Here is an 85,000-nt window from a genome sequence, read left to right as displayed (position 1 = left end):
TGACACAGTATAAAAAAGAGGTATTCAGCGACCGCAAAAAAGAACTTTTGACTATTGCTTTTTTTGTAGTGCCTCCATTTATCGGTGGGACAATACAGACAGTGTTTTACGGAATTAGCATGATATGGCCTTGCACGGTCATCTCCAGCCTATTGGTTTTACTTGACAAGGAAAGCCAAGCAATATCTCAGGATTCACTTACTCGCCTTAATAACCGCAGAAATATGGAGAGACATCTTGCGACATATGAAGACGGGAAAAATCGTGCCGTGACCCTGATCGTATTAGATATCAATGATTTTAAGTATATTAATGATCGATATGGCCACGCTTCAGGCGATATGGCGTTGATGCAGACCGCAAATCTTCTGCGTGAAATGTTTAATGGAACTTCTACTTTTCTGGCGCGCTATGGCGGAGATGAATTTGTAATCATTATGCAGCAGGGTGAAGAAGGCGCTGCTGGGCAAGTTATTCGAAAAATCAAGAATAATTTCGCTGATTTTAATGAATCAAGACAGTTTCCGTTCCAACTTTCTGTCAGCGCCGGCTACGCGATATCAAGTATAAAAGGGGTTAACAGAACGGCAAACCTTTTTAAAGAAGCAGATGAGAACATGTACCATGATAAAACCTTGTATCATCGTGAAGAGCAGACATAGGCTAATTTATAACATCTGAATTATAGAATGACGCCTTGTGATATATGTCGAAAAAGTGTAGAATGATGAAGGAAAATAGAGCATTTGCTTATTGTAAAATAGTGAATATTCTAACTTAATTATAGCAAGAAAGACCGTGCTTCAAGGAGGCAAAAATTATAGCCGATCAAATTACTCTTAAAGACTTGGAAGACAGAATAGATTTTTTTAATAAAATGTATGACATTGTAAGGCTTGTAGATCCTTTAAAAAAGAGAGTGGTTGAATATAAAGGATCTCTTGAAGCTACTCATGACGAAATATGTTATTCATATTGGAAGAGAGATGAGATTTGCGATAACTGTATATCAATTAGAGCTTATCTTGATAAAAAATGCTATCAAAAACTTGAGCAATTGCCGAACACCATTATGATGGTGACCGCATTTTCTATCGAAAATCTCGAAACACCTCTTGTATTAGAATTGCTTAAGAATGTTACAGAAACTATGATGGTGGGCACCGGAAATTATTTAGAAGGACAATTGCTCCATGATCTGATTACAAAACTCAACGGCCTTGCGGTAAAAGACGAGCTGACAGATATTTATAATCGGCGGTATATAAACGAGCGCCTGCCGGCAGATATTGTAAGGGCAGTAATTGAAAACAGTCCTTTGTCGATTATATTTTTAGACATCGACAACTTTAAAGACATAAACGATACTTATGGTCATGAATTTGGAGATAAAGCAATTACAGAGGTGACCGGAGCGATAATGAAATGCATTCGAGCCGGCAATGACTGGGCATCCCGCTATGGGGGCGATGAATTCCTTGTATGCTTAAATAGAACATCCGAGGTCGAAGCTTATAAGATTGCCGAAAGAATTCGCCACGGCATTTCAGAACTTACAATATCTCCTCAAAATAAAATAAAGCTTACTGCGTCTTTGGGAGTGTATACAATGAATGGTCCGAAACTTACAGCGGCAGAACTGATTTCTTGCGCCGATAAAAGAATGTTCGAAGCTAAACAGCAAGGAGGCAACTGCACTAAATGGACAGATTGATGTAAGTTTCTTGTGCGCAAAGGGGATTTGAAATGAAGAATGACAGACATAATGGAATTTTATATAAAAACATCGATAATCGCAGTTTATCGATTATTGTGTTTTCACTTATTTTCGCTTGGATACTTTCTTTTCCTTTCGAAGGCCAGATTCTGTATTCACTTACCGAAATGTTTCAGATTGAGCCTCACAGAATGGTTTTTGGAGCTATTATATCCCATTTTGCAGGATTGTTTTTATGCGGATTTTTTGTGAAAAATATACAAGCGGCAAAGAAAACAATGTTTCTTTCTATTCTTTTGTGTATTTTAGGAAGTTTTGTATATTTTTCAAAGCCCGGAGCCCCATGGCAACTTACACTTATTTTAATTTCATTTATAGCGGGGATATGTGTAGCTGCATGGGGGTTTTTCTTAAAAAAATTTACTCCAAAGAATGAGCGAATAAAGACGACTGCTGATGTTCTTATATATTCAAACATTATTATGATAGTTTTGGATATGGCAACAGTCTATATATCTGCTTATGTTGGTCTTTCGCTATCTATTGCCATACTTGCTTTAGCGCTTTTATTTGTAGCTAAATTACCAACGGTTGAAGCTAATACAGAACATCAAGAACTTCCCAATGACACCAAAAATGCTGTTAGTATTACAAAACCCCTTCTATTGTTATACCTGTTTATTGTGATAATTACGATAAATTCGGGATTAATGTATCAAGTAATGAATCCGGCGTTCTCACACCTTGAATGGCTCACAAGCTGGTATTGGGCTATTCCGTATATCGTAGCGCTGTATATTATGAGAAATTTGTCTAGAGAAAGAAATAGGACTTATATTTTATATATAGGAATAACGATGATAGGTTTTTCTTTTATAACTTTTGCGATTTTAGATAAATCATGGCAAAGTTATTTAGTTGTAGATACATTAATGCTGGGAGCATGCGGCATATACGATTTATTTTGGTGGAGTATTTTAGGGGAGATGTTGGATTTTGACGAAAATCCGGCTAAAGTTTTTGGAATTGGCCTTTCGGCTAATGTTTTAGGCGTACTACTTGGCGGCGTGATAGGTAACGTCATAAATGGTGCGGGTCGGGATATAAGCACGATGCTGTTGGCTCTTGGCGTTGTATGCGTGACTTTCACAATTCTTCCACTGCTGCACAAATATCTATCCGAGATATTAAGCGATCATGCATATCTTACGATGGTTTTGAGCACACCTCAAGAGAAGCGTGAAATGGCTGTAAAAAATTTGATTGAGCTTGGAGGTTTAACTGAAAGAGAAGAAGAAATAGTAGAATTGCTTTTAGCAGGAAAAACGTACAAGACAATCGGCTCAGAGCTTTACATAAGCGAAAATACAGTAAAAACCCATGTAAAGAAAATCTATTCAAAGCTTAATATACGAAACCGCACAGAACTTATCAATTTAATGCTTGAACAACACAGTGCGATGCGAAAGGAATCGAAATAGACCGTTTCGGCGTGCTTTTATCTATTGACATTATATAATTTTAAAGGTAAAATAAGAATAGTTATTATTAAGGAGGTGGTTGGATGAGGAAATACAGATGTCCAATTTGCGGGTATACATATGATGAAGCTATCGGCATACCTGAAAAGGGCATTGCTCCCGGAACGAAATGGGAGGATCTGCCGGAAGATTTTGCGTGTCCATGGTGTGGCGCGGTTAAACTATTATTTACTGAAGTCAAGGAAATGAAGACAGAAACTGAACCATTGCCACAATACGCACCTTCGAGCGAGGAATTTGAAGAATCAGAAGACCTTACAGCAGGCGAACTTGCTGCTATATTCTCGAATCTTGCAAAGGGATGTGACAAACAGCACCTTTGGGAAGAAAGGGATTTATTTAATACGCTAAGCGAGTATTATACAAGAAAAGCGGCAAAAGAAAATGCCGGAGACTTTAGCGAAATCGTAGAGCTGTTAGAAAAAGATCTTTCAGAAAGCCTTACAAAAGCAACTTCGACAGCAAAAGCGAATGCTGACAGGGGAGCTCTAAGGGCATTAGTATGGAGCGAAAAAGTTAGCCGTATGGCTAAATCTCTTCTTGAGCGCTACGCAAAAGAGCAGGATGCAATGCTGGAAAATACTAAAATTTATGTATGCGATATTTGCGGTTTTATATACATAGGTGATAACCTGCCGGAAATTTGTCCTGTGTGCAAGGTCCCGAATTTTAAAATTCTGCAGGTTGCAAGGAGGTAAGCGTATGCCGGCAGTAAGAAATATAAGGTTGTGCACGAAAGACTGTATGTGCCTTTATGTTTGTCCGACGGGTGCTACAGATACGGAAGACAGCATTATCGATGTGAATAAATGCATAAAGGGATGCAGAAAATGCGTAGATGCATGCCCATCAGGAGCGATTTCGCTTCTTCCCGATGATTATCCGCCTCAACAGCCTAAAAAAGATGAAGTAGTCAAAGCGATGCGTGAACTTGCAAAAAGTAAGGTGGCACAAGAACAGATAGCACGCGCGCTAACAAAGTCAAGTAACAATGCTATTACTCGCCAATTTGCAGAGGCATTAGCCAAATCCAACAGGTTAATGGCCGAAGATTTACTCAGAGAATCCGGCTATATGCTTCCGCAAAGCGATGAAGTAAGAAAATTACTCGAATCAATACTTATTAATCCACCAGATGATTTTCCTGGCGAAGTGGTGGAAAAGCTACTACGGCAGTTAAAAAGAACAAAAATATCAAATAATAAAGGAGAGGATCTTATGGAACTTAAAGACCTTAAAGGCACAAAAACTGAGAAAAACTTAATGGAAGGATTTGCAGGAGAATCTCAAGCAAGAAATAAATATACTTATTTTGCATCTGTTGCAAGAAAAGAAGGCTATGAGCAGATTGCAGCGATTTTTGAAGAAACAGCGAATAATGAAAAAGAGCACGCAAAGCTGTGGTTTAAAGCACTTAACGGTATAGGTAATACAGCCGAAAATCTTCGCCATGCAGCTGAAGGCGAAAATTATGAATGGACCGATATGTATGCACGTTTTGCTAAAGAAGCTGAAGAAGAAGGTTTTACAGAACTTGCGGCAAAATTTAGGATGGTTGCAAACATCGAAAAATCCCACGAGGAGAGATATCGCAAGCTTCTCGATAATGTCGAAATGAAAAAGGTTTTCGAAAAAGCAGGAGAGACAATGTGGGTTTGCAGGAACTGCGGCCATATTGTAATTGGCAAAAAAGCTCCGGAGATTTGCCCCGTATGTGAGCATCCACAGGCCTTCTTTGAAGTCAGATGCGAAAATTATTAATAAATCTCACTAAGCACTAAGTTTTGTATAGAAAATAAAAGCAGGGTAAGATTTTCCTAAAGGATGGAAATATCAAACCCTGCTTTATTTGTTTTATCTTATGCGTTATCGTTAAGGACTGCTTTTATTCTTTCCATTGCCCAATCGATTTCATCTTTTGTGATTATAAGTGGCGGAGCAAATCGTATAACTGCTTCATGAGTATCTTTGCAAAGAAGACCTTTTTCCATTAACTTTTCACAATATGGACGAGCCTTTCCGTTAAGCTCTAAACCAATCAACAGACCTTTTCCGCGAATTTCTTTTATAAGCGGATTTTTAATCTCCCTGAGTTTACCCATAAAATATTCGCCCATTTCAAGAGAACGCTGGACCAAATTTTCTTCTTCAATAACTTCCAAGGCCGCAATGGCACAAGCACAAGCCAATGGATTTCCTCCAAAGGTTGAACCGTGAGAGCCCGGCTCAAAAAGGCCTAAAATTTCTTCGTCTGCTACAACAGCAGATACAGGCGCTACTCCACCGCCTAGTGCTTTACCGAGTATATAAATGTCCGGAACCACATTTTCCCAGTCACATGCAAACATTTTGCCTGTTCGGCCAAGGCCTGTCTGAATTTCATCAGCAACAAAAAGTACATTGTTTTGTTTGCAAACTTCATAAGCATCTTTTAAGTAACCGTCATAGGGCACATTAATTCCTGCCTCACCTTGAATAGGTTCGACTAAAAAAGCTGCTGTATTTGGAGTAATAGCCGCTTTAAGAGCATCTAAATCGCCATACGGTATAATCTTAAAGCCCGGAGTAAACGGCCCGAAACCCCTCTTATATTCTTCTTCGGATGAAAAAGATATTATAGTAGTTGTGCGGCCGTGAAAATTTCCTTCACATACAATAATTTCTGCGGAATTTTCGGGCAGTTTTTTTACGTCATAAGACCACCGCCTGGCAGCCTTAATAGCAGTTTCAACAGCTTCGGCCCCTGTATTCATAGGCAAAACCATATCTTTGCCGGCAATCGTTGCAACCTTTTGACAAAATGGCCCGAATTTATCATTATGGAAAGCTCTTGATGTTAATGTGACTTTATCGGCTTGTTCTTTAAGGGCAGCAATAATTTTCGGATGGCAGTGACCCTGCCCTACTGCCGAATAAGCGCTGAGCATATCCATATATTTGTTGCCATCCAAATCTTTCACCCAGACTCCCTTACCTTCGCAAATTACTACGGGCAGTGGGTTATAGTTATGGGCGCTGTATTTTTCGGTTATCTCAATAATTTCTTTACTTTTAGACATTGGTAGACCTCCCTGATTTATATAAATGTATAATTATAAGCTTAGTATGTATTTTATTGCATATAAATTTAATTTAAACCTCGGTTATACTTAAAAAATCCTGAACATATAGCAATAGTTATAAATATATTATGCATATATATGCATAATATATTTATAACTATAAACCTTAAAGAACAGCTTGTCAACAATAAAAATTAAAAAGCCTACCATAAAAAGGTTTTTTCTAGTATAATCGTATTGTAATACATATTTTCGCAAAAATCCATGTAAGCCGGCAAATTTATTATTTCTTTCGCAAAAACATAAATTTGCAGGTTTTTTTATGTGTTATTAGCTGCGTTTTACTATATTACTGCAATAAGCGAGGTATGAGAAAGATGAAAGCACTTAACAACGGAAATTCTAACAGCAATTCACTTCAAAACACCATATTTAGACTAGCGCTGCCGGCGATTTTAGAAAATATACTAAACACAGCTGTTTGGATGTTTGACACTGCCATGATAGGCAGATTAAGCGCTGAGGCCTTAAGCGCCGTAGGTTTTGGTTCTCAGCTGGCGTTTACGCTGGTCAATATAGTAAGCGCAATGGGTATAGGAACTTCTGCCATTGTAGCTCGATACATAGGTGCAAATGAGCCTGAAAAAGCTAACAAGGTTATATCCCAGTCATTTATAGTCTCGTTAATTATAAGCGTCTTTTTGCTTGGAGCCAATCTGTTTCTGGCAAGACCCTTTTTTATATCTACAATAGAAGATCAACAGGTAATCAAACTCGGGATTCAATATGTAAAGATCGTATCATTTGGAATTGTATTTTTAATACCAACAATGGTGCTTAATGCAGCATTAAGAGGAGCCGGCAATACAAAGCTTCCCATGTTTTCGGCCCTTGTTGCAAATTTACTCAATGTAGTTGGTGATTATGTCCTTATATTCGGCTATTATGGTTTCCCGAGAATGGAGGTAAAAGGCGCTGCAATTGCCACAACCCTTTCCCAAATGGTAGGTTTTATAATAACCTTTGTGTATCTGATAGCAGGACAAGATATAGTAAGACTGAATCTTAAAGACTCAATAAAAATAGACATGGATGTAATAAAGCAGCTTTACAAATTAAGCATGCCATCGTGCTTAGAGGAATTTTCCCACAGCGGTAGTCGGCTTTTATCATCGATTTGGATAACACGCCTCGGAACGGTGGCCTTTGCAGCTCATCAAGTGGCAGTCAGCGCAGAATCCATGTCTTTTATGCCTGGATACGGATTTGCAGTTGCGGCATCAACCCTTGCAGGACAGAATCTGGGGGCCCGGCAGCCGGAGGAAGCAGAAAGAAGCGCAATTGCTTCTCTAAAGCTTGCATTGATATTAATGAGTGGTGTCGGCTTGGTTTTTCTGATATTTTCCCACCAACTGATGAGTTTGTTTACAAGCATAGACGAAGTTAAAAATCTGGCAGCTGCCTGTATAAGAGTCGCAGCTTTCGAACAGCCGACTTTAGCAGTTTCGATGGTTTTAGGCGGTGCCCTAAGAGGAGCCGGAGATACACCCGGAACTTTTAAAGTCGGTCTTATAGGAACATGGCTTGTGCGGTTACCTTTAATTTTCGCAGTGGTGTTTATATTTAAAAAGACAGTAATATATGTTTGGGTGGCAACCGTTATCCAATTTGTTGTGGAAGCCGGTTTGATGTACCTAAGATTTAGAAAAGGACACTGGAAAAAGATAGCAATTTGACAAAGTAGCTTAATTTTTGATATAAGTATTATATAAATAATATAGAAATAGATATTGGATATTTTACAAATGCATATAGCTTTTGTAAAAAGGGGGAATTTTGTGTTTTCACCAAAAGCACGATGGGCCATTGCTTCCGGTATAGCAGTGATTGCGATTGCCGGAGCGATTACGGTTCATGCAATTTTGGAAAAAGAGGTGGTCATTTACGACAAAGAAAAGACTGTTGAGGTGTCCACTTTTGCCAAAACCGTGAAAGACCTGCTGGCTGATGAAAAAATTGTTTTAGAATCTGAAGATGTTGTTACACCAAGCATTGACACAAAACTTGAAGACAATATGAAAATAATTATAAAAAGAGCGTTTCCTGTAACGATTGTTGTAGATGGAAAAGAGGTGACAGTTAAAACACAACCAGACACAGTAGAAAATATCTTATCTAAAGGTGGTATTGTTTTAAACGAAAAAGACAAAATCGAGCCCGCACTTTCTTATAGTGTGGCCAAAAACGAAAAAATAATCATTACGCGGGTGGAAGAAAAAGTTACAAAAACAATCAAGCCTATACCATTTACTACTGTCTCAAGAAAGGACTCAAATTTACCTGCCGGTCAAAAGAAAGTTATACAGCAAGGAGAAGAAGGCAGTGAAGAAATAAAAACCACAGAAATTCTAGAAAATGGAAAGGTAGTTTCTACTTCGACAGAATCAAAAGTTATAAAATCTCCAAAACCTCAAATTGTCCTTGTCGGGACGGTACAAATAGCGTCTCGGGCAGGTGTTGATTTTGCTTACACAGAAAAACGCCGCATGACGGCCTCTGCTTATACATACACAGGACATCGAACAGCAACAGGAACTACGCCGCGGGCCGGGGTTGTGGCAGTCGATCCAAATGTTATTCCGCTGGGAACCAGGCTTTATGTAGAAGGCTATGGCTTCGCAAGGGCTGAAGATACCGGCGGGGCAATAAAAGGCAATGAAATTGATTTGTTTTTTAATACAACACAAGAATGCAGATATTTTGGCAGGCGTCAAGTAACGATATATGTTTTAAAATAATAAAGATGCTCTTAACCGACGGCAAAAACTGTCGGGGAAGAGCATTTTTCATTTGTATCTTTTTGCCGGCGAAATAGCCTGAGCTTTCCTAAGCCTGCTTCTCCTGTAACGTTTTACACCTATAGATATTCTATAAGGTGCATAGGCTGCAAAAAGCGGCGAAATTACCCAAAACCACCAATATGTATATACCTTTCTTTTAACAGTATTTGCAGCTACAAGATTGACGCTGCCCAGCACAGTGCATCCCTGATAAAATATTACATGGCCCAATATATCGCCTTTTTTAACCGGAGCATCTATATTATCAGCTATATATGCTTTTTTAGTAATAGGAAGGTCGTTTTTTGGGACTATAGTTACAAATTCTTTCTCGGTGACAAGTTTTACAGGACTACCATAAGTCACGCTTTTTTCTGCAATTACGGAATTTGATTTTAGAAGGCTTTTTCTTTCAAAGTTATTAAATCCGTAATCTAGCAAAGCAGAACAGTCCTTTGACGTAGTGCCGTTAGACTTTAGTATTACGGCAATCAATTGTCTGCCATTTCTAGTAGCAGAAGCAACTATGGTAGAGCCGGCGGTGCTGGTGTATCCTGTTTTAATTCCATCAGCTCCTTCATAGTTCCACAATAATTTATTTAAATTTATCAGCTGTCTGTCCCATTCTTGGCCCTGCCATGGTATTACAGCAGTTTTTGTTGCAACGATTTTTCTAAATTCCGGCAAATTTAAAAGCGCATACCGGGAAATAAGCGCCAAATCATAAGCGGTTGTCAAATGACCTGCAGCAGGCAGACCATCTGGATTTACAAAATTTGTATCCTTTGCGCCTATTTCTCTAGCTTTTTCGTTCATCATCGCAGCGAAACTTTCAACGCTTCCCGCCATATGTTCTGCTATTGCAACAGCTGCATCATTTGCCGAATTGAGCATCATAGCATAAAGCATCTGCTCTAGGGTAAGCATCTCTCCTTCTTCCAAATATATTCTAGTTCCATCTACCAGCGTGGGATTTTTCCCTGTTGTGACTATATCTGAAAGATCACCCTTTTCAAGAGCTAAAATAGCCGTCATTATTTTGGTAGTGCTTGCAGGTTCAAGTTTGAGATGAGCATTTTTTTCGTATAATACCCTGCCGGTTTCCACATCCATGACTATCCCGGCTTCACCTGCTATTTCGGGAGGAGATTGAATTTCTGATGCGGTTGCGACTGCTGTATTTGCGAAAAAAGAAAATAGGATAAGTATAACTGCTGCGATTTTTGCAGACTTCATTAATTTCCACCTCGCTTGAAGATAAATGAAACTAGATTAAGTATATCAAATAAGAAAATTGGTTCCAAGAGGCGTACAAATTTTTTACATTAAATAGAAATTTAAGGGATTGTGAAATGTTTGACAATCATATTTTTTATTTATATAATTGTTTTGAAGTGAGTTATCAAATAAAATAAAATGAGGGGATCATATATGCGGGTTATAAGTGTTTGTGTAGGCAGTTCCTGCCATCTAAAAGGCTCGTATGATATTATCAGAATTTTTAAAGAGCTATTGAATAAATACAATCTTGAAAATGAGTGGGAGCTTAAAGCAGAATTTTGCTGTAATAATTGCCGCAATCCTGTTTCAGTCAAAATCGACGGAAGCAATCCTTATTCTGTTTCACCGGATGACGCCGAGGCTTTTTTCAGGGAGAAGATATTGGAGGCAAAATAGATGGAAGTTATTAATTTTTCAAGGGCCAACTGTAAAAACTGCTATAAATGTGTAAGAGCATGCCCGGTAAAGGCTATACGTATGAAAAATGATCAGGCAGAGATAGTTGAAGAAAGATGTATTACCTGCGGGACGTGTCTTATAACGTGTCCGCAAAATGCTAAAACAATAAAAAGTGATGTGGAGCGGGTAAAGCACCTTTTAAGCGAAGATAAAGATATGGCGGTAAGCTTAGCACCTTCTTTTGCAGGGATTTTTTCATTCCAACATTATAGCCAGATAGTTTCCGCCTTAAAAAAGCTTGGCTTTTCAGCAGTATACCAAACATCTACCGGCGCCAGACTTATTGCAAAAGACTATTTGAAATACTATAATGACAAAACAAGACCAAATCTTATAACAACAGCATGCCCTGCTATTAACTATTTAGTGCAAAAATATTATCCCGATCTTACATCTTGCCTAGTTCCGGTAGCCTCTCCCATGGAAGCCCACGGCAGATATCTAAAAAAAGTAAAGGGTCATAAAGAAGTGGCATTTATCGGGCCGTGCCTTGCAAAAAAATCAGAGATTCATGATATCGAAAACTATGGAATAGATGCGGCGCTGACCTTTGAAGAGCTTATGAAGTGGTGGGAAGAAGAAGGTATTGATCCTGCCTTAGAGCCTATAGACGAGCAAAAGAATGGTTTTTGTGATGATGCAAATTTTTATCCTGTGCCCGGAGGCAGCTATAAGACTATAGAACCGTTTATAAAAGATGAGTGGCGAGAATTTATAGAAGTAAGCGGTAAAGAAAATTGCATGACTATGCTTAATGAAATAAAAAAAGGCGAGTTTAAAAGAACCTGGATAGAAATGAACGCATGTGCCGGCGGATGCGTAAATGGTCCTGCGGTAGGCGATGTTGACAAGGGTGTCTTTAAAAGAATTAAAAACGTAAAAATATTTGCACGCAGCAGCCGAAGCTTATCAGGAGAGGTAATTGATATAAATTGCGATATGTTACCTATTGATTTTACAAAACACTATCCGCCGATGCCGATAAAAATTAAAAAACCAAGCGAAGAGGAAATAAAACGCATATTGGAGGCTACGGGAAAATATAGACCCGAACATGAATTAAATTGCGGTGTTTGCGGATATAATTCCTGCAGAGAAAAAGCCGAAGCTGTCTATAACGGAATGGCTGAAATTCATATGTGCATGCCTTACATGAGAAATAGGGCAGAATCGCTATCTAATCTTATTATAGAATCTACGCCAAATGCAATTATAGTAACAGATAGCGAAATAAATGTTCAAGTATTTAACAACGGTGCCGAAACCATGTTTCGCGTAAACAGCGCCGATGCAATCCACAAACCTTTAGGCTTGCTTTTTGATGATGATGATTTTAGGTATGTAAGCAAAACAAAGCAAAACTTGATAAATAAGAAAGTGAATCTACCGCAGTATGGCATAATAACACGGCAGGATATATACTATGAAAGAGAACATTCTCTTGTGATAGGCATAATAACTGATATAACATCTCAAGAACAAATGCGGGAAAAAAGCAAAGAGCTTAGACGAGAGACAGTGGAAACAGCTCAGCAGGTTATAGAAAAGCAGATGCGAGTAGCGCAGGAGATTGCCAGCGTCTTAGGCGAAACAACAGCAGAAACAAAGGTTTTGCTAAATAAAATACAGCGGCTTTTAATAGACGAAACTTCAGGTGAATAAGGATGAAGGTAAGAACTGAGATTTACTGGGAAAGCTTAAATAAATACGGGGAAGAACTCTGTGGAGATAAAGTCGAAACTGTGCAAAATCCTAATGAGACTATAATGGTAATGGCCGATGGTTTGGGAAGCGGCGTAAAGGCGAATATTCTTTCTACATTGACAAGCAAGATAGCAGTAACGATGCTAAAGCAGGGTCTTAGCATTGAAGAAACTATAAAAACTATAATGGCAACACTGCCGATATGCAAGGTTCGCAAAATAGCGTATTCTACATTTACTATAATCAGGGTAGACTCAGCAGGAAACTGCTATATTGCAGAATATGGAAATCCTCCTGTTATGCTTCTTCGCGGCGGTAAAGTTTTAAAGCTTTATGGCGACGAGAGAGAAATCGAAGGGAAGCAAGTAACAGAGTATCGCTTCAAAACCCAGATAGGAGATGTGCTTATAACCTTAAGCGACGGTGTTGTCCATGCAGGGGTAGGCGGCATTTTAAATCTTGGTTGGCAGTGGAAAAATATAGCGGAATACATCGAAAAGATTGCTCAGGTTGAGCATACCCTTGGAAGCTTAGTTAAACTTCTGTCGGCGGTTACGACGAACTTATACATGGAAAAACCCGGAGACGATGCTACAATTGCTGCATTAAAGATTATAAAGCCGGAGTTCGCAACGGTATTTACCGGCCCGCCTCAAAACCCTGATGACGATGAAAAAGTCATTGAGCGCTTGATGAAATCAGAAGGCAAAAAAATAGTATGTGGCGGAACTGCAGCTCAAATTACTGCTCGCATCCTTGGAAGAGAAATAATAACTTCCACCGAATTTGTAGACGCAAATATACCGCCTACTGCTAAAATAGAAGGCATAGACCTTGTGACAGAAGGCGTTTTAACTCTAGCTCATACAAGAGAGCTTCTTTTAAGATATATGGATCCTGCAGTTCAATATAAACAACTTAGAGAGCTTGAAAGAAAAGATGGTGCTTCAAGACTTGCAAAATTGCTTTTGTCTGCTACTGACATTACTTTCCTTATAGGAAAAGCAATAAACCCCGCCCATCAAAATCCAGATTTTCCAAAAGAACTGTCCATAAAACTGAATATAGTAAAGGAAATAGGCGAGACCCTAGAAAAAATAGGTAAAAATATAGAAATGATTTACTACTAACCAATACCCGCTTGTGGCGGGTAATTTTCTATTTATTGATGTGCGAATGTTCTTATGATAAAATTAATAACATAAAGAAGATTGCATTATGGTATAATAACATTAAATGGATGCGGTTTTTGGGGGATGAATTGCAGGATGAACTTAGAGCAGGTAATTGATTTTTTAAAAAATGATGAACGGTTTTTGGCTAATGTGACACATTGGGAAGTTATTCCGGAAAAAGCGGGACAATATGAAGATTTCCCTGATTACTTAAATCCAAAACTTGTATCTGCATTAAAACAAAAAGGCATATATCGTCTTTATTCCCATCAGCGCAGTGCATTAGAGGAAACTTTGGCAAATCATAATATAGTAGTAGTTACGCCTACTGCCTCAGGTAAATCTCTTTGCTACAACCTTCCTGTGTTAAACAGCTTGCTTTGCGATAAAAATGCTCGAGCCATATATCTTTTTCCAACAAAAGCCCTTTCCCAAGATCAGGTTTCAGAACTTATGAATATTGTGGATATTATGGGAGAAGATATTAAAACTTTTACATATGATGGAGATACTCCTGCAGATGCCAGGGTTTCAATAAGAAAAGACGGCCATATCGTTGTTACGAATCCGGATATGCTTCACACAGGCATTTTGCCCCATCATACAAAATGGATGAAACTTTTTTCTAATTTGAAATATGTTGTAATCGACGAAATTCACATGTATAGAGGAATTTTCGGCAGTCATACCGCAAACGTCCTTAGAAGACTTAAACGAATATGTAATTTTTACGGTTCAGACCCGATTTTTATATGCTGCTCGGCTACAATAGCAAATCCTCGCGAACTTGCGGAAAAATTAACTGAAAAGCCAATGGTCTTAATTGATGAAAACGGGGCTCCTGTAGGCAAAAAACACATCATTTTTTACAACCCCCCAGTAGTAAACCGCCAACTTGGGATTCGACGAAGCAGCGTATTGGAATCTGAGAAGATATCGTTAAATTTTATAAAAAATAAGATACAAACTATTATTTTCTTGCGAAGCCGCTTGATGGTAGAAGTCTTGCTTACATATTTGCGGGAAGAAATGAAAAAATTTCCCGGCGGCTCAAACCTAGTAAGAGGTTATAGAGGCGGATATCTGCCAAGAGAGCGGCGAGAAATCGAAAAAGGACTGCGAGACGGAAAAATACTCGGAGTTGTCAGCACAAATGCTTTAGAGCTTGGTATTGATATAGGCAACCTTGATGTAAGCATTATAACTGGATACCCGGGTTCAGTAGCAAGTACATGGCAGCAGGCAGGACGCGCCGGAAGAAGAAACGATGCATCAGTATCGATTTTGGTGGCATCAAGCAGCCCACTGGACCAATTTATCATAAATCACCCTGAGTATTTCTTTGAATCATCTCCTGAACACGGCCTTATTAACCCGGATAACTTATATATTCTAGTCAGCCACATAAAATGCGCTGCATTTGAATTGCCCTTTGTTGATGGCGAGACATTCGGAGGAGAAAATATAAATGAGATCCTTGCCTTTTTAGAAAACGAGAGGATTTTGCGCCATGTGGGCGGACGTTGGCACTGGATGGCTGAATCATTTCCTGCTGAAGAAGTCAGCTTAAGAAGTGCTTCGGCGGAAAATTTTGTGATTATAGATATAACAGAAGGCGCCAAGGTTATAGGAGAAATCGACAGGAGCAGCGCTCCGATGCTGATTCATGAAGAGGCAATATATATGCATGCCGGGCAGCAATATCAAGTTGAAAAATTAGACTTTGAAGAGAAAAAAGCATATGTGAGAAAAGTTAATGTAGATTATTATACAGATGCAAATCTTGCCGTAGAAATAAAGGTTCTTGATTTATTCAGAGAAGAAAGCGAAGGCAATAGTAAAAAATATACAGGCGAAGTAATGGTGACAAGCCTGGCAACCTTATTTAAAAAGATAAAACTTTTCACCCATGAAAATTTAGGATTTGGCTCAATACATTTGCCGCCTGAAGAAATGCACACCACCGCATACTGGTTTTCTATTCCCGAAGGAATTGCAGGGCTTTCAAAAGAAGAATTGCAATCAGGTCTTTTAGGCCTTTGCAGTGTAATGGTAAACATAGCTCCGCTCTATCTTATGTGTGATCCCAAAGACATTCGAGGAGTGGTTCAAATAAGATCCCCGTTTACGCAGCAGCCCACTATTTATATCTACGACAACTTTCCGGGCGGTGTTGGATTTTCAGAAAAACTTTACGGCATGCAAGAACAGCTGCTAAAAGCGGCTAGGCAAGTGATAATGGAATGTGATTGCGAAGATGGGTGTCCTTCATGCGTAGGCCCCTATGAGGAAGTGGGCTCAGGCAGCAAGGAATTTGCACTAAGAATCATAAAAGGGGTGCTTTCAGATTGAACCTTTCAGAAAAATTGAAGGCATATCTTTCAAAAAACGATATAGAGAGGGAAAAAATAGTTGCCCCGCCGGAAAATCTTTATGACACCTCCGACCATATAGAAACTTTACTTAACGCCAAGACCGTAGCAACACCTTTTGGAGAGCATCTCGTAGTGGAAAAAAACTATCCTTTATCCCATATCCACGGCAGCACGGAGCTTAGATCGGTTTTAGATATACCCGGGCATTTAACAAGAATCATTGCAAAAGACGATGCCTATAAGGATTTCGACTTTTCAAATGCACTATTTATAGATACAGAAACCACAGGACTTGCAGGAGGCACAGGCACCCTTGCCTTTTTAACCGGCATCGGCTTTTTTGATAAAAACAACTTTAAAGTTATCCAGTATTTTATAAGAGACTATGATGAAGAAGCAGCAGCCCTTTACAGTCTTAACGCCCTATTGAAGAACTTCAAGAATATCATAAGTTTTAACGGCAGATGCTATGACGTGCCTTTGCTTACTACTCGCTATTTGCTAAATCGCATGGAAAATCCGTTGGAGGATATTTTACATCTTGACCTCTTACTGTCTGCGCGAAGGTTTTATAGAGAGAGACTTGAAAGCGTAAGCCTTTCTTCGCTGGAAACAAATCTTTTATTCATCAAAAGAAGGGGAGACATACCTGGCTGGGAGATTCCCTCAGTATATTTTAGATTTTTAAATGACAGAAATCCCCTTCCCTTAAAGCCCATATTTTATCATAATTGTATGGATATACTTTCGATGGTTGCCATTACAGATAAAATTGCCAAATCCCTAGATGACCCTATCAATTCGGAAAGCTGCCAAAATCAGGATTATTACTGTATAGGCAGGGTGTTTGAAGATATGGGTATGATAGAGGAGAGCATACGCTGCTATAATGAAGCCGTTAAAGTGCCTGAGATTAAAGAAAAATCATATTTACAACTTTCCCTTCTTTATAAAAGATTAGGAAATTGGCATAAGGCAGAAGAGCTTTGGATAAAAATGGTTGAAGAAAACTTGAACACCAAGTTTGCATTACTTGAACTTGCCAAGTACTATGAGCATAAAGTAAAAGACTATAACAAGGCTTTAAAAGCGGCGCAGCGCGCTTTGGAGATTGAACGCAAAAAGGATGTTTTTACCGGTTACGCACATAAGGAAGAGATTGCAGAACTTAAAAAGCGTATAGAGAGGATTGAGCTGAAAAAGGAAAAGTCCAAAACAGCAATAGCATTATAAAATATAGTAAATTATTAAAATATTAAAAGGGGTGTATGAATATGAATGATGCACTGAAAATAATTGCGAAGTTTATGGCAGTATCTGCAAGGACAGCGCCAAAAACAGCCGGGAAAGATTACATAGAAGTAAAAGTTATAGATGATGATAAAGAAATCGCAAGACTTGGCGCTGAGATGGCGGCATATGGAGAAAAACACGGCAAAAAAAATTATGATAGAGATGGAAAAGGGGTGGCAAGCTGCGGAGCGGTGTTGCTTGTTGCTATAAAAGATGCAAAAACCGCCGGCTTGAATTGCGGGGCATGCGGCTATGATGAATGCTCAAAAATGCCGGAGCCCAGAGAAGGTTCTGAATTTGCAGGGCCATTTTGCCCCTGGCGTTTTGTGGACCTGGGAATTGCTATAGGATCTGCGGCGAAGACGGCAAGCATGTTTAATGTTGACAACCGCATCATGTATCGCATAGGCGTTGTTGCCAGGAAGATGAATCTAATTGACGGCGATGTAGTCCTGGGACTTCCTCTATCGGCAACAGGTAAGAATATATTCTTTGATAGATAAAATTATATTTCGTCGCTCCATCAAAAAATGGGAAAAAGTAAAAGAAGTTGTGTCTTAAAAAAGCCGCAAAACTCAATAAGACACAACTTCTTTTTTGTATTATTAAATTTTAAATTTAATCTTCATCGAATCTGAAGCTTAATTGATCTATTTTAAATCCTCGGGCTGTATCGTATAGGTAGGTGGCATAGAAGGTGTCCAGGCCATATTTGGCGGAACAGGATACACGGAGAAACCACCTTTAGCAGTTTTTTCTAAGTTGTCAATTAGTTTGTCTCTAAACAAACTATATGGGGCCACAAAAACAAGTTCCTGATTTTGAGTGCCGCCAAAAATTCTATCTCCTGCACAAGGGAAGCCTATTGTTGGCTTGTTATTAGCTAATGCAAAGCCGATAGAGGAGCATAATGCTGCTTCGCATACCGTATCAGCTGCAACCTTTTCTCCATTGTCATATGCGCAAGCATGGACAAGCCGCATTACCTGGGCCGGATTTACATAGACAACAACTACATCAGGTTCTTCTTTTGCGCGAGATAAAGGTTCAACGTAAATCCCTTCATATTGTTTGCCCTTATCGCCGAGCTTGAAGGTATTTTCCATAAATTTTTTTCCGGCTTCTTCATTTGCACAATAAGGCCCAACCGCAGCTTTACCGGATGAAATAGCTTCAGGTGTTTTAATAAGGCCTACGCATGCTGCTCCCATTGCACACACCATCATTTCGGGAACTCCAGAACCGGGTCTGCCCTGATACCGCGCTGTTGAAACCAATTGGCATAGATTTATTTTGTAATCCAAGGGTTTCCTCGGCAGCTTTTCTTTATCTTTATACATTGTTATTGCTACCGGGTCAGTATCAAGACGCAGAATTTCTTGAAGCTTATTACTAACTTCTAAACAGTTCATGGACAATTCACCTCACCAGTTTTAAAATTATTGTGAAATAAGAAGAATTTCACAAAGCTATTATACAGCAATATCTTATGATTTTCAATTCATTTCTCTATTGTTCTTCGATATCTGACATATCATAAGTAAATTCCACAAGTCTTCTTTTCATTAAAATAGGGATATTGCATCTTAAAGCAAGTGCGATAGCATCACTTGGCCGCGAATCAAGAATTATTTCTTTGCCATTTTGCTTTATATAAATTTCAGCATTATAGGTATCGCCTTTTATATCTGTTATTATAACTTTTTCAGGTACACCGCCCAATGCTTCTATAGCAGATTTTAAAAGATCAGGTGTCATTGGACGGGGAGGAGTTACTCCTTGAATAGGCATAACTATATTATGTGCTTCTAAAGCCCCAATAACTATAGGAAGTACCATTCTCTCATCTTTGTCCATCAAAAGCACCGAAAAGTCTCCATCCACGATAGCAACATTTTTAACCTTTAACTCAACCATATCATCTGTCATTTGACATCACCTCAATCTTTCGATTGAAAGAAGATAAAATATTTTCTTTCCACTTCATTATATCACATTTTATCATATTATCCTATTCTAATCGAGGTCGTAAGAAACTTACTACATTTTGAAAAGATTCCTATGACAATTCAGTAAATTATTATCATAAAACTATCTTTTATTTGGTTGAAAAAATTATTAGAAAGATTATTGACATATGTTTAAAACTATGTTATGCTTAATGTGGTAATAAACATATGTCCATAATAATACAATAGGGGGTGAGATTATGCCAAGAGGAGACGGTACAGGTCCTATCGGTTATGGTTCAATGACTGGTCGACGTGTTGGCTTTTGCGCTGGTTTTTGTAAGCCCGGATACTATGGTTTAGGCAGAGGGCATAGAAGGCAGTTCTATGCAACAGGTTTACCGTTTTGGGCAAGAGGCGACTATTCGTATAGTGGAATGGATTATTACAAAGAACCTAGTTCAAAATTCGAAATTGATATCCTCACTCAGAGAGCAAAATTTTTAAAAGAAGAGCTTGAGTTAGCAGAAAAAAGACTTAAAGATCTAAAAGAAACAGAAAAAGAAAATTCCGGCGACAATTAGACATCGGGAAAATAGTATCTATAGAACCTATTGGGCGAATATGTCTTCGCCCAATATTTATTTCTGCTTATTGATATATGTTCATTACAATGGTAGAATATTGTAGGTTTTAGTGAAAGGGGTGTAAATGTGGCAAGACCAACTAAATGGCGGCATGTGGAATTCCTTCCAGATGTGACGTATTTTAAACCTGCCGGCGTGCCGCTTAGAGATTTAGAAGAAGTTGTACTGACGGTAGATGAACTTGAAGCATTAAGATTAAAAGATCTTGAAGGTCTTGAGCAAGAACCGTGTGCTGAAAGGATGAATGTATCGCGACCTACTTTTGTTCGAATTATAAATTCAGCAAGAAAAAAGGTAGCTGAGGCGCTTATAAAAGGTAAAGCTATAAAAATCGAGGGAGGAACGTACCGATTTGTTCAATCCCTAAAGTGTCGAGACTGTGGAAATGAATGGAAACAGCCGCAAGGTGAAACCTATAACGAGTGTCCGAAATGCCACAGCACTAACTTAATGCCTATAAAACAAAGAAGAAGGCAGTGCCGTAATTACAAGTGACAGAAAGGTTAAAGAAAGGGTGTATATAGTGGATAAAAATCAATCAAACAGTGAAAATATAGATAAGGAATTAAATGACGCGGCTCAAGAACCGCAAGCTTCAGGATTGAATCGAATTAAAAAGGTTATAGCAGTTATGAGCGGAAAAGGCGGCGTAGGAAAGTCCACAGTAACCAGTCTTTTGGCAGTAAGCTTAAGGAAGCAAGGATATACTGTCGGAATAATGGATGCAGATATAACAGGTCCCAGCATTCCCAAGATGTTTGGGATAAACGAGAGACCCGAGAATATTGGTATCGGATTGATGCCGGTAGAAAGCGCCAGAGGTATTCGCATAATGTCACTAAATCTTTTACTCGAAAATGAAGACGATCCTGTAATTTGGAGAGGGCCTTTAATTGGCAATGCCATTAAGCAATTTTGGGATGATGTAATTTGGGGCGATTTAGATTATCTTCTAGTGGACTTGCCACCGGGAACCAGTGATGCGCCTCTTACTGTAATGCAATCGCTGCCGCTGGATGGTATTGTAATAGTTTCATCACCTCAGGAGCTGGTAGGCATGGTAGTAAAAAAGGCGGTTAAGATGGCAAACATGATGAACCTGACTGTGATAGGGCTTATAGAAAACTATAGCTATGTAGCTTGTCCTAAATGTGGAGAAAAAATAGAAGTTTTTGGTAAAGCAAGAGGCGAAGAAGGAGCTAAAGAAGCAAATATACCTTATTTAGGTTCACTCCCCCTGGACCCCAAACTCGCCAATTTTTGCGATGAAGGCAAAATTGAAGAGTATGAAAGCGCAGGAATCGAAAAGATAAGTGAGAGCCTAAAATAAAAATTATACTAAAAATTACTTTATAAGGCCTTAAATAAGTAGAGTGCTTTATTTAAGGCCTTTAAAGCTTTAGTTGCTGCGTATAAGTTCGGCTTCTTTATTGCCATATCTAATAGTGGATTCCTGAGGTATGAATAAACCATAATTCTCGTTTCTACCTTGTAATACATATTTTGCATTAGGATCGTTCAAGGATTCAATGGCTTTTTGTGCAAGTATAGTAATTTTGTCTGAAAGCTTCCTCACTCTATTAATTATCAGGACCAATTGGGTTTCTTCAAAATCGGTAGCCATATTATAGTCACCTTGGCTATCGCCGGCAACAAACGCCGGTCCATAACCGTACTTTGAAACGAGTATCTGCTGGATAGCTGCAGTTTTTCCCTCTTGCTGAGTTTGAGGATAGTCTTTCTTGTACTCGGTTTTAAATTTCCCATCGGTGTCTTTTTCCAATCTCATGCCTATAACATTTTCGGGCGGGACATTGTAGCCATATTTAGGTAAACCGGCAAAAACTTCAACTACATCTTCCAAAGATGCAGAGCAAATGTATACATCAATTCCATTTCCTCTCAATACATTCATCAGATTAGACATTTCCGGAGCAATACGAAGCCCTCTTTTGTATTCCCCTGTCACAACGCCGGCTTTTCCAGGAAGCTTCGAGGAGCTAGTAAGAGTATAATACTCGATTTTTTCGCCTAAAGCAACATCGTTAGATTCCTCTGTTAGTGCTTGCGCTTCTTGGGTCGTCATGCCGGTAAACAAATACAAAACCCAAGGATAACTTACGTTGGCGCTGAAAGTCCCTCCAATTGCTTCATATAAATAAGCAAGTTTTGCTTGAAAATCCTTAAATTCTTCAGTTTCTTGAATTTTTGCGAGTTTTGCAGCGTCTTTGTCTTTTAAAAAAATATAATTGTCATAAAGAAATTTATATCGTTCATCCAAGTCTGCACCGATTTTTTCTATATTGACGGGCTGTCCTTCTAAATTATTGTATTCTGAGCTAAAATCATCTTTTGGTACATCATATCTTATAGCTGTTGCAAATTCTTCAGGAGTCATGTTAAACACTAAATTTTTAATTTGATATCTAAATAATTCCTCCTGGGTGTCATTAAAAATACATGTTTGATCCCAGTCAAACACTGCATAAGGTTTATGTTTTGGATCGTAATTTGGGCTTTTAATACCATTTTCATCAATAAATTTTTGCAATCTGTTTAATGTGGCAGGTGCCCATTTACCGGTATCCATTATTGGTATATTTTTAGAAATCTCTTCCGGCGTTGATGTTACAAAGATTGTAGATGTAGTCTCATCCCAATCAACTTTATATCCTAACTTTTCACTAAAATAGCGAACAGGCAGATACGTTCTGTCCTTGTATACAATGGGAGTAATTTTAGTACTTTCTTGTCCATTAATAACAAGCTGCATTTCACTGAAAACTGCTTGTAACGTTTTTGGAGCAGTGTCAGCCAAAGAAAGGCTAGGCAATAATAGAGCAAACAAAGCTAAGAGAACTATTGCAATTCTTGTTTTTTTCTTAAAATTCATTTCAAACTCATCCTTTCATAAATAAAATATTATTTACATCTGCCGTTTGTAAAGCTTATCAGTTATTTGACACATTCCCCCCATAAAAATAAGATGCTTTACCCAAGGACAAGTTTTAACTTTCCTTGTAAAAGCATCTTTGCTAATCTGCCGATACTCCAATGTATAGCAGCAATGTAATTATAACAATATTCAATTGTTTTTGTCAACTAAAATTTCCATGATGTTCACAATATTTTAATGAAATAAAATATTTATATGCCTTTTAGCTCCTTCTCATCGTTTATGTTTGATGGTCGGTGGCTTGACGGCAGCAATAGCTCGTCTATAATTTTGCTTTCAGCTTTCTCATATGTCTTTCTAACTTGTTTAGGCAAGGTAAATAGGTCGACAAGAATCAATATACCAAGAATAAATATGCATATAACTCAGAATGCGCCAAGGCCGCCGGCAGATGATGTGTTACCGGCAACAGCCGCAACACTGCCTGTAAATATTCTCTTTAACTATTATATTATAGTTCTTTAAAGGCTGTCTATTGTCAATTGAGCGATTATAATTGCGACGCGAAATTTTCATTCTCAACGATTTTAATTATCTTAAGTATTCGCTTTATGCTACCTGATTTTAATCCACTATTTTCTATTTGACAGACGGACAGTGCCATATGAATACTTGCTGGCTTCATGGCGATAGACTCTATATTACTTGAGCGTTGGCCGTTGGGGCAATGGGAAAAATATCCGGTAGTATTGAGCATAAAGGAAAAGATAGGGAACATAAAGATACCCCCGACTGATGCCGGGGGATTATTCATTATGTTTAGTGCCAATAAGTTTGCTTGCGATTTGCCTATAAACAAAATCTTTTGCAAATACTTAGGCCATAGTATTCACATGGAGCTGATGGCCGGATTTGAACCGGCGACCTGCGCATTACGAGTGTGTTTAGGTATAATCTAGACAGTGTTATATAATTATGCCATGTCCATTAAAGTCTTGAATATCGAGGCTTCGCAGGTTTTGTTATTATTTTCCATTATACTTAATTTTATCTCATTATGAATTTTATGTTTGCAATTTGTTTGCAGTTTTTATAAAGACATTCTCGGCAAGTTTTTGCGCAGCCTCTTTTTGCATATTTGGCAAAACATGAGAATAAGTATTGAGGGTAATTCTAATATCTGTGTGGCCTAGGCGCTCACTCACGACTTTCGGATTTATACCGGCTTTTAAAAGCATAGTTGCACTGGTGTGCCTCAAATCATGAAAACGAACGGACGGCAAGTTCAATGTTTTTAATATCTTGGAGAAAGAATGGGTTATATAGTCTGGGTCAATAAGTTTGCCATCTGGCCAGGTGCAAACGTAGTCAAAATTTTCAATTTGATATGCGGGGCCAAAAAAAATTCTGTTTTCTCTTTGCTCTTGTCTATGAGCTTTTAAAAGTGATATAGTGATATCATCCAATGCGATTGGTCGGCGACTGCCGGCCGTTTTTGTCTCTCTTAGGATTAACTCACCATTAATTCTCTGTAATTGGTGTTTGATTTGGATTAGCCCTGAATCTAGGTCAACATCTTGCCATTGGAGTCCGCATATTTCTCCACGCCTCATGCCTGTCATTATTGCTAAAACAATGGGTATATATAAAACATGATTTTTTTCTTTTAAATATTGTAAAAGTGTATCAATTTGTTCTATAGATAATATGGTAAAATCTTTTCTTTTAGCACTGGGTGGCTCAACATTATCAGCGGGATTATGCACAAGATATTGCCATTTAACGGCCATTTTTAGAGCTTTATGTATAACCCGATGATGATATAGAACTGTAGCATGGGAAAGATTTTCTATTGCCTTTGAATAATGGTTCTGAATGTGGAATGGCTTTAAATCGCTTAATTTTATATGCCCAAACTCAGGGATAAAATAATTATTAATTATTCCTAAATATCGACTTTGTGTCCTAGGAGCAAGTTTAATCTCTACATAGTCATGGAACCACTTGTCCAAATAATCGGAAACAGTAATACCTTTATGGTCGATATAGCTCCCAGAATTATATTGCTGTATAAATTCTGCCAAAGCAGCTTCGGCTTCTTTTTTTGTATTGAAGCCGCTTAACCATTTTTGCTTTCGTTTACCGGTTACTGGATCATTGCCTACATCTACTATAGCGCACCATTTTTTGCCTCTTTTTCTGATATGCCCACGCAAAAAAACTCACTCCTTAATGATTTAATTACTTAAAAAGGTACACTCTCTTCCATTTCCAATTCTTCTTTTTCTTCTTTCCAATCTTTCAATACACCTTCTTGATAAAATGTTGTTGGATTTCCACATCTTGGGCAAAATCTGGCATTGCTGGCAGGTTTGTACCCGCAACTCTCTTTTTCAACATAAGGCTGTCCCCAATCATTATATCCAATAACCTCAGTACACTCTTGAATCAAATACATTCCACAGATTTTACAAAATATATCACCTGGTTCTATATCCTGATTTTCACATCTTGGGCATATTTGAGCAACTCCATTTTCGTCTAAAGGCACACCTTTTTTATATTGCATTTCTCCATCTCCCCATATCAACTTATCATTACCACAAAAAGGACAATAATGTGCATCCTTGCTGACAAAATAAGCACCACAAGTATAACAGTGCTTAGTATTTATAAAATCATCAAAATTTAATCTTATTAATATTTCTTCTGGAGATACTATCCCCATAGACTTCCATTTTTTATAGTATTTGTATCGATAAATAGATGCTTCTTTAGAAAGCTTACATACTTTTGCAATATCTTGTGAGCTTTTTATTTTTAATCCGCTCAAAATAATTGGTGGGGCAAGAATTTGTCCGGCAAAAAAATCGGCTTCTTCTTCGAGTATTCTATAGTTCTCCTCAGATAAGCCACCTCTAGTTAATATTGTTTGGGTATAGTCTTTTAAGTGATTTAGAACAATATGACCTATTTCATGCATGATAGTCCATCTAATCCTGCCTATACTTCTAATTTCATCATTATAAACAATTTTATATTCATCAGTAATACCGCAGTATATTGCGGCACCATCTTTACTTTTGATTATGTTCATCATTAAATATTCCACCGATACACCTATATCTTTTGCTACAATACTTGCTTTCTCAATAGGCCACCCCTGTTTTCTTGCTATGCTAAAAGGATCTACAGGCAATTTGCATATATTTTGAGAAAGCATAAATTTGCGAGCTATACTTGCGACCCAATCAAATCTAGGCTCATTTAGTTGTGTGTTTGAATGCATTTGGAAACAGCCTTTCTGCTAAACGCCTGAGATCCTCAGCTTCTTTAGGGGTGAGTTTTTCTCCTGCACGAGCAATAGCTCTTATATCGGGGTTGGTTATTTTTATATCGTCATAACTTATTTCGTTGGTTGAATCATTTGTTAAGAGCTTCTCTGTAGGAACACCTAAAGCCTTTGCTATTTTATCTAATGTCTCTTTAGTTGGATTTAAGCTCTTATTATTTTCCAAATCGCTAAGATATCCTAATGATAATCCAGACAGCTTAGACAACTTATTTATGCTTATACCTAACGATTTCCTTATTTTTCGTATGTTGTCGCCTAACACAGTATCCCTCCTTTTCTATGTTCTCTACTAAAGAACATTATACACTAAAAAAATTCAATGTCAACGAAAATTTAAGAAAATTTGAGGTATTCGGTGATAGCGAAAAGTATTTTAATATATTAGTCCAATATGGTATAATATAAAGTTTGTTCGATATTAACGAATATGATATATTCTATGCAAACGAACTTAATATTATACCAGGAGGGTAGGTTATGAATAATATTAAATTCTACAGGCTAAAGCAGGGCCTAACTATTAGGGAATTATCCAAAAAGTCAGGTGTTGCGGCAGGTTACATAAGTGAATTGGAGAATGACAGGGATTCAAAAAAGAATCCCAGCAAGGAAGTAATGGAGAAAATATCAGCAGCATTAGAGCAAACAGTAGCGGAAATATTTTTTCCGGATAAAAGGGGTGTGAGTTTTTGAAATGCTTGACGAGTATCCAACAGTGCTAACTGTAGCCGATGTGCAAAGAATTCTGAGAATTGGAAGATGCGCGGCTTACGAAATAGTCAATACGCCCGGTTTTCCTGCAAAAAGAATTGGTAGATCAATACGAATACCAAGAGAGGGTTTCGAAAAGTGGCTGAATGATTGCTGGGTAGAGAAAGAAAAGCCTGAACTAAAACTAGTTAAAAACAGGAAGGAGATGACTTCATGAATGATATGCAATTAGTAAAATCAGCTAACTTTGGAGTTGTCAAGTGTGATTTTTATAGTGACAGAGATAATAGAGAGATATGGATGACAAGAGAGCAAATAGGCCGGGCATTAGAATATTCAAATCCACAAAAGGCTATAGATAATTTACACATACGCAACAAAGATAGACTAGATAAATTTTCAGTTACCCTCAAATTGAGGGCTACTGATGGAAAGCTATACGATACAAAGTTGTATAGTGCCAAAGGTGTATATGAGATTTGCAGATATAGTCGCCAACCTAAAGCAGATGCTTTTATGGATTGGGTATGGGACATTGTTGAGAGCATTCGCAAACACGGAGCCTATATGACACCAGAAGTCATCGAAAGAACCCTCAGCGATCCAGATTTCATAATAAAACTTGCAACGCAACTAAAAGAGGAACGTCAGGCCAGAATAGAGGCAGAGAAAAAGATTGAATTAGACAGGCCGAAGGTGGTATTTGCTGAGGCCGTGACTGCATCAAAAACCTCGATCCTCGTTGGTGAGCTGGCAAAGCTTCTCCGGCAAAATGGCATCGACATAGGTCAAAACCGACTCTTTGAGTGGCTACGACAAAATGGATATTTAATTAAACGTAGGGGAACCGACTACAACATGCCTACACAATACAGCATGGAGCTGGGGTTGTTCGAAGTGAAGGAAACCACAATAACCCATTCAGACGGTCATATTAGCATTTGCAAAACCCCAAAAGTAACGGGGAGAGGTCAAATTTACTTTATCAACAAATTTAAGGAAAAATACAAAACGAGGGAGATGGCGAATTGACGAGGGAAGAGCTGGAAGGGAAAATCGCTGCTGTAGCCGGTGATATAGAAATTCTAAACCAAAAGATAGCTGAAGCACGTAAGCATATTCAAAAAAGGGACGAGCTGCGGCAAAAACTGCAGGAACTCCTTTTTGAATATCAGGCAGAATGTTTTCGAGAAAAAACAGAGGCACACAAAGCAATATTTGTATATAACGGCAAAACAAAAAACCTTCTCAAGGCACTCCAGCAGGAGCTTGAGAAGGCACAAAAATACAATCCACCTTCATTCTAACATAACAGAATGAGGGTTGCAAGGAGGCCATTATGAACATAATTGAAAATTTGGCTATGCAAAATCTTGGCGTAGACATGGAGGATGAACAGCAAAGGGAAAGTTGGAAAATTCAAAATGACAGCCAGGCTGATTGGGCTCTGGATAAAATTAGGGAGGCCCAAGCTGAATACAGACGTTTCGAAATGGTGGTAAATGACAAAATAGCTCAACTACAGGCAGTTCTTGAAAAAGAAAAAGAGCGCATAGTAAAAGAGGTTGAATTCTTCAGTTTTAAACTTGCACAATATTTTGAAACGGTTCCGAAAAGGAAAAGCAAGACTCAAGAAACGTACAAGCTCCCAAGCGGTAGGCTAGTAAAAAAATACAGACAACCGAAGATAGTTAGGGATGATGAAAAGCTGGTCAAATGGCTTGAGCAAAATGGTATGACAGAACTGGTGAAGATTCAGAAGTCTCCAGACTGGGCTACTTTCAAAAAAGATACTGAAATCGTTGGAGACAAAGTTGTATCAAAAACTACAGGGGAAGTTATCGATGGTATTACAGTAATAGAGCAAGCTCCAGAATTCAAGGTGGAGGTGTAATATATGGCAAATCAAAAATCACAAGTTCCGGTGAACCAAGCTAATCAAGTGCCGATAAATAAGGACCCAGAGGCCATAAAGGCCCTGAAAGAAATCACGAACCTGAAAGGCAAGCTCGATCTCAAAGGCATGGCTCCCTTTCTCGTCAACATGGGCGGTAAGCCATATGTTGACACGGGTGGCCTGAAGCTCAAGCTCCAAGAGGTCGCAAATAAACGTAAAGGCATCAAAAGCATACTAACCATCATGGGAAGCTATGCACATGAGGCTCCGCAGGAAATGCTGCAACTTGCAAAAACATTACCTGCACCCATAATCGAACAGATGTGTAAGGAACGTGACAACATGGCCGAAATGTTCACGGCGCCGAAAGGGACCGCTGTGGCAAAATGCATCATCATTTTTGGAGATGGGCTCAAAGTCGAGGCAAAAGCCACAGCAAGCCTGGACAATATCCAGATGTCTACCATAAAACCACATGCAGATGTAATGGCTCAGACAAGGGCTTTCAACCGGTGTGTAAGATATATAACGGCAAATGGCTTCCTTGATGTCGAGAATATGATCCGTGAGGAAGAGGCTGAAGACGTGGCTGCTTTTGAAGAGGAAGATTCAGGGTTTTTTCCGCGGGAAGATGGCGGAGGAGATACAGAGAATTCGGGAGCACATCAGGAGCCAGAACAGAGCAAAGAAGGAGATACAGGAGAACCCAGTATTTCAGAGGCTTTCGAAGTTGACGGAGACCCTGAAGATGTGGAACCAGAGTCGGAGCCAGCAATCCTAACATGTTCAGATTGCGGCAAAATGATTTCCAAATCTGAAAAGGAATACAGCGAAAAATTTTTCAAGAAACAACTTTGTATGGACTGTCAAACTGAGGTCAGGCAGAGAAACAAAAAGTCAACAGTGGAACAATAGCCAACGAAAGGGAGGAATAGCGGGATTAGGCTAACCCAGGAGGTATAGCAATGGGCAGAAAACAATATGGCCCAGCTGAATGGACGCAAAAAAGTGGGTGAGGATAGCTCTGGATAGGCAAATAGAACCGGAGGATATCCTTGTTGAGAAATGGAGACTGCCATCGGGGGCCTTCGGGGGCCCTGGAGGCGGGCCAATTTAGAGGAAAAAGAAAGGAGACTTGATAAATGGGTGTGAGAAACACGCTTACCGATTTAAATAATCACTTATTTGCCCAGTTAGAGCGATTAGGTGATGAAGAAATTAAGGGGGAAGCTCTTCAGGAGGAAATAAACAGAGCAAAAGCTATATCTGACATTGCAAGCCAGATCATTGCAAACGGTTCATTGGTTTTACGGGCCAAAACATTTATGCATGAATACGGTTTAGAAGGCAAGAAAGACAAGAAACAAATTCCTCCTATGCTCCGGGCTGAGCTGCTAGGAGAGTAATCGATGGCCAGGAAAATTCACAAATACACACCCGAGCAACTCGATTTCATCCGCAAAAACATCAAAATAATGACATGGAAAGAGTTGACAAAGCTTTTCAACAAAACTTTTGGCACTAATTTGAGCGTAAAAGCTTTAGCAGCAACAGGCAAAAGATACAAAATCAAAAGCGGCAGGACAGGATGTTTTCCCAAGGATAACATTCCTTGGAATAAGGGCCTGAAGGGTTGGCAAGCGCCTGGATCCGAGCAGACACAATTTAAAAAAGGCAACCTACCCAAAAACTGGGTGCCGGTTGGCAGCGAAACTGTGGACCGTGATGGTTACTTAAAAGTAAAGATAGCTGACCCGAACAAATGGGCATATAAACATCGTTTTATATGGGAAAAACACCATGGCCGGCCGGTTCCCCCGGGCCATGCCGTCATATTCGGTGACGGCAACAAGCGGAATTTTGACCCGGAAAATCTGATTTTGGTGTCACGGTCACAGCTGGCCAGGATGAACCAAAAAGGCCTGATTCAAAATGATGCAGAGCTAACCAAAACAGGTGTAATAATAGCTGACATTTACAACAAGATCGGAGAGCTAAAAAGGAAAAACAAGAAACGGTGAGATGGCCAAGGAGGGTATTTGGTGAAAAGCATATGCCGCCGAAATACATGGTCTAGAGGTGTTGTTAATGAATGTATGTAAAAGCAGAGTTGAAAAAGGCTTGTATTGGGATGAAGCCTGGAGCCTAGTAAGTGGATGCACTCCAATATCAGAAGGCTGCCAAAATTGCTGGAGTGCCAGGGAAACACATATGAGGGCAGAACATCCCAATGAAAAGATAAAAGCCAGAAACAAAGGATTGACTGAGGCCGGCAGACTATCCACACGATTTAATGGTCGAATCAGATTGAATCGTGATTTTTTAGATAAGCCGCTCAAGAAAAAGAAACCGACAGTTTATGCTATTTGGAATGACCTGTTTCATGAGGATGTTCCGTTTGAGTTTATTGCTAGGGCATGGGAAGTTATGAACAACGCGAGTCATCATACGTTCTTGGTTCTGACAAAAAGACCGCAGCGTATGAAAGACTTTTTAGCAAGGCTTGGCTGGTATACCCATAAAAATGTCTGGCTTGGTGTCACTGCCGAAAATCAGCAGCGAGCCGAAGAACGTATACCGATACTACTGCAGCTACCAGCAGCCAAGCGGTTTGTGAGCGTGGAACCGATGCTTGGGCCGGTAGATCTGACCGAAATTGTAATCCCTATAACTGGCCCTGGCTCATCACAGCCATGTGCACCACCAACGGAGCGCAGAATTAATGCGCTTACCGAGGATGATTTTACGTATGATTGGCATGGACATGGCGTAGGACACGTGGGGCCAAAGTTAGATTGGGTTATCTGTGGCTCTGAATCAGGGCCAAATCGAAGGCCTGCTAAAATCGAATGGATAAGAAGCTTGAGAAATCAGTGTATTTACTTCGGCGTTCCGTTTTTTTTAAAACAAATGGAAGTAAATAAAAGAATAGTCAAGATGCCGGAATTAGATGGTAGAATATTGGACCAGTTTCCCATCTATCGCTGGGAAGGGTGGGGCTCATGAGTTTCATCAGAGTCTTAAGTCAAAATTATATAAATGGTCTAAAAAACATCCATTGCTGCAATGCGGGCCCGTACGGAAGTTGCTGTAAGCACATGGGAGGATGGCAAGAAGGTGGTGGATGGAGCGAAAGATCATTTATATTTTGCGATTATCTTAAGACAGAAATATACATGGAGCCGCCAATCCCAAAACCGGATGAAGATTTTGTGATATCGATGCCGGAGAAATGCCCAATGAGATATCCAACAGGCCAGATAAATATCATTGACCTGATGCAGGAGAGGAAGTGAAAAATGGCGGTTTTCAGGCAGGTTCACACGACTTTCTGGCAGGACCCAGAGATGATTGAATATGAGCCGGAGGAAAAATATTTTTACTTATACCTCATGACGAACCCACATACCACGCAGTGTGGTGTATATGAAATTTCACCAAAACTGATGTCAATAGAGCTTGGATACCCTATAGATACAGTATATATACTACTTCAAAGGTTTATTGATAGGGGAAAAATATTATATTCAAAGGATACAAATGAGGTATTTTTGCTCAATTGGCTCAAGTATAATTCCATAAAATCTCCAAAGGTTATGTCATGTGTTGAAAAAGAGCTCAAAAACGTGAAGAATAAGGCTTTTCTCAAGGTATTTTATGATCTATGCATACAATATGGATACCCTATCGATAGACTATCCATAGACTTGGGGGAAGAAAAAGAACAAGAAGAAGAACAAGAACAAGAAGAAGAACAAGAACAAGAAGAAATAGAAGCCCTTTCTAAGGGGCTTGATAGGGGTAGTAATGGTGGTAGTAGTAGTTCATATTCTGAAAATGAATTTATCGAGCTCGTAAATCTCTATCAACAAGTAATAGGCCCAATCAATTCTTTGACTTCGGAATGGTTGCAAGACATTTTAAGAGACTATGGTTTCCAATGGTGCAAAAATGCAATGCTTGAAGCAGAGAAACGAGGTAAGCGAAATAAGAAATATATCGAGGGAATACTGCAGAATTGGAAAACATCCGGCGGAATGAGATTAAGTAATGACGAGAACTCGAGAAAGATTGATTATGAGGAGGCAGCCAAATCTAAATATAGGTGGTGAGGTTTTTGAATATAGATGACTTCATTCGCGAAAGTATTAGGAAAAATGAGGAAGAATTAAAAAAACTCATGATGAGAAAAAAACAAGACAGGATTTCAGAATTGCTCCAAAAAAGCGGACTCGGCAAAAGATTTCAGAAAAAAACTTTTGAGAATTTCCAGATTACCGATGCAAACAGAGCGGCCTTTTATCAGGCAAAGGAGTTTTGTGCAAACTTTCCTAACACCAAGCGCGGCCTACTTATCACAGGGCCAGTGGGCACCGGGAAAACACACCTGGCCAGCGCCGTTACAAACGACCTAATCGGCAGACTTTACACTGTCATTTGCAGAAACATCACAGACATCATATCACTGATTAAATCTACATATGGCCAGAAGACCGAACTGGAAGAGTGGGAGATAGTTGATATACTTACCACGGAAGTGGATCTATTAGTAATTGACGACCTTGGAAAAGAGAGGGCTTCAGAAAATACAAACACTCTCCTATATCAGATCATAAATAGGCTATACAACGATGAAAGGCCAATTGTGGTTACAACGAATTTCACAAGCGTAACGCTTGCGGAAAAACTCGGGGAACGTGGCCAGTCTATAGTATCCAGGCTAACCGAGATGTGCGAGCCGGTTAGAACTTGCGGTGAAGATTGGAGACTGAAATCATGAAAGAAAAGATATCAATGCCAAAATGCTTTATTTGCATGGATGAGGGTTTTATCCTCTACCGAAAAAAAGTTAGAGAGCTTGAGGGCGAATACATTGCCCATTGTGTTTGCCAGGCCGGCGAGCAATACTCCTACGATGGAACCCGGTGTGAGAAGAAAAAAAGCCCATACTACATACCTTCAATAGCAGCAGAACTAGATCACGAAAGCATAGCAGCCGAAAACCTTCGAAACTGGATAAAGCAAAACAAAAACAAAAAAGGTTTTCTCGAGGCAACGAAACAGCTGGGCCTGGAGGTGCCGCAAGATGACAAAACATTATGACCGTTACAAGCTCCGGCCACAGGAAGAACTTATCGTTGCGCTTGATGATTTAGACTTCTCATGGTTCCCTGTTGAAGTCAATAAAGTTAAAAAGCTTTGGAGTTTCGGCTGGCATATTGCGGACATAGCAAAACATATGAAACGGGATCCGGATGAAGTCGCAGTGCTGATAATGCACCTGGCTCGTCAAGGGAGGATCAGGAGAAGGAGAATGGGGGTTTTGGGAAATTGAGAATTGGCCAAGCAAATAGAGGCAGAGTGTTGGAAGAATGGATTAATTGGGCCAACAATCAATACAGGGCCAAAGGGATAGCATTCGTGAAAAAATTTCCCACGCCTATAAAGCCACTAAAGATAAAAGGGAGCAGAATAGAGGGATTCTTCGAAGAAAAATCCGCATTGGATTACATTGGTGTATACAAAGGAATACCTATAGCCTTTGATGCGAAAGAAACCCGGGAAATAGACAAATTTCCGCTCAAAAACATCCAAGATCATCAGATTGATTTCATGGAGCAATGGACCAAAAATGGAGGACAAGCCTTTCTGATTATCAGCTTTGTAAAATTAGATAAAATATATCGGCTAAATTATAAAACAATTAAGGATTACTGGGAAACATGGCAAAAGAACCGAGGTAGGCCTGGCTTTGCATCGATTCCAATGTTGGAATTTGAAAGAAGTGCGACATTAGTGGAGCCTAGAAACGGGATTGTATTGGATTACTTATGTGGGGTGTAAGAATGAACTGGCTAATAACCATCGGAAGTTTTTACGCGGGGGTATTTTTCGGAATTATAATAGCTGCTTTGATGCAAGCGTCAAAGGAGGACCAATGAAGCCGGGAACACATAAGTAAAAGGAAATAGCAGACCTGGCCTTTATAAAAAGGGGGAAGGTGATAAAAGAGTATGAACATTTCTATTTGATACAAACTGAAAGGGGTTATCGAGAGTGCTTGAACAAAAAATTTGTGGCCATAGGCGACATCATAATAGAAGTGCAGAAATGAACATTCTTGAACTTCAGGAAGCTCTGGAACATGCCAGAGAGCAGCTGTTCCAGGCTGAAATAAAGCTTGACCATACTACAGACAAAGAGCTCATAGATGCTGCAATCTACGAGCAGAAGAGTTGGGAAGAAAGATACAACTTCTACTTGCGGAAACTAAGAGAGGCCTTTAAAAAAGCGACCACTTGTGGAGGTGGATAAAAATGGCCAAGCTCGAGGATGAAAGGGCACAATTTTGCCTTGAAATAAAGTGCCCATATTTGAATAGGTGCGATCCTCTATGGGGCCATGATTGCAGCAGAAACAACGGGAACAAAATCCCAAGAATTCAGCCAAGAATCAAACACTTTATTGTCATAAGCTGCGACCCGGGAGGAGAACCAGAGGTAAGAAAAGTGGCAGACCCGTTCTTCGGGTGAATGGTAGGCGGTATAAATGTCAATTAAGCTAAAATATGTCAACAAGGATCATAACCATCTACTATACGGGAAAACTGGCACTTGCCTTGTAAAAGGCAAGGGGCCGGGGCCAAGGAACCTATTGGTGAAGATGGATGATGGGCAGTTCATAGTTGCTCCCTGGGGGAATTGGAGGCGAGTGCGTGACAAATAAAAATGATTACGGAGGGGTAAATGGTTCATATTTATGTGAAGGAGTGAAATCAGAATGGAAATAAAAATAGGTGATATTGCGACCTTTGACAATCCTGACAATATATGGTGCAGGTGGGGCAAAGTTTTAAAAATAGAAGGTGAAAAAGTGCAACTGGCATATATAGGGTGGGGTTTAAAATCCGAGATACAAGCGGTAAAGACTGAAGTAAAATAGACAACCAGCAATTTATATAAAAAAATGGAGGGAGATAAATGGATAATGATACTTTATTAAAGGCCATGATTGCCGAAACGGCCTCAAAAATTATAAACAATCTGAGTGCAGATAACAAAGAAGCAATTTTAACCAATGCAGTCGAGAATATTTTAAGAGATTTCCGAATCGGGTATCAATTAGAAAAAACAATTGAAGATGAAGCTATAAAGTTTGCCAAAGAGTATATGCAAAAGCCAGATGTGCAAAGAAGATTGAAAGAAAAAGCAATAAATGCAGTAGAAGAAGTAATGGACGGATTAGCCCAAGCTATATCAAAAAAGACTGAGCAGGTAATTAGGGACAATTATATCAAATGGGTTAAAGATAAAGATTAATGAACATTCCATGAAAAGGACAGGACCTATAGTAAAGAGGAGGCTCTGAATTGATATCCGTTGCTGAACTTATAAAACACAAAGAATTGAACAAGCCAAAACGCAAACCAAAAATAAAGAAATCTAAGCCGGAAAAAACATACTTAAATCAACAGGAGCAAAAAGAAATAATAATAATCGCGGCATTTGTTGCCGAGTGGCAGGAGATGATCCTGCGCTGGCAAGAGCTAGACCGGCCAACAGACCAGATAAAATGGGCCAAAAGCGCCTTGACGTTTATATTTAAAACAATGGACACGATCATGGAGCCCTTACAGGATGACCAGAAAATGAAGGTGATTCGAAGGGCCGGCAAAGCCAGAATTACAATTGAACTTTAAGGCCACACCGAGGAGGAAGAGGTATGAAATATATACATATGCAGCGGAGAACAACCGCGGATTTTATCACAATCGGGGAATATATCCGGCAATTGCAGCCAAATATCTTCAGAAGGCTGTATTGGGAATATCGGCTATACGTCAAAGATGTTACGGAACTGGTTACAGCCGCAGCAGATATTTCGGGCAAGGACAAGCTGTATGCAGCGGTCATGACTGAACGGCCAAAAGGCGGCCGCGGGGGATTGTTGCCATGGGAAGGGGAGGATGCGCTTTGAACTACAAAGAACTTTTACAGCAATATACGGATCTGCAAGCCGAGATCCGAGACCTTGAAAAACGTATTAAAAAACTCGAAGCACAAGTCGATAGAATTGAACATGATAGTGTTAGGGGCTCCCATAGTGAATTCCCTTATACCCAACGTCAATTCCATATTCAGGGGGTTAATGTGAAAAAGCAAAAAAGGTTAAAACGACTGAAAAAACTACTGACTAAAAGAAAAGATACATGCGAGGAGCTAAAACTGCAGATAGAGGAATTCATAGATACAATTCCAGATAGCCGAACCCGGAGAGTATTTCAATACAGATACATAGATGGCCTTTCTTGGCTGCAAATAGCAAGGAAAATAGGAAAACATGATGAGAGCTATCCCAGAAAAGTTATTCATGATAAATACTTAGAAGGAATATTTGACCACAATCCGAAAAATCCGAAATAGACATGGTATTATGATAGTAAGTGAAAATGTGTAAAATCAGCACCGGGTATCCCCCGGTGCTTTTTATATAAAAAGACATGTGAGGGTGGTTTAATGAGATACATTATTATCGCCTATTTATTAATTGGCCTTCTTTTTGGCTTAAGAATTATAAATAGAGCTAAAAAAGATCCGATATGGAAGCGTGTTGCGGTAGCCGGCCTTTTTATTGTCTTTTGGGCGCCGTATCTTTTTTATCCATTCATAGAAGGCCTTATAGCTGGGGCCAGGGCGAAAAATAAAAAAGCCCTTGATGGGCATTAATAAAATTTAACATTTTGGGATATCTTCACTAAGTTTTGCGATATGAAGTTATCCCAATTTATTTTGTCGTAAATTTCCCTGGTGAATTCGAAGGATATCAGAGGCACCCAATTATAATTACCATATCCGTCATCAAATGGGCCTTTGGCAATTATAGTAATTTTATCAAAATAATCTTGCTCAAATAAATCTTTGATTTTTGAAGATAAATGCACTCCTAGTTCTTCGTCAAAAGGAGATATCCCGACTGGAAAATAATTATATTCGATTGTGGCCTCGGAGCCATTGATTTGATAATTTGTCATGCCGCTACTTTTATCATCTCTCGGAGATGTGAATATAGACTCTAGTAGAGCTTCGGGACTAGATGTATCAGGTTTGGAGCTACAACCTACAATAGCCAAGACCACTGTCAGCAACACTACGGCTGCTATCACTATACCCTTACACCTCACACTCCTATACACTGACATCACCCCTTATGTGCTTTTGCTATTATAATAACATTTTTTGGATGAAATGTAAAAGAAAATAGGTTCTTCTGAAGAATCAAGCAAGTTACGGGTGCTCGCGACCCCAAAATTTGTCTAGTTTCAGAAATTTTTTATCGACTTTTCCTTCCGCAAATGTAGGTGATATCATGTCGAAGAAATTAAAAAGCATAGATGGCCTTGTCGTGAATACAAAAGTTCTTGCAAATATTTTCGGGCTCACTGAAAGGCGAGTCAGGCAGCTGGTCGAGGAGGGTGTGATTGATAGAATAGGGCATGGCAGATACGATTTACAAGATTCACTTAAAAAATATATAGCTTTTTTAAGAGCGGCTGCTTCAGCGGAAGTGGATAGTAGCAAAGTTAAAGAAAACCTGGACTATGAAAAATTCCTTCATGAAAGAGCAAAACGAGAAAAAGCAGAGCTGGAACTTGCACATCTAAAAGGCGAATTACATCATTCTGCAGATGTTGAAAAAGTTATGAATGATATGTTGGGGGCTTTTAGATCAAAGCTATTGGCATTGCCGGCAAAATTGGCACCGATGCTAATTGCTCAAAACACCGTAGCCACGATACAAGACATGTTACAAAATGAGATATACGAAGCTTTGAAAGAACTATCTAATTATGACCCAGAACTTTTTTACGGTCCGAAGTATTTGCAAGATATTGAGAGCGATGACGATGACGATGAATAAGACCGTTGCTCTATTTAAAAAAATAGCCAAAATCCTTGCCCCACCACCAAAATTAACGGTTTCACAATGGGCTGATAAATACAGACGACTTTCTCCTGAATCATCCGCAGAAAGTGGTCAATGGAGAACAGACAGAGCACCTTATCAAAGGGAAATTATGGATGCGATAAACGATCCAGAAGTTGAAACTGTAGTGGTCATGTCATCGGCGCAAGTAGGCAAAACTGAGATATTACTCAATACAATCGGTTATTTTATTGATTATGATCCGGCTCCAATGATATACATGCTGCCTACAAAGGAAATAGCTGAAGCTTTTTCAAAAGACAGGCTTGCGCCCATGATAAGGGATACCCCAGTATTGCGCGGCAAGATAAAGGATGCTAAATCTCGAGACTCTGACAATACTTTACTGCACAAAAAATTCCCCGGTGGCCATATTACACTTATTGGCGCAAACTCTCCGGCTGGGCTCTCGAGCAGGCCTGTAAGAATACTACTAGCTGATGAGGTTGACCGTTTTCCGCTTAGTGCAGGAACAGAAGGGGATCCCCTTTCTTTGGCTGCAAAAAGAACAACGACTTTCTGGAATAAAAAGAAAGTATATGTTTCAACACCTACTATCAAAGATGCATCCAGGATCGAGGCAGAATATGAGGATTCAACCATGGAACAATGGTGCCTGCCATGCCCAAGCTGTGGCCATTATCAACCCCTAAGATGGGCACAAATCAGGTTTGAAGACGCAACAATGGAATGTGAGAAATGCAAAGAAAGACATACCGAATTTGAATGGAAGAGCCAAAATGGGAAGTGGATAGCTAGGAAAAAGCATCCCAACAAAAGAGGTTTTCACTTATGTGAGCTGGCTTCACCGTGGAAACGATGGGAGGAAATCATAGAAGACTTCAAAGAGGCCAAAGAAAAAGGCCCTGAAGTGCTAAAGGTTTGGGTAAACACCGCGCTTGGGGAAACCTGGGAAGACCATGCAGGGGACCTGGAAGTAAAAACATTGATGAAGCGAAGAGAGCGCTATGACGCTGAGGTTCCTGATGATGTATTGGTGCTCACTGCAGGTGTAGACGTCCAGGATGATAGGCTTGAAGTAGAAGTAGTAGGATGGGGAATAGGCAAAGAATCTTGGGGCATAGAATATAAGATTTTTTATGGAGACCCTGGCCAGCAGGCCATATGGGATCAGCTAGACCAGTATTTAAACCAAGAATGGTCATTTAAAAATGGCGAAAAGATCAATATATCCTGTGCTTGTATTGACTCAGGCGGACACTTTACAACGGAAGTGTATAAATTTTGTAAACCCAGAGAGCATCGCAGGATATTTGCCGTCAAAGGCCGCGGTGGTATGGGTATACCGTTTGTGGGAAAAGTCAGCAGGAACAATAGAGAAAGGGCTGCTTTATTTACTCTCGGCGTAGACAATGGAAAAGATACGATACTTACTAGGCTTAAAATCGAATTTGAGGGGCCAGGATACTGTCATTTCCCAATCAATGCTGAGAAGGGATACGATGAAACATATTTTGAGGGCCTGGCAAGTGAAAAGAGAATTATAAAGTATAGAAAAGGCAGGCCCAAGATTGAGTGGATAAAAAAATCAGGAGTAAGTAATGAACCTCTTGATGTTAGAAACTATGCAACAGCTGCTTTAGAGATACTGAATCCAAACCTAGAGGCTTTAAAAGAAATGAAAGAAACAGGTAAAATGTATACACAACATAAAAAAATGACCGGTCCCCCAAGACCGAGGAGGAGAAGAGTTATATCAAAAGGATTATAGCACCTATTTAAGGTGCTATTTTTCTTTGGAGGTGATAAATTGCCGGCATGGGATTTAGAAACAGCAAAAAAGCATCTAGAAGCATGGCTGCAGGCGGAACTTGCAATTTCAACAGGTCAATCGTATCAAATAGGCACCAAAAGGATTACTAGAGCTGATTTGAGCGAAGTAAGAGAGCAAATAAAATTTTGGAGAAACGAAGTAGAAAGACTTTCAGCTGGCATAAACGGGCCTCGTAGAGTTTTCCGCGTGGTCCCACGAGATCTGTAAAATAGGAGGTGGTGAGATGGATACATGAATATACTGGATAGAGCAATTGCGGTATTTTCACCGGAAAGAGCACTAAAACGGGCAGTAGCAAGAAAACAGCTCGATATACTCAATAGCGGATATGGCCATCATGGAGCGAGTAGGACCAAAAAAAGTCTGGTTGGCTGGATAAGCAAAGGAGGATCACCCAAGGAAGATATCGACAAAAACCTCCCAATCCTTAGAGAGCGCTCAAGGGATCTTTACATGGGAGCGCCACTGGCTACCGGCGCTTTAAAAACAATGAGAACCAATGTTGTAGGCGCAGGCTTGCAGCTAAAAGCACAGATTGATGCTGATTTTTTAGGCATGAGCGATGAGGAGGCTGAAGCCTGGGAGGAGCTCGTGGAAAGAGAATTTTCTCTCTGGGCCAGCAGTGTTTCTTGCGATGCTCAGCGCATGAATAACTTTTATGAGCTGCAGCAATTGGCTTTTTTATCACAATTGATGTCAGGAGATTGTTTTGCACTGCTACCAGTCATACCGAGGCCAGGGATGCCATACGACTTGCGGATACAACTTATAGAAGCTGATAGAGTTTGCGATCCACAGCCTAAACCGCCAGATAAGGATATAAGTGGCGGTGTTGAAATAGGCAAAAACGGCGAAGTGGTGGCCTATTACATTGCACAAAAACACCCTTTATCTGCAGATATAGGTCAAAATGAATGGGTCAGAGTTGAGGCTTTTGGTAGAGTCACTGGTCGGCCAAACATACTACATCTAATGGAGGCTGAAAGACCCGAACAGCGAAGAGGTGTACCAATACTTGCCCCGGTTATTGAAAGCTTAAAACAGCTGAGTCGATATACTGAGGCCGAATTAATGGCAGCGGTAGTAAGCGGGATGTATACAGTTTTCATCGAAACAAAAAGCCCTACTACAGAAATTCCTCTTGGAGAGTCAGTTCCAGAAGAATATCAAGTAGATATTGAAGATGAAAACACCTATGAACTCGGAAACGGGGCCATAATAGCTCTTGGAGAGGGTGAAACCATAAAGGAAGCCAACCCCGGAAGGCCAAACTCAGCATTCGATGGATTTGTGGTGGCCGTTTGCAGACAAATTGGGGCAGCACTTGAAATCCCATATGAGCTACTTGTAAAACAATTTACTGCATCATATTCGGCAAGCAGGGCTGCTTTACTGGAAGCTTGGAAGATGTTCAGGATGAGAAGATCCTGGCTTGCATCAGATTTTTGCCAACCAATATACGAAGAATGGCTAGCTGAAGCAGTGGCGAAAGGGAGAGTGCCGGCGCCGGGATTCTTTTCCGATCCAATTATTAGAAAAGCATACAGTGAAGCCGAATGGAATGGCCCATCTCAGGGTCAGATAGATCCATTGAAGGAAGTAAAAGCAGCAGCTCAGCGTGTAAGTGAAGGATTTAGCACAAGAGCGAAAGAAACCGTTGAACTTACTGGAGGAGATTTCTATAAAAACCACAGACAAAGAGTCAGGGAAGAAAAATTGCGCAGGGAAGGGGGGTTGGTGAAAGATGAGCAAAACAGTAAAACAGACGTTTAGGAAATTTTGGAACATCAAACCAGCGGTAAAAAATGAAACTGGCCTCGTTGAAGCTGAAATATTGATATATGGCTATATTGTGGCCTATAAATGGTGGGATGAAGACGAAGATATAACTTCAAAAGAGCTTGATCAAGAACTCAAAGCCCTTGGAGATGTTGACCTATTAAATGTTCGCATTAACAGCGGCGGCGGAGATATTTTCGAGGCCCAGGCCATGTATTCGATGCTAAAACGTCATCCTGCTATAAAACATGTATATATTGACGGCTTGGCGGCTTCAGCTGCATCTGTAGTAGCCATGGCCGGTGATAAAATTATCATGCCTATCGGCTCAATGATGATGATTCACAATCCTGTGACACTAGCTTGGGGCGATGAAAATGAAATGCGGAAAACCGCAGAAATGCTGGCCAAGGTCAGGGATACAATCATAGCAGTGTATAAAACAAAAACCACCAAAACCGAGGATGAAATAAAGAAAATGATGGATGCCGAAACGTGGATGACGGCAAATGATGCCATCGAGCTGGGATTCGCAGATGAAATTGAAAACGATGAGCCAGTGGAAACAGTTCAAAATGGAAAAATAATAGTTATCAATGGCATTGAGCATGATTTATCACGATACAAAAATGTTCCGCAATTTATCAATAAACCAAATTTAACTGTGGCGGCTTCGGTAAATGTGCCGGGCCTAGCATATGAAAAGGAGGAAAAGATAATGGATTTAAAGGAACTGAAGGAAAAATATCCGGAGATTTATGACGAAGTCTTTAACCTGGGCGTAATGGCTGAAAGAGAAAGAATGAAGGCCATTGATGAGCTATCTATCCCTGGTTATGACGATATCGTCAATAAAGCAAAATATGAAACAGGAATTACGGCTGAAAAGCTCGCAGTAGAGCTAATTAAGGCTGAAAAACAAAGGGGAAAAGATTTTCTAGAGCAAAGGAAACAGGATGTGGAAAGCTCAAAAGTTAACAATGTAGATGGAGTTGCAGCACCAATTGAAAGTGAAGACGAGGAGGAGAAGATCGTCAACAAGGTGGTTGAAGGAGCAAATACCAAAAGAGGGAGGATGAATAAATAATGATCCAGGAAACTTTTGTATATGAAAACATCTTTGCCGGCAATGTAATGCCGGTGGTAACAGAAACAGGAACTGTAGCTGAGAAACAGGAGATTCAGCAGTTTGCAATAGTTGAGCTTGATGCAAATGGTTTTGTAGTAGCTCCTGCTGGAGAAGAAATAGATGTCAATAAAGCTTATGCAATAGCGGCAGAAGCCGTAACAACAAAAGCTGAAGAAACCAAAAAGATAGTGCTTTACATGACTGGTGAGTTTAACGAAAACAAAATTGTGGCACCAGAAGGCAAAACCGTATCTGATTACAAAGTAGCTTTAAGAAAACTGGGCATCTTTTTAAAGCCCACAGTATGAGCATAGAAGGGGGAATAGATAATGCTTATCAATCTTTTTGAACCAAGAACAATGATGAAGGCCGTCGAAAGGATGGCACCAGTCCACACCTTTTTTAAAACCACGTTTTTCAAGAACATTGAGACCTTCCCAACCAAAACCGTGCAGGCTGATTTTGTCAAAGGAAACCGCAAATTAGCTCCGTTTGTGCATCCTAAAATTGGCGGAAAAACGGTAGAAAACACCGGCTATACAACCAATATTTTTGAACCTGCACTTGTTGCACCGGACACAATTACTACCGCTGATGATTTGATGAACAGGCTTCCGGGAGAACCTCTTTACGGTGGGATGACTCCGGCCGAGAGAGCTGCAATAAAACTTGGCCAAGACCTTGCGAAATTGGATGAAATGATCACCAGAAGAGAAGAGTGGATGTGTGCACAAGCCCTGATAACCGGGAAAATACCGGTAAAAGGTGAAGGGCTCGATTATGAAATAGATTTTCAGTTTACAAACAAGGAAACACTTTCCGGAGATGACCAATGGTCCAACGATGCATCTGATCCATTACTAGACCTCAAAAACTGGTATGAACAGGTCCAGAAAAAAGGTCTTGTAAATCCCGACATATGCGTTATGGCCGGCGATGTTGCAAATAGATTCACACAGCATCCAAAGGTAAAAGATGTTCTTGACGTGAAAAATTATGAACTTGCCATTATTGCACCCAGACAGCTTCCAAACGGCGTAACCTATGTTGGAACCATTAATCAACTAGGCCTTGATATTTATCAATACAATGAGTGGTATTTAGACGATTGGACAGATCCAGATAAACCTGAAACAAAACCCTTGGTGCCTAATGGAACTGTTTTATTGCTTAGCACCAGGGCAAATTATACTATGGCCTATGCAGGTATAACCCTTATAGATGAAGACGGTAATTTCTACACTGTCGAAGGGCCCAGAGTGCCTGATTCCTGGGTGGAGAAAAAACCATCAAGAAGGTTTGTACAGCTCAATTCAAAACCCTTGCCCATACCTCACGAGGTGGATTCTTGGTTTGTTGCAAAGGTGATGTAAATGGCGGTCAAAGCTAAAACTACAATAAGGCATAACGGTAAGCTATATAAGCCTGGAGAAATCATTGAAGATATAAACTCAAGAGATGAATCCAGGCTTATTAGCTTGGGTGATGCCGAACCTATAGAGGATATTCAAGAGATTGATAATCCGCAGCCGAACATTGAATCAATGACCAAAAAAGAGCTATTAGCTTACAGTACAGAACTTGGTATGAAATTGAATGAAAGAATGACCGTCAAAGAAATCAGAGCTGCTATTAAGGAGCAGTTGAAAAATGATGAGGTTTAAAGATTACACAAAAACAGATTTAGATACATTCTTCAACCTAGATGAGTTTGCCGAAATTCACGAGATTGGCGGATATAAAGCTCCTGCGGTAATTGACAGTGACATAGTAAAAATAAGGAGCCAGAACAAAAGTGAACGATTCGATGGCATATATAAAGGGGAGATTGTAGTGTATGTAAAGTCGAAAGATCTCCCCTTTCGACCTGTTTATGGCCAAGATTTACGACTGGATGGAAAGCTATATTTTGTCGTTGAGTGCTCCGAGGATATGGGAGTGCTGGAAATTACTCTTGGAGCTGATGAATCGTGATACAAATTGATCCAAAGCAAATTGAAAGGGCAGAAATACTGCTAAAAGATATACCGAATGGGGCCTCAAAAGCCATCGTAAATGCGTTGAATCGTTCGGTTGAAGGCGCCAGGACCGATGCAGTAAAAAAGGTGCGAGAAAGATATATCATCAAAGCCAAAGATGTAAGTGATACTATTCAAATTAAAAAAGCGACATACGATGATCTAACTGCAATAGTAAAAGCATCCGGTAGCCCTGTAGCGCTATCGAAATTCAAAATAACACCGTCAAGTCCGCCAAAGACGCGAAGGAAAAAACCGATTATAGCCAGGGTAACAAGAGGTGGAGGAGGCCCGATTCCTGGGGCATTTGTAGCAAAGATGGAATCTGGCCATGTAGGAGTGTTTGAACGGGTCGGAAAAGCTCGGCTACCGATAAAACAACTATATGGTCCTTCGGTTCCGCAAATGCTCGGCCATGAGTCTGTCACTGAGTATGTTGAAGAACAGGCAAGGGAAAGAGTTGAAAAAAGGCTTGAGCACGAAATAAACAGGCTATTGAAAGGGGTAGGTAAATGATAACCCCGGTTTATTTGGTGGAAGAGTTAAAAAATCTTGCGGAAAAAGTAGTAAAAAATTACTTCCTTGAAACCAAAAAAGAGAATTTTCGAAAACCGCCTCAAGTGGTAACCGGGTATTTGCCGCCAAAACAGCCAAGATACAAAGGCGATAGTGACGATGAAATACTCGATTTCCCATTTGTTATAGTGAGACTAGTCAAAGGGACGGATGCGCAGCAAAGTGCAACTGCCGTTGTCAAATTCATAATCGGGACATATAGTGAAGAAACGACGGAGGGCTGGAAAGACGTGGCCAGCATTATAGAACGTATCCGTCAAGAACTTTGTAAGAAATATATCATCGGAAAGCGATACCAGCTTGAAAAGCCAATACAATGGGAAATGCCCGAAGAGCAGCCATTTCCACAGTGGATAGGCATAATGACGACCACATGGGTGGTTGCTCAAGTTATTCCCGAGGTGGATCTTTTTGAGGAGGGATGATCTTGAGCAAGAAAAAGAAAACAAGTAATACTACAAATGTTGATATACCGAACCGAGTAATTTACTGTGGCCCTAATCTGCCGGGAGGGGCCATGCTTCGGTATACAGTTTATAATGGTGGAATACCCGAACATCTTGACCCATTGATTAGCCAGTGCCCGGCAATTAAACACTTGATTGTTCCCGTGGATAAGTTTACTGAAACGGAAAGGAAAATAGGGATTGCAGGAACACCGGAAAACACATATTTTGCTCAAATTAGCAGGTTTATAAAAGAACATGGAAGGGCGGTGAATTAATAATGGCCTATAGACATGGCGTATATATATCTGAAGTGGATACTTCAATAACTCCTGCCGTTTCAACAACCGCAGGTCTACCGGTAGTTTTCGGAACAGCACCAATTCACTTGGCCAGAGACCCGGCGCCTACTCATAAGCCTACTTTGTGCTATACTTACGCTGAAGCAGTCGAGCAGCTAGGATACAGCAAAGACTGGGAAAAATACACTCTATGTGAGTTTATGGACTCGCACTTTGGCAAATATGCCTGTTCTCCTGTAGTCTTTGTCAATGTATTGGACCCAGTAAAACATACAAAGACGGTTGAGCCAATTTCAATGGCGATTGAAGCTGGTGAAATCCTGATAACAGATGATGGAGTTTTACTGAATACTATTACTGCAAAGCTCGAAGCAGGCGGAGCCGATTTAATCCGCGATACGGATTATGCAGCAGCTTTTGATAAAGACGGCAATGTAGTTATAACCATTCTCGAAGGCGGTAGTGTTCCGAAAGACCAAGCCGAGCTTTATATTGGATATGACAAAGTTGATGCATCTTTGGTTACAGTCGATGATATCATTGGCGGTATTGATATTGATACTGGGGATTACACTGGCCTTGAAACCCTGAATAAGGTATTCCCTCTTTTTGGCCTAGTTCCCGGTATGGTGCTTGCTCCAAAATGGTCAAAGGATCCGGTTGTAGCAGCTGTAATGACGGCAAAGGTAAGCAATATTAATGGACACTTCAAATGTATTGCAGTGGTAGACATTCCAACCGATGAGGTTCAAAAATACACGGATGTATCAGAGTGGAAAAACACAAACAACTATACATCTGCAAGACAGGTAGTTTGTTGGCCACAGATAAAACTGGGGGATGAGGTATATCATCTTTCTACGCAAATATCAGGTGTAATGTGCCGGACCGATGCAGAGAACGACGATATACCATACGTAAGCCCTTCGAATAAGAACTTACAGGCCAACGGCGCCGTAGCAGGAGACAAAGTCATCGCTCTGGGCCCTGATCAGGCATCATACTTAAATGGCCAGGGCATTGTAACTTGTTTGAATTTCATCAGCGGATGGAAAGCCTGGGGCAATAGAACGGGAGCCTATCCATCAGTAACGGATCCAAAAGACAGCTTTATACCTGTGCGGAGAATGATTGACTGGATATCAAACACTTTAGTGCTCACATATTGGCAGAAGGTAGATGATCCGCCGTCAAGGCGAGCCATTGAAAATGTTGTAGATTCGGCAAATATATGGCTGAATGGCTTAGTTGCCAGAGGATACCTGCTTGGTGGTAGGGTAGAGTTTTTAGACATCGAAAACCCTGTTACTGACTTAATGGATGGAATCCATAGGTTCCACGTATATGTAACACCGCCAGCACCTAATAGGGTGATAGAGTTTATAGTTGAAATCGATCCTGGATACTTCCAGACATTATTCGCGTAAGGGGGGATAAGGGATGAATCAGGTTCCAGAAAAGTTAATCTCTTTTCGTGTATACGAAGATGGAAATGACCTTCTCGGTGTTGCAGACGTGGAACTTCCGAGCCTTGAGGCCATGACCGATACTGTAAAAGGTGCAGGTATTGCCGGCGAGGTAGACAGCCCTGTTCTGGGGCACTATGAAAGCATGACGGTAAAACTGAACTGGAGGACAGTGGTAAAATCTACTGTTCACCTAGCGCAGCCAAAGACGCACAATCTAACCCTTCGCGGAGCAAACCAGGTATATAATGCCGGAACAGGTGAATACAAAGTTGCATCAACTAAGGTAACGCTCAGATGTATACCAAAGACTACAGAACTCGGAAAGTTTGATGTCGGCACAACGGGCGATGCTGCAAACGAGTTTGAAGTAATCTATATAAACATGACAATTGACGGTAAAGAAGTGCTAGAAATTGATAAATATAACTACATCTGCAAAATTAACGGCAAGGACTACCTAAAGGATGTCAGGACGGCCCTTGGCCTTTAATAGTAAAACCCACCTGAAAAGGTGGGTTAATTCTTTATAATCGAAAGGAGAAATATTATGAGCAATTCGATGCCAATGCAAGCCCAAAACCAATTAGGGCAACTGTATAACCATGTCAAAAGCAAGTATAATATGAGAGTTCCTTTAAGCAGGCCCATTAAATTTGAAGACAAAGAATATAAGGAATTAAAGCTGGATTTAGAATCCTTAAATGGTGAAGATATTATCGCCGCGTCAAACGAATCTAAGCTCATGGGAGATACTTACCCGGTTTCCGAAATGTCAAAAACATATCTTGCAGTTCTGGCTGCAAAAGCGGCCAAAGTTCCAACAGAATTAATCCTGCAGTTATCGGCTAAGGATTTCACCTTAGTAACGATGGTGGTGCAGGATTTTTTATTTCAGTAATAGGTAAAAATCCTGTTAAAGCCATCATGCAAACTTCACTGATCATGTCATATAACACTGCTACATCAGCAGAGTTTTGGATATCAAGGCCTATTACTGAACTCGACATGTGGGTTGGCACATTGCTTGAGTTGAGGAAGAAGGGAGGTTAACGGATGGCCAAGGTATTTGAAATAGCATTTGAGCTAGCAGGAAGAGTGAATTCCTCCCTGAACAGTGCTTTTATGACCGCCAGCGACCGATTGCAAAAAATGAACCAAAACATATCAAACATCAGATCCCAAATCCGGGAGCTGGAAAGGGCCCAAAAAAATGGGAAAATTAGCACTGAAGAATATGCGGCGGCCCATAAAAAGCTTTCTGCAGAGCTTGAGCGTGCCGAAAGAGCGCAGAAAAACCTTGCCAGGGCCATTGAGCTTGATAAAAGAGTAGATACTTTCAGAAAAGAGATGCGCTCAAGAATGTTAGGGGCAATTGAAACTGCTTTAACAGTAGGTATTCCGGTTAAATTCGCAATGGATTTTGAATCAAGTATGGCTGATGTAAGAAAAGTAGTAGACTTTGACACACCGCAGCAATTTAAAGAAATGGAACAAGACATACTGGAGTTATCAAGGCGCATTCCCATGACCGTTGAGGGCCTTGCTGAAATAGTTGCCTCTGGAGGACAAGCGGGAATAGCAAGAGACGAACTTGTAAAGTTTGCGGAAAGTGCTGCTATTATGGGAGTCGCGTTTGATATTACCGCTGAAGAGGCCGGCCAAACTATGGCAGAATGGCGGTCAGCTTTTAAAATGACCCAGGATGAAGTGAATGTGCTGGCGGACCAAATAAACTATCTTGGCAACACAACTGCAGCTTCAGCTCCTCAAATATCTGAAGTTGTTCAAAGAATAGGTCCCTTGGGAGATGTAGGGGGTGCGGCTGCAGCACAAATAGCTGCTCTTGGTGCCACAATGGTTGCTACGGGTATTTCAGAAGAAGTCGCAGCAACCGGAATCAAAAATCTTATATTGTCATTAACGGCCGGTGAAAGCGCAACAAAGAAGCAGGCTGAAGCATTCAAGACACTTGGTCTTGATGCCAAGAAAATGGCCATAGCAATGCAGGAAGATGCCGAAGGTGCAATAATGCAGGTTTTAAGAGCTTTGCAAAAACTTCCTAAAGAAAGACAAGCTGCGGTCATGAGGGAACTCTTTGGCAAAGAAAGCATAGGAGCATTAGCACCCTTACTTACAAATCTTGAGGCACTAGAAGAAAACTTCAACAAAGTCGGCGATGCCACATTATATACTGGAAGTATGTTAGCGGAATTTGAGGCCAGATCTGAAACTACTGCAAACCAATTGCAGCTACTGAAGAACTATGCAAGGGCATTCGGCATCAATATCGGAAGTATACTTTTGCCTCATGTTTCTGCACTTGCGGAAAAAGGCATGGTAGTAATTGACCGGATTACGAAATGGTCGGAAAAACATCCGGAGCTCACAAGGTTAATAGTAACAGGAACCGCAGCAGTGTTAGGAATGAGCGTTGCAATAACAGGCCTAGGATATGTTGCCGGGATAGTTATAACGCCGTTTGTAAAGTTTTATTCCTGGACCAAAAAAGCTGAAGTTGCTCAAAAAGCTGCTACTATAGCGACAAAAGCCTGGACAGGTGCCCAGTGGCTATGGAATACGGCCATGAGCCTTGGAAGAGGCCTTTTGAACGTAGGCGGACTTATTCTTTATCATGCTAAAATAATGGCCATTTCTATAGCAACGAAAGCCTGGACAGCTGCCCAATGGCTCTTAAATACGGCTATGAGCGCAAACCCAATCGGGCTTGTAATATTGGCAATTGCGGGGCTAATAGCAGCAGGTTATGCACTTATCAAAAACTGGGATACTGTCAGAGAATGGTTCTCCACTATATGGAACTCACCATTGGAAGCATTGCAACGCTTTATAGATTCGATAAGGGAAAAGTTTTCAGGAATATTCAAATGGCTTGGAGACAAGGCAAACTGGTTCAAAAACCTCTTTAATTTCGGTAAAGGCAAGGGCAAAAGTGGAAATGTATCGATTGAGATTCCTGGCCATGCTGAAGGCGGCATATTTTCAAAGCCTCATTTAGCGTGGTTTGCTGAAAAAGGGCCTGAAGCGGTAATTCCGATAGATGGATCATCAAAAGCCATGTCTTTATGGGCGAAGACTGGTGAATTATTAGGCATAAAAACCGCCAAAACCGGCAGGGGTGATGTAATATTTCAAATCCAAAACTCACCCAAAATATATGTTACCGGCGGTGAGAACGTCAGGCCGCAAGTTGAAATGGCTCTTGAAACTAGCAATAGAAGCCTTATTGAGCAATTAAAAATGTTAAAACGACAGGAAGAGAGGTTGGCGTTTCGATGAGTATATATACAACGATACAAGGTGATACGTGGGATATGATTTCATACAAAGTATACGGAACAGAGATATATGCTGATAAACTTATTGAAGCCAACCCAGAGCATCTTAAAACTGTAATTTTCGATGCAGGAATCAAATTAAGAATTCCAGATATAGAGATTCCTTCACCGGAGACTTTACCGCCCTGGAAGAGGTGATCTAGTGGCTCAGGCGAGGACAGCAACACTTAATGTGAATTACAACAACAAGAACATCAGTGCAGACCTGAGGAGGTTTCTTATTGGATTTTCATATAGCGACTATGCAAATGGTAAGGCTGATGACTTGCAAATCAATCTTGACGATAAAGAAGATCTTTGGAAAGCCAGCTGGTTCCCCGAAAAGGGCGCTACACTTACAGCCGAAATAATAACCAGAAACTGGAATTACGAGGGAGAGGTTCAAAGACTGCCTCTGGGCCAGTTTGAAATAGACGATATTGACCTGCAGGGCCCTCCAGATGTTGTGACTATAAAAGGCGTCTCGGTGCCGGTATCATCGTCCCTTTGGGATGAAGACAAGAATAGGGCGTGGGAAAATACAAGACTATCTATCGTGGCAAGCGACATTGCTAGCGGATCCGGCCTGGAGCTGTTTTTTGATACTGAATATGATGCCGAATATGACAGGATTGAGCAGACAGAAGAAACTGATATTGCATTTCTTCAAAGGCTTTGCGAAGAAGCCGGGCTATCGCTGAAAGTTACCAATAAAACGATAATCATTTTTGACGACAGCAAATATGAGCAACAGGAACCGGTTGCAACTATTACCCGTGGATCCTCTAATGTAATCAGCTATAGTGGAAATTCTAAGACTCGGGATATATATTCAGCTTGCCGGGTTGAATATCAAGCGTCAGATAAGAAAGAGCCCATCATATATACTTACACCCCGCCCAATGGCCCAAAGGTTGGGAGGACCCTTGTCATTAACGAAAGGGTTTCAAGTTATAGCGAGGCTGAACGGCTGGCGAAGAAAAGCTTGCGAGAAAAAAACAAGGAAGAAACCACCTTCAATGTTAAATTATCAGGGGATGTTCGGTTTGTAAGCGGCGTGACGGTTAATCTAAAAGGCTGGGGAAGATTTGATGGCAAATATTTTATAACTGAGGCTAAACACGAAGGCGGGAGCGCGGGTTATACTACAGAGCTTGAGCTTCGAAGAGTATTGGAGGGGTATTAATGAACGTCCATTTATTAAAATTGCTAAAAAACATAATAAAGGTCGGTGTAGTTTCTTCGGTTAACCCTTCAAAATCTACTGCGAGAGTGGTTTTTGGAGCTCAAAATGTAGTATCACATAACCTAGTAGTTTTACAACGCCAAACGCGCAATAACAAAGATTACTACATGCCGGATGTTGGTGAACAGGTAGTATGCATATTTTTGCCCACCGGAAATGCCGAAGGATTTATCATAGGGTCCGTGTATAACGATGAAGATAGGCCTCCTACTGATGACCGTAACAAAAGAATGGTAGTTTTCAAGGATGGAACAAAAATAGAATACGACAGCTCAAAGAGCACCCTTACTATTAATGCAACAGGGCCAATTAATATCGTGGCAAATAAAGATGTAAACGTAACCGGTGATGTAATAGCAGACGGAATAAGTCTAAAGAATCACACGCACCCATTGCTAGGTAAGCCACAATAAAGGCGGTGATTTCATGATTGGAGCTTTAGGGAATGTAGTTTTTGTTGTATCGGCTGAGACGGTTCGCACATTCGACAAATTTGAAAGGTCATCCGAAGGTAGATGGGCAAAACATGAAATACATTTGCAAAAACCTAAATCTGAGTTTTTAGGCCCGGATCTGGATGTGATAACTTTTGAGATACGCTTTGATGTAGCATACGGAATTAATCCTAGAAAAGAGATGGATGAATTGATAGCACTTGCACGTTCAGGAGAAGCCGTTCCGCTTGTTATTGGTGGAAAAGGCATAGGAGTGAATAAATGGGTTATAAAATCTCAGGTTCAAAAATGGACTCATATTGATAATAGAGGCAATGTGTTAATTAGTTCGGTGGAATTAACACTGGAAGAGTATATTTAAAGGTGGTGGTGCTGTGGAATATACCGTAAGCTCAAATTCGCAATTTCGCATAAATTTTGGTGCCACCGGCCTAGATGAGATCAAGCAAAATATATATACAATCCTTACAACTCCGAAATATTCAGTGCCACTTGATAGGGAATTTGGCATTACTCCACCTCTTGATGAGCCTTTGCCAATAGCAAAAGCCAGAACATCAACGGAAGTAATTGAGGCTATCCATAGGAACGAACCGCGTGTAACCGTTACCAAAGTAGATTTCATCGAGACGGCCAGGAATAATGAGGATGGAGTGATTATTCCAGTGGTCACTTTTACACTTAAAGAGGGGGTGGCATAAGATGCACCTCGATAAGCTCCCTGATGTCAGTTTTGCACAAAAAAGCATTGAAGAAATATTGGCGGATACTATTTCCGGTTATGAAAAGGCATATTATGAGCAGACCGGAGAAGTTAAAAAGCTATTCCCAGGAGACCCGATAAGAATATGGCTATACAGCCAGGCACTTCGCGAGTTTCAACTTCGTCAGCTAATAGATTACTCAGCAAAACAAAATCTGCTAAAGTATGCAAAAGGGCCATTTCTTGATCATAAGGGCGCAGATCATGATGTTCCGCGAGCTGATGCAAAAAAGGCAACCGTAACCATGAAATATATTTTAAGCACACCTTTGCCAACAATACAATATATCCCCGCCGGCACTCGGGTAAGGTCAAAAAAAGATGTATATTTTCAAACTCTAGAAACAATCGAAGTGCCGGCTGGAGCAACGGAAGTTATAGCTGTCAATGAGTGCACCGTAGCCGGCGAAATAGGAAATGGCTTTACGCCCGGGCAGATAAATATACTCGTCGACCCTCTCCCATGGATTGCCAGTGTAGTGAACACAGACACAAGTCAGGGTGGCGCCGACGAGGAAGACGATGAGAGTTACAGGGAAAAGATAAACTTAGCCCCTGAAGGATATAGCACAGCTGGATCAGAACTAGGATATGTGTTTTTTGCAAAAAAATACAGCCAGCTTATAGAAGATGTTGCAGTGTCTTCACCAGGCCCTGGCACTGTAGATATAAGAGTTCTTCTTAAAAATGGAGAAATACCTGGCCAAGCGTTTTTAGATGGATTAAAAGAATACTTATCTGCTAAAGACAAAAGACCATTAACTGACCATGTGTTGGTAGGTGCTCCGGATATAGTAAGCTATAATATTAACTTAACCTATTATATTCGAACCCAAGATGAGACCGCAGAAACATCTATAAGGCAAAGGGTAGATAATGCGATATCTCAATTTCAAATATGGCAAAGATCAAAGATAGGACGAGATATAAATCCGTCTGAACTTATCGCAAGAATTATTCAGGCTGGGGCAAAAAGGATTGAAATAGTAGAACCAGTGTTCGCAAAACTAGAGAAAAACCAGGTTGCGGTCGCTGAAAATGTATCCGTAACTTATGGAGGGCTTGAAGATGATTGATATATATGAAGTCAAGCTCCTAGATCTCTTGCCGCCAAACTTACGGCACGACCCGGATATAATAGCAGCCTCAAAGGCAGTAGACGATGAATTTTTGCTAGTTGTAAATGAGGCCAAACACTGCATAATAATGCCTAGAATAGACGAACTGGAGAGCGACCTGGTGGATCTTCTGGCATGGGAACGACATGTCGATTTCTATGATACAAGCTTACCTCTTGAAATAAGAAGAACGCTTGTTAAAAACTCAATAAGATGGCACAAAAGAAAAGGCACTCCAGCAGCCGTAGAAGAAATTGTGACAGAGATATTCGGAAAAGGACAGGTCGAAGAATGGTTCGAATATGATGGAAAACCTTACATGTTCAAGATACACACAAGAGATTTAATAGATAGCGAAGAAAAATATACTAAAATTATTGACGCAATCAATACAGTAAAAAACACTAGGTCATGGCTAGAAAAAATAGTAATAGAACATGACCGGGTCATGGATTTTAGGATTGGAGTTGGGTCCAGGAAACTTAAGACAATGATCTTCAACCCATACAAGATAGAAGATATAACCGTATCCGGAAGAATATACGCAGGAATAACTTATAGACAAAGTAAAGTCATGACCATTAAGCCGGCGATAATAAATGAGAGTATAACAGTTAAAGGCAATATAAATATAGCTGGAGCCAATAAGAGAGTTAGCAAGAAAACAATTACTTCGGAGGTGAAATAATGTCTAACTTCAGTCAATTAGTTTTAACGAGGGATGGTATAGAGCTACAAGCAAAAGTACAATCAGGAACTTTACTGAAATTTACAAGAGTAGGTGTAGGAGATGGAGCATTAAGGGAAGGCCAACATTTAAACACTCTAACAAATTTAATAAACTACAAAACATCATTCCCGATAAATGACATCAAAACTCAAGGCGATGGCACTTCTATAATCCAAACTGTAATTACAAACAAAGACATAGAAGAAGGATTTTTCCTTAGAGAAATAGGAATCTATGCAGAGGATCCAGATAAAGGAGAAATACTTTATTGCGTAACTAACACAGGAATGTACGCAGATTTCTTACCACCTAAAACATTAAATTCAGTAGATATATTATTGCAGCTAATTACAGTTGTAGGTAATGCTGAAAACCTTGTAATAGAGGTAGATGACTCACTTGTATACGCAACAAGAGAAGATTTCAATGATCTAGCCGGAGAAGGAAGAACAGACGAGACAGTAAAGAAAAATGCTGACGATATATTAATGCTGGGGGTAGAAGTAGCAATACTGAAAAATGCAGCATTAAACAACTTTACAAGCAATATATTTGTAGTCAACTTTGATGACATTACAGAGGATGAAGTTGTAGAAGGAATATGGGATAAAGCAGGGAAAAGACTAGCAATATAAACATGGAGAAGTTCGCTTGCACAAAAGACCAACTTTCATGCATAATATCCAATCTATTTGTAGAGTTATTGCCTGTATGCGAACTATGCAATCAGGATAAATTAGTCATCAAAGGGACTACTTATGAAGGAAAAGAGGAATACATTATTATAAATGATTTTGGCTTTGAGTATTCTGGCCAAAGAGAAACAATAGACGAGATAAGAAACAAGAGATGCATTCGCTAAGACAGAAGGGGTGTTCATCATGGGTCAGACACAGAGGAAAGAGCTCCTAATCTACCAAAAGTATGTAGATTTGATTGAATACGCCTATGATAGAATAAGGAAATTCCCCAAAAGTGAAAAGTATGCTATGGCAGCTAGTTTTAAAAACAGCATGTTTGATACACTTAAATATATTTTAAGAGCTAATAAAATATATGGAAATAGTCAGAAAAGATTAGAAATGCTCAATATGATAGATGCAGAAGTGCAGCTACAAAAAGTCTTAGTAAGATTAGCTCATAAATATAAGTATATATCTAATAAAAACTATATCGAATGGGCTAGGAGGCTGGATGAAATAGGAAAAATATTAGGTGGATGGATAAAATCAACTAGGAATGGCAAAAACATATAAGAATTTATTCGAATCAGCATTAACATTCTCCAGCTTATTAAATGCCCATCAGAGCGCTAAAAAGGGGAAAAGATTTAGAAAAGATGTAATTGAATTTGAAATGAATCTAGAAGGCAATATCATAAAACTGTATAACGAATTAAAAAATAAAACATATGCTCCAGGAGAATACTTGGAGTTTACTATTTACGAGCCTAAGAAAAGACTTATTAAGGCAGCCCCTTATAGAGATAGAGTAATTCACCAGTGGTATGTAAAGAATTTTATCATCCCTATATTTGGGAAAGCATTCATATATGACTCCTATGCATGTATTGAAGGCAAAGGAATGCATGGAGCAGCATATAGAGTGCAAAAATTCTTAAAAACTGCAGAAGCAAAATGGGAAAGACCTTATATTCTTAAAGGCGACATTAAGAGCTACTTCTTCAGCATAGACCATACAATACTTTATAACATTGTGGCCAGTAAAATAAAAGATCCAGAAGTTTTGTGGCTTACAAAAGTTATATTAGACACAACAGAGGATCCAGGAATACCAGTAGGATCATATACATCCCAATGGTTTGCTAATTTATATCTACATCAGTTAGATATGTTCATAAAACACAAACTGAAAGTAAAGATGTATGTTAGATATATGGATGACTGGGTCCTAATATTTAAAAACAAAGAAGAGGCCCAACAGGCCCTAAAGGAGATTATAATATTTTTAGATGAGAGGCTGAAACTTAAACTAAATAAAAAGACGCAAATATTTCCGGTTAAAAATGGAGTCAATTTTTGTGGTTACAAAATATGGTCAACTCATATGAAAATAAGAGATTGCAGTAAAAAGAAAATGAAAAGAAAATTGAAAGCATATCAAAGGAAATATGCTAATGGAGAAATGACATTAGAGGAGATAAAAAGGTCTATAAATAGCTGGAAAGGGTATGCAAAGCATGCCGACAGCTATTTACTTATAGATCATATGTTTAAGAATTTTGTATTAGTAAAAAACAAATAAACTAGTAGGGATAGAGCTGTAACAGTGCGAACTCCAACTTTCCCAACTCTTCCAATCCTGTGTTCCATCGTGGCGGCAACTATAACAACGACAATGCTGGCCTTGCTTACTTCAACAACAATACGGGTAATGCCAACAGCAACAACGGGTTCCGCACCTGCTCTGGTCAATTAAGCGAGATTATAAAGGTTTACGGACTTTTATACGGTGCTACCAGACCAAAGGAGCTCTATTCCTTCCTCAGATAATAAAGAGGTAAAAACAAAATCAGTAAAAGGCATTTAGTAGCTTTAGGTGAAAGATGCCTTTTATTATTTAAAATATACGAAGCTTGGAGGGATTATATATGGCATTAGTTTCAGGACTAGCAAATAGGCCCATTTTACCGCCTGGCTGGGTACCAGTCAACCATGTTTCAGGACACACTTTCCAGGAAACAACGGTTGAAAACTGGGATTACAACTACAACCCTAGCATGAAGAAATGGGCCAATGCAAAAGACACTAAGGGCAACCTTTGGGTATGGATACCGAGGTTTACCTATAGGGCAATTCAATACGCAGATGATCCAGAAATTAAAATAAGATTTTCCGATGGAATAAACGACAATACCAATACAATTGACGGCAGAGCATGCAAAAAACATCCTGCATTTACATTCGGAGATCAAGAATTGTCAGGTATTTGGGTAGCAAAATATGCAGCCCATAAGGACCTAGACAATGGTGGTATACCAGGATTTAAACCAGATAAGGTAGCATGGAGAAGTATAACCGTAAACGATATATTCATTAACTGTCTAGACTTAAAGAATCAGCTGACCACTAACGCTGATGGAGTAGATTCCCATATGATGAAGAACTCCGAGTGGGGAGCTGCAGCAATGCTGGCCAAGGCTATAGGCAACCAAAGACCAGATAGAAATAGTAACAGCGACTACAAGACAGGATATGGACTCAATGGAATAGATAATACAGGAGCTAGCTCCACTACAGGAAACATGACAGGTATTTTTGACATGGTAGGTAACACTTACGAGTATGTAGCCAGCTATGTAAACAATGGCCATGCAAACCTAAACACATATTGCAAAGCTTTAGTTGATGCAGAAAGCAAATACAAAGACGTATTTCCAGTAGGATCTACTGACGATAGACCAAATAACTACAATGCAGCTAAAGGACTAACAGATGGAATGATGATCCACGAAACATCACAGCAAGGGGAAGGAACAACATCATGGAAAAACTGGCAGGGTAACAGTGCGGTCTCCGGCTTTCCCAGCTCTTCCGGTCCTGTGTTCCGTCGTGGCGGCGACTGTGACTACGGCAATGCTGGCCTTGCTTACTTCGACAGCAATACGGGTAATGCCCTCAGCACCTACGGGTTCCGCACCTGCTTTGTAGTTCTGAATTCTGCTCCTCTGATTTCTGGCACAGACCAGGACCTTGGAGACAAGACGGAACCATTTAAAATTTCATACCAAGTAAACGACACAGATGAAGACGATATATTAACAGTTGTAGAGAAATTAAATAATGAAACAATAAGAACAATCAATAATGCTGAAAGGAATTTTACCTATAATATAGAAATTGACACTGAAACACTATCACGACTTACAATGGGAGCAACCAACACAATAACTATTACAGTCATGGACAATAAAGGGGGAGCCGCAACAAGAAAATATACATTCAAGAGAGTGAACGCAGCTCCTATAATTAGTGGCGTGGATGGCAGTATAGGGGATAAAAACGAAGGCTTTACAGTTGTATATCAGGTACATGATCCAGATGGAGACAATGTAACAATTACAGAAAAACTGAATGGAAACACTATTAAGAACCTATCCAATGCTCCACAAAATGAGGATATAATCATGGAAATATCCAGTGAAACTTTATATGAGCTACCATTAAATGAAGTAAACACTATAGAAATACGCGCTGATGATGGTAAAGGTGGCATATCATACAGAAGATACACTTTCAGGAGGACCAACAGTGCTCCAGTAATTTCAGGAAGCGACCAGGATCTAGGAGAAAAAACAGAACCATTCACAGTATCGTTCAGTGCAACGGACATTGAAGGAAGTCAAATGACAGCAAAAATATTCCTGGATGACAAACTAAAAGAAACCTATCCAATAATTGCTGGCCAAACTTATGATTACACAATGGAAAAACTAGACTGGCTACAGCTAGATAGCACAAAACACAATATTAGAATTGAAGTAACAGATGATGATGGAGCTACGGCCATTAGAAACTATACCTTTACCAGGGTAGTAACAAGACTAATGCACCTATTTGCAAAGGAAACAGACGACATGTGCACCCAAGTGCTGGTGACACCAACCTATAAACTAGCTGAAGGAGCAATATTTAAGGTCCTTGTATGCAACAATGTATTTGATGATGAGCCTACTTGGGAAGACGCAACTGATCAGGTATTAATAGGCAGACATCACAATTTCTTAAATGAAACAAAAACTGCAAATAAATGGGGAGTAGGAATACAAGTAATAATAGAAAGAGGAACTGCAACAGAAAAAAGCTACTTAAGTGGATATGGAGGTGCTTTTAAATAATGGCTGTTAAGATAATTAATGAGAAACCAATCAGCGAGATAAAAGAAGAGGAAGAAAAAAAGAAAATAGAAATACAGGCAGATACACTAGAAGTCATAGCTATGCTTTATGAAGACATGGAAAAGCTTGCAGGGGAAGTGGAAGAATTAAGAGCTAGAGTGGAAGCATTAGAAGGGGGTGCTAAATAATGAAAGTTAGAGAGTACATGATTCCAGTGTATGCACTTTTAATTAAAGCTAAAAGAAGAACGATTGAGGAAATACCAGAAATATATCAAATACCAGTTGCAGAATATCTAGCTGCAGAAGTTGAAGGAGAGCAATAAGAGGGGCTGATCATCGCCCTTCTTTTTATATTTTTTATTGGGGGTAAAGAGGTGAATACAGAAGAGTTAAAAAGTATAGCTGAATACATTAGCAAAGCATTCACTGGAGCAAAACCTTTTCTAGGGCTTATCGCTAGCTAGATAGGATATATCATGTTTCCGGAAAGAGTATATTTCTTATCCCTTATGGCCGTTTTAGGCGCTGCATTTTTAGACATCATAACTTGAATTAATAGAAGACCAAAGCAAAGTGATTAATAAGCAGAATGAAATAATTGCCAGACTCGTCAATGAAAACTTAGAAAAAGAGAATATGATCAATGCATTAATACAAGAACATTCTCATCAAACACCTTAAAAGGTGTTATTTTTATGCCTAGTCATGGAAGGAGAGGATACAATGCCAGGACCTGAAATTGCTCAATATGGCCTCGCCATATTTGCGGTGGCGGGTTTAATTTATTTAGTGGATCGATGGATGAAGAATAAATCAGAAAACGAGCTTACCGAGGTAGTTAAGAATAACACAAAAGCATTAGAAAATCTTACGACATTGATACAGGTTAACCTGACTCGGCAAGAAGCCAAAATTGATGAATTGTTGGAACGAGCAAGGCGATAAACATGAAAAAGAGGATTGAGTTCTCCAAAATTTTATTCATCGGTGTTTCCATAATGACCATAAGCGTGGTCATTTTTTCATGCGCAATGATCTACAGGACAGGAGATCTCTCGCCCCTGGCCTATTTAATCCCCGCCGTTTTTACAGAACTTGCAACAGCGACGGCCTTTTACTACCGCAAGGCGGAGCGGGAAAATACAAAAGGCGGAATAGTATATGACTCGGTTATGACGCAAAAAGAGAGTAACGGGGAAGGAGGGATGTAAATGAACCTTCGCAAATTGTTTCTCACAAACAACGAGTGCTATAAAGCAGGGCAAAAAATCAAGGTGCAGGGTATCATGGTGCACAGCACCGGAGCCAACAATCCTAATCTAAGACGTTATGTAGGGCCTGATGATGGGCTCCTGGGCCATAATTCGTATAACAACCATTGGAACCAGCCGCGACCAGATGGACAACAGAAGTGTGTTCATGCCTTCATAGGAAAATTGGCAGATGGTAGCATTGCCACATATCAGACTTTGCCCTGGGACCATCGGGGCTGGCACGCTGGAGGCAAGGCTAATGATACACACATCGGCTTTGAGATCTGCGAGGATGGGCTGACAGATCCGGTATATTTCAATAAAGTATACCAGGAGGCCGTAGAATTTTGCGCCTATCTTTGCAAGCTATATAATATAAAACCTGAGAAACCTTGGCTCATTTGTCACAGTGAAGGGGCTAAATTAGGCATAGCTAGCAATCACGGAGACGTCATGCACTGGTTCCCAAAGCATGGTAAGAATATGGACACGTTCCGTGCTGACGTGGCGAAGAAACTGGCCCAAGGAACTGCAGCTCCAGTTACACCGGCACCAAAACCCAGCACTCTTTATAGGGTGCAGGTAGGAGCGTACAGCCAAAAAGCAAACGCGGATGCACAAGCATCCAAACTGAAGGCCAAAGGATATGACACTTATATCATTATGGCCGGAGGCCTTTTTAAGGTGCAAGTAGGAGCATATAGCCAAAGAGCAAATGCCGAAGCCATGGCCAGGAAGCTTAAATCTGACGGCTTTGACTGCTTTATAACAACCGAGGCAGGAACGCCGGCAGGGCAGGCACAGGATCCGGCCCCTACGCTTAAAGTAGGATCCAAGGTTAAGATAAAAAGCACGGCCACAAAATACAGCACTGGCCAGACGATACCAAACTGGGTTAAAGGCAACACTTACACCGTGCAGCAAGTCGGCAACGGAAAGGTTCTGCTCAAAGAGATTGTAAGCTGGGTAAACACAAGCGACATAGAAGTCGTGGGATAGGAGGAACAGAAAAATGAAAGAACTGATTTTAAATCTTACCTATGATGTTTTGGTAATCCTGATTACTTTGGCCGTCGCGATGTTTGTTAGCTGGCTTAAGAAAAAGCTGGGCGTTGAGACTATAAAAAGAATCCAGGGCGAGCTGGCAACAAAACAGGAACTCGCTACCCTGGCAGTGCGTTTTGTAGAGCAGGTCTATAAGGACCTAAAGGGAGAAGAAAAGTATCAGAAGGCAGCAGAGTGGTTAGTAGCGCAGGCAGAAAAAGTCGGTTTAAAACTTACAACCGATGAGGTGAAAGGACTAATTGAAGCAGCCCTGAGAGAATTAAAAGATGCTTTTGGAGAAGAATGGGCAAAATCTATATCATGAAAGACACCCCCGGTTAATGCCGGGGGATTTTTTATTTTCCCAGGCTCCTTCGGGAGCCTTTATTTTTTTGCTTTTATATATTCAGAACTGTGAATAAAAGTGGCCGAAAAAAGGCCCCAAAAAGTGTGGATAGAAGGGCAAAAAATCCACACCCACTACTGTATATAGGTGCAGCAATGGCGTCTAAGCCATGCATAGCAAAGGATAAAGGGCTGTCTGCAACCTATGGATTTTGTACAGCCTAGGCTGGGGGGCGTTTTTGTACATAACATATGTATCTTTGTACAAAACTGTGCGAATGCAATAAAAAAGACGCCCTAAGTTTATCTTAGAGCGTTTATTCTTCCGCTTCAAACAAATCCTGGAGAGTGCAATCCAGGATTTTTTCTATTTTTATCAGGTATGGCAGCGAAGGGTAATCATGCCCGTTTTCCCATCTCGACACCACACCCTGCCGCGTGCCCAGCAGCTCCGCGAACTGCTTCTGCGTTAGGTGCTTTTCCATTCGTCTTTCTCTTATCAGCGGTCGCAGTTTCATGCACATCACTCCACAGATTCATATTCTCTGTGCAGTTTCTGTTTTCCTTCTAATTTGTTTGAGGTTGTCATATTTTTTGCAGCTTTTGCAATATATGCATTGCAGCTGTTTCGGGTATGGCAACAATTGGTATATATCATAGCCTAAACATTCTTTTCAGAAAAGAGGCTTTCGAAACTCTTTGCTATATTGCAAGAACCGCCAGATCTGTTGATGTTCACCTGATCATTGCAACTCAAAGGTCCAGCCATGAATACCTGCCGGGAATACTCAAGTGCAACCTACCGGCTACAGTATGCTTTGCAACAAAGAGCGAAGCTGACAGCGAGGTAGCCCTAGGCCGTGGTAATTATGACGGCGTTTTTTTGCAGCATAAGGGCAGGGCCATTTTGGATACACCTGCAAAACGTATTACGGTGCAGGTGCCATACGTGAAAGAAAAAGAACTGATTGAAATGTTGAAGCCTCATAGAAAGGTGGTGAAGAATGATGATAACCGAGAGAGACTACCAGCTTTTGGAGCACTTGGAGAAGGTTCGAGCAATGACGGCAGCTCAAGCATCTTTGATACTTTGTCCAGCAGCAAAACAAAGAGAAAAAATCGCAAGGCGCAGACTAAAGGTGTTATGCGATGAAGGCCTTGTAAAAAGAACGAGAAATCATGTCGGAGCTCCGTATGTATATTACATCGGCAAAAAGCAAAAAAGCTGGGCTCATACCCTCAAAATAACAGATTTTTATGTTAGGTATTATCAAAATATCACAAACTGGATTTTGGAGCCGATTTTGGGCAAAATTAGGCCCGATGTTTTAGCAGAGATAGAAATATACTCAAAGAGGTATTTAATAGCCTATGAGGCGCAAATTTCGGGGCGAGTGGATATAAAAAAATACGAACGGCTATATCTGTCAGGAGCCTGGGGAAATATCCTTCCAGTTTTTCCGATCGTGGTGGCCGGTGGAGAGTATGAAGAATCAAAAATTATCAAGGTTGTGGGAGAGGAGAAGATGATCGATGAGATTTGCCGGTATGGGTAAAAGTATCGGGTTTAGTATAGGTAAAATGATAGGCAGAATAGGGCAAAAGGAGAGACAGGCAGCACATAGAAAGATGCTGGCCCGCCAAAATGCGATAAGCAAACGATTGTGGTTGGAATGCAAAGAAAAGATTAGGACATTGAGCGATGAAGAGTTTGAAGAGCTGGCAAACTTCATAAACGATGAAGTTTGCACAGGCCCCAGGAAGCATACTGATCCGCGGCATGAAGTTTATAGTCGGCTCAAACACGATATGATAAGCTATCAGTATGAAAAGGTATTGAAAAAGTTGAATAAAAAATTTTAATATTATACTTTGAATTTTGTGTTTATTTAAAGGATATTACTTTTATCCATAGAATATTAATTTGGGGGTGTTGAATATGTCTATTTTTGGCAAAAAAAATTTAAGTGAACCAAATAAAAAACAGGTGTTTAAGCAAAAGCTCAAAGAAGCTGGCCCAGCGTATGGAGTAAGTGCTGGAAAATATTTAGGGGGCCATCCTGAGTTACCTCAATCAAGTGATGGGGTCATTACAATTAATAAAGCTGGGATATTCTTTGAAGTAATGTTTCCTTTTGCTGGGCTTATTATATCGATAGAAAATATTAAAAAGGCCGAATTTAAAACAGAAGAGCAGATACACAAGGATGTGACTCTTGGGCGGCTTCTGTTGTTTGGCGTGTTTGCTTTTGGCATGAAAAAGAAAACAAAGACACAAAAGAATTACCTTGTGGTGATATACGAGGAAAACGGGATAGAAAATACTGTTGTTTTTGAAACACAAAAGGCCGGGGCGCTGGCCAGCGCTCTTGCAAGAGCCAGGCAGGAATATATAAAAGAAAATCCCGCAGCAGAAACAAAAGAAGCTCCGGCGGCTATAGATATACCGGAGCAAATTCGAAAACTAGCTGAACTAAAGGAGCAGGGTATTATTACTCAGGAAGAATTTGAAGTTAAAAAGAAAGAATTATTATCAAAGATGTGACTTAATGTTCTATAATGGTGCGTTATATTTAATTATGATTTCTTTGTTTGCGATTCGTTTGCAAAACAGCTTTAAGCATAAATTTGTTTGCAAAACAAAAACCCCGCAAAGCCTTGCGGGGTGCTATTTTCATAATGGAGCTGATGGCCGGATTCGAACCGGCGACCTGCGCATTACGAGTGCGCTGCTCTACCACTGAGCCACATCAGCTTGCCTTATTATTTTACAATGTTTAAAGATTTAAGTCAACAGGTCAAAAATTAGCTTTTGTTTTATGTATATCACGATAACGGCCAAGATGAAAAAAAACCTCCAAAATTTTAAGTGGAGGTTTTTGCTTCGTATTTGGTAGCCTTAGGGGGATTCGAACCCCCGTCGCCGCCGTGAGAGGGCGGTGTCCTCAACCACTAGACGATAAGGCCATATGGCTGCGGGACCAGGATTCGAACCTGGACAGCATGATCCAGAGTCATGAGTGCTACCGTTACACAATCCCGCAAATATTTTTAACGCCTGCATTTATAAATTATAAAGGATTGGCTAATGGATGTCAAGAGCGGCGAATGACTAAAAATAAAATTCTTCCATAAATTGATTTTTTAATATTTGAAGTGATATAATATTTTCATGATGAACAGGGAAAACAAAAGCAAATGGTCTATTCTTATAGCCGTAATGCTTGGAAGCATAATGGCTCCCATAGACGGCAGTATCATGAATATAGCAATGCCTACCTTGACGAAGGTTTTTAATGCTCCGCTGGAAATTGTAAGCTGGGTATCTATGGCGTACCTTTTAGTAGTAAGCAGCACGCTGCTTATGTTCGGCAGGCTAGGCGATATAAAAGGTTATAGGCCTATATACCAAACAGGACTTTTAATATTCACAGTTGCATCGGCCCTGTGTGGATTATCGCACAGCATATCTGCCCTTATAGCCGGCAGAGTTTTTCAAGCCATAGGTGGGGGAATGCTGCTTTCCATGGCACCTGCTATTTTGACTGCTGTATTTCCCGCAACAGAGCGGGGTAAAGCCCTGGGAATGAATGCTATGTCGGTAGCGGTGGGACTTGCAATAGGTCCGAGTTTAGGCGGATTTCTTGTATCAACACTTGGGTGGGAATATATCTTTTTCATTAATGTGCCAATAGGCTTTATAGCACTGATATGGGCACAAATTGTTTTGCCAAAGACTTATGATCGCAGAGATGAGCGCTTTGATACAATAGGCGCTTTACTGGCGTTTCTATTTTTATTTTCCTTGCTTTTATACATAAACCGCGGAAGCCAATGGGGATGGACATCGGCTATAGGAATAGCACTGCTTGCCCTGGGAGTGCTTTCAATATTGGCGTTTATTATCATAGAGAGCCGGCATCCTGAACCTTTGTTAGATTTGTCGCTGTTTAAGAACAGACTTTTTACAGCCGGAACAATAAGTACACTGCTTAATTTTAGCGCTCAATACATAATGACGTTTTTAACACCTTTCTATCTTACCCAAAAAGGACTGTCAGCAAGTACTGCAGGCGCGGTTATGACAGCTTTTCCTGTGGTAATGCTGATAGTATCTCCTATCAGCGGCATATTATCGGATAAAATAGGCGCCCGCGGGCTTAGCACCCTAGGCGCTGCAATAAGTGCTTTAGGTATATTTTTAATGTCTACACTAACGCTGGATAGCCCAATTTTGCATATTGTGATAGTTCTAGCAGTATTCGGGATAGGAAATGGCCTTTTCCAGTCGCCTAATAATAGCTCAGTGATGGGCAGCGTGCCGCGTGACAGACTGGGCATCGCATCTTCTTTTCTGGCCACAATGCGAAATGTAGGAATGGTAATGGGAATCGCTGTAGGCGGTGCGGTATTTTCTAATTACAACCAATATTTTTCTATAACTAAGGGACTGCCTGAGCCGGATGCATTCATGGCTGCCATACGTATAGCTTACTTAGCCGGTATGGCACTGGATATATTGTGTGCCCTTACATCGGCGGTAAGAGGTAAACCGGATATAAAGAAACAAGAAGATTAATAAGCTATCAATGGCTGCAGGAACTGCAATTGCCGCTGCATGAGCTGCAAGATGAGCCGCCGGAGCCGTTTTTTCTCGTAAATAGAAATCCGGTAAAAAGCTGTTTTACTTCACCTTCGCAAATCGGACAGCGTACTTTTTCTTTATCTTTTATGCTTACAAACTCACTAAAGCGGTGACCGCATTTTTGACATTCAAAATCAAATGTTGGCATTTTTTCACTTCCTCAATAAGCTGATATTATACTTTATTAAATTCTTTAAAAGCCTTTTCTATCTCTCGAGATGCGTCCTTTTGCCGCGCATCTTCCCGCTTATCATATAAAGCCTTGCCTTTAGCTAAAGCAAGCTCGACTTTAACAAGTCCTCGTTCGTTAAGATATAATCTGAGCGGCACAAGAGTAAGCCCCTTTTCCTTTACTTTTGATAAAAGACGATTTATTTCTTTTTTATGCATAAGCAGTTTTCTAGGTCGCAATGGGTCCTTGTTATAAATATTTCCTTTTTCATATGGACTTATATGCATATTGTATAAAAAAATTTCTCCATTTTCAATTCGCGCAAAGCTATCTTTTAAGTTTCCCTTTCCTTCTCGCAGCGATTTTACCTCAGTTCCGGAAAGAGCAATTCCCGCCTCGAAAGTTTCCAAAATATGATAATCATGTCTGGCCTTACGATTAATTATAAGGTCTCGGGACTTTTTCTCCAAGTTGTCACCTCCGTTTACTGAAAACTATAAATTAGATTAATTTCTAATATTAACGGCTGAAATATTGATAATAATAACATTTTATCATGCCATTGTATAATTTCCTATTTTTATCTGCCTTTTCACCAAAAAAGTATTCAAAGTTTTTATGAGGGGTCAATATATATTTTGACCATGTATCGAATCGCTTAAAAGCCTTGCCCATTTTTCTGTAAATCTCCTCGACTTCATGTTCCTCTCCCATACGTTCACCGTAAGGCGGGTTGCATACGATGCAGCCGTAATCGCCAAATGGTTCTATGTCTTTTACATCTGCTTGCTCAAATATGATATGTTCACTTACCTGTGCTCTACGAGAATTTTCCTCAGAAAGGGCTACGGCATCTTTGTCAATATCAGAGCCGCGAATTTCGAGTTTTTCATTCTTTATCAAAGAGCGAGCTTCTGTTCTTGCACTATTCCACATTTTTTTTGGAATCTGCGGCCATTTTTCGGATACAAATCTTCTTCTAAGGCCTGGCGCAGTGTTGGTTCCTATAAGAGCAGCTTCAATTGGGATAGTTCCGGAGCCGCAGAACGGATCTAGAAAAGGTTTATCGCTTTTCCATTTAGTTAAAAGTACCAGGGCTGCTGCAAGAGTTTCTTTCAATGGGGCAATATTGGATTTTTCTCTGTAGCCTCTTTTGTGCAGTCCGACACCACTGGTATCTATCATTAAAGTAGCCTCGTCTTTCATTAGGGAGAATTGAACTCTGTATAAAGGTCCGTCTTCTTCAAACCAATTCTTCTTATAAGAGATTTTCAGTCTCTCAACAATTGCCTTCTTTATAATTGACTGACAGTCAGGCACACTGTGAAGTTGAGATTTTAGAGAATATCCCTTTACAGGGAATTGGCCGTTTTCAGGTATCCATTCTTCCCAGGGAAGAGCCTTTGTTCTTTCGAAAAGTTCATCGTAGGTGTCGGCGTGAAATTCTCCCAATTTTATCAAAACCCGTTCAGCAGAACGCAGCCAGATATTTGATCGGCAAATTGCCTCCTCGTTTCCTACGAACTCAACTTTGCCGTCTTTTACAGATATATCTTCATACCCTAGTTTCCTCAGCTCTCTTGCTGTAACAGATTCTACCCCAAAAACCACAGGTGCTATAAATGTGATTGTTGCCATGCTCTTTCCCTCCCGATACCGATTAATATTTTGCATTAATTATATCAGATATACAAGCGAAATTAAAATAGAACTTAAAGCCTTGAAACAGTTGAAAATGATTATCGGATAAGATAAGCTGTAGGTACAATGGCGACAATGCAAAGTTGGAGGTCATGCAAGTGAAAGAACAATTAAAAGAAGTGTCAAAAAATTGCTATACAATGGTACCAAAAGGAAACAATATAGAAATCCGAGTTTATCTGAGCCAAAGACTTTTTAATGAATTTACCGAGGATGAATCCATTTTTCAACTTTACAATGCTTCACTTCTTCCCGGTATAGTAAGCCCTGTAATTGGCATGCCTGACATCCACACAGGCTATGGACTGCCAATAGGAGGGGTCATGGCTGTGCGGTACGATGGAGGTGTAGTTTCTGCCGGAGCGGTGGGCATGGATATAAATTGCGGTGTTAGATTGATGACAACAAAAATTTCAACTGATGAAATTGACAAAGAAATTATTGGGAAAATTTTAAAAGAAATCGCAAAGAAAGTACCAGCCGGAGTCGGGAAATCCAGCGAAATAAAGGAATTTAAAAAACCGGATATGGAGAGCATAGCATTAAAAGGCGCAAAATACTATGTCGAAAAGGGATTTGGTAGAAAAACAGATTTAGAGGCTACTGAAGATAATGGATGTATTGAAGGCGGAGATATTTCTGCTATACCGCAGGAGGCCTTAAACCGAACCGACCAATTGGCTACAATTGGAGGCGGTAATCACTTTTTAGAGATTGGAAAGATAGAAAAGATTTTTGACGAGAAGCTTGCATCAGAATTCGGGCTTAAGAAAAAACATTTATATGTAATGATTCATACAGGCAGCCGCGGTTTTGGCCATCAAATTTGCACTGATTACACAAATATAATGTGGAAAAATTCAGATAAAAATGGAGTAAGACCTCCGCAAAAAGGTCTGGCATGTGCGCCGATTCTTTCAAAAGACGGTCAAAACTACCTAAAAGCTATGGCTTGTGCAGCAAACTACGCTTTTTGTAACCGTCAGTTAATAATGCATATAGCAAGAGAAGCCTTTGTCGATGTATTAAAAAAACCGGAATCTGAGTTGGGTTTGGATTTGCTTTACGATGTGGCACACAACATAGCAAAAATAGAAAAACATAAAGGCATCAAACTTTTAGTTCACAGAAAAGGAGCAACAAGAGCTCTGCCCAAAGGTCATCCGGCAAATCCGCCATGTTACAGCGAAACAGGACACCCCGCCATTATTCCGGGAAGCATGGGCACGGCTTCGTATGTTGTGGTAGGCACAGATAAAATAGAGGAAACCTTCTGTTCAGTAAACCACGGAGCAGGAAGATCGATGTCAAGAAAGAAAGCCAGGTCGGAATTTAGCAAAAAAGATTTCCGAAAGCAGGTAGGCAATGTGATAGTCAGCACGAGCAACATCAAGTCCTTGCTCGATGAAGCTCCCCTTGCATATAAAGATATTGATGAAGTTGTTTATACACTGGTGGAAGCAGGTCTTACAAAGCCTGTCGCAAGACTTAAACCCTTAGGAGTTATAAAAGGCGAGGGCGAGGAAGCATGACTTAAATTTTTAAGCCTTATATGAGTAGCGATAATCCCTTCTGTCATTCTGAACGAAGCGAAGAATCCAGAAGACTTAATCTACCTTGGCTCTCATGCCATGGCAAGGATTCTTCGCCGGTGTTTGGGATGATATTTTGCACCAGAAATTTTTGCGGTTTTATAAGCTTAGCCGGCAAAATATAGCCGGTGCTCCAAATGTAAGCCATATTCCTACAACAAAGTATTTTAAAAGGGAGAAGAAACCATGTTGCGGCATTATAAGTTTTAAAACGGTGTATATTAGTAGAAATCCTCCCAAGCCTATCGCATATTTTTCCAATGTTTTAAGTTTATTTTTCGACTGTGGCTTAAAACCTATCAAATAATCTTCAAACTTGTAGCCTACAAAGCTTCCCGCTGAAAGACCCATATATATGAAATTGTCTTTATATGGAAAAAGAAATGCAAGCCCAAAAGGTATCGATATCATAAGTATTATGCTATAAAGCATTGGAAGAGGCTTTAATTTTTTCGGCACTACTGTAAATATCCATGACATTAAAAGACCCAGTATTATTCCCGCTGCCACATCCCAAGGCCAGTGCAAGCCTAAATACAATCTTGATAAACTTACCAAAAAAATCATTATAATGCCTATAAAATATATTTGTCTGCTCCTGTAATACTGCATAACAACTCCCCAAAAAGTAGCGGTTCCTTGGGCATGGCCGCTGGGAAATGAAAACCCTCCGGCTGATGATACAAACAAACTCCGAATCCCTGGGTTGCCGATAGGCCGCGGGATGGCTGTAATATTTTTTAGTGTAACATTCAGATACATTGAAAACATTAGTGATATAACTAAAGTTATTCCGATTTTTTTATCTATGCTCCAATAAAATATAGGTATCATTATAAGATAAAAAATTGCGCTGCCAAAGTTTGTAATTATAATAAAGAAAATATCAAGAAACGGATTACTAAATGATTGAATAAATTGAATAATTTCAGCTTGTAGTTCCATATCTGCCCTCCAAAATCACATTTCATAATTAATAATAGCATTTTTATAATGTCTTGCCGAGTGATTGCTTTAAAGATATAATCATATAAAAAGTCAATAAATTTTGTAGGAGGTAATCTCATGGATTATCAAAAATATGTTGCCCAAAGGGCAAAAGATATCGAAATTTCTACCATACGCTATTTTTTCAACATGGTAAATGAAGTTGAAGGAGCTATATCGCTGTGCATCGGCGAACCGGATTTTACGACACCCGAACACATAAATCAGGCTGCAGTCGAAGCACTAAATCAGGGACATACATTCTATACGCCTAATGCCGGACTTTTAGAGCTTCGAGAAGAGATAGCAAAATATTTAAGCCGCCGCCATAAAGTTGATTATAAGCCGGAATCAGAAATAATTGTTACTATCGGAGCAAGTCAGGCCATAGATGTGGCAATAAGGACTTTAATTGAGCCGGAAGATGAAGTATTAATACCCCAACCTTCCTTTGTGGCTTACAAGCCTTGTACCATTCTTGCCGGAGGAAAACCGGTATCAGTGCCTACATATCAGGAGGATGACTTTGTGCTGAGGCCGGATGTACTGGAAAAATATATAAGCAAGAAGTCAAAGGTCTTAATACTGCCTTATCCGAACAATCCTACCGGTGCGGTAATGACAAAAGAAGCATACGAAAAACTTGCACCAGTGATAAAAAAACATGATCTTCTTGTTATAGCCGATGAAATATATTCAGAGCTGACCTATGGTGCGGATTACATGGCTTTTGCCGGAATTTCCGACATGAGGGAACGGACGATTACCATAAACGGATTTTCCAAATCTTACGCAATGACCGGTTGGAGGCTTGGATATATTGCTGCCCCTGAAGACCTTACAAAAGAAATGCTGAAAGTTCATCAATACAACGTGACCTGTGCTGCTACTATGGGTCAATATGCGGCTATAGAGGCGCTGAGAAACGGTGATGAAGATATCAAAAGAATGCGCAGCGAGTATGACAAGAGAAGGAAATTTTTATTTGAAAGCTTAAGAGAAATGGGTTTGGAAAGTTTCGAACCAAAGGGAGCATTTTATGTTTTTCCATCTATAAAGAAAACCGGACTTTCTTCTGAGGAATTTGCCAAAAGGCTTCTTCATGAAGCAAAAGTGGCTGCGGTGCCTGGCAACTCCTTCGGAGAAAACGGTGAAGGCTTCGTGAGAATGGCTTATGCCACTTCCATGGAAAATCTTGAAGAAGCAGTGAAGAGAATAGGAAATTTCATAAAGAAGTTTTGAGCATTTTTTCCAACAAAAACCGCACATTATTATAAAAATGAAATAAAATGTTCGTAAAAACTATTGATTAATGTTCGCTACTGTGATAATATGTATTTACTAAAATTAAAAAATGCCAGTAAATTTATTCTCTATATAGACAGATAATACTTTTGGCCAGAGTATTATCTGTTAAAAATTTTATTTAAAAGGAGAGCTGCATATGTTAGTAGCAAAGATTTTTACTTTTCCAAAGGCGGGAGTTTTAGATCCTCAGGGCAGTGCAATAAAGCCGGTTATTTCAAATCTGGGCTTTACGAACGTCAAAGATATTCAAACAGGCAAGTATTTTGAGGTAAAAATAGACGCCTGTGATGTGGCGGAGGCGCGCAAGACAGTGCAAGAGCTGTGCTCAAAGGTTTTAGTAAATCCGGTTGTTGAAGATTATGAATTTGAAATATTGGAGGCTTAAAGATGAGGTGTGCGGTTATACAATTTGCCGGAAGCAGCGGCGATGGTGACTGTTGTCATGTATTTAAAAATATTTTAGGTCAATCCGCAGACTATGTCTTTCACAAAGAAACCTTTAAACCTGCGGATTTTGATATTGTGGTTTTGCCGGGAGGAGCATCCCATGGAGACTATCTAAGGCCTGGAGCTCTTTCTGCACATACAAAGGTTATGGAGTCGGTTAAAGAAGCGGCAAATTCCGGAAAACTCATACTTGGAATAGGGAATGGGTTTCAAATATTACTTGAAGCCGGCCTTTTGCCCGGGACAATGCTCATTAATAAAGATATAAAGTTTTATGCCGATGAAGTGCTTGTTAAGGTGGAAAATACTGCCACTCCATTTACCAATCTTTACAAAAAAGATGAGGTAATCCGATTGATTCTTTCGTGCAAATATGGCAGCTATTTTGCCGATGCAAAGACTATAGAGCAGCTCAAAAGTCAAAATAAAATAGTTCTTACTTACTGCGGTTTTGGAAAAAACGGTGACGAAGAAGATCCGGTAGCTTCTATGGAAAATATAGCAGCAATAGCAAATCAAGAAGGAAATATTTTAGGCCTTATGCCTCACCCTGAACGCTGCGCGGAAGAAATCTTAGGCAACACTGACGGCCTTAGAATGTTTCAGTCTATCTTGCAATATTTTGAAGGAGGCAAAACGCTATGACTGCTAGAGAAGAAGCTAAGAACCTTGGTTTAACTGATTTAGAATTTGACGAAATAGTTAAAACTCTCAAAAGAGAGCCTAATTACCTTGAACTAAGTTTGTACAGCGTAATGTGGTCTGAACACTGCAGCTATAAAAATTCAAAGGCAGTGCTTAAACGATTTCCTACAGAAGGACCGCAGGTATTGCAGGGCCCTGGAGAGAATGCGGGAATAGTTGATATCGGCGATAATCTCGCGATTGCTATGAAAACAGAAAGCCATAACCATCCCTCGGCAGTAGATCCGTATCAAGGCGCGGCTACAGGTGCAGGCGGCATGCTTAGGGATATTTTTACAATGGGCGCAAGACCTATTGCGCTTCTAAATTCCTTAAGGTTTGGAAAGCTCGACGATGACAGGGCAGAATATCTGTTCAGAGAAGCTGTAGCAGGCATCGGTGATTATGGAAATGCCATAGGAGTGCCGACGGTAGGCGGAGAAGTTTATTTTGATGACTCTTATGAAGAAAATCCTTTGGTAAATGCTATGTGTCTTGGTATAGTACCTCACGATAAAATAGTTTTAGGAAAAGCGGCAGGAGTAGGCAATTCCGTTATGATAGTCGGCGCAGCCACAGGGCGCGACGGCATGCACGGTGCAAGTTTTGCATCCGGAGAGCTTACGGAAGGCAATGAGGATCAGGGATCACCAATGCAAGTCGGCGACCCTTTTAAAGAGAAACAGCTTATGGAAGCATGCATGGAGCTTCTCCAAAAAGAATGGGTTGTAGGAGTTCAGGATATGGGTGCTGCCGGAGTAGTCTCATCAACAAGCGAAACAGCTGCCCGCGCAGGAAATGGTATAGAAATCGATGTGGCTTTAGTTCCTCAAAGAGACAAAGATATGAAGCCTTATGAAATAATGATCTCAGAGTCCCAGGAGCGCATGCTGGTAATTGTTGAAAAAGGCCACGAGGATGATGTTAAGAAAATCTTTGAAAAATGGGATTTAGACGCAGTGAAATTTGGCACCGTAACTGATGACGGTATGCTGAGAATACTTGAAAATGGTAAAGTAGTAGGCGAGGTACCCGCAGCTTCATTAGCAGGTGGTGTGCCAATAGTTAAAAGAGAAAGCAGAAGACCGGAATATCTGGATAAATTACAGACAGATTTTTCAAAAATCCCAGTGCCTTCAGATTTAAATGATATACTTCTTAAGTTACTGGATTTACCGAATATTGCCAGCAAGGCTATAGTTTATCGCCAATTCGATCAAACTGTAGGCACAAATACTGTAGTTACTCCGGGTTCGGATGCTGCAGTGCTCAGGATAAAAGGCACAAAACGCGGAATTGCAGTTACAATAGATGGCAATGGTTACTACTGTTATCTGGATCCTTATGAGGGAGGAAAGCAGATAGTCGCAGAAGCTGCAAGAAATCTCGTTGTAAGTGGCGCTAAACCTGTTGCGCTTACTGATGGATTGAATTTTGGAAATCCTGAAAAACCTGAAGTTTATTACCAATTCGAAAAATGTGTTGATGGTTTGTCAGATGCGGCAAGAAAACTAGGTGTTCCTGTTATAAGCGGAAATGTCAGTTTCTACAACGAAGGCAAACACACTGCTATTTATCCATCGCCTGTTGTCGGCATGCTCGGAGTTTTAGAAGATGTAGAAAAACACTGCACTATGGACTTTAAGCAAGATGGAGATGTGGTAGTACTTCTGGGTGAAAATACTGATGAACTTGGCGGATCAATTTACCTACAGGAATTACTAGATATAGTTGCAGGTCCTGCTCCTAAAGTAGATATCGAAAAAGAGAAAAAAGTTCAGGATTGCTGCTTAAAGGCAATACAGCTTGGCCTTGTAAATTCAGCACATGATATTGTTCAGGGCGGTCTTGCCATAGCGCTTGCCGAATGCTGTATAGCAGGAAACATCGGTTTTGAAGGAGAAATAGAAAGCAATCTTAGACCTGATACATTGCTTTTTGGAGAAGGACAATCAAGAATTATAATGAGCCTCAAACAAGACAACCTTTCTACTTTAAATAAGCTTGCATCAGAACTAGGTGTAAAGGTCAGCGTAATTGGCTTTGTAAAAGGCGACAGCTTAAAGCTCACCATAAACCAGAAGGATAAAACAGTAGGCAATATTGAAGTTCCCGTGAAAAAAATGGCAGAGGTCTCTAAAAATGCTATTAAAGGAAGAATGAAAAAATGAGCGATGAATTAAAAGAAGCCTGCGGTGTATTGGGCATATATGAAAATCGAAACAATGCCGGCCTGGGGCGCGATATATTTTACGGCTTATATGCCCTACAGCACAGAGGCCAGGAAAGTGCGGGGATAGCGGTTAGCTCAGGAAATGGAATAAGATATCATAAAGCAATGGGCCTTGCCTCTGAAGTATTTAACGATGAAATACTAGATGACCTTACCGGGCGCATAGGCATAGGACATGTCAGATATTCTACGACAGAGCCTAATACTTTGATAAATTCTCAGCCGCTGGTAGTGCGGTATAAAAGAGGGTCCTTGGCAGTTGCTCACAACGGCAATTTAGTAAACTCTTTAGAACTTAGAACAGAACTCCAAGAAAACGGTGTCGCATTTCAAACAGAAATAGACAGTGAAATAATAGCATTTTTAATAGCACAAGCTCATTCCGGCGACATTGCTGAAGCGGTAGAAAGCTGTATGGGTAAACTGAAGGGTTCTTATGCGCTTGTAATAATGACAGAGGATACACTTATAGGTATGAGAGACCCTAATGGCATAAGGCCGCTTTGTCTTGGCAAAAAAGGTGATTCATATGTCCTTTCCTCTGAAAGCTGTGCTTTAGATACCATAGATGCTGAATTTATCAGAGATGTAGAGCCCGGAGAAATAGTAATAATTAATAATAAAGGCCTGCAAAGCATAAATAAAAATAAAGAAACTTCAAAAGCGGTTTGTATTTTTGAATTTGTGTATTTTGCAAGACCTGACAGCACGATAGATGGTACAAACGTTCATATGGCAAGGCTAGAAGCAGGAAGACTCTTAGCTCAGGAACATCCTGCTGACGCTGATCTTGTAATAGGTGTTCCGGATTCAGGTACTATATCAGCTATGGGCTATGCCCAGGCGTCGGGGATACCTTTCGGCATAGGCCTTATCAAAAATCACTATGTGGGCAGGACATTTATAAAATCTACACAAAACTTAAGAACCATAGGGGTCAAACTCAAGCTTAATCCAATAAAAGAAGTTGTTCAGGGCAAACGTCTAGTAATGGTTGATGATTCAATAGTAAGGGGAACTACCAGCGGACTTATTGTAAAAATCCTAAAAGATGCCGGAGCAAAAGAAGTGCATGTGCGGATAAGTTCTCCCCCGGTAACAGACTCCTGCTATTTTGGCATTGATACTTCTAGCCGCAAGGAACTCATAGGTGCTCAGCGAAAAGTTGAAGAAATACGGGAGTATATCGGCGCCGACAGTTTGGGTTATTTGAGCCTTGATGGACTTGTAAAATCGACGGGATTTCCTCGGGAAAAATTCTGCTTAGGGTGTTTTTCCGGTGAATATCCTATTGATGTTCCTGGAGAAGGCAAGGGTTACCTATTTGAAAAACGGTAAATTTGGAAAGGGTGTGTGTTAAAATAAAGCGCGCAACTTATAGGGATGCCGGAGTAGATGTAGATGCGGGCAATCGTGCCGTAGAACTAATGAAAGAACATGTGCGTTCTACTTACAGACCGGGTGTGCTTGGAAACTTAGGCAGTTTTGGAGGTTTTTTTCAGCTGGATACGAAAAAATACAAGGAACCAGTTTTAGTATCTGGCACTGACGGAGTAGGTACAAAACTTAAAATTGCCTTTATGATGGATAAACACGATACAGTAGGTATTGACGGCGTAGCAATGTGCGTAAACGATATTATAGTTCATGGAGCAGAGCCACTGTTTTTTCTAGATTACATTGCGCTTGGCAAACTCATACCTGAAAAAGTTGCCGATATAGTGAAGGGTGTATCAGCCGGCTGCAAGATGGCCGGCTGTGCGCTTATCGGCGGCGAGACGGCAGAAATGCCTGGTATGTATGCCGAAGACGAATATGACATTGCGGGTTTTGCCGTGGGCGCTGTTGAAAAAAGCAAGGTTATAGACGGTTCAGCTATAGAAAAGGATGACGTAGTTATAGGAATAGCCTCATCAGGCCTGCACAGCAATGGTTTTTCTCTGGCAAGAAAGGTATTTTTTGAGATTGGCAAATTTTCATCATCAGATTATATAGAAGAACTTGGGAGAACCTTGGGAGAGGAACTTTTGGAGCCTACCAAAATTTATGTAAAAACCGTGGAATCTCTTAGCGAATTCGATATTCACGGCATGGCCCATATCACCGGCGGCGGCATTATAGAAAATCTGCCACGCATACTGCCTGAAGGCATACATTTTTCTATCAAAAAAGGTTCATGGGAAATTCCACCGGTATTTAGTTTGATACAGAAAATAGGACAAGTAAGCGATAAGGAAATGTACCGCACCTTTAATATGGGTATAGGATACGCGGTTGTGGTATCTTGCGATGCGGCAAATGAGGTCTTAAATGTCTTGCAGAAAAATGGTGAGAAAGCATGGATAATAGGCAAGGCAGTTAAAGGAAAAGGCGGGGTGGTATTTTGCCGAAGTTAAGGATTGGGGTTCTTGTATCAGGCTCAGGTACCAACCTTCAATCGATAATCGACAAGTCAGAATCCGGTTATATTCCGGGAAGTGTGGAATTAGTAATTTCAAGCAAAAGCGGTGTTTATGCCATAGAAAGGGCAAAAAACCACAATATACCGGCATATGTAGTCGCTCCGAAAAATTATAGCACTAAGGAGGATTACGAAGACAAACTAATAGAGATTCTCCAAAGCCATAACGTTGATTTAGTTGTCTTAGCCGGCTTTATAAAAGTCCTTTCACCACATTTTGTTCAAGCTTTTGCCGGTAGAATCATGAACATTCATCCCTCACTTATTCCGGCATTTTGCGGTGAAGGATTTTATGGCGAGAAGGTTCACAAAGCCGTCCTGGATTATGGAGTCAAAATAACCGGTGTGACGGTTCATTTTGTTGACGAAGGTGCGGATACAGGACCTATAATTTTACAAAGAGCTGTACCTGTAATGGATGATGATACTGTCGAAACCCTGGCAGCTCGGGTTTTAGAGGAGGAGCATAAGATATACCCCGAGGCCGTAAAATTATTTGCTGAAGGCAGATTGAAAGTTGAAGGCCGAAGGGTAAAAATAATCAAACAGGAGGATGGCAATGATTAAACGAGCATTAATATCAGTTTCAAACAAAGAAGGCCTTATAGAATTTGCCAAAGGCCTTAGCGATTTAGGAACACAGATACTATCGACGGGAGGTACTGCTAAGGCCTTGCAAGATGCGGGCATAAAAGTTACACCCGTATCTGATGTTACAGGCTTTCCTGAAATTCTCGAAGGCCGAGTCAAAACCTTGCACCCAAAAATACACGGCGGTATCCTGGCAAAAAGAGATAGCGAAGCTCATATGCAGCAAATTGCAGAATTGGGAATTGAGCCTATTGATTTAGTCGCTATCAATCTTTACCCATTTAAAGAAACCATAGAGAAACCCGGCGTAACCTTAGAAGAAGCAATAGAAAATATAGATATCGGCGGCCCGTCGATGCTCAGATCTGCAGCAAAAAACCATAAAGACGTTATAGTAATCGTAGATCCGGCAGATTACGAACCGGTAATCCAAGAACTAAAAGAAAAAGGCGATATAGATATAACCAAGAGAATGAAACTTGCCTGCAAGGTTTTTAAACATACAGCTCATTACGATGCATTAACTTCTGATTATTTAGAGAAACAGCTTTTGGCTGGAGAAAAAGAAACCTGCAAAACTATAGAATTTCCAAATGATCTTACATTAGCTTATGAAAAAATCCAGGATTTGCGTTATGGTGAAAATCCACACCAAAAAGCTGCTTTTTATGGAGAAATTGGAAGGCATCAAGGCACCCTTGCAGGAGCAAAGCAGTTATGGGGCAAGGAGCTCTCATTTAATAATATTAACGATGCTGATGCTGCATTAAAGGCAGTTAAAGAATTTGATATACCAACAGCCGTTGGCTTAAAACATACAAATCCCTGCGGTGTTGCGTCAAGCGATAATATCTACGATGCATATGTTAAAGCGTATGCAGCCGATCCTACGTCGATTTTTGGCGGGATCGTAGCCCTTAACAGACCTGTGGATGCGAAAACTGCCCAAGAGCTGGTAAAGATATTTTTAGAAATCGTTATAGCTCCGGCTTTTGAACCGGAAGCTTTAGAAATACTTAAGACTAAGAAAAATTTACGCCTGCTTGAAGTAGATTTTAACGGCAAAACCGACTTCGGTCTTGACATGAAGAAAGTATCCGGGGGTTTGCTGGTTCAGGAGTTGGATACAAAAGATTTTAACAAGGAAGATTTGAAAGTCGTAACAAAACGTGCTCCATCAGAGAAAGAAATGCAGGACTTGCTGTTCGGATGGAAAGTAGTAAAACATGTAAAATCTAATGCCATAGTTTTAGCCAAAGATCTTGTGACCGTAGGCATAGGCGCAGGGCAGGTGAACAGGATATGGCCCACAGAACAAAGCATAGCTCATGCAAAAGACAAGGCAAAGGGCTCTGTTCTGGCCTCTGATGCATTCTTCCCGTTCTCGGATGTTGCAGAAACAGCGGCAAAAGCAGGTGTTACGGCAATTATCCAACCCGGTGGTTCGCTAAGAGATGAAGACTCTATACAAGTTTGCGATAAATATAACATAGCAATGGTATTTACAGGAATGCGGCATTTCAAACATTAAAAAGTAAGTAAATTCTAATAAAGGAGGCGCCTTGCGTGAAAGTCCTAGTGGTGGGAGGAGGAGGCAGAGAACACGCGATTGTGTGGAAACTTGCCAAAAGCCCCCAAATTGACGAAATATATGCTGCGCCCGGAAACCCCGGTATCGGCCGATTGGCAACATGTGTAAATATAGCTGCAGAAGACATACCAGGACTTGCTGAGTTTGCAAAGAAAAATAACATAGATCTTACCGTTGTAGGGCCGGAAGCGCCGCTTGTAGCAGGGATTGTAGATGAATTCAAAAACAGAGGATTGACTGTTTTTGGTCCCGACAAAGCTGCAGCTCAAATAGAAGGAAGCAAAATATTTTCTAAAAACTTGATGAAAAAGTATAATATACCAACAGCAGATTACAAGGTTTTCAAGGATCCAAATGATGCCATATCCTATATTGACACTGCTCCGATGCCGATTGTAGTAAAGGCTGATGGTTTAGCTGCAGGCAAAGGAGTCATAATCGCTCCTGACAGAAGCACTGCCAAAGAAGCGGTAAAAACCATGATGATAGATAAAGCCTTTGGCAAATCCGGCTCCTGCATAGTTCTTGAAGAATATTTAGAGGGGCCCGAAGTAACAGTGTTGGCTTTTTGCGACGGAAAAAGAGCGGTGCCTATGGTAAGCAGTAGAGACCACAAAAGAGTCTTTGACAATAATAAAGGGCCAAATACAGGCGGCATGGGGGCAGTTTCCCCTGCCCCTGCATATACTCCCGAAATAGCAAAAATAGTAGAACGCGATATAATACAGCGGACAATTGATGCAATGGCTAGCGAAGGAGCTCCTTTTCAAGGAGTTCTATATACCGGTCTCATGATTACAAAAAACGGCCCTAAAGTTCTTGAATATAACTGCCGCTTCGGCGATCCGGAAGCTCAAGTTGTAATTCCAAGACTTAAAACTGATTTGGTGGAAGTTATGCAGGCTGTAATAGATGGCGATCTAACGAATGCGAAAATAGAATGGAAAAGCGAAGTTGCAGTATGCGTAGTAATTGCCTCCGGCGGATATCCGGGCCATTATGAAACAGGTAAAGTTATAAGTGGTTTAGACGATGCCGAAAAGAACGGAAGCATAGTTTTTCATGCCGGAACAGCAGAAAAAGACAGGAAAATTATTACTGCAGGAGGCAGGGTTCTTGGAGTTACCGCTTTAGGGAAAGATGTTGATGAAGCAAGAAAATTAGCTTATGAATCTGTATCAAAAATACGTTTTGAGGGCATGCATTACCGAAAAGATATCGGCTTGTAAGCAAGGTACACAAGGTACACAGGGGTGAACACAGGGGGACGGTTCTTTTGTGTTGTCTGACAACACAAAAGAACCGTCCGAGACCACTGAAAAAGTCCCCCCCATAAAAGAAATCTGATTCTAAAATTAAACACAAGAAAATGATTAAAAGCCTTGAAATGTCTGGCTTTAAGGTACCAAAAACCCCTTATTCATGGTATAATATAAGTATGATCAAATACCAATCAAAAGGGGTTTTTCTAATGCTTCGACTTAAGCCAAAGCAACTGAGTTTTCATTCATTGCTGTACGACAAAATTCCGGAAAATCACATACTAAAAAGGATAGATTCAGTGGTTGATTTTTCTTTTATCAACGAACTGCTAAAAGGCAGCTATTGCAAAGAGTTTGGCCGTCCTGCAAAAGAACCGGAAATGATGTGCAAGCTGCTTTTCTTGCAGCATCTATATAACCTTTCGGATGAAAGAGTAATAGAGGAAGCAAGCTTAAACCTTGCCTACCTGTATTTTTTAGGCCTCAATCCTGAAGATGCCCTTCCGGATAAAAGCCTGCTTTCAAAATTCAGGACCCATCGCTTGGAGGAATCAACCTTAGACGAAATCATAACAGAAATCGTAAGACAATGTGTAGAAAAGGGAATCATAGAAGGAGGCAGCGTAAGCATAGATACTACCCATATACAAGCAAATACCATTAAAAAAACCCCTGAACGGTTAATGAAACATTTAGGAAAAAAGATCATTAAAACATATACAGAGGAAACGGGAAAAACCTTAGAAGATATACCCGAAGCGCCGGCCTACAAGGAAATTGAAGATCATAAAGAGGCTAAGGCCGAAATGAAAGAATACTTAGAGACTGTAATAGATAAAGTAAACGAAAATATATCCGCAAATGAACAAAAGACCAAGGAAGCAATAAACAAAGCTAAGGAAATATTAGACGACCCTAAGTTTATAAATCAAAAAGGAGTGCGTTCGCTAATAGACGAAGACGCAAGAGTCGGCTATAAAAGTAAAAACCATAATTATTTCGGCTATAAAACCGAGTTTGCCATGACAACGGATGAACGCATCATCACTTGCGTAAGAACAGCGAACGGAGCATATACCGACGGAAACCACACAAAAGAAATGCTTGAACAAACAAAAAAAGCCGGCATAAGGATTGATGAAGTTTATGCAGATAAAGCGTATTTTAGAAAACCCATACTGGATGATATAAAAGAAATAAATGCAAAAGCCTATATACCTGTAAGCGAATCAGTCTATAGAATCGATGAAAGTGAATTTACATATAACAAAGACTCCGACCAGTGGCAGTGCAGCCAAGGCAACATAACAGAAAAAAGGAGGCATTTTAAATCTAAAAAAGACAAAAAAGAAACCTACAAATACTATTTTGAAATAAATCAGTGCAAGGCATGCCCCATACACGATAAATGCTGCAAAAGAAGTTCGCGTAAAATTCTCAATGTAGGTTTAAATACACCGGAGTTTTATGAAATATCGCAGTACCAAAAAACCGAGGAGTTTAAGGAAAAATACAAAAAGAGAGCTTCTATCGAAGGCAAAAATGCCGAACTTAAACGATTTCACGGGCTGTATCGAGCAAGGGGATACGGTCTGTTAAGCGTGTCCATACAATCGAAACTAGCCGCAATAGCGGTAAATATAAAGAGGATAGCAGCAATAGTATCCTCTTTTTTTATTTTGTTTTTTAAAAAACCTATATTTTCCAGAGCAAATCTTGGTTTTTGATATTTTTTGATGAAACCAGGATAAAAAAGGCTAGTTTTTCAGTGGTCTCG

102 protein-coding genes, 3 tRNA genes and 1 pseudogene (1 of these 106 cut by a window edge) are annotated in these 85,000 nt (G+C 40.2%); 89 read left to right on the top strand and 17 right to left on the bottom strand.

Features of this window, described 5'->3' with window-relative positions; all coding sequences use genetic code 11:
- The 5 genes from TSYNT_RS01305 to rbr form a co-directional block, all read left to right on the top strand.
- A protein-coding gene (locus TSYNT_RS01305; RefSeq protein ID WP_059031378.1) for a GGDEF domain-containing protein crosses the window boundary here: on the top strand, window positions 1–662 show its 3' portion. It extends 508 nt beyond the left edge of the window; 662 of the gene's 1,170 nt are visible here — the last part of the coding sequence; its start codon lies beyond the left edge, outside the window; it ends in the stop codon at window positions 660–662.
- A 185-nt stretch (window positions 663–847) separates the two neighbouring features.
- The gene (locus TSYNT_RS01300; protein ID WP_202859704.1) at window positions 848–1,714 is read left to right on the top strand and encodes a GGDEF domain-containing protein; all 867 of its coding nucleotides are present in this window, start codon (window positions 848–850) and stop codon (window positions 1,712–1,714) included.
- A gap of 32 nt (window positions 1,715–1,746) precedes the next feature.
- Window positions 1,747–3,198: a LuxR C-terminal-related transcriptional regulator gene (locus tag TSYNT_RS01295; RefSeq protein WP_059031376.1), complete on the top strand. Its 1,452-nt coding sequence runs from the start codon at window positions 1,747–1,749 to the stop codon at window positions 3,196–3,198.
- A gap of 83 nt (window positions 3,199–3,281) precedes the next feature.
- Window positions 3,282–3,956 carry a rubredoxin gene (locus tag TSYNT_RS12070; protein ID WP_059031375.1) on the top strand — a complete coding sequence of 225 codons (675 nt, stop codon included), beginning with the start codon at window positions 3,282–3,284 and terminating at the stop codon, window positions 3,954–3,956.
- A 520-nt stretch (window positions 3,957–4,476) separates the two neighbouring features.
- Window positions 4,477–5,019 (top strand): rubrerythrin, encoded by a 543-nt coding sequence (gene rbr, locus TSYNT_RS12065; RefSeq protein WP_059031683.1) that lies wholly within the window; start codon window positions 4,477–4,479, stop codon window positions 5,017–5,019.
- A 98-nt stretch (window positions 5,020–5,117) separates the two neighbouring features.
- On the opposite strand, the gene TSYNT_RS01280 is transcribed toward rbr, so the two are convergent.
- Entirely contained in the window at window positions 5,118–6,317 is a 1,200-nt protein-coding gene (locus tag TSYNT_RS01280; protein WP_059031374.1) for an ornithine--oxo-acid transaminase, read from the bottom strand.
- Between the two features lie 380 nt (window positions 6,318–6,697).
- Between TSYNT_RS01280 and TSYNT_RS01275 the strand changes: the two genes are divergently transcribed.
- On the top strand, window positions 6,698–8,056 hold the full coding sequence (locus tag TSYNT_RS01275; RefSeq protein ID WP_059031373.1) for an MATE family efflux transporter: 1,359 nt from the start codon (window positions 6,698–6,700) through the stop codon (window positions 8,054–8,056).
- A 102-nt stretch (window positions 8,057–8,158) separates the two neighbouring features.
- Window positions 8,159–9,118: a ubiquitin-like domain-containing protein gene (locus tag TSYNT_RS01270; RefSeq protein WP_059031372.1), complete on the top strand. Its 960-nt coding sequence runs from the start codon at window positions 8,159–8,161 to the stop codon at window positions 9,116–9,118.
- 48 nt (window positions 9,119–9,166) lie between these two features.
- On the opposite strand, the gene TSYNT_RS01265 is transcribed toward TSYNT_RS01270, so the two are convergent.
- Complete coding sequence (locus TSYNT_RS01265; protein WP_059031371.1) at window positions 9,167–10,396, bottom strand: D-alanyl-D-alanine carboxypeptidase family protein; 1,230 nt, start codon at window positions 10,394–10,396, stop codon at window positions 9,167–9,169.
- A gap of 195 nt (window positions 10,397–10,591) precedes the next feature.
- Here TSYNT_RS01265 and TSYNT_RS01260 point away from each other — a divergent pair, with 195 nt between their 5' ends.
- The 6 genes from TSYNT_RS01260 to TSYNT_RS01235 all read left to right on the top strand — a co-directional run bounded on the left by TSYNT_RS01260 (window position 10,592) and on the right by TSYNT_RS01235 (window position 17,950).
- Window positions 10,592–10,837 carry a (2Fe-2S) ferredoxin domain-containing protein gene (locus TSYNT_RS01260; RefSeq protein WP_059031370.1) on the top strand — a complete coding sequence of 82 codons (246 nt, stop codon included), beginning with the start codon at window positions 10,592–10,594 and terminating at the stop codon, window positions 10,835–10,837.
- Complete coding sequence (locus tag TSYNT_RS01255) at window positions 10,838–12,562, top strand: [Fe-Fe] hydrogenase large subunit C-terminal domain-containing protein (RefSeq protein WP_059031369.1); 1,725 nt, start codon at window positions 10,838–10,840, stop codon at window positions 12,560–12,562.
- A gap of 2 nt (window positions 12,563–12,564) precedes the next feature.
- Window positions 12,565–13,734 carry a SpoIIE family protein phosphatase gene (locus TSYNT_RS01250; RefSeq protein WP_059031368.1) on the top strand — a complete coding sequence of 390 codons (1,170 nt, stop codon included), beginning with the start codon at window positions 12,565–12,567 and terminating at the stop codon, window positions 13,732–13,734.
- A 138-nt stretch (window positions 13,735–13,872) separates the two neighbouring features.
- Window positions 13,873–16,131, top strand: a complete 2,259-nt coding sequence (locus TSYNT_RS01245; protein ID WP_083497595.1) for a DEAD/DEAH box helicase — start codon at window positions 13,873–13,875, stop codon at window positions 16,129–16,131.
- Window positions 16,128–17,387: a ribonuclease H-like domain-containing protein gene (locus TSYNT_RS01240; protein WP_059031366.1), complete on the top strand. Its 1,260-nt coding sequence runs from the start codon at window positions 16,128–16,130 to the stop codon at window positions 17,385–17,387. The genes TSYNT_RS01245 and TSYNT_RS01240 overlap by 4 nt, the downstream gene beginning before the upstream one ends.
- A 41-nt stretch (window positions 17,388–17,428) precedes the next feature.
- Window positions 17,429–17,950 (top strand): ferredoxin domain-containing protein, encoded by a 522-nt coding sequence (locus TSYNT_RS01235; RefSeq protein ID WP_059031365.1) that lies wholly within the window; start codon window positions 17,429–17,431, stop codon window positions 17,948–17,950.
- Between the two features lie 147 nt (window positions 17,951–18,097).
- Here the strand turns inward: TSYNT_RS01235 and TSYNT_RS01230 are convergent, their stop codons facing one another.
- Complete coding sequence (locus TSYNT_RS01230; protein ID WP_059031364.1) at window positions 18,098–18,859, bottom strand: DUF169 domain-containing protein; 762 nt, start codon at window positions 18,857–18,859, stop codon at window positions 18,098–18,100.
- 97 nt (window positions 18,860–18,956) lie between these two features.
- Window positions 18,957–19,364, bottom strand: a complete 408-nt coding sequence (locus tag TSYNT_RS01225) for a bifunctional nuclease family protein (RefSeq protein ID WP_059031682.1) — start codon at window positions 19,362–19,364, stop codon at window positions 18,957–18,959.
- Between the two features lie 292 nt (window positions 19,365–19,656).
- Here TSYNT_RS01225 and TSYNT_RS01220 point away from each other — a divergent pair, with 292 nt between their 5' ends.
- The 3 genes from TSYNT_RS01220 (at window position 19,657) to TSYNT_RS01210 (ending at window position 21,373) form a co-directional block, all read left to right on the top strand.
- Window positions 19,657–19,980: a DUF5320 domain-containing protein gene (locus tag TSYNT_RS01220; protein WP_059031363.1), complete on the top strand. Its 324-nt coding sequence runs from the start codon at window positions 19,657–19,659 to the stop codon at window positions 19,978–19,980.
- 129 nt (window positions 19,981–20,109) lie between these two features.
- Window positions 20,110–20,538, top strand: coding sequence for a DUF134 domain-containing protein (locus TSYNT_RS01215; protein ID WP_059031362.1), 429 nt, complete (start codon window positions 20,110–20,112; stop codon window positions 20,536–20,538).
- A 58-nt stretch (window positions 20,539–20,596) separates the two neighbouring features.
- Window positions 20,597–21,373, top strand: a complete 777-nt coding sequence (locus tag TSYNT_RS01210; RefSeq protein ID WP_373877513.1) for a P-loop NTPase — start codon at window positions 20,597–20,599, stop codon at window positions 21,371–21,373.
- A gap of 69 nt (window positions 21,374–21,442) precedes the next feature.
- Here the strand turns inward: TSYNT_RS01210 and TSYNT_RS01205 are convergent, their stop codons facing one another.
- The 4 genes from TSYNT_RS01205 to TSYNT_RS01185 form a co-directional block, all read right to left on the bottom strand.
- Complete coding sequence (locus TSYNT_RS01205) at window positions 21,443–22,936, bottom strand: stalk domain-containing protein (protein WP_083497594.1); 1,494 nt, start codon at window positions 22,934–22,936, stop codon at window positions 21,443–21,445.
- 1,067 nt (window positions 22,937–24,003) lie between these two features.
- Window positions 24,004–25,155 carry a site-specific integrase gene (locus TSYNT_RS01195; protein WP_059031360.1) on the bottom strand — a complete coding sequence of 384 codons (1,152 nt, stop codon included), beginning with the start codon at window positions 25,153–25,155 and terminating at the stop codon, window positions 24,004–24,006.
- A gap of 29 nt (window positions 25,156–25,184) precedes the next feature.
- Window positions 25,185–26,039, bottom strand: a complete 855-nt coding sequence (locus TSYNT_RS01190) for an ImmA/IrrE family metallo-endopeptidase (RefSeq protein WP_162780977.1) — start codon at window positions 26,037–26,039, stop codon at window positions 25,185–25,187.
- A 163-nt stretch (window positions 26,040–26,202) separates the two neighbouring features.
- On the bottom strand, window positions 26,203–26,556 hold the full coding sequence (locus TSYNT_RS01185; protein WP_059031358.1) for a helix-turn-helix domain-containing protein: 354 nt from the start codon (window positions 26,554–26,556) through the stop codon (window positions 26,203–26,205).
- Window positions 26,557–26,771: 215 nt separating this feature from the next.
- Between TSYNT_RS01185 and TSYNT_RS01180 the strand changes: the two genes are divergently transcribed.
- The 23 genes from TSYNT_RS01180 to TSYNT_RS01075 all read left to right on the top strand — a co-directional run bounded on the left by TSYNT_RS01180 (window position 26,772) and on the right by TSYNT_RS01075 (window position 37,628).
- Complete coding sequence (locus tag TSYNT_RS01180; protein WP_059031357.1) at window positions 26,772–26,987, top strand: helix-turn-helix domain-containing protein; 216 nt, start codon at window positions 26,772–26,774, stop codon at window positions 26,985–26,987.
- A gap of 22 nt (window positions 26,988–27,009) precedes the next feature.
- Window positions 27,010–27,222: a helix-turn-helix domain-containing protein gene (locus TSYNT_RS01175; RefSeq protein ID WP_238142613.1), complete on the top strand. Its 213-nt coding sequence runs from the start codon at window positions 27,010–27,012 to the stop codon at window positions 27,220–27,222.
- Window positions 27,219–28,037 (top strand): phage antirepressor KilAC domain-containing protein, encoded by an 819-nt coding sequence (locus TSYNT_RS01170; RefSeq protein WP_059031356.1) that lies wholly within the window; start codon window positions 27,219–27,221, stop codon window positions 28,035–28,037. Before TSYNT_RS01175 ends, TSYNT_RS01170 begins: the two co-directional genes overlap by 4 nt.
- The gene (locus tag TSYNT_RS01165) at window positions 28,034–28,312 is read left to right on the top strand and encodes a hypothetical protein (RefSeq protein ID WP_059031355.1); all 279 of its coding nucleotides are present in this window, start codon (window positions 28,034–28,036) and stop codon (window positions 28,310–28,312) included. The genes TSYNT_RS01170 and TSYNT_RS01165 overlap by 4 nt, the downstream gene beginning before the upstream one ends.
- A 32-nt stretch (window positions 28,313–28,344) precedes the next feature.
- A complete protein-coding gene (locus TSYNT_RS01160; protein ID WP_059031354.1) occupies window positions 28,345–28,899 on the top strand; it encodes a host-nuclease inhibitor Gam family protein in 555 nt (184 codons plus the stop codon).
- Between the two features lie 3 nt (window positions 28,900–28,902).
- On the top strand, window positions 28,903–29,817 hold the full coding sequence (locus TSYNT_RS01155) for a hypothetical protein (protein WP_059031353.1): 915 nt from the start codon (window positions 28,903–28,905) through the stop codon (window positions 29,815–29,817).
- A gap of 233 nt (window positions 29,818–30,050) precedes the next feature.
- On the top strand, window positions 30,051–30,308 hold the full coding sequence (locus TSYNT_RS01150) for a hypothetical protein (RefSeq protein ID WP_059031679.1): 258 nt from the start codon (window positions 30,051–30,053) through the stop codon (window positions 30,306–30,308).
- A 3-nt stretch (window positions 30,309–30,311) separates the two neighbouring features.
- Window positions 30,312–30,923, top strand: a complete 612-nt coding sequence (locus tag TSYNT_RS01145) for an HNH endonuclease signature motif containing protein (RefSeq protein ID WP_059031352.1) — start codon at window positions 30,312–30,314, stop codon at window positions 30,921–30,923.
- 67 nt (window positions 30,924–30,990) lie between these two features.
- A complete protein-coding gene (locus TSYNT_RS01140; protein ID WP_059031351.1) occupies window positions 30,991–31,908 on the top strand; it encodes a DUF5131 family protein in 918 nt (305 codons plus the stop codon).
- Entirely contained in the window at window positions 31,905–32,198 is a 294-nt protein-coding gene (locus TSYNT_RS01135) for a hypothetical protein (protein ID WP_059031350.1), read from the top strand. The genes TSYNT_RS01140 and TSYNT_RS01135 overlap by 4 nt, the downstream gene beginning before the upstream one ends.
- Before the next feature lie 3 nt (window positions 32,199–32,201).
- Window positions 32,202–33,014, top strand: coding sequence for a DnaD domain protein (locus TSYNT_RS01130; RefSeq protein ID WP_059031349.1), 813 nt, complete (start codon window positions 32,202–32,204; stop codon window positions 33,012–33,014).
- A 5-nt stretch (window positions 33,015–33,019) separates the two neighbouring features.
- Window positions 33,020–33,682, top strand: a complete 663-nt coding sequence (locus TSYNT_RS01125) for an ATP-binding protein (RefSeq protein WP_059031348.1) — start codon at window positions 33,020–33,022, stop codon at window positions 33,680–33,682.
- Window positions 33,679–34,005, top strand: a complete 327-nt coding sequence (locus tag TSYNT_RS01120) for a hypothetical protein (protein ID WP_059031347.1) — start codon at window positions 33,679–33,681, stop codon at window positions 34,003–34,005. Before TSYNT_RS01125 ends, TSYNT_RS01120 begins: the two co-directional genes overlap by 4 nt.
- Entirely contained in the window at window positions 33,989–34,237 is a 249-nt protein-coding gene (locus tag TSYNT_RS01115) for a hypothetical protein (protein WP_059031346.1), read from the top strand. Before TSYNT_RS01120 ends, TSYNT_RS01115 begins: the two co-directional genes overlap by 17 nt.
- Entirely contained in the window at window positions 34,234–34,746 is a 513-nt protein-coding gene (locus TSYNT_RS01110; RefSeq protein WP_059031345.1) for a Holliday junction resolvase RecU, read from the top strand. Before TSYNT_RS01115 ends, TSYNT_RS01110 begins: the two co-directional genes overlap by 4 nt.
- A 213-nt stretch (window positions 34,747–34,959) precedes the next feature.
- The gene (locus tag TSYNT_RS01105) at window positions 34,960–35,217 is read left to right on the top strand and encodes a DUF2508 family protein (protein ID WP_059031344.1); all 258 of its coding nucleotides are present in this window, start codon (window positions 34,960–34,962) and stop codon (window positions 35,215–35,217) included.
- Between the two features lie 2 nt (window positions 35,218–35,219).
- Window positions 35,220–35,435, top strand: a complete 216-nt coding sequence (locus TSYNT_RS01100; protein ID WP_059031343.1) for a hypothetical protein — start codon at window positions 35,220–35,222, stop codon at window positions 35,433–35,435.
- 247 nt (window positions 35,436–35,682) lie between these two features.
- A complete protein-coding gene (locus tag TSYNT_RS11810; RefSeq protein WP_162780976.1) occupies window positions 35,683–35,844 on the top strand; it encodes a hypothetical protein in 162 nt (53 codons plus the stop codon).
- 38 nt (window positions 35,845–35,882) lie between these two features.
- On the top strand, window positions 35,883–36,221 hold the full coding sequence (locus TSYNT_RS01095; protein ID WP_059031342.1) for a hypothetical protein: 339 nt from the start codon (window positions 35,883–35,885) through the stop codon (window positions 36,219–36,221).
- Window positions 36,222–36,271: 50 nt separating this feature from the next.
- Complete coding sequence (locus TSYNT_RS01090; RefSeq protein ID WP_059031341.1) at window positions 36,272–36,601, top strand: hypothetical protein; 330 nt, start codon at window positions 36,272–36,274, stop codon at window positions 36,599–36,601.
- 23 nt (window positions 36,602–36,624) lie between these two features.
- Window positions 36,625–36,879 (top strand): hypothetical protein, encoded by a 255-nt coding sequence (locus TSYNT_RS01085; protein WP_059031340.1) that lies wholly within the window; start codon window positions 36,625–36,627, stop codon window positions 36,877–36,879.
- The gene (locus TSYNT_RS01080; RefSeq protein ID WP_202859701.1) at window positions 36,876–37,325 is read left to right on the top strand and encodes an RNA polymerase sigma factor; all 450 of its coding nucleotides are present in this window, start codon (window positions 36,876–36,878) and stop codon (window positions 37,323–37,325) included. Before TSYNT_RS01085 ends, TSYNT_RS01080 begins: the two co-directional genes overlap by 4 nt.
- A 93-nt stretch (window positions 37,326–37,418) precedes the next feature.
- A complete protein-coding gene (locus tag TSYNT_RS01075; protein WP_059031338.1) occupies window positions 37,419–37,628 on the top strand; it encodes a hypothetical protein in 210 nt (69 codons plus the stop codon).
- Here TSYNT_RS01075 and TSYNT_RS01070 read toward each other — a convergent pair.
- Entirely contained in the window at window positions 37,625–38,095 is a 471-nt protein-coding gene (locus TSYNT_RS01070; RefSeq protein WP_059031337.1) for a hypothetical protein, read from the bottom strand. The two genes, TSYNT_RS01075 and TSYNT_RS01070, sit on opposite strands and share 4 nt — an antisense overlap.
- Window positions 38,096–38,268: 173 nt before the next feature.
- Between TSYNT_RS01070 and TSYNT_RS01065 the strand changes: the two genes are divergently transcribed.
- From TSYNT_RS01065 to TSYNT_RS00905, 34 genes and pseudogenes are all read left to right on the top strand, one after another.
- On the top strand, window positions 38,269–38,820 hold the full coding sequence (locus TSYNT_RS01065; protein WP_059031336.1) for a hypothetical protein: 552 nt from the start codon (window positions 38,269–38,271) through the stop codon (window positions 38,818–38,820).
- A complete protein-coding gene (locus TSYNT_RS01060; RefSeq protein ID WP_202859700.1) occupies window positions 38,807–40,618 on the top strand; it encodes a phage terminase large subunit family protein in 1,812 nt (603 codons plus the stop codon). The genes TSYNT_RS01065 and TSYNT_RS01060 overlap by 14 nt, the downstream gene beginning before the upstream one ends.
- Before the next feature lie 39 nt (window positions 40,619–40,657).
- Entirely contained in the window at window positions 40,658–40,888 is a 231-nt protein-coding gene (locus TSYNT_RS01055) for a DUF6148 family protein (RefSeq protein WP_059031334.1), read from the top strand.
- Between the two features lie 24 nt (window positions 40,889–40,912).
- Complete coding sequence (locus TSYNT_RS01050; protein ID WP_059031333.1) at window positions 40,913–42,454, top strand: phage portal protein; 1,542 nt, start codon at window positions 40,913–40,915, stop codon at window positions 42,452–42,454.
- Window positions 42,426–43,547: a head maturation protease, ClpP-related gene (locus tag TSYNT_RS01045; protein ID WP_059031332.1), complete on the top strand. Its 1,122-nt coding sequence runs from the start codon at window positions 42,426–42,428 to the stop codon at window positions 43,545–43,547. Before TSYNT_RS01050 ends, TSYNT_RS01045 begins: the two co-directional genes overlap by 29 nt.
- A complete protein-coding gene (locus tag TSYNT_RS01040; RefSeq protein WP_059031331.1) occupies window positions 43,547–43,897 on the top strand; it encodes a head decoration protein in 351 nt (116 codons plus the stop codon). The genes TSYNT_RS01045 and TSYNT_RS01040 overlap by 1 nt, the downstream gene beginning before the upstream one ends.
- A gap of 21 nt (window positions 43,898–43,918) precedes the next feature.
- Window positions 43,919–44,962: a major capsid protein gene (locus tag TSYNT_RS01035; RefSeq protein ID WP_059031330.1), complete on the top strand. Its 1,044-nt coding sequence runs from the start codon at window positions 43,919–43,921 to the stop codon at window positions 44,960–44,962.
- Entirely contained in the window at window positions 44,963–45,253 is a 291-nt protein-coding gene (locus TSYNT_RS01030; protein WP_059031329.1) for a DUF7210 family protein, read from the top strand.
- Entirely contained in the window at window positions 45,240–45,563 is a 324-nt protein-coding gene (locus tag TSYNT_RS01025; RefSeq protein ID WP_059031328.1) for a hypothetical protein, read from the top strand. The genes TSYNT_RS01030 and TSYNT_RS01025 overlap by 14 nt, the downstream gene beginning before the upstream one ends.
- Window positions 45,560–46,123 carry a phage tail protein gene (locus TSYNT_RS01020; RefSeq protein ID WP_059031327.1) on the top strand — a complete coding sequence of 188 codons (564 nt, stop codon included), beginning with the start codon at window positions 45,560–45,562 and terminating at the stop codon, window positions 46,121–46,123. The genes TSYNT_RS01025 and TSYNT_RS01020 overlap by 4 nt, the downstream gene beginning before the upstream one ends.
- Window positions 46,120–46,608, top strand: coding sequence for a hypothetical protein (locus tag TSYNT_RS01015; RefSeq protein WP_059031326.1), 489 nt, complete (start codon window positions 46,120–46,122; stop codon window positions 46,606–46,608). Before TSYNT_RS01020 ends, TSYNT_RS01015 begins: the two co-directional genes overlap by 4 nt.
- A 2-nt stretch (window positions 46,609–46,610) precedes the next feature.
- Window positions 46,611–46,907 carry a KH domain-containing protein gene (locus tag TSYNT_RS01010; protein WP_059031325.1) on the top strand — a complete coding sequence of 99 codons (297 nt, stop codon included), beginning with the start codon at window positions 46,611–46,613 and terminating at the stop codon, window positions 46,905–46,907.
- 2 nt (window positions 46,908–46,909) lie between these two features.
- The gene (locus TSYNT_RS01005) at window positions 46,910–48,358 is read left to right on the top strand and encodes a phage tail sheath family protein (protein WP_059031324.1); all 1,449 of its coding nucleotides are present in this window, start codon (window positions 46,910–46,912) and stop codon (window positions 48,356–48,358) included.
- A 13-nt stretch (window positions 48,359–48,371) separates the two neighbouring features.
- Window positions 48,372–48,890 carry a phage major tail tube protein gene (locus tag TSYNT_RS01000; protein ID WP_059031323.1) on the top strand — a complete coding sequence of 173 codons (519 nt, stop codon included), beginning with the start codon at window positions 48,372–48,374 and terminating at the stop codon, window positions 48,888–48,890.
- Window positions 48,891–48,947: 57 nt separating this feature from the next.
- Window positions 48,948–49,298 (top strand): phage tail assembly protein, encoded by a 351-nt coding sequence (locus TSYNT_RS00995; protein ID WP_202859699.1) that lies wholly within the window; start codon window positions 48,948–48,950, stop codon window positions 49,296–49,298.
- A gap of 155 nt (window positions 49,299–49,453) precedes the next feature.
- Window positions 49,454–51,697: a phage tail tape measure protein gene (locus TSYNT_RS00990; protein ID WP_059031322.1), complete on the top strand. Its 2,244-nt coding sequence runs from the start codon at window positions 49,454–49,456 to the stop codon at window positions 51,695–51,697.
- Window positions 51,694–51,894 (top strand): tail protein X, encoded by a 201-nt coding sequence (locus tag TSYNT_RS00985; protein WP_059031321.1) that lies wholly within the window; start codon window positions 51,694–51,696, stop codon window positions 51,892–51,894. The genes TSYNT_RS00990 and TSYNT_RS00985 overlap by 4 nt, the downstream gene beginning before the upstream one ends.
- A gap of 4 nt (window positions 51,895–51,898) precedes the next feature.
- Window positions 51,899–52,921 carry a phage late control D family protein gene (locus tag TSYNT_RS00980; RefSeq protein ID WP_059031320.1) on the top strand — a complete coding sequence of 341 codons (1,023 nt, stop codon included), beginning with the start codon at window positions 51,899–51,901 and terminating at the stop codon, window positions 52,919–52,921.
- Window positions 52,921–53,394 carry a phage baseplate assembly protein V gene (locus tag TSYNT_RS00975; protein ID WP_059031319.1) on the top strand — a complete coding sequence of 158 codons (474 nt, stop codon included), beginning with the start codon at window positions 52,921–52,923 and terminating at the stop codon, window positions 53,392–53,394. The genes TSYNT_RS00980 and TSYNT_RS00975 overlap by 1 nt, the downstream gene beginning before the upstream one ends.
- Window positions 53,395–53,407: 13 nt before the next feature.
- Window positions 53,408–53,797 carry a phage tail protein gene (locus tag TSYNT_RS00970; RefSeq protein WP_059031318.1) on the top strand — a complete coding sequence of 130 codons (390 nt, stop codon included), beginning with the start codon at window positions 53,408–53,410 and terminating at the stop codon, window positions 53,795–53,797.
- A 13-nt stretch (window positions 53,798–53,810) separates the two neighbouring features.
- On the top strand, window positions 53,811–54,137 hold the full coding sequence (locus TSYNT_RS00965; RefSeq protein ID WP_059031317.1) for a GPW/gp25 family protein: 327 nt from the start codon (window positions 53,811–53,813) through the stop codon (window positions 54,135–54,137).
- 1 nt (window position 54,138) lies between these two features.
- Window positions 54,139–55,275 carry a baseplate assembly protein gene (locus TSYNT_RS00960; protein ID WP_059031316.1) on the top strand — a complete coding sequence of 379 codons (1,137 nt, stop codon included), beginning with the start codon at window positions 54,139–54,141 and terminating at the stop codon, window positions 55,273–55,275.
- Window positions 55,268–56,005, top strand: a complete 738-nt coding sequence (locus tag TSYNT_RS00955) for a phage tail protein I (protein ID WP_083497590.1) — start codon at window positions 55,268–55,270, stop codon at window positions 56,003–56,005. The genes TSYNT_RS00960 and TSYNT_RS00955 overlap by 8 nt, the downstream gene beginning before the upstream one ends.
- Complete coding sequence (locus TSYNT_RS00950) at window positions 56,005–56,682, top strand: phage tail-collar fiber domain-containing protein (RefSeq protein ID WP_059031315.1); 678 nt, start codon at window positions 56,005–56,007, stop codon at window positions 56,680–56,682. The genes TSYNT_RS00955 and TSYNT_RS00950 overlap by 1 nt, the downstream gene beginning before the upstream one ends.
- Before the next feature lie 2 nt (window positions 56,683–56,684).
- Complete coding sequence (locus TSYNT_RS00945; protein WP_059031314.1) at window positions 56,685–56,909, top strand: hypothetical protein; 225 nt, start codon at window positions 56,685–56,687, stop codon at window positions 56,907–56,909.
- Between the two features lie 19 nt (window positions 56,910–56,928).
- Complete coding sequence (gene avd, locus TSYNT_RS00940; protein ID WP_059031313.1) at window positions 56,929–57,303, top strand: diversity-generating retroelement protein Avd; 375 nt, start codon at window positions 56,929–56,931, stop codon at window positions 57,301–57,303.
- Complete coding sequence (locus TSYNT_RS00935; RefSeq protein WP_059031312.1) at window positions 57,287–58,312, top strand: reverse transcriptase/maturase family protein; 1,026 nt, start codon at window positions 57,287–57,289, stop codon at window positions 58,310–58,312. Before avd ends, TSYNT_RS00935 begins: the two co-directional genes overlap by 17 nt.
- A gap of 346 nt (window positions 58,313–58,658) precedes the next feature.
- Complete coding sequence (locus TSYNT_RS00930) at window positions 58,659–60,905, top strand: hypothetical protein (RefSeq protein WP_059031311.1); 2,247 nt, start codon at window positions 58,659–58,661, stop codon at window positions 60,903–60,905.
- Window positions 60,905–61,093 (top strand): hypothetical protein, encoded by a 189-nt coding sequence (locus TSYNT_RS00925; protein ID WP_059031310.1) that lies wholly within the window; start codon window positions 60,905–60,907, stop codon window positions 61,091–61,093. The genes TSYNT_RS00930 and TSYNT_RS00925 overlap by 1 nt, the downstream gene beginning before the upstream one ends.
- Window positions 61,093–61,230, top strand: a complete 138-nt coding sequence (locus tag TSYNT_RS11850; RefSeq protein ID WP_174221063.1) for a CD1375 family protein — start codon at window positions 61,093–61,095, stop codon at window positions 61,228–61,230. Before TSYNT_RS00925 ends, TSYNT_RS11850 begins: the two co-directional genes overlap by 1 nt.
- Window positions 61,231–61,630: 400 nt before the next feature.
- A complete protein-coding gene (locus tag TSYNT_RS00920; RefSeq protein WP_059031309.1) occupies window positions 61,631–61,852 on the top strand; it encodes a hypothetical protein in 222 nt (73 codons plus the stop codon).
- A 2-nt stretch (window positions 61,853–61,854) separates the two neighbouring features.
- A complete protein-coding gene (locus TSYNT_RS00915) occupies window positions 61,855–62,118 on the top strand; it encodes a hypothetical protein (protein WP_059031308.1) in 264 nt (87 codons plus the stop codon).
- Window positions 62,119–62,937: pseudogene (locus TSYNT_RS00910) on the top strand (SPOR domain-containing protein); the annotation flags it as partial.
- Window positions 62,938–63,172: 235 nt separating this feature from the next.
- Window positions 63,173–63,529 (top strand): phage holin, encoded by a 357-nt coding sequence (locus TSYNT_RS00905; protein WP_059031307.1) that lies wholly within the window; start codon window positions 63,173–63,175, stop codon window positions 63,527–63,529.
- Between the two features lie 337 nt (window positions 63,530–63,866).
- Here the strand turns inward: TSYNT_RS00905 and TSYNT_RS00900 are convergent, their stop codons facing one another.
- A complete protein-coding gene (locus TSYNT_RS00900; RefSeq protein WP_162780975.1) occupies window positions 63,867–64,067 on the bottom strand; it encodes a helix-turn-helix transcriptional regulator in 201 nt (66 codons plus the stop codon).
- 116 nt (window positions 64,068–64,183) lie between these two features.
- Between TSYNT_RS00900 and TSYNT_RS11935 the strand changes: the two genes are divergently transcribed.
- The 4 genes from TSYNT_RS11935 (at window position 64,184) to TSYNT_RS00885 (ending at window position 66,094) form a co-directional block, all read left to right on the top strand.
- Window positions 64,184–64,702, top strand: a complete 519-nt coding sequence (locus TSYNT_RS11935; RefSeq protein WP_059031305.1) for a hypothetical protein — start codon at window positions 64,184–64,186, stop codon at window positions 64,700–64,702.
- Window positions 64,611–65,105 carry a replication-relaxation family protein gene (locus TSYNT_RS00895; protein ID WP_238142626.1) on the top strand — a complete coding sequence of 165 codons (495 nt, stop codon included), beginning with the start codon at window positions 64,611–64,613 and terminating at the stop codon, window positions 65,103–65,105. The genes TSYNT_RS11935 and TSYNT_RS00895 overlap by 92 nt, the downstream gene beginning before the upstream one ends.
- On the top strand, window positions 65,083–65,412 hold the full coding sequence (locus tag TSYNT_RS00890) for a hypothetical protein (protein ID WP_059031303.1): 330 nt from the start codon (window positions 65,083–65,085) through the stop codon (window positions 65,410–65,412). Before TSYNT_RS00895 ends, TSYNT_RS00890 begins: the two co-directional genes overlap by 23 nt.
- Before the next feature lie 76 nt (window positions 65,413–65,488).
- Window positions 65,489–66,094 carry an SHOCT domain-containing protein gene (locus TSYNT_RS00885; RefSeq protein WP_059031302.1) on the top strand — a complete coding sequence of 202 codons (606 nt, stop codon included), beginning with the start codon at window positions 65,489–65,491 and terminating at the stop codon, window positions 66,092–66,094.
- A gap of 135 nt (window positions 66,095–66,229) precedes the next feature.
- Here the strand turns inward: TSYNT_RS00885 and TSYNT_RS00880 are convergent.
- The 3 genes from TSYNT_RS00880 to TSYNT_RS00870 form a co-directional block, all read right to left on the bottom strand.
- Window positions 66,230–66,304: transfer RNA gene (locus tag TSYNT_RS00880), tRNA-Thr, on the bottom strand.
- Window positions 66,305–66,440: 136 nt separating this feature from the next.
- Window positions 66,441–66,516, bottom strand: a tRNA-Glu gene (locus TSYNT_RS00875).
- A 3-nt stretch (window positions 66,517–66,519) separates the two neighbouring features.
- Window positions 66,520–66,593, bottom strand: a tRNA-Gln gene (locus TSYNT_RS00870).
- A gap of 131 nt (window positions 66,594–66,724) precedes the next feature.
- On the opposite strand from TSYNT_RS00870, the gene TSYNT_RS00865 reads away from it, so the two are divergent.
- Entirely contained in the window at window positions 66,725–68,128 is a 1,404-nt protein-coding gene (locus tag TSYNT_RS00865; RefSeq protein WP_059031677.1) for an MFS transporter, read from the top strand.
- Between the two features lie 7 nt (window positions 68,129–68,135).
- Here TSYNT_RS00865 and TSYNT_RS00860 read toward each other — a convergent pair whose 3' ends face one another.
- From TSYNT_RS00860 to TSYNT_RS00850, 3 genes are read right to left on the bottom strand one after another with little or no spacing between them, the layout of a single operon-like run.
- Window positions 68,136–68,342, bottom strand: a complete 207-nt coding sequence (locus tag TSYNT_RS00860; RefSeq protein WP_059031301.1) for an FmdB family zinc ribbon protein — start codon at window positions 68,340–68,342, stop codon at window positions 68,136–68,138.
- A 26-nt stretch (window positions 68,343–68,368) separates the two neighbouring features.
- On the bottom strand, window positions 68,369–68,836 hold the full coding sequence (smpB, locus tag TSYNT_RS00855; protein ID WP_059031300.1) for an SsrA-binding protein SmpB: 468 nt from the start codon (window positions 68,834–68,836) through the stop codon (window positions 68,369–68,371).
- Between the two features lie 49 nt (window positions 68,837–68,885).
- Complete coding sequence (locus TSYNT_RS00850; protein WP_059031299.1) at window positions 68,886–70,004, bottom strand: THUMP domain-containing class I SAM-dependent RNA methyltransferase; 1,119 nt, start codon at window positions 70,002–70,004, stop codon at window positions 68,886–68,888.
- Window positions 70,005–70,165: 161 nt separating this feature from the next.
- Between TSYNT_RS00850 and TSYNT_RS00845 the strand changes: the two genes are divergently transcribed.
- Entirely contained in the window at window positions 70,166–71,599 is a 1,434-nt protein-coding gene (locus TSYNT_RS00845; protein WP_202859698.1) for an RtcB family protein, read from the top strand.
- A 159-nt stretch (window positions 71,600–71,758) separates the two neighbouring features.
- Here TSYNT_RS00845 and TSYNT_RS00840 read toward each other — a convergent pair whose 3' ends face one another.
- A complete protein-coding gene (locus TSYNT_RS00840; RefSeq protein ID WP_059031298.1) occupies window positions 71,759–72,604 on the bottom strand; it encodes a phosphatase PAP2 family protein in 846 nt (281 codons plus the stop codon).
- A gap of 120 nt (window positions 72,605–72,724) precedes the next feature.
- Between TSYNT_RS00840 and TSYNT_RS00835 the strand changes: the two genes are divergently transcribed.
- The 10 genes from TSYNT_RS00835 to TSYNT_RS00790 all read left to right on the top strand — a co-directional run bounded on the left by TSYNT_RS00835 (window position 72,725) and on the right by TSYNT_RS00790 (window position 84,950).
- Window positions 72,725–73,888, top strand: coding sequence for a pyridoxal phosphate-dependent aminotransferase (locus tag TSYNT_RS00835; protein WP_059031297.1), 1,164 nt, complete (start codon window positions 72,725–72,727; stop codon window positions 73,886–73,888).
- 202 nt (window positions 73,889–74,090) lie between these two features.
- Window positions 74,091–74,339, top strand: a complete 249-nt coding sequence (gene purS / locus TSYNT_RS00830; protein WP_059031296.1) for a phosphoribosylformylglycinamidine synthase subunit PurS — start codon at window positions 74,091–74,093, stop codon at window positions 74,337–74,339.
- 2 nt (window positions 74,340–74,341) lie between these two features.
- A complete protein-coding gene (purQ, locus tag TSYNT_RS00825) occupies window positions 74,342–75,046 on the top strand; it encodes a phosphoribosylformylglycinamidine synthase subunit PurQ (RefSeq protein WP_059031295.1) in 705 nt (234 codons plus the stop codon).
- Window positions 75,043–77,256, top strand: coding sequence for a phosphoribosylformylglycinamidine synthase subunit PurL (gene purL, locus TSYNT_RS00820; RefSeq protein ID WP_059031294.1), 2,214 nt, complete (start codon window positions 75,043–75,045; stop codon window positions 77,254–77,256). The genes purQ and purL overlap by 4 nt, the downstream gene beginning before the upstream one ends.
- Window positions 77,253–78,656, top strand: a complete 1,404-nt coding sequence (gene purF / locus TSYNT_RS00815) for an amidophosphoribosyltransferase (protein WP_059031293.1) — start codon at window positions 77,253–77,255, stop codon at window positions 78,654–78,656. The genes purL and purF overlap by 4 nt, the downstream gene beginning before the upstream one ends.
- Window positions 78,657–78,667: 11 nt before the next feature.
- Window positions 78,668–79,714 (top strand): phosphoribosylformylglycinamidine cyclo-ligase, encoded by a 1,047-nt coding sequence (gene purM, locus TSYNT_RS00810; RefSeq protein WP_059031675.1) that lies wholly within the window; start codon window positions 78,668–78,670, stop codon window positions 79,712–79,714.
- Window positions 79,702–80,346, top strand: coding sequence for a phosphoribosylglycinamide formyltransferase (purN, locus tag TSYNT_RS00805; RefSeq protein WP_059031292.1), 645 nt, complete (start codon window positions 79,702–79,704; stop codon window positions 80,344–80,346). The genes purM and purN overlap by 13 nt, the downstream gene beginning before the upstream one ends.
- On the top strand, window positions 80,339–81,901 hold the full coding sequence (gene purH, locus TSYNT_RS00800; RefSeq protein WP_059031291.1) for a bifunctional phosphoribosylaminoimidazolecarboxamide formyltransferase/IMP cyclohydrolase: 1,563 nt from the start codon (window positions 80,339–80,341) through the stop codon (window positions 81,899–81,901). The genes purN and purH overlap by 8 nt, the downstream gene beginning before the upstream one ends.
- A 35-nt stretch (window positions 81,902–81,936) precedes the next feature.
- Window positions 81,937–83,190 (top strand): phosphoribosylamine--glycine ligase, encoded by a 1,254-nt coding sequence (gene purD / locus TSYNT_RS00795; protein ID WP_059031290.1) that lies wholly within the window; start codon window positions 81,937–81,939, stop codon window positions 83,188–83,190.
- Between the two features lie 242 nt (window positions 83,191–83,432).
- Entirely contained in the window at window positions 83,433–84,950 is a 1,518-nt protein-coding gene (locus TSYNT_RS00790; protein ID WP_059031289.1) for an IS1182 family transposase, read from the top strand.
- The last annotated feature ends 50 nt before the right edge of the window (window positions 84,951–85,000 follow it).

This window comes from Tepidanaerobacter syntrophicus (assembly GCF_001485475.2).
GTDB lineage: Bacteria > Bacillota > Thermosediminibacteria > Thermosediminibacterales > Tepidanaerobacteraceae > Tepidanaerobacter > Tepidanaerobacter syntrophicus.
This window is presented reverse-complemented; position numbering and strand designations above follow the sequence as displayed.

Coding starts and splice junctions, on each gene's coding strand:
- TSYNT_RS01115 (WP_059031346.1), top strand. CDS start 33,989: ATGACAAAACATTATGACCGTTACAAGCTCCGGCCACAGGAAGAACTT.
- TSYNT_RS00890 (WP_059031303.1), top strand. CDS start 65,083: ATGAGATTTGCCGGTATGGGTAAAAGTATCGGGTTTAGTATAGGTAAA.
- TSYNT_RS01275 (WP_059031373.1), top strand. CDS start 6,698: ATGAAAGCACTTAACAACGGAAATTCTAACAGCAATTCACTTCAAAAC.
- TSYNT_RS01245 (WP_083497595.1), top strand. CDS start 13,873: ATGAACTTAGAGCAGGTAATTGATTTTTTAAAAAATGATGAACGGTTT.
- TSYNT_RS00925 (WP_059031310.1), top strand. CDS start 60,905: ATGGCTGTTAAGATAATTAATGAGAAACCAATCAGCGAGATAAAAGAA.
- TSYNT_RS01260 (WP_059031370.1), top strand. CDS start 10,592: ATGCGGGTTATAAGTGTTTGTGTAGGCAGTTCCTGCCATCTAAAAGGC.
- TSYNT_RS01230 (WP_059031364.1), bottom strand. CDS start 18,859: ATGAACTGTTTAGAAGTTAGTAATAAGCTTCAAGAAATTCTGCGTCTT.
- TSYNT_RS12070 (WP_059031375.1), top strand. CDS start 3,282: ATGAGGAAATACAGATGTCCAATTTGCGGGTATACATATGATGAAGCT.
- TSYNT_RS00930 (WP_059031311.1), top strand. CDS start 58,659: ATGGCATTAGTTTCAGGACTAGCAAATAGGCCCATTTTACCGCCTGGC.
- TSYNT_RS01265 (WP_059031371.1), bottom strand. CDS start 10,396: ATGAAGTCTGCAAAAATCGCAGCAGTTATACTTATCCTATTTTCTTTT.
- TSYNT_RS01130 (WP_059031349.1), top strand. CDS start 32,202: ATGGCGGTTTTCAGGCAGGTTCACACGACTTTCTGGCAGGACCCAGAG.
- TSYNT_RS00995 (WP_202859699.1), top strand. CDS start 48,948: ATGAGCAATTCGATGCCAATGCAAGCCCAAAACCAATTAGGGCAACTG.
- TSYNT_RS01220 (WP_059031363.1), top strand. CDS start 19,657: ATGCCAAGAGGAGACGGTACAGGTCCTATCGGTTATGGTTCAATGACT.
- TSYNT_RS00835 (WP_059031297.1), top strand. CDS start 72,725: ATGGATTATCAAAAATATGTTGCCCAAAGGGCAAAAGATATCGAAATT.
- TSYNT_RS01255 (WP_059031369.1), top strand. CDS start 10,838: ATGGAAGTTATTAATTTTTCAAGGGCCAACTGTAAAAACTGCTATAAA.
- TSYNT_RS00955 (WP_083497590.1), top strand. CDS start 55,268: ATGATTGATATATATGAAGTCAAGCTCCTAGATCTCTTGCCGCCAAAC.
- TSYNT_RS01190 (WP_162780977.1), bottom strand. CDS start 26,039: ATGATGAACATAATCAAAAGTAAAGATGGTGCCGCAATATACTGCGGT.
- TSYNT_RS01025 (WP_059031328.1), top strand. CDS start 45,240: ATGATGAGGTTTAAAGATTACACAAAAACAGATTTAGATACATTCTTC.
- TSYNT_RS01005 (WP_059031324.1), top strand. CDS start 46,910: ATGGCCTATAGACATGGCGTATATATATCTGAAGTGGATACTTCAATA.
- TSYNT_RS00920 (WP_059031309.1), top strand. CDS start 61,631: ATGCCAGGACCTGAAATTGCTCAATATGGCCTCGCCATATTTGCGGTG.
- purH (WP_059031291.1), top strand. CDS start 80,339: ATGATTAAACGAGCATTAATATCAGTTTCAAACAAAGAAGGCCTTATA.
- TSYNT_RS00945 (WP_059031314.1), top strand. CDS start 56,685: ATGGAGAAGTTCGCTTGCACAAAAGACCAACTTTCATGCATAATATCC.
- TSYNT_RS00950 (WP_059031315.1), top strand. CDS start 56,005: ATGTCTAACTTCAGTCAATTAGTTTTAACGAGGGATGGTATAGAGCTA.
- TSYNT_RS01085 (WP_059031340.1), top strand. CDS start 36,625: ATGAAATATATACATATGCAGCGGAGAACAACCGCGGATTTTATCACA.
- TSYNT_RS01060 (WP_202859700.1), top strand. CDS start 38,807: ATGACGATGAATAAGACCGTTGCTCTATTTAAAAAAATAGCCAAAATC.
- TSYNT_RS11935 (WP_059031305.1), top strand. CDS start 64,184: ATGGCAACAATTGGTATATATCATAGCCTAAACATTCTTTTCAGAAAA.
- TSYNT_RS01120 (WP_059031347.1), top strand. CDS start 33,679: ATGAAAGAAAAGATATCAATGCCAAAATGCTTTATTTGCATGGATGAG.
- TSYNT_RS01250 (WP_059031368.1), top strand. CDS start 12,565: ATGAAGGTAAGAACTGAGATTTACTGGGAAAGCTTAAATAAATACGGG.
- TSYNT_RS00960 (WP_059031316.1), top strand. CDS start 54,139: ATGCACCTCGATAAGCTCCCTGATGTCAGTTTTGCACAAAAAAGCATT.
- TSYNT_RS01045 (WP_059031332.1), top strand. CDS start 42,426: ATGAGCAAAACAGTAAAACAGACGTTTAGGAAATTTTGGAACATCAAA.
- TSYNT_RS01040 (WP_059031331.1), top strand. CDS start 43,547: ATGATCCAGGAAACTTTTGTATATGAAAACATCTTTGCCGGCAATGTA.
- TSYNT_RS01155 (WP_059031353.1), top strand. CDS start 28,903: ATGGCAAATCAAAAATCACAAGTTCCGGTGAACCAAGCTAATCAAGTG.
- purS (WP_059031296.1), top strand. CDS start 74,091: ATGTTAGTAGCAAAGATTTTTACTTTTCCAAAGGCGGGAGTTTTAGAT.
- TSYNT_RS01030 (WP_059031329.1), top strand. CDS start 44,963: ATGGCGGTCAAAGCTAAAACTACAATAAGGCATAACGGTAAGCTATAT.
- TSYNT_RS00790 (WP_059031289.1), top strand. CDS start 83,433: ATGCTTCGACTTAAGCCAAAGCAACTGAGTTTTCATTCATTGCTGTAC.
- TSYNT_RS00905 (WP_059031307.1), top strand. CDS start 63,173: ATGAAAGAACTGATTTTAAATCTTACCTATGATGTTTTGGTAATCCTG.
- purQ (WP_059031295.1), top strand. CDS start 74,342: ATGAGGTGTGCGGTTATACAATTTGCCGGAAGCAGCGGCGATGGTGAC.
- TSYNT_RS11850 (WP_174221063.1), top strand. CDS start 61,093: ATGAAAGTTAGAGAGTACATGATTCCAGTGTATGCACTTTTAATTAAA.
- TSYNT_RS00865 (WP_059031677.1), top strand. CDS start 66,725: ATGAACAGGGAAAACAAAAGCAAATGGTCTATTCTTATAGCCGTAATG.
- TSYNT_RS00860 (WP_059031301.1), bottom strand. CDS start 68,342: ATGCCAACATTTGATTTTGAATGTCAAAAATGCGGTCACCGCTTTAGT.
- TSYNT_RS00915 (WP_059031308.1), top strand. CDS start 61,855: ATGAAAAAGAGGATTGAGTTCTCCAAAATTTTATTCATCGGTGTTTCC.
- purL (WP_059031294.1), top strand. CDS start 75,043: ATGACTGCTAGAGAAGAAGCTAAGAACCTTGGTTTAACTGATTTAGAA.
- TSYNT_RS01135 (WP_059031350.1), top strand. CDS start 31,905: ATGAGTTTCATCAGAGTCTTAAGTCAAAATTATATAAATGGTCTAAAA.
- TSYNT_RS01225 (WP_059031682.1), bottom strand. CDS start 19,364: ATGGTTGAGTTAAAGGTTAAAAATGTTGCTATCGTGGATGGAGACTTT.
- TSYNT_RS00885 (WP_059031302.1), top strand. CDS start 65,489: ATGTCTATTTTTGGCAAAAAAAATTTAAGTGAACCAAATAAAAAACAG.
- TSYNT_RS01075 (WP_059031338.1), top strand. CDS start 37,419: ATGAGATACATTATTATCGCCTATTTATTAATTGGCCTTCTTTTTGGC.
- TSYNT_RS01280 (WP_059031374.1), bottom strand. CDS start 6,317: ATGTCTAAAAGTAAAGAAATTATTGAGATAACCGAAAAATACAGCGCC.
- TSYNT_RS00840 (WP_059031298.1), bottom strand. CDS start 72,604: ATGGAACTACAAGCTGAAATTATTCAATTTATTCAATCATTTAGTAAT.
- TSYNT_RS00895 (WP_238142626.1), top strand. CDS start 64,611: ATGACGGCAGCTCAAGCATCTTTGATACTTTGTCCAGCAGCAAAACAA.
- rbr (WP_059031683.1), top strand. CDS start 4,477: ATGGAACTTAAAGACCTTAAAGGCACAAAAACTGAGAAAAACTTAATG.
- TSYNT_RS00970 (WP_059031318.1), top strand. CDS start 53,408: ATGATTGGAGCTTTAGGGAATGTAGTTTTTGTTGTATCGGCTGAGACG.
- TSYNT_RS00900 (WP_162780975.1), bottom strand. CDS start 64,067: ATGAAACTGCGACCGCTGATAAGAGAAAGACGAATGGAAAAGCACCTA.
- TSYNT_RS01065 (WP_059031336.1), top strand. CDS start 38,269: ATGTCGAAGAAATTAAAAAGCATAGATGGCCTTGTCGTGAATACAAAA.
- TSYNT_RS01170 (WP_059031356.1), top strand. CDS start 27,219: ATGAATGATATGCAATTAGTAAAATCAGCTAACTTTGGAGTTGTCAAG.
- TSYNT_RS01295 (WP_059031376.1), top strand. CDS start 1,747: ATGAAGAATGACAGACATAATGGAATTTTATATAAAAACATCGATAAT.
- TSYNT_RS01050 (WP_059031333.1), top strand. CDS start 40,913: ATGAATATACTGGATAGAGCAATTGCGGTATTTTCACCGGAAAGAGCA.
- avd (WP_059031313.1), top strand. CDS start 56,929: ATGGGTCAGACACAGAGGAAAGAGCTCCTAATCTACCAAAAGTATGTA.
- purF (WP_059031293.1), top strand. CDS start 77,253: ATGAGCGATGAATTAAAAGAAGCCTGCGGTGTATTGGGCATATATGAA.
- TSYNT_RS01180 (WP_059031357.1), top strand. CDS start 26,772: ATGAATAATATTAAATTCTACAGGCTAAAGCAGGGCCTAACTATTAGG.
- TSYNT_RS00985 (WP_059031321.1), top strand. CDS start 51,694: ATGAGTATATATACAACGATACAAGGTGATACGTGGGATATGATTTCA.
- TSYNT_RS01000 (WP_059031323.1), top strand. CDS start 48,372: ATGAATCAGGTTCCAGAAAAGTTAATCTCTTTTCGTGTATACGAAGAT.
- TSYNT_RS01095 (WP_059031342.1), top strand. CDS start 35,883: ATGGATAATGATACTTTATTAAAGGCCATGATTGCCGAAACGGCCTCA.
- TSYNT_RS00935 (WP_059031312.1), top strand. CDS start 57,287: ATGGCAAAAACATATAAGAATTTATTCGAATCAGCATTAACATTCTCC.
- TSYNT_RS01145 (WP_059031352.1), top strand. CDS start 30,312: ATGGCCAGGAAAATTCACAAATACACACCCGAGCAACTCGATTTCATC.
- TSYNT_RS00975 (WP_059031319.1), top strand. CDS start 52,921: ATGAACGTCCATTTATTAAAATTGCTAAAAAACATAATAAAGGTCGGT.
- TSYNT_RS01100 (WP_059031343.1), top strand. CDS start 35,220: ATGGCCAAGCTCGAGGATGAAAGGGCACAATTTTGCCTTGAAATAAAG.
- TSYNT_RS01235 (WP_059031365.1), top strand. CDS start 17,429: ATGAATGATGCACTGAAAATAATTGCGAAGTTTATGGCAGTATCTGCA.
- TSYNT_RS00990 (WP_059031322.1), top strand. CDS start 49,454: ATGGCCAAGGTATTTGAAATAGCATTTGAGCTAGCAGGAAGAGTGAAT.
- TSYNT_RS01035 (WP_059031330.1), top strand. CDS start 43,919: ATGCTTATCAATCTTTTTGAACCAAGAACAATGATGAAGGCCGTCGAA.
- TSYNT_RS01205 (WP_083497594.1), bottom strand. CDS start 22,936: ATGAATTTTAAGAAAAAAACAAGAATTGCAATAGTTCTCTTAGCTTTG.
- TSYNT_RS00850 (WP_059031299.1), bottom strand. CDS start 70,004: ATGGCAACAATCACATTTATAGCACCTGTGGTTTTTGGGGTAGAATCT.
- TSYNT_RS01140 (WP_059031351.1), top strand. CDS start 30,991: ATGAATGTATGTAAAAGCAGAGTTGAAAAAGGCTTGTATTGGGATGAA.
- TSYNT_RS11810 (WP_162780976.1), top strand. CDS start 35,683: ATGGAAATAAAAATAGGTGATATTGCGACCTTTGACAATCCTGACAAT.
- TSYNT_RS01015 (WP_059031326.1), top strand. CDS start 46,120: ATGATAACCCCGGTTTATTTGGTGGAAGAGTTAAAAAATCTTGCGGAA.
- TSYNT_RS01160 (WP_059031354.1), top strand. CDS start 28,345: ATGAACATAATTGAAAATTTGGCTATGCAAAATCTTGGCGTAGACATG.